Source organism: Sphingosinithalassobacter sp. CS137 (assembly GCF_014334115.1).
Classification (GTDB): domain Bacteria; phylum Pseudomonadota; class Alphaproteobacteria; order Sphingomonadales; family Sphingomonadaceae; genus Sphingomonas.
Window position 1 is genome coordinate 2,223,391 of record NZ_CP060494.1, and the last position, 110,523, is coordinate 2,333,913.

Genomic DNA, 110,523 nt, shown 5'->3' on the forward strand with positions numbered 1-110,523 from the left:
GCATGATCGCGGCAGGCGTGAACATGATGACCTGGGCCGCGGTCGCTTCCGAATGGCAGCGCGACTGGGCGCGAACCGACACCGCGGTGCTGCTGCCTCCGATCCTGATCGACCACTTCGGCGGCAGCGGCATCGCCTACATGTGGGAACAGCAGTTGCTGAACACGCCGGTCGGTCCGGCAGCGTAAACCCCGGTCCTGCGGGCGGACCTGCGCCGGCGATCGACGATCGTCCGCAGGTCCGCGACCGCCGGAGACCCCCGCAGGAGCAGCGACGTGCACGAAGGACGCTTTCCGGTCGGACAGGAAATGGACGTCAGCTATCCGGAGTTCGCAGTGCATCTGACGCTGCATTCCGAAACGCAGATGACGTTCGAGATCGCCGACGGACCCTACGCGCATACCGAGACGGTGGAGATCGCGGTCGTGCCGCTGGGCAACGGCAGCTTCGCGGTCAGCTGGCAGGAGGAGTCCGGCGCGACGGTCGCCAATGTCCAGGATTTCGACCGGAACGTCGTCCATTCCTTCGTCACGCTTCCGCGCGGCGATTTCCTGCGGCTGACCGGCCCGATCATGGTCACGCGCCCGGCGGACCGGGCCTCGGACGACCGTCCGCTACGCAACAAGGCTTTGGTGCTCGAGGCAATGACCGCGCTGTTCCAGCGGCGCGACGCGGAAGCGGTCGAGCGGTTCTACGCGCCGGACTATGTGCAGCATAATCCGAACATCCCGCAGGGTCGCGACGCACTGACGGCGATCGTCGCGGAGCTCTCGGCGGACGTCTGGTACGAGCCCGGCATGATGGTTGCCGAAGGCGACCTCGTCGCGATTCACGGCCGCATCACGGGATGGGGGCCGGTGCCGCAAGTAGTGGTCGACCTGTTCCGCGTCGAGAACGGCCTGCTTGCCGAGCATTGGGACGTTCTTCAGGGCGAGGCCGAGTCCCCGATCGGCGGCGTGCCGATGTTCGACCCCGAGGAGGGAAAGCGCTGATGGAGATCGGTGTCGACAGCTTCGCGGCGATCCTGCCCGATCCGGTCACTGGTCGGTTGCCCTCGGCCACCGAGCGGATGGCGGCGCTGCTCGACGAGATCGAGACGGCCGACCGGGTCGGCCTCGACGTGTTCGGAGTCGGCGAGCATCACCGCGCCGAGTTTCTGGACTCCGCGCCTGCCATCATCCTTGCCGCCGCGGCGGCGCGGACGCGCCGCATCCGGCTCACCAGCGCGGTCACGGTGCTGAGCGCGGTTGATCCGGTCCGCCTGTTTCAGGAGTTCGCGACGCTCGATCTGATCTCGGGCGGGCGCGCCGAGCTGGTGGTGGGCCGCGGGTCGTTCGGCGAAGCCTTTCCGCTCTTCGGCCTCGATCCGCGCGCCTATGACGATCTCTTCGCCGAGAAGCTCGATCTGCTGCTGGCGCTCGGCGAGACGCCGGATCTTCACTGGCAGGGGCGCTTCCGCCCGCCGCTCGCCGGACAGGGCGTGTTCCCGCGCCCGCATCAGCCGCGCCTGCCGGTCTGGCTGGGCGTCGGCGGCACGCCGCAATCGTTCGCGCGCGCCGGCACGCTGGGCCTGCCGCTGATGGTCGCGATCATCGGTGGCACGTTCGAGCGTTTCCGGCCGCTCGTCGATCTCTATCGCGAGGCTGGCAAACAGGCGGGGTACAGCGCCGATGCCCTGAAGGTGGGCGTCCATGCTATGGGCTTCGTCGGCGAATCCGACGCGGCCGCGCGCGACGCCTTCTTTCCCGGCTGGGCGCATCTCACCGGCAGGATCGGCCGCGAACGCGGCTGGACGCCGCCCACGCGCGCGCAGTTCGATGCATTGGCCGGTCCTGAAGGCGCGTTCCTCCTCGGCGCCCCCGATACGGTCGCCGCCAAGATCGCCGATGCGCGCGAGACGCTGGGCGGGCTGGCGCGCATCACCTTCCAGATGAGCACCGCCTCGCTCGAAACCGCGGCAATGCAGCGATCGATCGAACTCCTCGGCACGCAAGTCGCACCGCTGGTCCGCTCCGCCGGGGCGGTGGCGTGACCGCCGCGCGCCCGGATAGGCCAGGGATCACGCGTCGCACAGCCGTCACCTACATAGGTACAATGGCAGTCGCGAGTGCCCTGCCAATCCCGAGTTTCTCGCAACCCACCACGAACGGAGACCGGACCATGTCGACCTTCACCACCAGCGACGGCGTCACCCTGTTCTACAAGGACTGGGGCCCCAAGGACGCGCAGCCGATCATGTTCCACCATGGCTGGCCGCTCAGCGCCGACGATTGGGACAATCAGATGCTGTTCTTCCTCGGCGAAGGCTTTCGCGTCATCGCGCACGACCGGCGCGGGCACGGCCGGTCGGACCAGACCGACACCGGCAACGACATGGACACCTATGCCGCCGATGTCGCGGCGCTGGCGCGTGCGCTCGACCTCAAGGGAGCGGTGCATGTCGGCCATTCGACCGGCGGCGGCGAAGTGATCCGCTACGTCGCGCGCAGCGAGCCGGGGCGCGTCGCCAAGGCCGCGCTGTTGGGCGCGGTGCCGCCGATCATGCTGGCGACCGAACGCTATCCCGGCGGCCTGCCGATGGAGGTGTTCGACGGCTTCCGCGCCGCGCTTGCGAGCAACCGCGCGCAGTTCTTCCTCGATGTGCCCAGCGGCCCCTTCTACGGCTTCAATCGGCCGGGCGCCGAAGTGAGCGAAGGGCTGATCCGCAATTGGTGGCGGCAGGGAATGATGGGCGGGGCGAAGGCGCATTATGATTGCGTCGCGGCCTTCTCGGAAACCGACTTCACCGAGGATCTGAAGGCCGTGTCGCTTCCCGTGCTGCTGATGCACGGCGAGGACGACCAGGTGGTGCCGATCGACGCTTCGGCGCGCAAGGCGATCGAGCTTCTCCCTAACGGCACGCTCAAGACCTATCCGGGCCTGTCGCACGGCATGTTTGCCACCCACCCGGATGTGATCAACGCCGATCTGCTCGGCTTCATCCGCGCGGGCTGACATGGCCGACGTGATCGACAATCCGGCCGAGAGCCGGTTCGAAATGGAGATAGGCGACAGCCACGAACTGGCTGTCGCCTATTACCGCCTGAACGGCGATCGCGTCGTCCTGACTCACACGATCGTGCCCGAGCGGTTTTCCGGACAGGGCATCGGTTCCGAACTCGCCCGCGGCGTTTTCGACACGATCCGCGAGACGGGCAGGCAGGCAGTGCTGCTCTGCCCCTTCATGAAGGCTTTTTATGCGCGACACCCGGAATATTCGGACATCGTCGCGCGCGGTGCGCTCAGGAGACATGCCATGATTGAACTGGTCATCGACCAGCGCCGCCGCGATCTGGGCGGCGGCTTCGAAGTCGGGCGGGTGCTGCCCTTCGCCAGGCGGCGGATGGTCGGCCCGTTCATCTTCTTCGACCATATGGGGCCGGTCGATCTGGCGCCCGGGATCGACCGCAGCCTCGATGTGCGTCCGCACCCGCATATCGGCCTGTCGACGGTGAGCTATTTGTTCTCCGGCGAGATCATGCACCGCGACAGCCTCGGCTATGAGCAAGCGGTCCGACCGCGCGAGGTGAACTGGATGACGGCGGGACGCGGCATCACGCACAGCGAGCGCTTCGAGCATGCGCGCGAACATGGCGATCTGGTGCACGGCATCCAGGCATGGGTCGCGCTGCCGGACGGGCAGGAAGAGACCGATCCGGGGTTCACGCATCATTCGGGCAAGGATCTCCCGCAATGGTCCGATGGCGGCGTGAACGGCCATCTGATCGCCGGCAGCGCCTATGGCCTGACGGCGGGGGCGAAAACCCATTCGCCGCTGTTCTACGCGCATCTCGACATGACGGCGGGAGCGGTCGCCGAGGTCCCGGGCGGCCATTCCGAACGCGCGCTCTATGTCGCCGAAGGCGCAGTGGAGGTCGACAACCGCCGGTTCGATGCGGGCCAGATGCTGGTGCTCGACACCGCGGCATCGCAGGTGCGCGCGCTCGAGCGGTCGACGGTAATGGTACTCGGCGGCGAGCCTGTCGGCGAGCGCCACATCTTCTGGAACTTCGTGTCGTCGTCGAAGGATCGGCTCGCCGAGGCGGCGGCGGACTGGAAGGCGGGGCGGATGAAGCTGCCCGATGCCGACGATCAGGAGTTCATCCCGCTGCCGGATGGCCCGCCGCCCTCCGCGCCGGCGATGTCGTAGCGCGGGCCGAAAGGAATACGGAGAGCGACGGCGTCGCTCTCCGGTCACGCCGCTCCATCGAGGAATACGTGGAGCGAGCGGATTCGCCCTTCTTCGACATACGCGACATCGGTGCCGGTGGCGACGGGCGGACCGTACGGCGGTCCCAGGCGCCACTGCAGCCTGCCCAGGCCATGATGCCCTGCGCCGGCCCGCTGCGCCGTGAATAGAAACGCCTCGGGCAGATCGGCGAGCAGTTCGGTCACCGCCTGCGAAATCGCCTCGTGCCCCGTCGCAATGCGCTCCTGCTCATAGAAGACGGCATTGTCGGCATAGAGCGCCCGGATGACTTCCATGCGCCGCACGGGATCGCGCTCGCCGAATACATTCGTCAGGTTCGTTCGCAGGATCGCGTCATAGTCGACGAGATCCTCTGACGGCTCCGGCGCTTCGGCTGGCTCGGCGGCCGAGCCCTCCGCCCCGACGATAAGCGACACCGCCCCCGCGACCTTCCGTTTCGCACCCGCGAGCGCTCGCGTAATCCAACCGGCTCCCGATACGTGGCTATCGATCAAAAGCTTCTGTCGCATGGCCGTCTCCGCTGGAACGAACGTGTATCTGGCGCCGCGAACCGCGCCGCTGTAGCAGCGTCAGGCGGATATCCGTGTCGCGGCTGAAGGAACGCTGCGACAAGATTTCAGCACTGTTCCCGCAAGGCCGGCGCTCCGGCGCCGAACCGTTCAGCGCCGCAGCACGTCCTGCCAATCCGGATGCCGCGCGAACTGCGCATTGGCGAACGGGCAAAGCGCGATGATCGAGACGCCGTCCCGCCGCGCATCCTCGACCGCCGCAAGCACCATGCGCTCGCCGATCCGTCGCCCGCGCAGCGCCCTTGGAACCTCGGTATGATCGATGATGATCAGCGATTCGTTGGCGCGGCTGTAGGTCATCTCCGCCTCGTGCCCGTCGATGACGATGCGATAGCGTCCCTTGGACGTTCCGTCCTCGCGTTCGACATCCGCTTCGATGGGCGGCGGCGCCTCGGCCGTGCGCTGGGCATCGGCCGGACGAACCTCTCGCGGCCGACCGTCGCCGCACTCGAGAATATCGCGATCCCATTTGCCGAGCCGAGCCGCTGCATCATAGGTGGATTCAAGGAACGCCAGCAGCGCCGCGTCGCCGTCTTCGGCAGACTGCACTGCCTCATAGGGCAGGACGAACTCCGAAAGCTCCGAATGCCAGAAGGCCGCCTCGGGGCGAACCGCTGCGCGATCGAAGCCCGCGGGAGCGGGATAGGCATAGGCATAGAAGGCGGCGTAATCGATGCCGCCCCCGCCCGGCCAGAAGCCGGCAGAGGAAACCTCGCGATCGTACGCCTCCTGCGCCACATCGTTGGGTAGAGCCGGAACACCGCCGCCGTGAAGGGGCGCACGCCTGCCCGAGAAGCGCGTGACGGCCATGTCGAAGCTTCCCCAGAACAGATGCACCGGGCTGCACTTTCCGAGGAAAGAAGTCCGGAACCGCTTGAACACGCGGTCGATGTTCAGCAGCGCCTGGTGGAACCGCTGGACGGCGTCCCGGTCATAGGGACGATCGCGGTGGTCCTCGATGAAGGGGACCGGGAACGGCACCTCGTTGGGCGAGCCGTCGAATTGCGGCTGGCCGCCCAGTTCCGACACCATCGCGACGAACGCGGCATGGAACGCCGCTACCGTCATCGGCTGGAGCACGAACGAAGCGGCTCGGCCGTCACCGGTGGTGCCGATCACGCGATGATCGTGAAAATCGAAAGCGATCTCGATTCCCGGCCCGTCGGGTATGAGCGACGAGGTGAGCCCTTTTGCAGTCACGTAGAACGTCGCGTGCCACGAGTGGTTGACCCAGGGCGTCCTTGCCAATCGATATTTTCCGGCGATCTGCAGGTAGAGATGAAGCGCTGCGCTCGTCTCCCGCCATGCGAGATAGTCGAGAGGGGGCCATCGACGGTCCATGGGATCTCCTGCTTGTTCGCGTCCGACCGGCTGGGTCGAACCCGTCACAAGCATTGAACCAGAGCCATCCATGCGACTAGCCTCGGTTCATGGCACACTGTGTTCCGTATCGAGCAACCTCGCTTCCCACAACTCGGGTCTTCTGCCGTTGATGTTTGGCCATTCGAGCGGTCGTGAGCTATTCCGGCCGTGGAAGGGGGAGTGCACGACATCGGGAAGTCGTGGGCGGTAAGCTGTAAGTTTGCTCACGATGCTCGAAGGACCAAAGGCGGACCTTCAGGAAATAGCCCAGCCCAATCCTGTGGTGCGGCTGAAATCGATATCGACACCGCAGATCCGCTCAGTCAGACCACCGGCTTTCAAGCGCCGTCAGCTTCGATCTCACCCACGATCCACTCCGCGAAGGCTTCCGCTCGTCGATTGCTCTCTCCTGTTGCCGTCACCAGCCAGTGGCTGAACTCGGACTCGCGCTCGTCTTCCAGCAAACGCATGAGCTGACCGGCTCGTAAGTGAGCCGCGACTGCCGAGTGCCGGACGAGTGCCACACCCTCTCCCAGAAGTGCGGCCTGAAGAGTGAGTAAGCCATTTGGCAGGTGCTGCGCTGTCCGCAACGGAACATCGCCCAGCCAATCGGACCAGGAGAGGCTCCGTTCGTTGTCGCTCAGCCCGTCGTCGTGCAGCAAGGGAAACTCCGCAAGGTCGGTAATCCTGCGGGGGATCGGCATGCCCGCGATTAGGGATGGCGCACAGGCGGGAAAGACTGTGTCTGTCATGAGCAGCCGTGTTTGGCATCCGCGATAGTCGCCGGCGCCAAAACGAATGGCGACGTCGACTTCGCCATTCGACAAATCTGCCAAGGCATCGCTGATTACCAGTCGAACATCGATCTCTGGGTATCTCGCGCGAAACCGATGGAGGCGTGGAAGCAGCCAAAGCGAGGCGAACGACTGGAAGGTCGCGACGTTCAACCGCCCCTTGCGCTCAGGGCGCCCGAGCGCCCGTGTCGCCGTTTCGATGTCCGCCATGGCTCGCGCGATACTGACAGCATAGTCCTTGCCGCTGCTCGTAACCGTAAGGCCCCGAGCATGGCGCACGAACAGTTTCACACCGAGGCGATCTTCGAGCGACCTGATTTGCTGGCTGACCGCGGCGGGTGTCACGTTCAGTTCCGCCGCGGCACGCACGAAGCTGGCGTGCCGGGCCGCAGACTCGAAGGTACGGAGCAGGGGGAGTGGCGGAGCGGGCATCGCCTATGCCTTAGCACTGCTTAGCCTCAGGGCAAGAATCAATCGTTTGAGACAAAGCCAGGAAGGGGGCACAGAGGGCGCATCAATCGTGGAGCACCTTCCCATGACTCAGCGCGACTACCTTCTCCTTGATGTCTTCACCGACCGCCTGTTCGGCGGCAACCAGCTCGCGGTCTTTCCGGATGCGGTCGGCCTGTCTTCCGCAACCATGCAGGCGATCGCCCGCGAACTGAACCTGAGCGAGAGCGTCTTCGTCCTTCACGGCGAGGACGGGGCCGATGCACGGCTGCGCTTCTTCACGCCGGCGATGGAGCTGCCCTTTGCGGGCCATCCGACCATCGGCGCGGCGGTTGCGCTCGCTTCGGTGGGAGGCGCGCTGGAGGGGCGATCCGACGTCGTATTCGCCGAGGGCGTCGGGCTCGTGCCGGTCGCGATCCGGCGGAGCGAGGACGGCGCGCTCGAGGCGACGCTCACCAGCCCGCTGCTGCCGACGCGGGTTGTCACCAGCCTGACAAGCGCGCAGGCGGCCACCATTGCGGGCGTAGCGCTCGCCCAAATGGCGGAGTTCGGCCCGCAGGCATATTCTGCGGGCGTTCCGTTTCACTTTCTACCGCTGCACTCGCCGGAGACGCTCGCCACGGTAAGCCTCGACCTGCAGGCGTGGCAGTCGCACTTGGCCACTTCCCTCGCGCCGCACGTCGTGGTGCTGGCGATGGAGGACTGGGAAGCCGGGCGCGAGATCCACCTGCGGATGTTCGCGCCGCTGATGGGCATTGCGGAGGACCCGGCAACCGGGGCGGCCGCCGCGGCGCTGGCGGGCCTGCTGGTCGATCAACAGTCTCCCGGCGACGGCACGCATTGCTGGGTCATCCGTCAGGGCGAGGCGATGGGTCGGCCCAGCACCATCCACCTGGAGGTGGACGTGGTGGAGGGGCATCCCGCCGCCGTGCGGGTCGGCGGAACGGCGGTGATCGTCGGCCTCGGCACCCTGCAGGGGCTGAGCTGCCCGGCCAGCTCTGCCGCCAGGGATGAGGCCGGCACAAGCGGGGCGCCCGTGCCACGGAGTGCTTCCCCCGAAAGCGCCGTGGCGCGCCTCTACGAGCGGGCGGCGCTGGGCAGCGCGTTGCTGACCGCCGTCGCAGCCGGTGCGCTGCTACTGTCGCCTGTCCCGGCCTCGGCGCAGGACTTCACCGGTCCGCGGCTGGAGATCAGCATGGGATATGATGAGCTGGAGAGCGACGGCAGCTTCGAGGATTTCGACCAGCGCCTGGACGGCGTCCATGGGCGTGTGGCGGTCGGCTATGATGCCGCCATCGTCGACAGGTTCGTTATCGGGGTCGAGGCGAGCATCGGGGGAACCCGCGATGCCGCGGTGACCATCATGCCGGCCGCGGATTCCTTCACCTTCCGCCCGGGCCGCGACATCGATGTGCTCGCCCGGCTCGGCTACCGACTAGGCTCGCGCAGCCTGGTCTACGTCAAGGTGGGCTGGGCCAATGCCGCGATCGAACTGACGGAGCGCGAGCGGGTCGGCAGCGATCAGTACGAGGTCACCCGCAGCAGCGCCGACAATGACGGCGTCCGGCTCGGCGCGGGCGTGGAGTACAGCATCTCCGACGCGCTCTATGTCAAGGCCGAATACCGTTACACCACCTTCGGCGACGGATACGACTACCAGCCCGGTTCGCATCGCAACCAGGTGCTGCTGGGAGTGGGCTACCGCTTCTAGGCCACCCCCGCTGCGCGAGCGGTTCGGTCCCGGCTGAAGGTTGGACCGCGAGCGCCGGTGGCATCAAGAGCGGACCGGAAGCGCCTCGTCGATGCTCGAAGGCCGCGACGCCGGCCAGCATCTCATCCGAGTTCACTGAAAACGATCGAGACGGGGTTGCGGCTTCGACGCCATCGCCCCTTAGGAGAAAATGCGTGACAACTTTCAGTAATAGCCAGCCGCCTTTCAGCGGCCTTCTAGCGTCACGCGGGTCCGCGCGCTTCTCCGGGATTGAGGCCGGGATATTATTGGGTGGGGAGGCTGCTCCGATGACGGTGATGACCTTGTCTGTCACCGAGGATCAGGGGGCGCCGGCCCACATCTCGTTCGATGAGGACAAGCTCTTTTGCGTCTGGACCGGACGTATGCTGTTTCTCGTTGGCGAGGAGAAGTTACTAACCGCGCCCGGCGATCGGATATTCGTCGCACGTGGCGTGACGCATGGGTTCAGCGCCTTCGGCGGAGATGCGCAGATGACCCTAATCTCCACCCCAGCCCGCCATGACCGCTTCTTCGAGGCCATGGACGCGCTCCCCGTGCCGCACGAACCGGAGCAAGTGCAAGCCGTATGCGAGCGCTTCGGACAGGCGATCGTCGGACCGCTAGTTACGACGACTTAGTTCCTGCGGGGAATTCTTGGGTCGCGATCATATTCGCACCCAACGGGTGCTGCCGTTCGGCCAATTCAGGACGAGCGGCAGCTTTCGGGACCGCAGCAGGCTAAATACCGGAGCCGAAAATGCGCCTTCTGTAAGTCCGGTTCACGCCGCGCCGATCGGCGTCGCGCATCCTTCCGCATCGACACTGACCATCGTGAACAGGGCGGTGGCGGCGTGGCGCCGCGCGCCGGTGAGCAACGCTTCGGCCCAGAGTTCGACCGCCACCCGCACCGAGCTTCGCCCGGTCATGCGCACCTGCGCCACCAGCTCCACCATCTCGCCTTCGCCGATCGGCGACACGAAATCGATCCGGTCCGATGCGGCCATCACCATCACTGCGCGTGCGCGGCGCGTCGCCGCGATGAAGGCCGCCTTGCCCATCATCTTCAGCGCATCGCCACCGTAGAGCGTGCCATAGTGATTGGTCTGACCGGGGAAGACCATTTCCGCCAGACGCAGCGTATCGTCCGGCTGGGGCTCCAAATCGGGGACGAGCGGCGGGAGCGGGGTTCGCGCGCCGGGCCCCTTGCCCGCCACCAGCGTGAAGCGGCCGCGCGTGCACAGCCGCCGCTCGCCCGAAACCGGCGCCTCCGCGACCAGCTCGACCTCGACATCGAGCGAACTGGTGCCGACGCGCACCACGCGACCCGTCACCTCCACCATATCGCCTGCCCGGGCAGGCGCGGCGAAGTCGATCTTTTCCGAAGCGGCGGTGACGAAAGGCGCCCGGCCGTGGCGGCTGGCGGCAAGGAACGCCACCTTGTCCATGTGCGCGAGCGCCACGCCGCCGAACAGCGTGCCGTGATGATTGGTGTCCCCCGGGAACACCATGTCGATCAGTTGCACCGGCGCGCGCGCACCCATGTCCTCCATCACCGCCATCGGATCAGGCCTCGACCTGAGCGTCCGCGCGCAGCGTGCGCGCCGCCGCTACCATTGCGGCGATCGCGGGCTTCACTTCCTCCCAGTTGCGCGTCTTGAGCCCGCAATCGGGGTTCACCCACAGCTGTTCGGGACGCAGATGCTCCTGCGCAAGGCGCATCAGCGCCACCATTTCCTGCTCGGCGGGAACACGCGCGGAATGGATGTCGTAGACGCCCGGTCCGATCGCGCTCGGGTAGCGGTATCGCGCAAAGCCTTCGAGCAACTCCATCTGCGAGCGCGCGGTTTCGATCGAGATCACGTCGGTGTCCATCGCGGCGATCGACGGGAGGATCTCGTTGAACTCCGAATAGCACATATGCGTGTGGATCTGCGTGGCATTGCCCACGCCGGCGGCGGACAGGCGGAAGCAGTCGACAGCCCAGTCGAGATACGCCTGCCAGTCGCGCCTGCGCAGCGGCAGCCCCTCGCGCAGCGCCGCCTCGTCGATCTGGATCGCCTTGCATCCGGCGGCCTCGAGATCGGTCACTTCGTCGCGGAGCGCGAGCGCGATCTGGCGGCAAGACGCCTCGCGCGGCTGGTCGTCCCGCACGAAGCTCCAGTTCAGGATCGTCACCGGGCCGGTGAGCATCCCCTTCACGGGCTTGTCGGTGAGCGATTGCGCGTACCGCCACCAGTCCACGGTCATTGGCCGCGGGCGCGAAACGTCGCCAAAGAGGATCGGCGGACGCACGCAGCGCGAGCCGTAGCTCTGCACCCACCCGTTCATGGTGAAGGCGAAGCCGGCGAGCTTCTCGCCGAAATACTGCACCATGTCGTTGCGCTCGAACTCGCCGTGGACGAGCACGTCGAGCCCGACGCCCTCCTGCCAGCGAATCGCGCGCTCGGTCTCTTCGCGCAGAAAGGCGTGATAGGCCGCGCCGTCGAGCGCTCCGCGGTTGTGCTCGGCACGGGCGTGGCGCACCTCGGCGGTCTGGGGGAAGGAGCCGATCGTGGTGGTGGGGAAGAGCGGCAGCGCCAGCACTTCGGCCTGCGCGCGGATGCGCTCGGCATGCCCCGCAGGCCGTTCGCGCATCGCAGGCGTCACTCCGGCGAGCCGCGCCTGCACCGCGGTGTCGTGGATGCGCGGCGAGGTCTTGCGGCTGGCGGCGGCGCGTGCCGAGGCGGCAAGCGCATCGTACACGCTCTCCGCGCCGCCGTTCAGCGCGCGCCGGAGCAGGTCGAGCTCCTCGATCTTCTGCACCGCGAAGGCGAGCCATTGCTTGAGCTCGTCGTCCAGCTTGGGCTCGAGCCCGAGGTCGACCGGCACGTGCAGCAGCGAGCAGGACGGCGCGAGCACCAGGTCGCGCTCCGCCGCCACCGGCTCGATCCGTGCGAGCAGTGCCTGCAGGTCGGCGCGCCACACGTTGCGCCCGTCGATCACGCCAAGCGACAGCAGCAGCTCCCTCGGCGCGCTGCGCAGCACTGTCTCGAGCTGGTCGGGCGCGCGGACGAGGTCGACGTGCAGCCCGGCGACGGGAAGCGAAGCGGCAAGCGACAGATTGTCTTCCAGCCCGCCGAAATACGTCGTCAGCATCAGCCTGGGCCCGCTCCGGCCGAGCTTGGCATAGGCGCGGGTGAAGGCGCGGCGCTGCGTCTCCGACAGGTCGGTCACGAGGATCGGCTCGTCGATCTGCACCCATTCGGCCCCCTCGCGCGCCAGATGGCCGAGGATCACGCCGTAGAGGCCGAGCACCTCGTCGAGCAGGTCGAACGGATCGACGCCCTGCCCCTTGGCGAGGCTGAGCCAGGTGACGGGCCCCAGCAGGACCGGACGCGTGTCATAGCCCTGCGCCTTTGCCTCGCGATATTCCTCGACGATCTTGAGCCGGCCCAGGCTCAGCTTCTGTCCCGGCTCGATCTCGGGAACGATATAGTGGTAGTTGGTGTCGAACCATTTGGTCATTTCGCCCGCGGTAACGCTGCCATGGGCGTGGCCGCAGCCCGCGCCACCGGTACTGCCGCGCGCCATCGCGAAATAGGTGGCGAGGTCCGCTGTACCGTGCGCGGCGCCATAGCGCGTGGGGACGGCGCCCAGCATCAGGCTGGTGTCGAGCACATGATCGTAGAGCGAGAAGTCGTTGGACGGCAGCCAGTCGACGCCCAGCGCCTTCTGCCGCGCCCAGGCGGCGGTGCGCAGGCCCGCGGCGGTCTCCTGAAGCTGGGCCGCATCGATCGTGCCGGACCAGAATTTTTCGAGCGCGAATTTGAGCTCCCGACGCGGACCGATGCGCGGGAAGCCGAGTGTGGCAACAGTGACAGTCATTGTTCTTCAACCCCGAAGAAATCGGGGGCGGCCGGACGGGCACGCACCGGACGCGCGGCGAGAAGACTCCGGCCGCGGACACGCAAGCGGCCAGACCGGGCACCCCGCCGGTGGACGGTATCGCGTCGGAGGCAGGTCTCCTGGCTCGCGGGTCAGCACAGACGATCCGTCTTCCCAAGAGGCGAGCCCCTCAGTGACATCGGTGGATCGCTGCTCGCCACTTACAGTTGCGGGGGCAGCGCCGGCCTTGCGAGCGAACCCGCGCACCGGCTTCCCGTCTTAGCTTCGGCGCGGGCACGCCCGACCGAAGAACCTCGACACGGTCAGCATCGGCGCAATCGCATCCCGCGTCAAGCATGACATAAAGAATTCTTTATATCGCGCTTGACCTGCTTCAGGCAGAAAGCTTGCGGCATAGTTTCGGTTCCTCTGGGTCCAGCAGCGTGCCGCTCGCGGTCACCGTCCCTGCCGTGGGGACGGACATGGTGGTGCGCTACCCGTTCCCACCCGCCGCCTGTCTGACATCCGTGAGACGTTATACCATTGCATTTGTGGTTTGGCGCCGATAGCGCGTGTCACGTCGCAACATAACCACAGCTCCCGGGGGGGAGCTGGCACACGGGTCGGGGAACAATGAAGCACTGGACATTTCTGTCGGCGGCCGCGCTTGTCTGCCTTTCGAGCACTGCATGGGCACAGGATTTTGCCGGCGGGGACGCTTCCCGGCCGCGCGAGGGTGATACCCTCGTCGTGACTGCCACCCGGTCCGAGCAGGCGGTGTCCGAGGCGCCTGCCACCATTTCGGTCGTGACCGGTACCGAGCTACGCCGCCGGCCGGTGCAGGATCTCGCCGAGGCGCTCGAGAACGAGCCGGGCGTGGTGATCAACGGCATCGGCATGACGCGTCGCGGCATCTCGATCCGCGGCATGTCCAACGAACATGTGCTCACGCTGATCGACGGCCGGCGGATCAACGATTCCGCCGCCAACATGGCGCATGTCGATTTCGACCTCGGCTGGGTGCCCAGCATCGCGATCGATCAGATCGAGCTGGTGCGCGGCCCGCTTTCGGCGCTCTATGGCTCGGAGGCGCTGGCCGGCGTCGTCAACGTCCGCACGCGCCGGCCGGAGCGGCTGGAGGTGAGCGCGCTCGGCATCCTCGGCTTCCGTGACGGGGAGGGCGGCGACAGCGCGCAGCTGTCGGCGCTGGTCGGCGGCCCGTTGAGCGACACGCTCGGGCTGGTCGCATGGGGCGAATATCGCCACCGCGACCGCACGCAGAGCGCCGCCGATCCGCGGCAGAGCGAGCTGGAAGAGCGCGAGGCGCTGAGCGGGAGCATCATCGGCTGGTGGACGCCCGCGCCGGGCCATCGCATCGAGATCGGCCAGGCGGCGATCGACGATGATCGCACCCGCGACACGATCACTACCGGTTCCGCGCCGGTCTACTACGAATATCGGGATCATGTGACGCGCGCACAGACGCACGGCAGCTACACCGGCGAATGGGGCTGGGGTTCGGTGCAGGCGCGCGCCTATCGCTCGGTGCTGGAGCGCGTGAACGAACGCGACCAGAACCAGACGCCAACCCAGCCGACCAGGGGCGTCGACTTCGTCGCCGATGCGCAGCTGACGGTCGCGCCGTTCTCCGGCGCGCGGCTCACGCTGGGCGGTGAACATCGCAACGAGTGGCTGCGCGACGCCACCATCAACACGGCGGGCGAAGCGAGCGTCAACCATGACGCGCTGTTCGTGCAGGCCGAACGGGAGCTGACGCGCGGCGCGACGCTGACAGCCGGCAGCCGCTTCGACCATCACGACGCCTATGGGTGGGAAACGAGCCCGCGCGCCTATCTGGTGATCGAGCCGCTCCCCGGATTGACGCTGCGCGGCGGCGTCGGCGGAGCATTCAAGGCGCCCAGCCTGAAGCAGCTGTCGCCGGGCTACATCACGGTGGCGGCGGGCGGCCGCTTCATCATCACCGGCAATCCGGATCTGAAGCCCGAGACGAGCACCAGCTATGAAGCGGGCGCGACCTATTACGGTTCGGCATGGCAGCTCGGCGCCACGGTGTTCCAGAACGACCTTAACAATCTGGTGCAGACCGAATGCGTTGCATTCTGCGGAATCCGCGGCCGCGAGCGCCGCACCTATCTGAACGTCAACCGCGCGCGCATCCGCGGCGTCGAAGTGAGCGGCAGCGTTTCGCCCGTCGCGACGATTACACTGTCGGGTAGCTACAGCTATGTCGATCCGCGCGACCTTTCGGCCGACCAAGAGCTGACCGAGCGGCCGAACCATACGGCAAAGGTGCAGCTTGGCTGGCAGGCGCTGGAGACCACACGGCTCGAGGTGCGCGGGCGCTATATCGGCGAGCAGACGCTGCTCTCGAACGCGGTGCCGGTCCGGCTCCCGGATTACAGCCTGTGGTCGCTCGACGCGAGCCAGGCGCTTACGGATGCGCTGACGCTGAAAGCCGGTGTCGACAATCTGTTCGACGAGCGACTTTCGGATGCTTCGGGGCTCTACAGCTTTGCCGAGCCCGGCCGCATCTTCTTCGTCGGCCTGGGCGCCAACTTCTGATCGCGATGCGCCGGCTGCTGTTCCTGATCTGGCTGCTCCTGTGGGGCATGCCGGCTGCGGCGCAGCAGCCGGTACCAGTGGTGCGCATCGTCACGACGGACTTCGTGCTTCCGGCAAAGTTCGAGCGGATGGCCGAATGGGCGCAGGCTGCGGGGCTGGAGCTGGATTGGGTCGTCGCGGGTGGTGCGGCGGCGCAGCCACCCGTCGAAGACGCCGCGATGCTGATCCTCGACGGCCCGCGGCCCAGCGACATGGCGAGCATCGAGCGACTGGTCGGCGACACCGCGACGCTTACGCTCCCCTGGATCAAAGTGGGGGGCGGCCCGCCGGGCTTCGGCAATCTGCCGCCCGGAACCGCGCGGCGGCTGATCGGCTATTATGCCGCGGGCGGCGCGCCCAATCTGCGGAACTTCGTCGTGGCCGCGGGCCGGGCGCTCGCCGGATCGCCGGTCGACGATCTGCCCGCCCCGGTTCCGCTGCCGGAAACGGGCATCTACCATCCCGATGCCGAGACGGTGTTCGCCACGCCGGACACGTATCGCGCTTGGCTCGCCGCGCGCGGTGCGGCGGCGCGGCCCATCGTCGCCATCGCGATTTCGGACGGGCTGCTGCGCGACATGCAGACCGATGTGGTCGACGCGATCGCGCGCAGCGTCGAGGCACGCGGGCTCGCGCCGGCACTGTTCTGGTTCGATGCGTCGGACGCGGAGGGGCTGACCAGCCTGCTGGCACCGCTCGGCGCGCAGGCGCTGGTGAACATGACGCACATGCAGAATGGCGATGCGCGCAAGGCCGAGTTCGCCGCACTCGACATGCCCGTGCTGCAGGCGATCGGCGACCGCTCGAACAGCGTGGCGGAATGGCGCAATGCGACTTCGGGCGTCCCGGCTTATTCGGCGGCGGTGACGCTGAGCGTCCCGGAAAGCTGGGGAATCTCCGATCCCATCGTGGTGAGCGCAGTCGAGGGCGGACGCGCCGTTCCGATTCCCGAACAGGTCGAACTGTTGACCGGCAAGCTCGCGCGCCTGGTCGCGCTGCGCACCAAGCCCGCGCAGGACAAGCACATCGCACTGTTCTTCTGGAACCATCCGGTCGGCGAGGAGAATTTCTCCGCCTCGAACCTCAACGTCCCGCGCAGCCTGGAAAAGCTCACCCGCGATCTCGCCGACGCCGGCTACCGGGTCACCCCGGCGGACGAGGCGCAGCTGATCGATGCGGCGCAGGCAATGATGGGCGGTCTCTACCGTCCCGAGACGCTGGACGATCTGCTCGCACGGGGACTGGCGGCGCGTCTGCCGGTGGCGGACTATCGCGCCTGGCTGGCGACCCTGCCCGAGGCGCGCCGCGCCGAGCTGTCGGCGGCGATGGCGAACCCGGAACAGCATTGGGCTGTGCGCGGCGGCGATTTCATCATTCCCCGGCTGCAGCTCGGCAATCTCGTCATCCTGCCGCAGCCGCCACGCGGGGGCGATCCGACGCGCAGCTATCACGATCTGACCAACGTTCCCGATCCGCTCTATCTCGCCACCTATCTGTGGGTGCGCAGCCACGCGCAGGCGGACGCGATCGTCCATTTCGGCACGCACGGCACCCAGGAATGGACGCCGGGCAAGGATCGCGGGCTGTGGGCCGGCGACTATCCGATGCTGCTGGTCGGCGACCTGCCGGTCTTCTACCCCTATATCCAGGACAATGTCGCCGAGGCAATCCAGGCGCGGCGGCGCGGCCGCGCCGTTACGGTGAGCCACCAGACGCCCGCCTTCGCCCCCTCCGGCCTCTATGACGAGCTGCGCGACCTTCATTCGCGGATCCACGAATATGCGCAGGTCGAGGAAGGTGCCGTGCGCGACCGGCTGGCGGGGGAAATTCGCGAGGCTGCGTTCGCGGCGCATCTGGCAGACGACATCGGCTGGGATCGCGCGGCCGCCGGTCGCGACTTCGCGGGCTTCTACACCGCGCTGCACGATCATCTCCATCAGCTCGCGCGCAGCGCCATTCCGCTGGGCCTCCATGTCTTCGGCGAGCCCGCCGCGCCCGAGCACCGGCTGACGACGGTGATGCAGCAGCTCGGCCCCGACTATCTCCGCGCGCTCGGCATCGATCCGGTCGAAGCCTTTGCGGAGGATTTCTCGCAGCTTCGGGAAAGCCTGCCCTACACGACCTTGGCGCGCTACCTGCGTGACGGCGAGCCGACCAACGGCATCGCCGACGCCGGGCTGCGCGCGCAGGTCGAACGCGCCATGGCGCTCGAGCGCAACCTCGCCGAGCCGGGCGAGACCGAAGCGCTGCTGCAGGGGCTCGCGGGCGGGTTCGTGCTGCCCGGCGCGGGCGGCGATCCAGTGCGCAACCCGGAGGTGGCGAGCGGACGCAATCTCTTCGCGTTCGAGGCGGAGAAGGTTCCGGCCCAGGCCGCCTATGAAGAGGGCGGCAAGGCGTTCGACCAGCTGCTCGCGGCGTATGCCGGACGCCATGAGGGCGCGCTGCCGGAAAAGCTGGCGTTCAGCATGTTCGCGGGCGAGACGATCCGCACGCTCGGCGTGACTGAGGGGCAGATTCTCCACGCGCTCGGTCTGCGTCCGGTATGGGGGCGCGGCGGCCGCGTCGAGACGCTGGAGATCATCCCGATCGCCGAGCTTGGCCGGCCGCGCATCGATGTCGTCGTGCAGGCGAGCAGCGTTTATCGCGACCAGTTCGACGGCTTCATGCGGCTGCTGGGCGACGCGATCGACCGGCTTGCGGCGCTCGACGAGCCGGGGCTGGCGCGCAACGCCCGCGACACCGAGGCACGGCTGGTGGCGCGCGGCATCGCGCCCGAGCGCGCGCGCGAACTCGCGCGGTTGCGCATCTTCAGCAACGCGCCCGGCGAGTACGGCAGCGGCCTGCCCGATCGGATCGCAAAGGACGCCGACTGGGAGAGCGAGGACGAACTCGCCGCGACGTTCCTCGACCGGCTGCAATATGCCTATGGCGCGCGAGACTGGGGGCTGAAGCTGGAGGGTACGAACCTGTTCGCCGAGCAGCTACGCGGCGTCGATGCCGCGGTGCTCTCGCGCTCAACGAACGTCCATGGGCTGCTCTCGACCGATCATCCGTTCGAATATCTGGGGGGGCTCTCGCTCGCGGTGCGCAGCGTTTCCGGCGAGGCGCCCGACCTGTTCGTCACCGACCTGCGCCAGAGCGGCATGCCGCGCACCACGACGGCGGCCGCGTTCCTGTCGGACGAGCTGCGCGCGCGCTACCTCAACCCGCACTGGATCGGTGAGATGCAGAAGCAGGGCTATGCCGGCGCGACCGAGATGCTCGACGTCGTCAACAATCTCTGGGGATGGCAGGTGACCGATCCTGCCACCGTGCGCGCCGACCAGTGGCAGGCGATGCACGACACCTATGTGCGCGACACCCGCAATCTGGGGCTCGACCGCTTTTTCGAGGCGGTGCATCCGGATGCGCAGCTGCAGATGATCGATCGGATGCGCGAGGCGATCGCCCGCGGCTATTGGCAGGCGGACGCGGCGACTCGCGCCGAACTGGACGCCCGCCGCGACGCCCTTGCCCGGCTTGCCGGCGAAGCCAGCGCCGTAGCGCCGAACGGCGGCTTCGGCCTTTCGCCCGCCGCTGTCTCGAACGCGGGGACGCTCTCGGGCGCCGCCGCGCCGCCGCCGCCCGCCCCGGCGCAGGCGGACCCGCACGTCTCGCCCGCTCAGTCTTCAGCCCCGCCGCGCGGTTTCGTCCTGAAGAAGCAGGAGCTGTCGCAGCCCCAGGCCACCACTCTGCGCGGCACGGCTCCGGCGGCGGCGGCGATCCTGTTCCTTCTGCTCCTCGGCGCGCTCCTCGAGTGGCGCGCGCGCCGAAATTCTCTTGAAAAGGTTGCCGATGCCCGCGCTTGAAGCCCTGCTCTACGATGCCTCGCGCATCTTCCTCGTGCCCGTGATGGTGCTGATTCTCGCGGCGCTCGCCTATGCGCTGATCAGCCTCGGCCGGTTCGGCGTGGAGGCACTCGCGCGTATGCGCGGGCGCGGTGGCACGCCGCTGACGGCGCACTGGCGGCGGACCGGCGGCGCGACCGATGATCTCGAACTCGTTGTCATGCGCCGCCTCGAATGGCTGCGCGTCGTTTCGCGCAGCACGCCGATGCTGGGTCTCGTCGCCACGATGATCCCGATGGGGCCGGCGCTGCTCGCGCTGGGCAGCAACGACGGTGCCAGTGTGGGTGAGAATCTGGTGGTCGCCTTCTCGTCGGTGATCCTCGCGCTCATCAGCGCCTCGATCACCTTCTTCATCTATACAATCCGCCGCCGCTGGCTGCTCGAGGAGTTGCGCGCGATCGAAATCGAAAGGAATGGCTGATGCGCTTCCTGGAAGATGACGAGGCCGACGATCCCATCCTATCGGTGGTCAATCTGGTCGACCTGTTTCTGGTGATCCTCGCGGTGCTGATGGTGATCATCGCGCGCAATCCGCTGAACCCCTTCCAGTCGAAGCAGGTGGTTGTGGTCGAGAATCCGGGGCAGAAAGACATGACCATCACCGTGAAGGATGGCGAGAAGCTGGAGCGGTACACCTCGACCGCGGAGATGGGCGACGGCGGCGGCGTGAAGGCGGGCGTCACCTATCGATTGCCGGACGGAAGTCTTGTCTATGTACCGGAACAGCAGTGAAGAAGGCGGTGCGCCACGCAGGGGGAACGCCGATGAAAATCGCCCATCGCATTTTTCTTGTCGGCAGCGCTGCTCGCGACCGGCGCGCCTGCGCAGCAGGCCCCCGTTGCGACCACCGACATTCCGGCCGATTTCACGCCGCCCACGGTCGCACCCGGCCTCTAGCAGCAGCACCGATTGGTGAATGTTCGACGATTGAGTTACGTCCCGTCAGATAACTTCAGGAGCGTCTTCATGCCGAAAGCGAATTGCCGTCCTCTGCGCGCCTCCCTGGTAACGGTCCTGCTTGCGGGATGCGCAGTCCCGGCGCTTGCGCAAGACGCGCCGATCGTACAACCGGGAGCCCCCGGGCAGGCGTCACGGACGCTGAGCGCCAGCGATGCCGCTTCGGTTGCTGCGGCGCGCTACACACCGGCGGATATCCGGTTCATGCAAGGCATGATCCCGCATCATTACCAAGCGGTGCTGATGGCCAATCTGGTCGCCGAGCGCACCAATCGCCCTGAGCTGATCGCCATCGCCGAGCGGATCCGCGGCTCGCAGGCAGACGAGATCACGTTCATGCAGCAGTGGTTGCGCGATCGGGGCGCCGACGCACCGGACCCCGCCGGCCCGCACGCCATGCATCACGGTGGCGCGCATGGCGGCCATGACATGGGCAACGGGCACACGCCGCTGATGGCCGGCATGGCGACGCCCGAACAGATGGCGCAGCTCGCCACGCTGAGCGGCACGCCGTTCGATCGGATGTTCCTTGAGCTGATGATCCCGCATCACCGGGGGGCAATCACGATGGTCGAGGCACTCTACGACCAGCAAGGTAGCGCCACCGATCCGTATCTGTTCGAATTTGCGAACGATGTCGTCAACGAGCAACAGGCCGAGATCGGGCGGATGGCGGCGTTGCTCGCCGGGCTTTCCAGCGATCCCCGTGCGGGCCTGAGCGCTGGTTTCCGCGACGCAGGTTCGGCGATCTCGAATCTCGAACTGGTCGCTTCGCTGCCGAAGCCGACCGGCTTTTTCGATCCGGAGAATCCGGCGGGTCTGCGACAGCGCAAGCCGGCAAACCTGGCCGAGACGCCGGGCGGTGAACCCGGCTTCGTCGAGCGCGGCGGGCTGCTGAGCTTTGCGAACACCGACATGGCCTTCGCCGGCAATGTGATGGTCGCCGGCAATTATCATGGCTTCAATGTCTATGACATCGCGGGCGCCGGCGCGCCGCGCCTGATCAGTTCCGTTGTCTGCCCCGGCGGGCAGGGCGACGTGTCGATTGTCGGCGACCTCTTGATCATGTCGGTCGAGCAGACGCGCGGCCGGTTGGATTGCGGGCTTCAGGGAGTGGAGGAAGATGTCAGCGCGGAACGCTTCCGCGGCATCCGTATCTTCGACGTGAGCGATTTCACGCGGCCGCGACAGGTGGGGGCGGTGCAGACCTGCCGCGGATCGCACACCCATTCGGTCGTTTCCGGCCCGGGTGAGGACGGTGTGATCACCGTCTATGTCTCGGGCACGGCATCGGTGCGGTCGGGCGAGGAACTGGCCGGGTGCGTGGGCGAGGTGCCGGGCGACCAGCGCACGGCGCTGTTCCGCATCGACGTGGTCGAGATCCCGGTGGCGGATCCCGCGCGCGCACGGATCGTCGCGAGCCCCGCGGTGTTCGCCGATCCCGCCACCGGGGAACTGGCGGGCCTCTGGCGCGGCGGCGATCATGGCGAGGGCACGCAGGACACCGCGCGCACCGATCATTGCCACGATATCACGGTCTTCCCCTCGCGCGATCTGGCAGCCGGGGCATGCTCGGGCAACGGCATCATCTTCGACATCAGCGACCCACGGGCGCCGAAGCGGCTCGATGTCGTCACCGATCCCGGCTTTGCCTATTGGCATTCCGCCACGTTCAATAATGACGGGACCAAGGTCCTGTTCACCGACGAATGGGGCGGTGGCGGACGTCCACGTTGCCGGAGCTATGACCCGCGCACCTGGGGCGCCGACGCGATCTACGACATCAGCGCGGCCAACCAGCTCGAATTCGGCAGCTATTTCAAGCTTCCCGCGCCGCAGAGCGAACAGGAAAACTGCGTCGCGCATAACGGCGCGATCGTCCCGGTTCCGGGCCGGGATATCTTCATTCAGGCCTGGTATCAGGGCGGGCTTTCGCTGATCGATTTCACTGACAGCGCGAACCCGGTCGAAATCGGCTATTTCGATCGCGGCCCGATCGATGCCGACCAGATGGCGATGGGCGGCTATTGGTCGGCCTATTGGTACGATGGCCGCATCTACGGGACGGAGATCGCCCGGGGGATCGACGTGTTCGCGCTGAAGCCGAGCGCGCATCTGACCGCAAACGAGATCGCTGCCGCAAAGCTCGCGGATCAGGGCCGTGTGTTCAATCCCCAGCAGCAATTCCCGGTCAACTGGCCCGCCGACCCGGTGGTCGCGAAAGCCTTTCTCGATCAGCTCGAACGGACCGACAGTCTGTCCGCGTCGATGCGCGCGGCGCTTGACGAAGCACTCGATGCCGCTGCGCTGCGGCTGGGTGCCGGCAACACCGATTCGGGGCTTTCGGACCGGTTGGCCGCGCTTGCCGGCCAGTTGCCGCCGGCAGACGGCGGCGATGCGGTCGCGCGGCGACTCGCTGGCCTTGCCGAAACGCTGAACGGGATCGCCGCGCGGCTGCGCTGACGCGTCGGCTACGGTCGATCCCGACGGGCGTGTGCGCGGTCAGCAGAACCTGCGGCTGCGCGCACCCACCATCCAGAACCGCTTCGCGCCCCGCGCGATCCTGAAGCAACCTATCGCGCGGGCTTCGGATTCGGACGGCGTTCGCGACCGACTCTGATTGGACATCCCGCGCTCCGCCAACACGGGCGCGGAAAATGGCGGCGCTGCCCGCCGGCTGGTTCCGGAGAGCAGCGCCCCCGCATCAGCCGGCGCAATGGCCGGCGTTCGTTCCTGCTCGCCCGCACTCGCGGGGTGGCTTGCTCACTGATCCGCCGGTGCGGCCGGCCCGATCGGGCGCTCGACCGATCGTTCCAGCATCGCGATCACGTCCATCAGATGATGATGCGCCTCGCGCATTTCCTCATGCATCGCGCGCCGGCGTGGATGTTCGTCGGCCATATTGCCCAGGCTTGCGCCGGTGCGTTCGAGCACGGTCCCATGCTGCTCAATCGCTGTCATGTGCCGATTGATCTGGCTGTCTCCGCCGAACTGTTCGAGCATCGCGCGCAGCACCTCCTGCGCGTGCCGATGCTGCTCGCGCCAGCGCCGCACATCTTCGCGCCACGCATTGTGCTCGGCTTAATACGACTGCTGCAGGGCAGCTTCTGCTGTCATGCCGGTGCGGTCCTGCTCCGCCGCCAGGCTCGCTGTGAAAGCAGCGGCGCGGCTCCTCGCCCGATGAGGAGGGGCGAGGAGAAGAAGGATTGGTGCGGTCGAGAAGACTCGAACTTCCACGGCCTTTCGGCCACAACGACCTCAACGTTGCGCGTCTACCAGTTCCGCCACGACCGCACGTGAAAACCCCGCCGGACATGCTCCGGCGGCTGGCAGGCGGACGCCCCTAGCACCGTGCGTCGCACCTTGCAACTGCTGGTTACGGCGCTTCTCACAACCCCCAAACCCGCCTAGGGCCGCGTCCCATCATGTACCTCTCGCCTGCCCGTTCCGCCGAGTTGCGCCGCATTCTGTCGTTGGCCTGGCCGGTGATGCTGACCAGTCTCAACTGGACGCTGCTCCAGGTGACCGACATCATCGTGGTGGGCCTGGTCGACACCGGCGAAGTGGCCGCGCTCGGCGCGAGCCGCTCGCTCACTTTCGTCGGCGTGGTGCTGGCGCTCGGCGCGCTCACCGGCGTGCTGGTGTTCTCGGCGCGGGCCGACGGCGCGGGCGAACTGCGTCGCACCGGAGCGATCCTGCATCAGGGGCTGGCGCTCGCGGCGGTGCTCGGTCTCGCGGGCGGCGCCATCCTGTTCGTCTTCGCCTTGCCGATGCTGCTCGCGATCGGCGTGGCGGCCGATCTCGCGCCGGCGAGCGCACGGGTGGTGCAGGTCATGGCCTTCGCCTTCTTTCCCCAGCTGGTGATGATCGCGGCAAGCTTCTTTCTCGAAGGTGTCAGCCGCCCGCGCCGCGTGATGGCCGTCAATCTCGCGATGCTGCCGCTCAATGCGCTCCTCGCCTGGGCAATGTCCGGCGGCCATTGGGGGCTGCCGCAGATGGGCGCGGTCGGCGCCGCCGGTGCCACTGCGATCGTCACCGCGCTGGGCGCGGCGGCGATGGTGGCAGCGGCCTTGACCCTGCCCGGAGCTGCCGAGCGCGGCGTCCGCGACTGGAGCGGCTTCCGGAGCCGTGACACGCTGGCTGGGGCATGCGCGCTGATCGGCTTCGGCGCCATGCCGGCGCTCGCCTCCGGACTGGAGATCGCGGGCTTTTCCATTCTGATCGCGCTGTCGACGCAACTGGGCGAGGCAGTCACCCATGCGTTCCAGATCGTCTTTTCGATCCACAACATCACCTTCGGCCTGGCGCTCGGCTTCGGCTCGGCGGCAGGCGTGCGGGTCGGCAACGCCGTGGGCGAGGGGCGGATCGAGGCAGCGGCGGGCCGCACTGCGATCGCTGCCGCTGCCTCGGCAGCGGCCACAGGGCTGTGCGCGATCTTCCTGCTCATCGCCGCGGCGCCGGTCGTGAGCCTGTTTCCCTCCACGCCGCAGGTGCAGCTGGTTGCCACTGCGATGCTGCTGCTGTGGGCGCCGTTCATCCTGTTCGACGGGCTGCAGGTGGTGCTGGTCTATGCACTGCGGTCGCTCGGCGACCAGGTGGTCGCCGGGCTGCTCGGCATCGTCTCCTACTTCCTGGTGACCGGCGGGCTCGGCATCGCGCTCGTCCACGCCGGCTGGGGGGCGCGTGCACTGGTGCTCGCGTCGGCGGCCGGCATGGTGACGGCGGCGCTACTCTACGGTGCTCGCCTGGCCTGGATCAGCCGCCGAGTTCCCCTGCGAAGCTGAGCTCGAGGATCCGGGCATCCTCCGGCACGTCGAGCTGAGCCGAATTGAAGTCGATCGCGGCTTGCCCGTCGAGGAAACGCTCCTGCGGAGAGATCCGCCAGGCGAATACGGGCCGGCCGCTCGCATCGCGCAACTCGACGCGAATGTCGGGCACGCGCTGCCGCTCGCCGGTAGGGTTCACCACCTTGCCGGAGACGGCGAACAGCTCGCTTCCGCTCGGCAGCGGGCGCCGCTCGATCTGCTTCTCGGTGAAGCGCAGCGGCGTCTCGGTCGCTCCCATGTTGAGCCCGAGCTGCGAGGCGATGCCGGGCGCGCCGGTGAACAGGATCGCGGCCGAGCCGAGCAGCATCGAGACGCCCGCGACGACGGCAGCGACGGTCCAGCGCCTGGCGGGATTGCGCCGCGGCTTGAACGGCGGTTCGGTGGCAAAGGGATCATAGCCCGGGACCGCACTGCTCTGCGCAGGCTGCGGCTGGCTGGACGGAGCGGCGCGCGGAGTAGGCGCCACTGCGGGTTCGGGGGCAGGCGCGCTTGCCGCAGCCGTCGAGCGGTCGAGCACGATCGGCGCCTGGAACCAGCTGTGCTTGCAGCTTGCGCAACGCACCGTGCGTCCCTCCGCGCCGATCGCGCTGTCGGGGACCAGATACCGCGTACGGCATTGAGAACATTCAAGGATCATGACGCGCCATTCTTGCCCGCCGCTGCTCCGCGGCCGGTGCAGGCGACTCTAATCACGTCCCGCTGAGGCAGGCAAGAGCGGGTGCGGAAGCTTGCGCGAGGCCCGCGCCGAGAACCGGGGCGTCCTGCGCGCGGAAGTGCGCCGCGGTCGCTACTCCGCGTCGAGCAGCGCGTCGGCTTCGGTGCGCTCGGGCACGTCTTCCGAGCGGGCGGAGATCACGGTGGTGGTCGACACGTCCATGGTGACGTTCGCCACCGTCCGCATGATGTCGGGCAGCGTTTCCACCGCGACCAGCAGCGCAAGCGGCTCTACCGGAACGCCCATCGCGATCGCGATGGGCGCGATCGAACTGACGAAGCTGATCGCACCGGGAAGGCTGACGGCGCCCAGCGTGGTGATCGCGGCCGCGGCAATGCCGGCGGCGAGCTGCTGCGGCCCCAGTTCCATCCCGAAGACATGGGCGACATAGATGGCGACCGCGATGTTCATGCAGGGGCCGGTCACGCGGAAGATCGCGACCGCCAGCGGCAGCGTGACGCCCGAGGTGGCGACCGGCACGCCCAGTCGCTCGGCGCCCGCCAGCATCGCCGGAAGCGACGCGAGCGACGACTGGGTGGAGATGGCGACTGCCTGGCTGGGGCCCACTTCACGCGCGAACCTGCCCAGCGGCACACGCCCGCCGAACACCGCAAGCGGGTAGGCGAGCAGCCACAGCACGCCGCCCACCGCCGCGACGACGATCACATAATGCGCCAGCGCTCCCAGCGCCGACGTGCCCGCACGGGCGCCGACGACGTAGGAAAGGGCGAGCACGCCGATCGGCGCCAGCCATAGCACCCAATGGATCATCACCAGCATGACATCCGCCAGGGCGCGGAAGAAGCGCACCAGCGTCTCGCGCGGCTCGGCCGGGAGCCGCGTTACGGCGAAGGCGAAGACGGTGGTGAAGAGGATGAGCGGGAGGAAGGCGTCGTTGGCGGCGGCGGCGATCGGATTGGTCGGGATGATCGCCGACAGGAATTCAGAGAAGGGCGGGATCTCGCCCGCAGGCTCGGCGCCCGCGAAGGTGGCGCGCAGCGCCGCGGCGGCCTGCTCCGGCAACGGCCAGAGATCGAGAAACAGCGGGGTGAGCAGCGCACCGATCGCCGCCGAGATCCAGAGCAGCACGAGGAACAGCACGATGGCACGGGTTGCAAGGCGGCTCGCCCGCGCCGCCTCCGCCGTGGCGGCGATACCGGTGACGAGCAGCGCCACGACCAGCGGCACGATCGTCATGCGCAGAGCATTGAGCCACGCGGTGCCGATCGGCTGGGCGACGTCGACGAAATCGAGCGCGCGTTCGGGCCATGCCGCAGTGGTGGCGATACCCAGCGCCAGGCCGGCGAGAAGCGACAGAAGGATGCGGGTGGCTTGCGACATGCTCGATCTTGACTGTTTTGCGCGCTATCACGGGGCACGCGCGTTCGTACAAGGTCGCGAAGAGACAGGGCATGGCAAGAAAATATTTCGGCACCGACGGCATCCGGGGGGCCACCAATCGGAAACCGATGACCGCCGAGATGGCGATGAAGGTCGGCATGGCGGCCGGCGCGCACTTTCGGCGCGGCGATCACAAGCATCGTGTCGTGATCGGAAAGGACACGCGCCTCTCGGGCTATATGCTCGAAAATGCGATGACCGCGGGCTTCACCAGCGTGGGCATGGACGTGGTGCTACTGGGCCCGATGCCCACGCCGGCGGTGGCGATGCTGACGACGTCGATGCGCGCGGACCTGGGCGTGATGATCTCGGCGAGCCACAATCCGTTCGCCGACAATGGCATCAAGCTGTTCGGCCCCGACGGCTACAAGCTCTCCGACGCCGACGAGCTGGCGATCGAGACGCTGATCGATAGCGAGACCGCACTCGCGCCCTCGGCCGAGATCGGGCGTGCCCGGCGCGTGGAGGATGCGCGGGGGCGCTATATCCACTTCGCCAAATCGACCTTCCCCGATGCGCTGCGACTCGATGGAATGAAGATCGTCGTCGATTGCGCCAATGGCGCGGCCTATCAGGTGGCGCCTTCGGCTCTTTGGGAGCTGGGCGCCGAAGTGATCGCGATCGGAGTCACGCCCAACGGCAAGAACATCAATGACGGGGTTGGATCGACCGCTCCCGAAGCGCTGTGCGAGACGGTCGTTGCATCGGGCGCGCACATCGGCATCGCGCTCGATGGAGACGCGGACCGGCTGATCGTGGCAGACGAGACCGGCCGGGTGGTGGACGGCGACCAGCTGATGGCGGTGATCGCCAGCGGCTGGGCGCGGGTGGGGCGACTCCAGGGCGGCGGCCTGGTCGCGACGGTGATGTCGAACCTCGGGCTCGAGCGGCATCTGGCGGCGCAGGGGCTCGGCATGATCCGCACCCAGGTCGGCGACCGGCACGTGCTCGAGAAGATGCGCGGATCGGGCTACAACGTCGGCGGCGAGCAATCGGGACACATCATCCTGAGCGACTATGCGACGACCGGCGACGGGCTGGTCGCCGCGCTGCAGGTGCTTGCCGAACTCGCTCGCGCCGGAGCGCCGGCGAGCGAAGTGCTGCACCGCTTCGACCCGCTGCCGCAAATCTTGAAGAACGTGCGGTTCGGCGGAGGCGCGCCGCTGGAGGACGCGGCGGTTCAGGAGGCGATCGCCGAAGTCGAGGCCGAGCTCTACGGGCGCGGCCGGCTGCTGATTCGCAAATCGGGCACCGAGCCGGTGATCCGGGTGATGGCCGAAGGTGACGATCGCGCGCAGGTGGAGCGGGTGGTCGACCGGGTGTGCGACGCGGTACGGGTTGCGGCTGCCTGAGCGTGCCTGCAATCGTGCTGCTTCGGTTCTTCGTCGCGGCGGTCACCGTGCTCGCAGTGATCCGCTTCGTGCGGGCAGGGAGTTTTCGCCTGCAGGGGCTAGAACCGATCGCCCGCGAGACGCGGTCTGCGCTGTTCTGGGGGCTGGTGGCGGACGGGCTGGCGCTTGCCGCCTGGATCGCGGGAACCGCCTGGATGCCCGGCTGACCGCGCCTCCGCGGCTTGCATCGTGCGGGCACGCGCCTATCGTTCGGCCATGCTCGAGATGCGCCCCGATTGCGAACGCTGCGGCACCGATCTGCCCGCCGATGCGCATGGCGCATTCATCTGTTCGTTCGAATGCACCTTCTGCGCCGAATGTGCCGACGCGCTGGACGAGCGCTGCCCGAACTGCGGCGGCGAACTGCTCGACCGGCCGACTCGGACCGGCGAGCGGCTGAAGGCAAATCCCGCGAGCGACCGGCGGCGGTTCGCCGGATGATTTCGCGCGGGCTTGGTGCGGGCTGTGCTTGTGGAGGCACTGGTCTTTCTTCTACCCGTCGGCGAGCGTTAAGAACGGTAAGCGGGCCCGGTGGGGGGATGCGCAATGCGAACGGACGGGCTTGAACGCGCGCCGGGGCAACTTCGGGAGCAGATGTGACGGTCCCACGGATATTGATCATCGCCGGCTCGGATTCGGGCGGTGGCGCGGGCATCCAGGCGGACATCAAGACCGTCACGATGCTGGGCGGCCATGCGATGACCGCGATCACGGCAATCACTGCGCAAAGCACGACCGGTGTCGATGCCGTTCATCCGGTGCCGACCGACATGGTGTTGGCGCAGATCGACGCGTGCATCGGCGATCTCGGCGTCGATGCAGTGAAAATCGGGATGATCGGATCGCCGCGCACCGCCGCGGCGGTCGCCGGGCGGCTGGAGGAGCTCGCCGGCATTCCGATCGTGTTCGACCCGGTGATGATCGCCTCTTCGGGTGCGAAGCTGGCCGACGAAGCGACGATCGCCGCATTCGAGCGGCTGATGCGGCTTTCCACCGTGACCACTCCCAATCTGCCCGAGCTGAAAGCGCTTTCGCGGATGGCGACGGGCGATGTCGAGGCGCAGCGGAAGGCCGCGCGCGCTCTGGTCGCCGAGCGCGGCTGCGCGCTGCTGGTGAAGGGCGGGCATGCCAAGGGCGCGCAGGTGACCGACCGGCTCTATTGTCCTGACGACGGCAATCCGCCCGAGATGGAATGGCGCGACGCGCGGATCGACGGCACGGAGGATCACGGCACCGGCTGCACGCTTGCCAGTGCGATCGCAGTGGAGCTCGCCAAGGACTGGCGCCTGCCCGAAGCAGTGGCGCGCGCGCGGCGCTTCGTGCGCGTGGCGATGCGCGAGGCGCCGGGGCTGGGCAAGGGGCACGGGCCGATGGGACAGCAGGGCGTGCGGCTCGACCTCAATCTCTCGCGCTTTGCACCGATGTTCAACCACGCCACGCTGCCGGCGCGCGACTATGACGCAAGTGCGCGCTTTTATCGCCTGCTCGGCCTGAAGGAGATCGTGCGCGCGGGCCCGCGCTACTCGCGCTTCGAAAGCGAAGGCGGCGCGACGCTTTCGATCGAGACGACCGATCATATCGAGGCGCCGGTGACCTTCCTCGAGTGCGGCGATCTGGACGTCACCGTCGCCTTCCTCAAGCAATCGGGTATCGTCCTCGACAGCGAGCCGACCGACCAGCGTTGGGGCTGGCGCGAGGCGCGGCTCACCGATCCTTCGGGCAATGCGATCTGCCTCTATCAGGCTGGCGAGATGCGGCGCTTTCCTCCATGGCGCGTCGACGATGCCTGATCTGAAACATGAACGCCGCTATGCCCGGCTGCACAAGGGGCCGGTCGCAGGGGTTGACGAGGCGGGGCGCGGGCCGCTCGCGGGACCGGTGGTGGCGGCAGCGGTGGTCCTCGACCCGAAATGCGTGCCCGACGGAATCGACGATTCGAAGGCGCTGACCGCGACGAAGCGGGCGGCGCTGTGCGCGGCGCTGCTCGAATGCGCGCAGGTGGGCGTCGGCATGGCCAGCGTCGAGGAGATCGACCGGCTCAACATCTTCTGGGCGAGCATGCTGGCGATGACGCGCGCGGTGGCGGCGCTGCCCGGCGCGCCCGCGTTCGTACTGGTCGACGGCAATCGCTGCCCCGACTGGAACCATGCCAGCGCGGCAGTGGTGGGCGGTGACGCGCTTTGCCTGTCGATCGCCGCGGCGTCGATCGTGGCCAAGCACCGGCGCGATTGCATGATGGCCGAATATGACCTGCAGTATCCCGGCTACGGCTGGGCATCGAACAAGGGCTATTCGGCCAAGGCGCATCAGGAGGCGCTCAAGGTGCTCGGCCCGACGCCGCTGCATCGGCGGAGTTTTGCCCGGGTGGCGCAGGCGGAACTGGATCTCGGGCCGGTTCAGCTTGTCGCGGCGGAGTAGGCGTCGGTGCTCTTCGTCGGCAGCCATTGGCCCTCGCCGGTAGCTGCTTCACCCTGCGCCAGCGAAAAGGCGGGTTGAGCGGTGGCGTGTCGGCTGAGCCACGGCTGGCCGACGATCGCGCTTTACGGCGGTGCGCTCGCGCTGGGGACGGCGGCGCTGCAATGGCTCGATTATCAGCGGATGGTGCGGAGCAATTCGGACGATGTGGTGATCTTCGTGATCGCGCTCGCATTCCTCGCACTCGGGGTGTTCGCGGGAATGCGCTTGCTGCCGCGCGCCGGGCCGAGAGCATTCGATGGCAATCCGGCGGGACGCGAGGCGCTGGGGATTTCTCCGCGCGAATATGAAGTGCTGCTCGAGCTGGCGGCGGGGCGATCGAACAAGGAGATCGCGCGGGCGCTGGGCGTTTCGCCCAACACCGTGAAGACGCACGTCGCGCGGCTCTATGCGAAGCTGAAGGCGACCCGGCGGACCGACGCGGTGGCGAAGGCGCGGGCGCTGGGGATCGTGCGCTAGCTTCTGCGGCGGACCGACTGCGCTCGAATTCCGCCGCGGTACGTGCGGAGGAGGATCAATCGACGGGACAGTCGATCTCGCGTTCGGTGCAGGCGACCGTACCGGCGCCAGCCGCGCCGGCGAGCAGCGCAACGCAGCCCGAAGTGGCGAAGGCGGTCGCCGTTAGCGCGGCCGCCACGAAAAGCTTCTTCATCCGACCGCTCCGCTTTCGTTCCGATGTTACGCGTGCGTAATGCTCTTTCGGCGCGGACGTTCCCTCGGGGTGGGATTTCCATCGCCCGGCGGAAGGATTTCGCGCAAATCACCCGTTCGGGCGATTGCTCCACGCCGTGTCCCGAGGCCTGATCGGCGGACGATCCATCGCATTCAGGAGAGAAACCATGCTGAAGACCATTCTCACCCACGGCGCCATCGCGGGCCTGGTCGTGGCGATCCCGCTGTTCGGACTGAACGTGCTTCTCGACGGCCCGCCCGAAGGTGGCGTCGGCATGGCGATCGGCTATCTCACCATGCTGGTCGCCTTCACCACCATCTTCCTGGCGATCAAGCGCCGGCGCGACGCGGTGCAGGGCGGCGTGATCCGGTTCCTGCCCGCGCTGGGCCTGGGCCTCGGCATCACTCTGGTGGCGAGCGTGCTCTATGCGATCACGTGGGAAATCGTGCTCGCGACGGGCGTGGATTTCGTCGGCCAGTATAGCGCCGATACGGTCGCGCGGATGCGCGCAGCCGGTGCGCCCGAGGCCGAGATCGCCGCGACGCAGGCGGAGCTGGCCGCCTTCGCCGAGCAATATGCCGATCCGCTGTTCCGCTTCGCGATCACGCTGGCGGAGATCTTCCCGATCGGGCTGCTCGTGTCGCTGGTGTCGGCCGGACTGCTCGCCAATCGGAGCTTCCTGGCCGTCGATCGTACCGCCGCCAGGTGAGTCTTTCCGGCCACACCCCACCGATCGTGCCTGTGGATAAGTGGCAGACTCAACATCTGCCACAATGCCGGAATGTTCCGGATTATTAACCAAATCTAAGGATTTGGCGTTAACCAATGATTGCTTGACGACCCGGTAACCATCCGCAGGATCGCGCGGCTCGGGCAAGGGGGCAGCAAGCATGACGGTGTTGGAAAAGGTAAAGGCGCGCAGCGCGGGAACGGCGGCGAAGGGCGTGGAAGCGCTGCCGCTCGACACGATCCTGCGGGGCGACTGCATCGAGGCGATGCGCGCACTGCCGTCCAAGTCGGTCGACATGATCTTCGCCGATCCGCCGTATAATCTCCAGCTGGGTGGCGACCTCAATCGCCCCGATGGCAGCCATGTCGACGCCGTGACCGACGCATGGGACAAGTTCGACAGCCTGGTCGCCTATGACGCGTTCACGCGTGCCTGGCTGGCCGAGGCGCGCCGCATCCTGAAGGATGACGGCACGATCTGGGTGATCGGCAGCTATCACAACATATTCAAGGTCGGCGCCGCGATCCAGGATCTGGGCTTCTGGATCCTGAACGACATCATCTGGCGCAAGGCCAATCCCATGCCTAATTTCAAGGGCACGCGCTTCACCAACGCGCACGAGACGCTGATCTGGGCCTCGACCGGCGAGAAGGCGCGCTACACCTTCAACTATCGCAGCATGAAGACGCTGAACGACGAGCTGCAGATGCGCAGCGACTGGGAATTTCCGATCTGCGGCGGGCAGGAGCGGCTGAAGAAGGACGGGGTGAAGGTGCACCCGACGCAGAAGCCCGAGGCGCTGCTGTACCGCGTGCTGCTCGCCTCGACCAAGCCGGGCGACGTCGTGCTCGATCCCTTCTTCGGCACCGGCACCACCGGCGCGGTGGCGAAGCGGCTGGGAAGGCGCTGGATCGGGATCGATCGCGAAGGCACCTATATCGAGGCCGCGCAGGCGCGGATCGATGCGGCGCTCCCGCTCGACGAAAGCGCACTGACGACGATGCAGGCGCCCAAGGCGGCGCCGCGGGTGGCGTTCGGCGTGCTGGTGGAGAACGGCTATCTGACGGCCGGCGCGGTGCTGACCGATGCGCGCCGCCGCTATCGTGCAGTGGTGCGCGCCGACGGATCGCTGGCCAGCGAGTGCGGCGCGACCGGATCGATCCACAAGGTGGGCGCGACGCTGCAGGGCGCGCCGAGCTGCAACGGCTGGACCTTCTGGCACCATGAGGGCGCGGCGGGGCTCGAGCCGATCGATGCGCTGCGCCAGACCTATCTGCTGGCGACCCAGCCCTGAGCGGCGCGCCCGCTTTCCGCTGAACGAACGCCCTTCGACAGCCCCGGTGCTATCGCGGTAGAGGTGGCGAATGGAACTCCCGATCGCCGCGCGCTGCTATCTTCGCCCCGTCCAGTTCGTCGACACGCCGGTCGGGCGCGACGGTGAGGTGGCGCGGCTGGCGGGCGGGCTGCAGTGGTTCGCTGCCTATGAGCTGATCGCAGTCGTCGATGGAAAGCGCGTCGCGCAGCGATGCGTGCCGGTGAGCGATTTTGCGCGGGTCGTCGGCGGCTCCGGGCACGAGGCGGCGCTACTCGATCTTGCCGCGCGCCTTTCCGCGGCGCGCGCGCCGCTGACGCTGGGCGAGCGCGTGCTGCGGCTCGACCAGCCGGCGACGATGGGCATTCTCAACGTGACCCCGGACAGCTTTTCCGACGGCGGCGCGCATTGGGACGATCCCGCCGCAGCGGCGCAGGCGGGTTTCGACATGGCGGCGAACGGCGCGGCGGTGATCGACGTGGGCGGTGAATCGACTCGGCCCGGCGCTGAGGCGGTGTGGGAAGGCGACGAGATCGCGCGGACGAGACCGGTGATCGAGCGGCTGGCGGCCAGCGGAACGGCCGTCTCGATCGATACGCGCAAGGCCGCGGTGATGGAGGCGGCGCTCGCGGCGGGCGCGCATCTGGTCAATGATGTGGCGGCGCTGCTGCATGACGAGCGTGCGCTCGAAGTGGTGGCGGCGGCCGGATCACCGGTGGTGCTGATGCATTCGCCCGACCCGAAGAGGGAGCCGCATGGCGGCAGCGGCTATCGCGACGTGCTGATCGAAGTCTATGACTGGCTCGAACGCCGAGTGGGCGAAGTGGCGGCGGCGGGAGTCGATCGCGCGAAGATCCTGATCGATCCCGGCTTGGGCTTCGGCAAGTCGCTGCAGCATAATCTGACGCTGCTCAACGGGCTCGCGCTGTTTCACGGGATCGGCTGCCCGATCGTGCTGGGGGCCAGCCGCAAGCGGATGATCGGTGCGCTGTCGCATGAGGCGCCGGCCGATTCCCGACTCGGCGGGTCGATCGCGCTCGCGCTGAAAGGCGCGGAACTAGGCGCGCAGCTGATCCGCGTGCACGATGTGTTCGAGACCGCGCAGGCGCTGCGTGTCTGGCGCGGAATGCGCGACGCGGCGCTCGTAGCGCGGTGAGCGCGCGCTCACCGCGCTACGACGGGGTCCGGCTCGATCTGCAGGGTGCGCAGGACGCCCATCATCGCGGTCGTCGGCTCGCCACCCTGATGGCGCCATAGCCGCTCGACGATCAGCGTGCGATCGCCGGCGGGCAGGAAAGTCCAGCTGGAGCCCGAACCTTCGGCCCCCTGCGTGATGCGAAAGCCGCTGCGGCCGGCGAGATCGGCCTCCTCGATCCTTCCGCTCGGAAAGCGGCTGCGAAAAGTGGCCACCGGAGTATCGCTGATCGCGATCGCGAGACCGGGCTCCATGCGCGCCTCGCAGCGCTGGGTGAGGCCGGATTCGCCGTAGCTGCAATTGCGCTGGCCGAGCTGGGCCGTGCGATCGCGGCGGATGAGCTTGGTCGCATCCAGCGTCTCCTCATAGCTGGGCGGCAGCTGCACCTCGGTATCGACCAGCGCATGCCGCTCCGGATCGTAGAGGAAGCTGGCCGGGCCGGCGCGTCCGACGAGCATCATGCTGTCGAGCGCACGCCCGGCGGTCTGCTCCCAGGGCGAGCCCGGGCGGGAGGGATGCGAGAAGCGCGCAGTGACGAGCCGCTGGTCGTCGGGACGCAACAGCAGGACGTGGACGCGCGCGCCGTCCGCATTGGTGCCCGTCGCGCGCCAGACGGCGACGCCGTCGTTCACGACCGAGACGTCCTGAAGGCCTTCGCGGACGGCGGCGACCTGCTGCTCGAAGCCGCGCCCGAGCGCGTTGTTGCTGCCGAACACGCGCAGCGTCGCGTCGCCGTTGCGGAACACGCGGCCGTCGTCGTTGGCCGGCGGGTCGGTGGCGACGAACCCGGGCGGCACTTCGATCGCGAAGTCGAACCGGGCGTTCCGATAATCGACCCACGCGTCGCCGGTTCGTTGGGCCTGCACGGGGCCAGGCGATGCTTCGGCGGTGGGCATGGCGCCAGGCGTGGCGCGCGGTTGCGGGTCGGACGACTGGCCCGAACAGGCCGCGAGCGCCGCGGCGGCGGTCAGCAGAGGAGGCAAAAGTCGCATGGCCCGTCAAAGCATGACGCGAGCGGGTGTTCCAGACGTGGCGGCGGCTCAGGCGGCGTTCTGGTCGATCCCCAACTCACCCAGCTTGCGGTACAGCGTCGAGCGGCCGATGCCGAGCCGACGCGCCACTTCGGTCATGCGGCCCCGGTAATGGCCGATCGCGAGACGGATCACGTCCGCTTCGATCTCCTCCAGCGGGCGCAGATTGCCGTCGGGCCGGAACAGCGTGACTCCGGCATGGCCGGTCGCAGGCTGGCTGGCGGCGCTGCTTTCGGGCTTTCCGGCTGCCAGCTGGGCGATCTGGGGGAAGTCGGTGCGGGTGAGCGCATCCCCCTCGCAGAGCACGGCGGCGCGGAAGAGCGCGTTCTGGAGCTGGCGCACGTTGCCGGGCCAGTCATAGGAGCCGAGCAGCTGCAGCGCCTCGTCGGTGATGCCGAGCGGCCGCAGCCCCGGCTGCTCGGCGATGCGGCCGAGCAAATGGCGGACGAGCGCCGGAACGTCGCCGCTGCGGTCGCGCAGCGGCGGGATCGTCACCTGGACGACGTTGAGGCGATAATAGAGATCCTCGCGGAAGCGGCCGGCCTCGACCTCGGCGATCAGCGTCTTGTTGGTCGCGGCGACGACGCGGACGTCGACTTCGCGCGTGTGGCGCGCACCGAGCGGCTGGATTTCGCCCGACTGCAGTACCCGCAGCAGCTTCACTTGCGCCTCGAGCGGCATCTCGCCGATTTCGTCGAGGAACAGCGTGCCGCCATCGGCTTCCTGGAAACGGCCGATCTTGCGCTCGAATGCGCCGGTGAACGCGCCCTTTTCATGGCCGAACAGCTCGGACTCGACGAGGTTGGCGGGGATGGCGCCGCAGTTGACGCAGATCATCTCCTTCTTCGAGCGGGGGCTGGCGGCATGGATCGCCTCGGCGACGACCTCCTTGCCGACGCCGCTTTCGCCTTCGATCAGCACGGGCACGCGGGCGCGTGCCGCCTTGGCGGCGATCGCGAGCGCAGCGCGGAACTGGGGCGCGGACCCCACGATCTCGTCGAAGGCGAGCGGATGCGAGAGCTTTTCGGTGAGTGGGCGCAGTTCGCCCGAGCTGGTGCCGCCGACCGCGGTCTCGAGCGCAGCGAGCAGCCGTTCCGAGGCGAGCGGCTTGACCAGAAAATCGGTGGCGCCGGCGCGCATTGCCGAAACGGCGGCGGCGACCGACCCGTTGGCGGTGAGCATCAGGATCGGAAGCTGTGGGCGGCGCGTGCGCAGTTCGGCGATGAGCTGCGCGGAATCGCAGTCGAGTGCCCAATGATCGAGAATCACGGCGTCGAGCGCCATTCCGTCGGGCGTGCCGAGGGTGGCGATCGCAGTTTCCGATTCGCCCGCGAAGATGGTGCGCCAGCCGCGGCGCGCGGCGATGGCGGCGACGAGGCGGCGCTGTGCCGGTTCGTCGTCGATCAGCATCAAGAGGCGCTGCCCGTTTCGCGTCATCCGCCGTCCTTCGTCTCTGCTGTCCCGCATTGAAGCGGAATTGATACGCAAAATGCGTAAAGGCGGGCTTAAGCGTGCCAAAGCCGCACGACTCTTGAGGAGGAACAAGAGGCCGGTTAAGGGAAGAGCAACAGCTGCGTTTAGGGGAAGTTGGCGCAATGGCCGAACAAGGCGAACTAAAAGCTCATCGGGCGACCTACGGCGGCTTTCTGTCGATGGTGAAATGGGGCTCGGTGATCGTGGCGATCCTGGCTCTTGGCGTCGTCCTGCTGATCGCGCCCTGAAGTGAAGATCGCCGTCCTCAAGGAGCTCGCAGCCGGCGAACGGCGCGTTTCGGCAACTCCGGAGACGGTCAAGAAATTCACGGGGCTCGGCGCAGAGGTCGCGGTCGAGACCGGCGCGGGCGCAAGCGCTTCGATCTCCGACGACGCCTATGCCGCGGCCGGCGCCACGCTTGGTCCGCGCGCACAGGTGATCGCCGGCGCCGATATGCTGCTCGGCGTGCAGGGCCCGGATCCCGCAAGCCTGGCCGGACTGAAGCAGGGCGCCTGGATAGTGGCCGGGCTCAATCCCTTCGGCGAGCGCGCGCGTGTCGATGGTTATGCCGCGCTCGGTGCCGAGGCGCTGGCGATGGAGTTCATGCCGCGCATCACGCGCGCGCAATCGATGGACATCCTCTCGAGTCAGTCGAACCTCGCCGGCTACAAGGCGGTGCTCGATGCGGCGGCCGAATATGGCCGCGCCTTTCCGATGATGATGACTGCCGCGGGCACCGTCTCCGCCGCGCGCGTGTTCGTGATGGGCGTGGGCGTCGCCGGGCTGCAGGCGATCGCGACCGCGCGGCGGCTGGGCGCGCAGGTGAGCGCCACCGACGTGCGCGCCGCGACCAAGGAGCAGATCCTGTCGCTCGGCGCCAAGCCGATCTTCGTCGAGCAAGTGAAAGGCATCGAGGGCGAAGGCACCGGCGGCTATGCCACCGAAATGTCCGACGAGTACAAGGCGGCGCAGGCCGAGCTGGTGTCGAGCCACATCGCCAAGCAGGACATCGTCATCACCACTGCGCTGATCCCGGGCCGCGCCGCGCCGCGTCTGATCAGCGATGCACAAGTCGCCTCGATGCGGCCGGGCAGCGTGATCGTCGACCTGGCTGTCGAGCAGGGCGGTAATGTGGAAGGCGCGGTTGCGGGCGAGATCGTCGAGAAGCACGGCGTGAAGATCGTCGGACACCGCAACGTGCCGAGCCGGCTGGCGGCGGACGCATCGGCGCTGTTCGCGCGCAACCTGTTCAACTTCCTCTCCGCCTTCTGGGACAAGGATGCGGGGCGGCCCGTGCTGCCCGACGACGATGAGATCGCGCAGGCGATCCGGCTGACGCGCGGCGGGCAAGTGGTGAACGCGCGGCTGCTCGCGCAATGATCCCGCGGCTCGCCATGACCGCAGTGGCGGCGGGCCTGGGCGGATGCGGCCATTCGAGCGACGGGGTGGCGCCGCAGGCGGTGCGCGCGTGCGAGGGCTGGATTCAGAACAATCTCGGCTATCGTTCGGACTACCGACGCAACGGCGTACGTCAGGCGCTCGGACCGGAGCGGTCGGTCGTGCGCATCGGCTTCGAAGGCACCAACACCTTCGGCGTGCGCATCGACGGCGAAGCCTATTGCGTCTTCACGACCGAGGCGGGGCGGCTCGGCCGTTTTCTGCCGCAGGATTCCTTTCTCACCGACAGCTAGGCGGACCCATGGACTTCATCGCGATCCTGTCGATCTTCGTACTGGCGTGTTTCGTCGGCTATTACGTGGTCTGGTCGGTTACGCCGGCGCTGCACACGCCGCTGATGGCGGTGACCAATGCGATTTCCTCGGTGATCGTCGTCGGTGCGCTGATCGCGGCGATGGCGGCGGGGCAGGAGGTCGCGAAATGGCTGGGGCTGGTCGCGGTGGCGCTCGCCAGCGTCAACATCTTCGGCGGCTTTGCCGTGACCGAGCGGATGCTGGCGATGTACAAGAAGAAGGAGCGCTGAGCCGTGGCGGGGGACAGCAGCGTGCTTCGGTCCGCACGCAGCAGCCTGCGGGTGGCGCTTCCCGTGGCGGTCGTGTCGCTTTGCGTTCTAGGGGGATACCAGGTCGGCAAGGACATGGCGCTGCGCGATAATGCGCGCGACGCGCGTGCGGCTCAGCAAGACATTCGGGGGAACGACTGATGCACGAAGCGGCTCCCGTGAACCCCTGGGTGGCGCTGGCCTATCTGGTCGCCGGCGTCTGCTTCATCCTGGCGCTGCGCGGGCTTTCCTCGCCCGCGACCAGCCGGCGCGGCAACCGGATGGGCATGATCGGCATGGCGATCGCGATCGTCACCACGCTGGTCACGCACGAGATCGCGAGCCCCGTCGAGCTGATCGCGGCTATCGCGATCGGCGGCGCGGTGGGCTGGCTGATCGCGCAGCGGATCGCGATGACGGCGATGCCGCAGCTCGTGGCGGCGTTCCATTCGCTCGTAGGCATGGCTGCGGTGCTCGTCGCCGCGGCGGCGTTTCTCAATCCAGCGGCCTTCGGCATCGCCGATCTGGTGATCCCGATGATCGGCGAGCCGTTCCAGGCGATCAACCGCGTCAGCCGCGTCGAAATGGGTCTGGGCGTGGCGATCGGCGCGATCACCTTCTCGGGATCGGTGATCGCGTTCCTGAAGCTGAACGGCAATATGAGCGGCACGCCGATCCTGCTGCCGGCGCGGCATGCGATCAACCTGGCCCTGCTCGCCGCGATCCTGGGGCTGATCGCCTATTTCCTGCAGGACCAGAGCCCCTGGGTGTTCTGGACGATCACCGGCCTGTCGTTCCTGATCGGGTTCCTGCTGATCATTCCGATCGGCGGCGCGGACATGCCGGTCGTGGTGTCGATGCTGAACAGCTATTCGGGCTGGGCCGCCGCGGCGATGGGATTCACGCTGGGCAACACGGCGATGATCATCACCGGCGCGCTGGTGGGCAGCTCGGGCGCGATCCTCTCGTACATCATGTGCCGCGCGATGAACCGCAGCTTCATCAGCGTGATCGCCGGCGGCTTCGGCGCCGACAGCGGCGGCGCGGCCGGCGGCGGCGAGAAGATCGACCGGCCGTGGAAGCGCGGATCGGCCGAGGACGCGGCCTTCCTGATGAGCCAGGCCGAACAGGTGATCATCGTTCCCGGCTACGGCATGGCGGTGGCGCAGGCGCAGCACGTGCTGCGCGAGATGACCGACAAGCTGAAGGAGGAGGGCGTGCGGGTGAAGTTCGCCATCCACCCGGTGGCGGGGCGCATGCCGGGGCACATGAACGTGCTGCTGGCCGAAGCGAACGTGCCCTACGACGACGTGTTCGAGCTGGAGGACATCAACAGCGAGTTCGCCCAGACCGACGTCGCCTTCGTGATCGGCGCCAACGACGTGACCAATCCCGCGGCGAAGACGGACAAAAGCTCGCCGATCTATGGCATGCCGGTGCTCGACGTCGAAAAGGCCAAGACCGTGCTGTTCATCAAGCGATCGATGGGCGGCGTGGGCTATGCCGGCGTCGACAATGAACTATTCTATCGTGACAACACGATGATGCTGCTCGCGGACGCAAAGAAGATGGTCGAGGAGATCGTCAAGGCGCTCGACTGACCACGGTTTCTGGGGGAAAAACGATGGTGACGGTGGGTTCGATCGTGAGCGGCGCGTTTCGATTGATCGCGCGGCGGCCCGGTGCAGTGGCGCTGTGGGGGCTGGTCTATCTCGGCGGGATCGTGCTGATCAGCATCGTCTTCATGGGAGCGCTGGGCGGTGCGATGATGGCCGGCGGCTTTGGCGCCGGGGCCAATCCGGAACAAGCGCTCGCGTCGTTCAGCGGCCAGTCGATCCTGCTCACACTGCTGATGTATCTTGCCTATTACGCGCTCGCCGCGGTGCTGATGAACGCAGTCTATCGGGCGGTGCTCCGTCCGGAAGAAGGCGGCGGCGCATCGATCCGCTTCGGCAGGGACGAACTGCGCACGCTCGGTCTGACTCTGCTGCTCGGCATCCTGATGATGGTCCTGGCCTTTTTCGGGTCGTTGATCCTCGGGCTGATCGGATCGGCGCTGGGGCTCGCGGCGGGCGGCGATCCGGTGGCGATGGACATCGCCTCGACCATCGTGTTGCTGCTGTTCATCGCCGGATGGCTGGTGCTCTGGGTGAAGCTGTCGCTGATCCTGCCCGCGAGCTTTCATTACCGGCGTTTCACGCTCGACAGCGGCTGGGAGCTTTCCTCGGGCCATTTCTGGCCGCTCCTCGGCGCGTATCTGATCATCATCGTGATCTCGATCCTGCTGGTCCTCGTCGCGAGCCTGCCGATGATCGGAACGATCGGCGCCAATTTCCCGGCGATGACCGCCGATCCTTTCGCAGCCGACGTGGCGACACAGGCGCCGGCTACCATGGCCGCCGCCGGCGGCATGCTGCTGACGCTCCTCCTGATGATGATCGCGGGCCTGATCGTGTTCGTGCTGCTGACCGGAGCGACAGCGGTTGCGGCGCGGGAGGTGCTGATCGAACGCGGTGCGTTCGCCGATCCGCACGTCGAGCCCGACTCCGACCGCGATTTCGAGGCGGATTGATCCACGGACGTGCACGTCGGCTCGCCGACCGCTCCGAAGCCGATGCAAATCCTTGCGAGCGCCAGGATGATCCGCCCGAGTTACTCCGAAACGGACCGGACTCGACTCAACCGTTTCGGAGCAATGCGGCATCAATGGAACAGAAGATGAACTCGGGGGCGAGCATGTCTGCATCCTTCTCGGCCGCTGGCGACGGATACAGTATGGCGCCCGACGCGCTTCTGATCGCCGATTCGACCCCCGCGGCGGAGGCGGCGGCCGAGGCGCTGGCGCTTTCCGGCATGCGGCTGCGAAGGCGGATCGGCTTCGCCGAGGCCGAGGCGCGGCTTGCCGAGCAGGTCGGCTTCGATGTGATCGCGATCGAAGGCAGCGGCGTGGACGCCGCACTGTTCGACGGAGCGCTCGCGGCGGCGGCGCGATCGGCGCAGGCACAGTCGGCGGCCGTGGTGGTGGCGATCGCGCCCGACCAGATCGACATCGCCGCGGCACGGCTGCTCGGTAGCGGGGCGCAACTGCTCTGCGATCCTGGCACGGCCGAGCGAGTGGCGGCGCTTCTCGCCACCGGACACCGTCCGTCCGCGCAGCTCCACGATGCTTCGCGCGACGGCGAGGCGGCGCGGCTTCGGCGGCTGAACGAGGAAGTCGCCCGGATCGCAGACACGCTGGCGCGGCTGACGCGAGGCGAGGATGCCGACCGGCGTGGCGGCGGGCTGCGCGAGCCCGGCAGCGACTATCGTGGGCCGGAGAATGCTGGCGAAACCGCCGGGGCGAGCGCGCAGGAAATCCGCGCCGTGATCCGAACCCGAAGGATGCGGGGTCAGTTTTTCGCCGACGAGCTGTTCGCCGACCCCGCCTGGGACATGCTGCTCGACCTGTTCGCGGCGGAGCTGGAAGACCGGCGCGTCTCGGTGTCGAGCCTGTGCATCGCGGCGGCCGTGCCGCCGACGACGGCGCTGCGCTGGATCGGCACGATGCACGAGGCTGGCCTGTTTCAGCGCAATGCAGATCCGAACGACCGGCGGCGTGCGTATATCGCACTCAGCGAAAAGGGGCTGCAGGCGATGCGCGCCTATAGCGCCGCAGTGAAGCGGCAGGGGCTCTCGCTCGTCTGACCCGCGCGCGCAGCGACTTGCCAGCACGCGCGCGCTTTGGCATCGCATGCGCCGTGGGCGGTTAGCTCAGCTGGTAGAGCATCTCGTTTACACCGAGAGGGTCGGCGGTTCGAACCCGTCACCGCCCACCATTGGACGACAATCAGCGCCTCAGTCCGCTCGGTGACGCGGGATGCCGTTTTCGATCCGGAGCGTGATATCCGGCTGGTTGCATAGATCGATGCCACTGAAGACGGCGGTCCGATTGTCGGCGAAGGTGGTTCGCAGGTCGAAGCGGCAGCGGTTGCGCGGTGGCACGAAGGCGATCGTCGCGCGCGCGCCGGGGGGAATCGGAGTCACGGCACGCGGATCGCGCGGCCGCTCCCAGGCGCCGGCTTCGGCAGGGGTGAGTTCGACGATCCTGATTTCGCGTCCGGTTTCATTGGCGAGTATGAAGCCGCCGTCCTGGGCGGGCGCGATCGGCAGCGCCAGCGACGCGAGCATCATTGCAAATAGGGTCGGCATCGGCGGATCCTCCTGTCGATCCAGCGCGACCTCGCCGGAGGGTCGCCACCGACCCGGCGCGAAGCCGCGGCGTCAGATTCCCGAATAGTCGCTCATGAGCCAGAATCCTGCAACTAATACGCCGCCGCCCAGCGTCACCGCCACTGCGATCAACCAGACATAGGCGCGGGGAATCTCCTCGACTCGATGTGCACTGAGCCGCTTGAGCACTCTCCAGGCGCGATATTGCGCACTCCAGACGATTATCACCCCAACCGCGACGAAGAAGCTGGCAACGGCGCGCGGCACCCAGGGCGGCTCGATCGAGCCGAACAGGGCGTGGAAGCCGACGCCGATGCCGACCGCGGCAAGGCCGGTACGCACCCAGCCGGCGAAGGTGCGCTCGTTGGCGAGAATGGTGCGATCCTCGGCATAGTCGGTGCGCCGATCGGCGAGATCGGTGCGATCCTCGCCCTTCCCGTTGGTGCCGTCGCTGTTGCTCACAGCGTTCGAACGAGGCGGACCGCGCTTGCGATCCATGGCGGGTTGGCGACGACCTGCTGCCGTGCTCCTGCACCGAGCGGGAGGAGGTGGAGCTTGCCATCCTCGCGCCCGATCAGCCGGCCGAACAGGAACCGCCCGGCGGGGCGGGGGACGAGCACGTCGCGGTTGAGCGCCCGGGCGAACTCCTCGGGCGGCAGCCGCTCGCACCAGATCGCGTCCCCGGCCCGATAGTCGCCGATCCCGGCGGTTACGGTCACGGCCACCATTTCGGGTTCGGCACGGGGTGGGGCGACCGTGGCGGCGCGGCGCGGCGCCTGCGCTCCCGAACCGTCAAGCACAGCGGCGACCGCGATGTCGGGGCGATCGGGGAGGCGGACGAGATCGGCGGCGTCGACCTCAAGCGCGGCGGCGATGCGATTGAGCCAGGCCACCGAAACCGTGCGGGTGCCGGTTTCCAGCCGCCCGATCGTCTGCGCCGTAGTGGGCGGATCGCAGCGGCGCGCGACGTCGTCGAGCGTCAGTCCCTTGGCGCGGCGGACTTCGCGAATGGCAGTGATCATGACCCATCCTAACCGGAGCGGTTTTTTACTGTCCTACATATTTGCCCTTGTGGCAAGTGCTTCGCGACTCGGAAGCAGCGGAGGTACGGCATGCGCGAATTGGTGGAGCGGGAAATCGAGGCGGTTGGTGCGACTCCGGGCGCCCCGGCGCGGCGCGGCAGCCGGCGCACGGTGACGGTGAACGCCGCCGAATCGCCGCTCGGCTGGCTGCGCGCGCGCGGAATGGTGGATGCGCGGCAATTCGAGGCGGGCGAGCGGCTGCGAAGCGACTATGAAACGGCCGCGCTGGGGCCGCGGGTGACGATGCGTTGGGACGCGGCGCCGACGGCGCGGGGGCGGCGCGGTCCGGATGCACCGCTCGATCCGACGCTGGCGCAGATCGCGGCCAAGCGGCGGTTCGATGCCGCGGTGGCGGCCGCAGGACCGGGGCTGAGCGACGTGCTGTGGCGAGTGGTCTGCGCGGGCGAGGGGCTGCCGGCGGCGGAGAAGGCGCTCGGCTGGCCGGCGCGCGCGGGCAAGCTGGTGCTCGGCATCGCGCTCGACCGACTCGCCGATCACTATGGGCTGGGGTGATCCGTGCCGGGCTGCGCCTCGCGTCCGAGGAAGCGGCCATAGGCCCAGCCGATGCCGATAAGCGCAACGCCGAGACCGAGGAAGGACAGGATGCGCAGCACGCCATCGAGCGCGGCGGCGTCGACCAGGAACACCTTGAAGGTGACGCCAGTGAGCAGCACGAGGCCGAACAGCCGCAGGTCGCGCGCGCCGATGGCGATGCCGCGCCAGAGCCAGAACAAGGCGAGGATGAGCAGCGCTGCCGAATAGCCGGTGTTTTCGAGCGTCGTGACCGGGCCGGTCAGGATCGTGCCATGCGTCGCCTGCCGGACGGCAGCCAGAACGGAGACCAGCGTGGCGACCCCCGCCGCGGTCCGCAGGAACGGGCGCGGCGGCAGCATCCACAGCCAGAAGGCAGTGAGCGCGGTGTGCAGGACGGCGGCGTTCAGCAGCGGAAACGATCCGACAGCCTGGGCCACCCAGACCGGGTTCAGGACGAGGAGATCGAACCAGACGAATCGCGTGAAGCCGAGAGCAAGCAGTGCCGTCGCGACGCCGCGCAGACGTGTGCGGCGGTATAGCAGCCAGCCGGCGGCGAGGCAGGCGTGGGTGAGCAGTGCGCGCTCAACGAAGCCCCAGCTGCGGAAGTCGGCATCGGTGGCGATCGCCAGCGGCTGCTTCGCCAGCGCGTAGAGAAGCAGGATCGCGAGAGCGATGGCGGCGATCCCAGCGGCCCTGCGCCCGCGACCGAACTGGCGCGGATCGGCGAGGAGCAGCGCCGCGGCGACGGTGGGAAGCGCGAGCGCGCGCAGCAGCAGGCCGAGGTCGGGCAGCAGCGGATAGGGGAGGCGCGCGCCGCCGACCGACTGGACGAGGGCGTTCCCCAGCTCCCCCAGCGGTCCGACGGCAGCGAGAACTGCGGCGGCGAACGGAAGCGCAGGGAGCGCGAAGAGCGCCGGTGCTGGGTTGCGGTGGGCCCAGCCGGCGAGCGCGAGCATCGCCAGCGCGAGCGGGACCGCGAGCCAGCTGGGCGGAAGCAAGGTGGCGATGGCGAGCGTCGCCAGCAGCGCGACGAGCGCGGGAGCTGCGACGCGGGCGAGGGGATCGGCCGTGTCGCGGGTGCGCCAGACGATCCAGGCGCAGAGCGCGGCGGCGACGATCTCGGCCGCGGCCCAGCCGGCCGGGGCGAGCAGCGGCGCGGCGGCGGCGTGGGCGACGAGGAGCGGCCCGGCGGTGCCGCCGAGCGCGAGCAGCGCCCAGCCGGGCCGATCGACGCGCAGATGGCCGGGCAGCGCGAACAGCAGCGTTGCGACGAGCGCGGCGATCAAAGTGGCGCCGGTGGCCCCCTCTCGCATCGCGACCGCTTCGAGCAGCAGGAGCAGGGCGAGCGCAGCGGCGGCGCCGGGCAGATAGATCCGGTCGCGCCAGGCGAGCACCAGCGACGCGGCGGCGAGGACGAGATAGAAGCTCCAGGCGGGCGCATCGAATTCGAGCGCGGGGGCGAGCGCGACAAGCTGGACGAGACCCGCCAGCAGCGGCACGAGGCGAAGCCAGCGTGCCCGGGCTCCCGCAGCCGGGAGCGCGGCACTGGCGCCGGCGGCGAGCACCACCGTGAACAGCCCCAGCGCAGCCAGATCGTCGTCTTGCAGCGCATTGATCAGGAAGTTGATCCAGGCGAAGCCCGCGGCCGCAGCCGCGATGGCGAGCCACGCCCAGCCGCGGCGGACGCCGAGGCCGAACAGCGCCGCGATGAACAGAGCCAGATAGACCAGCAGCGGACCGACGCCCGCTGCTTCGAACCCGGCCACCAGCGGCGCGAGGAATCCGCCGGCGAGCGCCATTGCCGCCGTCGGTGGCCCGTGCCGTAGTGCCAGTGCGAGCGCGAGCGCCGTGATCCCGAGCATCGCCACGAAGGCGGGCAGCGGCGCGACGAGATCGTAGAGCGCGGCCGCCATGTAGAGCGTGGCATAGCCGCTGGCCACGCCGGCGCCGGCGAGCGCCTGGCCGACGCGCCGGTCGGCGAGCGCGGCCGACAGGCGGTGCGCGGCTTCGCTCGCCGCGATCAGCAGCGCGGCGAAGAGCGCGGCGAGGATCGTCCGGGCGACGGGGCCGAGCAACCCGCTCTCGATCGAGAGGCGGACGAGATAGAAGCCGGCCAGGGCCAGTGCCGCGCCGCCAATCCAGATCGGCAATCGGCCGCCGACCAACGTTTCGAAGTTGAGCTTCGGGCGTGGCAGGCGGCGCGTCGGTGCGGGCCGAGGGCGCGAGATCCGCGGCGGCGCGGGCGCGCGGGCGGCGGGCGCGGTGCCGCCGGCGAGCGCCGAACAGAGATCGGCGAGCTCGCGCTCGACTCGCCGGAGCCGGCGATGGAACGCGACCGCAGCGAGAATCGCGCCGATCAGCAGCAGGAGCGTGAGGCCGGTCACCGGGGCAGCGCAGGTGCTACGGGCATTGATACGGCCTCGAAACTAGGTTGTTTGATGCAACCGACATGGTAGATTGCCGTCGCACGTCAGAGGGGATGCACGATGATCGTCTATGGGTCCACATTGTCGCCTTTCGTGCGCAAGGTGATGGTCGTTTGCGCCGAGAAGGGGCTGGCGCCCGAGCTGAAGCCTGCAGGCATGGGCCAGGGCGGACCGGAGTTCGCCGAGGCGAGCCCGTTCGGCAAGATGCCGGCGTTCCGCGACGGCGACTTCACATTGTGCGATTCCTCCGCGATCATCCATTATATCGAGGCCAAATATCCCGAAGCCGGGCTGATCCCTGAAGCGCCCGAAGCACGCGGACGGACGATCTGGTTCGAGGAGTTCGCCGATACGATCATCGTCGGAGCGAACACGCCGATCTTCTTCAATCGCTTCGTCGGGCCGCGCGTGCTGCGGATGACGCCCGATATCGCCGCGGCCGAATCCGCCGAGCGCGAGGCGATGCCGAAGGTGTGCGACTATCTGGAGCGCGTGGTGCCGGACGAAGGCTTTCTCGTCGAGGATCGGCTGACGCTGGCCGACATCGCCGTGGCGAGCCCGCTCGCCAATCTGGCGCTCGTCGGATCGCCGGTCGACCCGGTGCGCTATCCGCGCGTCACCCGCTATCTGAACCGGATCCTCGAGCGGCCGAGCTTCGCCACGATCCTGGAGCAGGACCGCAAGACGATCGCGGCGATGGGCGGGGCGGTTCGCGAAGCGGCGGCGGCCTGAGCCGGGGTCGTTTCGCACGTGCACTCGCGCCGCACTTCGGCTATTTCGCCGCAATGCAGCTTGCCTTCGTCAAATGCCATGGATCGGGCAACGACTTTCCGCTGATCGACGCGCGCGGGCTAGCGCTCGACGACGGCCAATGGGCCCGCATCGCACGGGCGCTCGCCGACCGCGAGGGGCCGGTGGGCGGCGACGGCATCCTGCTGCTGACACAGGGCGACGCGCGCCATGATTTCGGCATGCGGATGTTCAATCCCGACGGAAGCGAAGCCGAGACCTGCCTCAACGGGCTGCGCTGCGTCGCGCGGCTGGGATTCGAGCTGCTGGGCCTCGACTCGGCGGCGGTGCGGCTGAAGACGAGCAGCGCGCAGGTCGCGCGCCAGGAAGAGCTGGCGCCGGGCGTGGTGACGGTGCGCACGGTGGCGGGGCCGGCTTCGATCCGCACCGCCGATGTCGGCTTGCGAATCGCCGCGGAGATGCTGGTCGATTCGGTCGTGCCCGGGCTGCCGAGCGAGCGATCCTTCACTGCGGTGGCGATGCCGAACCCGCATCTGGTGGCGTTCGTCGAGTCGATCGACGAGGCGGAGCTGGTTGCGCTCGGTGACTGGTGCGAGGCCGGACCCGAGCTCGTTCCGGGACGCACGAACGTGAGTTTCGCGCAACTGCGGGAACGCGATCTCTTCGTGCGGACCTATGAGCGCGGCGTGGGGCTGACCAACGCCTGCGGCAGCGCGATGGCGGCGGCGACCTTTGCCGCCGGACTGACCGGACGAATCGCCTTTGGGAGCGAGATCATCGTCTTCAACCGAGGTGGCCTGGTGCGCGCCTGTGCCGAGAGCCCGGAGGCGGGGGGCTCGGTAGCAGTCTCGGGCAATGCCAGCTTCCTCTATGACGCGACCATCGAGGTCGATCCGGAGGCGGGGACGATCGCGCCGCCGCTGGTCCATGCGCGGCGCGAGGATGAGGCGGCGGCATGGGAAGCGGTGATTGCCGACTTGGCCACGTAACCCATTTGGCACTTTTAGCTTGACATCGTCACGCTGATCTGGCAACAGACAGGAACGCTGAAGAATTGCGAGTCGGGCCGGGGCGGCAACGCCTTCCGGCCCGATTGCGTTTCGGGAGGGGACGATGGCCGGAGCGACGAAGCCGCGCAGCGCGCGCAAGGGAAAGCAGCCGCCGCTGGCGGTGCGCAAGGCATGTTTCCTCGAGGTGCTGCGGCAGACGGCGAATGTTTCGCGTGCCGCGCGCGAGGCGGGGCTATCGAGCTCGACCGTCTATGGTCACCGCCTCCGCAACCCCACCTTCGCACGAGACTGGGACGCGGCCATCGCCGAGGCACTCGACGAGCTGGAGAGCCAGCTGATCGAGCGGGCGCGCTGCGGCGTCGAGCGGCCGGTCTACTATCGCGGTGAAATCGTAGGCAATGTTCGAACCTATTCGGATCAGCTGGCGATGTTCCTGCTGCGCGCGCGGCGACCCGAGGTGTATGACCGGATCGGCGGGACGATGCAGCCGGTGCGGATGACCGAAATCGAAGCCAAGGCCGAAGTGGTGCGCCGGATCGCGCTGCTGACCGACGCCACTGCCCGCGAAGACGCCGGCGATGCGGATGGCTCCGTCTGATGCTGTCGACCGCACGGGCGGTGGGACGCGCCCCGGCGAACGAGCAGCGGCGCTTCCTGAAGCCGGACTCGGGCTGGACCGCGCTGCTGCACGAGTGGCGCTTCTGGGCCGATCCGCGCCAGCTTCCGCCCGAGGGCGACGACTGGCGGGTATGGCTGATGCTGGCGGGCCGCGGCTTTGGAAAGACTCGGGCGGGCGCCGAATGGGTACGCGCGCTGGCCGAGGCCGAGGGCGCGGCGCAGATCGCGCTCGTCGGTGCCACGCTCGCCGAAGTGCGTGCAGTGATGATCGAGGGGCCGAGCGGCATATTGGCGACGGCGCCGGAGGAGGCGCGGCCGAAGTGGGAACCGACGCGCGGGCGGCTGGCATGGCCCGGCGGCGCCCAAGCCTTCGTCCATTCGGGCGAGCGGCCGGAGGGACTGCGCGGGCCGCAGTTTCACTATGCCTGGTGCGACGAGATCGCCAAATGGGCCTATCCGAACGAGACCTGGGACAATCTGGCGATGGCGCTGCGCATGGGCGAGCGGCCGCGCGCGCTGGTGACGACGACTCCGCGGCCGATCGCGTTGCTGCGGACGCTGCGCGAGCGGCCGGACACCGTGACCGTTACCGGGCGTACGGCCGACAATGTGCTGCTGCCGCAGGCGTTTCGCGACGCGATGGCCGAGCTGTACGGCGGCACCCGGCTGGGGCGGCAGGAACTGGACGGCGAACTGATCGAGGACGCGGCGGGCGCGCTGTGGACGCGCGCGTTGCTGGAAGGCGCGCGCATTCGCGCGGCGCCGGGGCTCCGGCGGGTGGTGGTGGGCGTGGATCCTCCCGCCGGAGCTTCCAGCGATGCGCGCAGCAGGCGCGGTGATGCGTGCGGCATCGTGGCGGTGGCGCTGGGGCGCGATGGCGCGGCCTATGTGATCGAGGACGCGAGCGTGGCGGGCGCGAGCCCGGAGGGCTGGGCGCGCGCGGTGGCAAGCTGCGCGGTGCGCAACGGCGCCGATCGCGTGGTGGCCGAGGCGAACCAGGGCGGAGCGATGGTGCGCAGCGTGCTCGAGGCGGCGGATGCCGCGCTGCCGCTGCGGCTGGTGCACGCCAGCCGGGGCAAGTCGGCGCGCGCGGAGCCGGTGGCGGCGCTGTACGAGCGCGGCCGAGCGTTTCATGTCGGCGGCTTTCCGGCGCTGGAGGACGAACTGTGCGGGCTGGTGGCGGGGGGCGGCTATGAAGGGCCGGGACGCTCGCCCGATCGCGCCGATGCGCTGGTGTGGGCGATGACCGAGCTGATGCTGGGGCGGCGGAACGCGGCGGGGGTCCGCGTGATCTGATGCCGATCAGGCGGGGTTCGTCCCGGCCTCCATCAGTCGCGAAACGAGGATCGCGCCGAACAGGAGCGTATTGACCGCGCCGAGGACCATCAGCGCGGCGAGCGCACGGCGGTTGATCCGCTCGGAGACCGGCTGACGCGCGCTTCGCGCCCGCCAGGCGAGAAAGAAGATCAGCATGCCCTGCACGACCAGCAACGCCGACAGCACGGTGGAATAGACGGCGGACTGCATCACGGAACCTTCCATCGGGTGGGACTGCAATCGCCGGCGAGGCGATCCGTTCCGTCGCGGCAAGGCGGAGGGCGGCGCGGGACCGGAACGAAGGAGAAGCGCATGAAATGGTTCGGCAAGGGGCGGCGCGAGGGCGCGCGGCCGGCACTGGCGCGGGCGGGCGGCGCGGGCATGCTGGGCGATTGGCCGCGCTCGTATGAAGCGCAGGTGCGCGACGCCTATCTGGCCAATCCGGTGGCGCAGCGCGCGGTGAAGCTGGTGGCGGAAGGCGTCGGCGGAGCGCCGCTCACTGCATCGGAACCGGCGCTGCTGGCGCTGGTGACGGCGCGATCGGGCGGGCAGCTGCTGATCGAGACGGTGGCGGCCCATCTGCTGCTTCACGGCAATGCCTATGTCCAGATCCTGACCGATGCGGCGGGCGGCGTCGCCGAGCTCTATGCGCTGCGGCCCGAGCGGGTGAGCGTGGAGCCCGATGCGAACGGCTGGCCGGTCGCCTATCGCTATCGCGTCGGCGAGCATGGCGCACGGCTGGCGGCGGAGGACGCCGCGGGGCGGCCCGCGCTGGTCCATATCAAGGCGTTCCATCCGGTCGACGATCATTATGGGCTCGGCTGTCTGGGTGCGGCGGCGGGGGCAGTGGCGATCCACAACGCCGCGGCGCGCTGGAACAAGGCGCTGCTCGACAATGCGGCGCGGCCGAGCGGCGCGCTGGTCTATGATCCGGGCGACGGCAGCGCACTGGCGGCCGACCAGTTCGAGCGGCTGAAGGCGGAGATGGAGGCGGGCTTTGCCGGTGCGGCCAATGCCGGGCGCCCGATGCTGCTCGAAGGCGGGCTGAAATGGCAGGCGATGAGTCTGACCCCCGCCGACATGGATTTCGTGGGACTGAAGGCGGCGGCGGCGCGCGAGATCGCGCTGGCGTTCGGCGTGCCGCCGATGCTGCTCGGGCTGCCCGGCGACACGGCCTATGCCAATTACCGCGAGGCGAACCGCGCGCTGTGGCGGCTGGCGATCTTGCCGCTCGCCGAGAAGATCCTGGGCGGATTGTGCCAGGGACTGGCGGGATGGTTCGACGGGGCGGCGGTGGGCGTCGACCTCGATCGAGTGACGGCGCTTTCGGAGGACCGCGAGCGGCTGTGGGCGCAGGTGAGCGCGGCCGATTTCCTTACGACCGAGGAGAAGCGCGCGGCCGTGGGGCTGGCGTGACCGGCACGATGCAGACGCGCCGCTCCGCATCCCACTGCCCCGCGTGATCGCGGCAGTCGGCGATCAGATGCGCGTCACTGGCCCATAGCCAGACGAGCAGCGCGGCCAGCGCGAGTGTGACGGCGACGGCGGCCGGGAAGGCGAGTCTGCGCATCGGCCGTGCCTAGGCGGGCGGGCAAGCGGCGGCAACAGGAGACGGGCATGGGCGAGGATACGGGAGTGCTGGCGCAGCTCATGCGCCAGGCCGAGGAAGCGGGCACCGATCTGGCCACGCTGCGCGGCATCGCCGAGGAGGCGGGCGAGCTTGGCGCGCGGCGTGCGCTCGCCAAGCTGGGGCTCGACGATGTGGCGGCGCCGCGCGACATGGCGGAGCTGCGCGAGCTTCTGGGCGCATGGCGCGACGCGAAATCGTCGGTTTTCAAGCTGCTGCTCGGATGGGCCGGCCGGATGGGGCTGACGGTGGTGCTGGCGGGGCTGGCCGTGAAGCTGGGCTTTGCCGAATGGCTGTGAGGTTCGCCGGATATGCCGCGGTCTTCGACGCGCCCGATCGCGGCGGCGACGTAGTTCGGCGCGGCGCGTTCGGCGCCGTCGGGCCGGTGCCGCTGTTGTGGCAGCATGGCGGCGCGCCGGTGGGTGCGATCGAGCGGATCGAGGAGGATTCGCGAGGCCTGCGGGTTATCGGTCGTGTCGCCGAGCCGAAGCTGGCGGCGCTGGTGGCGGCGGGGGCGGTGACCGGCCTGTCGTTCGGCTATCGCGTGCGCGCGGCGCGACGCGGCGCGCGGCGCGAACTGCTGCGCGTGGACCTAGCCGAGGTCAGCCTGGTAGCACAGCCGATGCAGCCGCTGGCGCGGGTTCATGCGCTGGCCGCCGAGAAGATCGGCGCGGCGAAGTCGGCGTAATAGTAGAGGTAGAAGAGAGCGATTCCGGCGAGCGCGGCGGCGATCAGCGCACGCGGACGGGCGAACAGCGCCACCAGGTGCAGCGCGAGCAGGACTCCATTGGCGGCGAAATAGTGCCGCACGTTCGACCAGTGCTCCTGCGCGATCATCGCCCGCAGGAGCGGAAATTCATAGACCCAGATCAGCGCGTTGATCGCGAGCAGCATGCCGACGGTCCAGCGGCGGTGGGCGAGGAAATAAGCGTCGAGCGATGGCCAATCGGCGGTCTCGCGCGGGACCGCGGTGCGCGCGAGCACGAAGAAGAGGATGCCGATCATCGTCGGGATGGCCAGACCGACCAGGTTCATCGCCACGTTCTGGAGCTTCAGCCAGGCGTCGAGAAACGTCGCCATGAGCTGGATGAACACGGTGAAGCCGAGCAGCGGCGTGAACAGTCCCAGCCTCGGCCGTGCCTTCGCACCGATCAGGTTCGCGAAGCCCGCCATCAGCTCGGCGACCGCGAGGCCGAGCAGCAGGCCGTAAAAGGTCATGAAGAATTCGAACTGGCTCATTGCCCGCTCTCCCGGCGTCGGGACAGTGTGCGCGGTGCCGGATTCCAAAGCAACCGGAAGGGCGCGGGGCCTTTCCCTCCACCGCTCCCCACCGGGGAGGGGTTTTTTGCGGGAGACGGGAATGACGGAAGTGGCGGACGGCCTTGAGGCGAGCTTCGAGGCACAGGACGGAACGGGCGCGGCGATCGCGCGGCCGATGCTCGCGGGCTCGCGGGCGCCGGGCGCGGCGGCGTTCGAGAGCTTCGTGCGATCGGGCGTTGGCGGGCTGGAAGTGAAGGCCTTCACCGGCGCAAGCGATGCCGCGGGCGGCGTGGCGGTTCCCGACGAGATCGACACGATGATCGATGCGACGCTGAAGAGCATCTCGCCGATCCGCAGCATCGCGAATGTGGTGCAGGTGGGATCGAGCGGATATCGCAAGCTGGTGACGAGCGGCGGCACGCCTTCGGGTTGGGCGAGCGAGACCGGCAGCCGCGACGAGACGGCGACGCCGGCGTTTCACGAGATCGCCCCGCCCTCGGGCGAGCTCTATGCCAATCCGGCGGCGAGCCAGGCGATGCTCGACGATGCGGCTTTCGATGTCGAGCAATGGCTGGCAGGCGAGATCGCGGCCGAGTTCGCCAAGGCGGAGGGCGCGGCCTTCGTCAATGGCGACGGGACCGACAAGCCCAAGGGCTTTCTGCAGGCGACGGTGTCGCTCGCGGGCGATGCGACGCGCGGCTTCGGCCAGCTTCAGTATCTGCCGAGCGGCGCGGCGGGCGCGTTCGGCGACGATGCCGAGGAGACGCTGATCGATCTGGTCCAGACGCTGCGGCCGCCCTATCGCCAGGGCGCGGTGTGGGTGATGAATTCGGCGACGCTCGCGCGCATCCGCAAGTTCAGGACGAGCGCCGGCGAGTTCCTGTGGCAGCCCAGCCTGGCGGCGGGGCAGCCCGCGACGCTGCTCGGCTATCCGGTGGTCGAGGCCGAGGACATGCCCGACATCGCCGCGAACAGCCTGTCGATCGCGTTCGGCAATTTCAAGGCGGGCTATCTGATCGCCGAACGCTCGGCGACGCAGATCCTGCGCGATCCCTATTCGAACAAGCCGTTCGTCCACTTCTAGGCGCTCGCGCGGCTCGACTTGCTGGTGCAGGGAAGCGCCGAGGCCATGGGCGCGGAAATCCCGCCCGAGAATCCCGAGCCGGGGCAGGCATGGGTGCTGGGCGCCGACCCGACCGGCGCGTGGGCCGGACACGCGCATGCGCTCGCCGGATGGACCGAAGGCGGCTGGCGCTTTGCGGCACCGCGCGAAGGCATGCGCGTCTGGGTCGCCGATGAAGACGCCTTCGCGCTGTTTTCAGGCGGGAGCTGGACGGTCGGAGAACTGCACGGCAGGGTCGTCGTCGAAGGGCAGCAGGTGATCGGCCGCCGCGGCGCAGCGATCGGCGATCCGGCCGGTGGAACGACCGTGGACGTCGAAGCACGTATCGCTCTGTCGGCGGTGCTCGCGGCGATGCGCGCGCATGGGCTGATCGATCCGCCCGACCTGTGACGTTCCTGCAACAGTCGGCGTATTCTTGCGCTTGCGCGGAAACCAAGCTTTCGCTAGGGAGTTGGCGCTGTCCGAAGTGACATCAATGAAAGGGGATTAAGATGCGGAAGCTTGCCGTCACTCTGGCACTTGCGTCGACCGCGCTCAGCACTCCCGCCCTGGCCCGCGACGACGCGTGGTATGTGGGTGTCGAAGGCGGCGCGATGCTCGTCGAGGATATCGATTACGACATCGGCGCTTCGCCGCGCGCTGCGACCGTCGATCACGACAATGGTTTCGATGTCGATGGTATCATCGGCTACGATTTCGGTGCGTTCCGCGCAGAAGCGGAAGTCGGCTATCGTCGTGCGACCGTGTCGAGCTATCGTTCGGCTCTGACCACGCCTGTTTACCTGCCCGGCGGTGCGCTGGGGAGCGCAGGGTCCGGCGTCTATGACTATGCGGGCGGCTCGACCTCGGCGCTCAGCTTCATGGTCAATGGTCTGCTCGACTTCGGTGAAGACGCGCTCGGCGGCTTCGTCGGCGGCGGTGTGGGCGTTGCCCGCGTCAGCCAGGAAGTCGGCCTCACCACCGACGGCCCGTTCATCGATGACTCCGACACGGTGTTCGCATGGCAGGCAATCGCCGGCCTGCGCGCGGCGATCAGCGAGAACGTCGACGTCACGCTTAAGTATCGCTTCTTCAATGCGGACGACGTCCGGCTGGTCGATGTGACCGGTCGCGAGTTCGACGGTCGTTTCCGGTCGCACAGCCTCCTTGGTGGCGTGACGTTCAACTTCGGTGCGCCGGAGCCCGTGATCGTCCCGACGCCGGCGCCGACTCCGATCTACACGCCGACGCCGACGCCGACGCCCACGCCGGCCCCCACCGTCGTCTGCACGCCGGGGCCGTACATCGTGTTCTTCGAGTGGGATCGCTCCGACATCACGCCGGAAGCCGGAACCATCCTGAACAACGCGATCAACAACTATCGCGACTGCGGCAATGCTCAGGTGATGCTGGCAGGCCACGCCGACCGTTCGGGCCCGGCGAGCTACAACGTTGGTCTGTCGCAGCGTCGTGCGAACTCGGTGCGCGACTATATGACGAGCCGCGGCATCCCTGCCGGCGCGATCTCGACGGAAGCCTTCGGCGAGAGCCGTCCGCGCGTCGCGACTGCCGACGGTGTGCGCGAGCTGCAGAACCGCCGCGTGGAAATCACCTACGGTCCGGGTTCGGGCATGTAAGCCACGCGGGTTCTTCGGAACTCGAAAGAATGGGGAGGCCGGGAAACTGGCCTCCCTTTTTCTTTGCGCAAGCGTACCCTGGGCCGGCAGGTCCGCATGCTCGCGCGCTCGCATGCCGCCAAGAACAGCGGCGCGACGCACGGCCTGATGCGGCTCGCGCCCCGGCCTTACCGTGCCGCTGTCGCCAGTGCGGCCTCAAGCCACGCAGGCCGAAGCGCGTCGCCCAAATCCTCGACCCGGCGGTGCTCGACCATGAGCCCCAGCTCCGGATATGTCGCGCGGGTCCGCGGGCCCGGCTCCGCAAGGGGGGCGACGACGAGGCGACGGCTCACCTTTGCGCGATAGTGCATCCGGGCAGTATTCTCCTGACCCACGAAGCACCCCTTGGTGTAGCTGGCTCCGTTCAGCTCCTCGGCGTTACACTCGAGCCAAAGCGTCTTGTCCTGCCCGAGCTCGGCTGCGCCCTCGGCGACTCCCCGCTGGAGGCGGTGCTCGATCCAGCCGTTCGCAACCGCGCCACTGTCAGCTCCCAGCCAGCGCCGGCCGAGCTCCGGAAGGCGCGGGTCGGCCAGTCCGTGCTCGCCGCTGGCCGCCCAATGCACACCGCCGTCAACCGGCTCGATCGAAATTGCGCGGCGCAGCCGGTAGAGCGAAAGCCGTTTTGCGAGCGCCTCCCGCTGAGCCGCTTCGCAATCGATCAGGATCGAGTCGCCCTCATCCCAGAGGATGAAGTCGAAAAGCGCCTTGCCCTGGGGCGTCAGCAGCCCCGACCAGCGCGGGCTCAGGGGTCCAACGGTGCGGACATCCTGTGTCACGAGCCCCTGGAGGAAGCCGCGCACGTCCTCGCCGGACAGCCGCAGCAAGGCGCGGTCGGCCAGCAATGTCCCCGGGGTGGTATCGATCATAACGAACAGGTAGGAGGTCGCAGGGCAGCACGAAAGGCTTTGCGATGGCGCCAGTCGACCTCAAGCTCGCGAACGGGCGCGTATATCTGCCCGGCGGACCGGCCGATGTGGATGTGGGCGTGCGCGACGGCCGCATCGTCGCTGTGGGCAGCGTCGGCGACGCCGGCGAGACGATCGACTGCACCGGCCTCGATATTCTCCCCGGCGTGATCGACACGCAGGTTCATTTTCGCGAACCCGGGCTCGAATATAAGGAAGACCTGGAGAGCGGCAGCCGTGCCGCGGTGCTGGGCGGCGTGACTGCGGTGTTCGAGATGCCGAACACCAAGCCGAACACCGACAGCGCCGATGCCGTCGCGGACAAGCTGCGCCGGGCCGAAGGCCGGATGTGGTGCGATCACGCGTTTTACGTGGGCGCCACTTCCGCCAATGCCGAAGCGCTTGCAGAGCTCGAGCGCCTGCCCGGTACGGCCGGGGTCAAGATCTTCATGGGCTCGTCGACCGGCGACCTGCTGGTATCCGAGGATTCGGAACTGGCGCGGGTGCTGCGTTCCGGCCATCGACGGGTCGCGGTGCATTGCGAGGATGAGGACCGGATGAACGCACGCGCCGGTGAGCGCGTGACCGGCGATCCCGCTTCGCACCCGGTGTGGCGGGACGATGAAAGCGCGATCCTGGCGACTCGCCGAATCCTGCGTCTGGCGCGCGAGGCGCGGCGGCGCGTGCACGTGCTCCACGTCACGACACCGGCCGAGCTCGAGCTGCTGGGGCAGAACAAGGACATTGCCACCTGCGAAGTGACGCCGCAGCATCTGACGCTTGCGGGCGAGGACGCCTATCCGCGGTTCGGCAGCCTTGCGCAGATGAATCCGCCGATCCGATCCGCCGCGCATCGCGACGGGCTGTGGCGCTGGATGGCGCAGGGTGTGCCCGACGTGATCGGTTCGGACCATGCGCCCCACAGCCGGGAGGAAAAGGCGCAGCAATATCCCCGGAGCCCGAGCGGCATGCCCGGCGTGCAGACATTGCTGCCGCTGATGCTGAACCATGTCGCCGAGGGCCGCCTGACGCTGCAGCGGCTGATCGACCTGACCAGCGCCGGCCCGCAGCGCGTATTCGGGCTGGTGGGCAAGGGGCGCATCGTGCCCGGCTATGATGCCGACTTCACCGTCGTCGATCTGAAGGCGCGCTGGACGATCGAGGAAGCGTGGCTCGCGTCGAAGTGCGGCTGGTCGCCGTTCACCGGAATGGAGCTCACCGGCAAGCCGATCGGAACGATTATCCGCGGCAATCGCGTGATGTGGGACGGCGCGCTTGCCGACGCCGCGATCGGCGAGCCGGTGAAATTCGAAAGCGTCGCGTTCGGCTAGGCCTTCCCTAGTCGCACGAACGTGACATCGGCGTCGCCCGTTCGCCGCACGTCCTGGAACAGCCGTTCGATCCTGTCCAGCATTTCTGATACGCCGCGAGGCGCTGCGCCATCACCCGAAACCTCGATCGCCAGCGGCGGCCACACAGCGAGGATTTGTCCGCCAGCCAGGCTGTCGAAGAGCGCATCGAGAGTTCGACCGTGCCACTCCGGCGCGCCCAGCGCGGCCAATAGAGCATCCATCACGTCATCGCGATCCTGCCAGCCGATCGCATCGAGCGAGATTTGATGCATCGCGGTTCAGAACGGCAGCCAGCGCTGTTCCTCTGAGAACTTCATATAGCCGACATTCGCGCCGAGCCGCCAACCCACGCCCAGTCGGACGGGGATCAGCACCGTGTCGCCGCTGCGCAGATACGCCGCCGAGAAGCCGCCGACGAAATAGGCGCGGCCTTCGCCCGCCGGGAAACGCTTGTAGAGCTCCTGGCTGTCGTAAAGATTGTAGACCAGCACGAAGACCTTATTGGCGTCGCCGCCGACGTCGAAGCCGACCGAGGGCCCGGTCCAATAGACCGGGCGCTGGCCCTCGACCCGGTGAAAGAGCGTGCCCGAGCCATAGCGCAGCCCGACGATGAAGGCGCCGCCCGCTTCGCGCCCCGCGATATAGGCGTTGGGCTCGCCCTGCTCGCGCAGAATGTTCTCGATGATGCCCGCGAGACCCTCGGCTCCACGTCCGAACACACCTTCGGCGGCGCCGATAAGATCGTCGCGGGCATAGGTGTCGCGCGTCTCGATTCGATTGGCGTCGAGCGTCGGTTGCCCATTTTGCGGAGTCGCGGGCGGAGCCGCATAGGGATCGACCGCAGGATCCACGGAGGCCGGCGGTTCGGCCGGCACCTGCTGATATTGATCCTGTTGGTAATAGGGTTCGGGAGTCGCGCTCGGCGTCGGCGTGCTCTGCGGCTGCGGATCGTTTAGATCGGCGTCGATCGCGGAATTCGGATCGATCGTTTGCACCTGAGCCGCCGCCGGAACCGTTCCCAGACCCAGCACGGCAGCCGCCGCCCATAGCATCACCGACTTCAAACGCATCGCTTCACCCCAAACCCGATCGCGGCGAGCCTAGGCGGCGGCTACTGACGCTGCAATGAACAGGCGGCAGCCCGAGTCGAAATCGCGCCCGATCGTCTGCGCCAAAGCGCAGTTGATCGGACGGGAGAGCGCAGCTATAGGCCGCGGTTCAGGCGCTGTCCGGAGACGTGGGTGAGTGGCTGAAACCAGCGGTTTGCTAAACCGCCGTATGGGTAAATCCCGTACCGAGGGTTCGAATCCCTCCGTCTCCGCCAAAATCCCGAAAATCAGCGAACTGCCACGACCGCCTGCGGTCTGTGAAACCCGCATAAATCAGCCAAAAACTCGTCGAATCTGAGCCGCCGCCGTTCGTTGCCGAACGCCTCAGACCGCTGATAACTTTATGACTAATTTTATGACTGGACAATGTTCGGGTCTGCTCTCAAACTTCTCATCGGAGGCAAGAGAGATGCATGTTCGCGGTCGACTCAATGTGCGCCAGCTACCCAGCCTGACCGAGCCCGGCATTTATGCCGATGGTGGCGGTCTCTATCTGCGGGTCCGGAAGTCACAGAGACAGCGGGAGAATTCTGCACCGCCAACCCGGTCATGGCTTTACATCTGCATGGTGAATGGCCGGCGTCGCGAGGTGGGCCTGGGCTCAATCTTGGACGTGAGCCTCGCCCAAGCTCGCGATCTTGCATCCGATACGCGGGCAGCCTTTCGGCAAGGACGCGACCCGGTCGAGGAACGCAGGGAAGCGAAGCACGAGGTCGCTGATCGGATTACGTTCGGCGAGTTCGCCGACGCTCTCATTGACGATATCGAGAGCGGGTTCAGGAACGAGAAGCATCGCAAGCAATGGCGTTCGACGCTCAAGGCGCATGCGTCATCCCTGACGGACAGGGTCATTAGAGAAATCGATACAGACGACATTCTGGAAGTCCTGAAACCGATCTGGCTTAAACTCCCCGAGACCGCTTCTCGCGTTCGCGGCCGAATCGAGCGCATTCTGGACGCGGCCAAGGCCAAAGGCCACCGCGACGGCGAGAACCCTGCACGGTGGCGGGGGCATCTCGACCTTCTTCTTCCCAGGCGGCCGAAGGCAACGAAGGGGCATCACGCGGCACTGCCATTTGGCGAGATTGCCGATTTTATGGATGACATAAGGAGACGCGAGGCCCTGGCTGCCCGCGCGCTAGAGTTTACCATCCTGACCGCCGCGCGATCGGGAGAAACGTTTGGCGCGACATGGGAGGAAATCGATCTCGATCTGGCACTCTGGACCGTTCCTGCCGATCGGATGAAAGCCGGAGCCGAGCATCAAGTGCCGCTCAGCCCGGATGTAGTATCGCTCCTTCGCGATCTCCGGCCGAAGACGGCAAAGCCGGGGGATCTTGTTTTTCAGAGCGCCGCCGGCTCAAAGCTCTCCAACATGTCGATGGCGATGCTTCTGCGCAGAATGGATCGCAGCTCGATTACCGTGCACGGTTTTCGCTCGACTTTCCGCGACTGGGCGGGCGAGACGACGAAATTCGCACGCGAGGATGTCGAGATGGCGCTAGCGCACGCGATCGAATCGAAGACCGAGCGGGCCTATCGCCGAGGTCGTGCGCTCGAAAAGCGGCGCAAGCTTATGGGCGCTTGGGCGCGATACTGCCTTAAAAAATGAGGGGTAGGCCCTTCAGCCCGATCTTCGCTTCAGGCTGTTTTCCAAGCGCAGGCGCAGAATGAGCGCATCGATGCTCGACTGGATGACGAGTGTTCGGCGCCCGATACGAACGGCTTCGAGCTCGCCTTCTGCAATCAGTTCGTAGAGCTTCGTCTTGCCGATATCGAGCATATACATGGCGCGGTCGACCCGCACGCAGATGGGGCGGGCCTCCGAGGCGGGGCTAGGCATTTTCGATTGCCCGCCGTCCGCGCGACCAATCGCTTTGTCGCTCACGATATTCGTCCGCTCTGCCGAGCCTTTGCGAAGCCGCGGTCGCTGTCGAGGAAAGCGCGAAGCATGTGCGGTATGAGATCGGCGACGGACTCGGATTGTCCATATTGCTCGCGATAGACGTCCGAATATTCCGATAGCGCTTGGCTCAGGTCGGGAGGCATGCTGATCGTTAGTTTAACCGGCGTGCGCTCGGGGAGCTTGGCGAGTTTGAGTGGCATACGGACTGTTCCTATTCTTGCCAGGGCTCGAGGACGAGATCGCGGTGGACGACCAAGCGCACCGAAGCGCCTGGTCGGATCGTGATCGTCGGCTGTACGGTTAGATTACGCGAGACGAGTTGGTCGCCCGCGCGCGATGCATTCTGCTGCGTCGATTCCCGGATCGCCTGCACCAAGTCGCTTTCACCGGAAAAAGTGAGGTTCGATCCGACCCCAAGGAGCGTCGATATCGCGGCGCCCTTGAGCAGTGACCAAGTGTGAAAATCGACTTGATCGGCAAGACCCGCATAGCCCGATGGATCGGTCGCGGGGACATTGTCGATCCGAAGTGAGGAACCATCGGGCAAAATCAGCCGCTGCCACACGACGAGCGCACGCCGCTGACCGAACGCGACGACGCTATCGTAGCTGCCCACCAGTCGCGCGCCTTGCGGAACGAGCAGGACCTTTCCCGTGGCGCTATCGTACACCCGTTCAGTTACCTGGGCGACGACGAGGCCCGGAAGGTCCGACCGCAGCCCAGTGATCAGGCTCGCCGCAATTACACTGCCCGCGCTCAGCATATAAGGCGAGGCGGCTGGCCGCAGACGATATGGGTTTACAGCCGTGGGACCCGGCGACGAGATAAAATCCAGCTTGCGCTGCTGGCCGTTTGGATCGCGCACGGGATCAAGTTGGACGCGATCCTCGACCACCGCCGACGCGACGCTTGGTTCGGGAGCCGGTGGAACGGCTGCATTCGCCTTTGTATCGTTTGATCTTACGAGAAGAGGTGATTCCCTCGCGGCGCGCTGCTCTGCGGCAAGCCGTTCTTTCCGTTCAGCCGCGGCCTGATCGATCATCGGCTCGCCGCTAACCGGCATCGCATTGCGTTGCCGCTCGCGAAGGATTGGCCGGCCGAGATCACCCGGAAGCGGCGGCCCCAGCTTTGGCACGTCTTCATAACTAGCGGGGAGCGGCGAAAGCGCATCGTCAGGCGCCGTCGCCGGAGGTGCTGGATCGCTGCCGGTTTCATCGGCCATTCGCAGATCAACCGGCTGAAGCGCCGTCCATGCCACGCCAACCACCCCGAGTGAGGTAAGGGCAGCAAGTCCGATCACTGCACCACGCTTGAACCGCACCGCTGGCGCTGGTTGTGCTCGAAGTGACAAAGTCTCGGGATCAAGCTTGCGTGGCTGCTCGGTCGCAGCCGCGGGGGTCGGTGTCTCCGTCACGACCCCCTCCGCCCGTCTGTAGTCCTTTCGCGGCTCCCGACGCGACGGATACGAACGATCTGCTGCGTTTCCGTGCCCAAACGGAGCTCCGCTACGTCGAACAGGCGATCGACAACGTAGTAGCGACCGCGGAGCCGGTAATTGACGAGTTCGGCTTCACCCTTGGCATTCACCAGAAAGAGCGGCGGCACTTGACCGACTTGGATCGACGCGTGGAATTCGATGAACGTTTGGCGACCGTCATCGAATGCGCGCAGCGGACGCCACGTCGGATCGTCGCCGCTGATGTCGTAATCGAAGCGGAGATGCTCGATCTGAACGCCCGAGGCGACCGGCGCGGCAGCCTGAATCGCGGTCCGGGAGCGTTCGAACGCAAGCAGAGCGTCGCGAGGGTAGGACCACGCCACGGCGGACATCGCGCCTTTCGCGGCGCTGGTCACGGTCAGGTGATACACGCGGCGATCGGTCGTGATCACCAGATTGGTAGAGAGTCCGGCGGCGGCGGGCTTTATGAGAACATGCGCGCGCTGCGTATCGCCCGAGCCGCTCGTGGTATCGCCAATTACCCAGCGCGCGGTGTCGCCGCTGGCGACTGCGCCAAGCGTTTCTCCCGGCTGGAGTGCAATATCCGTGACACGGCCGGGAGAGGTGTGGACGGCATAGATCGCTCCTTCGGCGAACGAGTATGTCCGCGTCGCACTGATGGGCGCGACGATGGTCGCGGATTGAGCACCGGACTCGCCGACATCGGCATATGCCTCATCGGGAAGCACGGTGCCGGCCAGCAGCAGGAAGGCCGCTGCTTGCGGCAACCTCGGAAGCTTGCGGAGTCTCATTGGAAATTCTCCTGTGATGATGGACTGGCGGGAGAGCGCTCCGGGTCGGCTGGCGCTTGGGCGTCAATCGACGGATCTGCGGGACGCGCGACGGGCTCGGTAAGCAATGGTGACGCTGGCTCCGGCGGTTCGAGCTCGCGGCTCCAGTCGATCGCATCGATATAGATGCCGAGCGGATTGCGTCGGAGCGCGTCCGCCGATCGGGGGGCGCGTGTCGTCACGCCCAGAATGGCCGTCCACCGCGTCGTTTCGGCCTTTGCACCGCGTTCGAAGGCGGTCTCGATCCATTTGACCTGAAAGGACTGATCCGACGCGCGAACGACGCTCGTTACCTGGACGCTGACGGTGCGCTCGCCGATCTGATCGAAGGGCGCCGCGGAACGGGCATAGTCGCCAAGGAACTGTGCGCCCCGCTGAGTGACGAAATCATAGGCGCTGAGCCAGTCGCGCCGCATCAGCACCGGGTCGAGCGAGACGGTGCGCACATTGCGGATGAACTCGGCCAGATGCCAGGCGATCTGAGGATCGGTCGGCGTGTAATCCGCTTCCGCCGGGCTGACCGCCCGAGCCTGACCGAGCCGATCGACCTCGACGACATAGGGTGTGACGCGGCTCTGAAGCGACTGCCAGATCAGCGCGGTTGAGATGGCGCTCGACAGGAGCAGGCCGCCGAACGCCATATAGCGCCAGTTGCGCGCCTGCACGCGCGCCGAGCCGATGCGCTCGTCCCAGAGTTGGCCAGCCCGCTGAAACGGCGTTTCGGGAAGCGGCGTGCGCCCATAGCGCTGAATGCTTCGCTTGAAGATCATGGATCAGTCGTCCTTTTCCTTGATGTCGGGGATGGCGGAGCCGCCGCCGCGTTCGCCTTCGCGCAGCGTGTGCATCGCGACCTGACGGTGATGACGCATGTCTTGCTGGCGCTTCAGCGAGCGCGCCCATTGGGGCTGTTGATCGCCGAGCCCGGATGATGCAGCGCCAGTCGCGCCGCCGTTGAGGGCTGTCCATGCGGCGTCCCGTCCAGAGGAAGCAGCTTCGGAAATTCCAAGCGCCGCGCCGGCTTTCTGCCTGAGTGCGCTACTTCCGGCTCGCGCGACGCCGGACATGCCCGCGCCGAAACTGGTAGAGCCTGACGTTTCCTGCCCGAGCTTGTATGCAGTGGACGCGGCCGAGCCCATGGCGGTGCCGGAGCGAATTGCGCCGAGTGCCGCTCCGCCCGCCATACGGGCGGCTCCGGCCGCTGCGCCACCGGCAAGCGCGGTGACGCCGACGGCTCCCACGGCGGTGCCGAGCGCGGCGCCGGCGCCAAGTTGCGGCGCGCCCGCGACGAGGCCGGAGGCAATACCCGGTCCGAAGATGCCGAGCCCGAATAGCGTGAGCGCGGCGAGCATGAGGCTCATCGCCTGGCCGATATCGGGCTCCTGTCCCTGAAGCGCGCTTGTGAAATCGGCGAAAAAGCCCGAACCGATGCCGACGATGACGGCGAGCACCATCACCTTGATGCCCGAGCTCACCACGCTGCCAAGCACGCGCTCGGCAAGAAAGCTGGTGCGATTCCACAGCGCGAACGGCACGAGGATGAAGCCGGCCAAAGTGGTCAGCTTGAACTCGATGATGGTGACGAAGAGCTGCACCGCGAGGATGAAGATGGCGAGAATCACGATCGCCCAGGCAAACAGCAGCACCGCGATCGCGAGAAAATTGTCGAAAAAGGTGGTGAAGCCCATCAGCTCGGAGACCTGCTCGAGCAGCGGCCATGCCGCCTCGAAGCCGGTGCCGGCGAGGCGGCCGGGCTTGAGCAGATCGTCGGGCGAGATCGTTCCGCCACCTGCCGTTACGCCGGCGGCGGCGAACGAACGGAAGATGATATCGGCGAGATTGGAGAAGTTGCTCAGGATGAAGGCGAAGGCGCCGACATAGAGGATCTTCTTGATGAAGCGGCCGATCACGTCCTGCTCGCCGCCCATCGCCCAGAACAATCCGGCAAGCGTGATGTCGATGACGATCAGCGTCGTCGTCAGGAAAGCAACGTCGGGTCCAAGCAGACCGAACCCGCTGTCGATGTAGCGGATGAAGGTCTGCATGAACTGATCGATGACGTTGAGGTCGTTCATCGGGATTCCATTCTGTTGAGCGGCGGTGCCGCGGGACGCACGAGGGGAGCGGCGCGCGTCCCGCGACGGCGACGGCGGCCGGGGAAAGCCGCCTTCGCCCGCGCCGGTTCGGCCTAGCGGGGCGTGTAGGCCGAACCGGATCCGAGAAAGCGCGCGGTGGCGGCGCGCGCGTCGGCTTCCGACTGAAGGCGGCGGGCGCGTTCGATCGTGTCGGCGCGATATTGCGCCGCCATCATGTTCTGGAGCTGGAACTGCTGTTTTGCGGTGAGCGCCAGCAACTGGTTCGTCGCCTGCGCAACCTGCAGCGCGCCTTCGGCACCCTGGCTGCGCGAGACGATGGCCGAAAGCACTTCCGCATCAGCACGCAGATTGCCGACGACCTGCGCCTGAACCCCGAGCGTGTGCCGAAGTGCCGAGCGGGCGGTATCGAGGCGGGTTTGCGCCGCGGCCATGCTGGCCTTGGCGCCGCCCTGAGAAGGGTCATCAGGAAACAGCCGCTCAAATTGCAGCTCCAGTTGTGCGGTATCGAACTCGATGCCTTCGGCGCGCGCCATCAGTCGATCGATGTCCCGCAGCGCTCGCTGGAGCTCGGTAAGCTCGACGAAGTCGATGCGGCTGAGATTCTTCGCCATGTTGGTCAGCATCGCCGCTTCGTTCTGAAGTGATCGGATCTGGTTGTTGATCTGCTGAAGCGCGCGCGCGGCGGAAAGCACGTTCTGGGTGTAGTTGGTCGGATCGAACACTGCGATCTGCGCGGATGCCGGGGAGACCGGCGCCACGGCAACAACCGAGATGATCGCCGCGGCGGACAGCAGCATCGCAAGCTCAGGCCTGCCGAAGGAAGGCCGGCCCATTGCACGAGCATATATTCTCATTTCAACATCTCCTTAGGTTCGGGTTGGGCATCGGGATCGGGAAAACTCGCTAGGAGATCTGCGGCCCATGCGAGATCGCGGGCCGCGAGAAAGCGGGACGCGAATTCGGAAGCGTCATGCTCGGTGAGCAACGTGTCGATGAGGCGCTGGCTGGCCGGATCGGACGCGCCGCACAGCGCAAGCGTGACCGGGCCGATACCCAGTTCGAACAGGCGATTTCCGCGCGCGGATTGAAGGTAGTAGTGCCGCTTGGGCGTGGCGCGGGCGACGAGTTCGATCTGGCGCTCGTTGAGACCGAACCGCTCATAGGCGGAGCGCGATTGCGGTTCGATGGCTCGGTCGTTGGGAAGCAGGATGCGTTGCGGGCAGCTCTCAATGATCGCCGGCGCGATGCTGCTGTCGGCGATGTCGGCGAGACTCTGGGTTGCGAACAGCACCGCAACGTTCTTTTTGCGCAAGGTCTTCAACCATTCGCGGATGCGGGCGGCGAACAGTGGATGGTCGAGGAACACCCAGGCTTCGTCGAGGATCAGCAGCGTCGGGCGTCCATCGAATCGCTCTTCGAGACGGTGAAACAGATAGGTGAGGACCGGCGCGACCACGCCTGCCTGTCCCATCAAAGCCTCGGTCTCGAAGCACTGGATATCGCCGAGCGAGAGGTTCGTTTCCGCTGCATCGAGCAGCCGTCCGAACGGTCCCTCCAAGGTATAGGGGGTAAGCGCGCTGCGCAGCGCCGATGACTGAAGCAGCAGCGACAGCCCGGTCAGGGTGCGTTCCTCGATAGGCGCCGAGGCGAGGCTCGCCAATGCCGTCCAGATATGTTCCTTGATGTCAGGGGTGACTGCCACGCCTTCATGGGTAACCAGCGCGGCGACCCATTCGGCCGCCCACGCGCGTTCATCGGCGACATCGATGCTGCGCAGCGGCTGGAACGACAGCTCGCCGGCGCTTTCCGCTCCCAGACCGAGCGCATGATGAGCGCCGCCCATCGCCAGCACCGCCGCGCGCGCCGACCATCCTTTGTCGAAGATATAGAGCTGCGCGCCCGCGTAGCGGCGAAACTGCAGCGCGATCAGCGCCAGCAGCACCGATTTGCCGGCGCCGGTCGGACCGACAACGAGCATATGGCCGACATCGCCGACATGGGTGGAGAGCCGGAAAGGCGTTGATCCCGTGGTCTGCGCGTAAAGGAGCGGCGGACCGTCGAGGTGCGGGTTTTCCGAGGGGCCGGCCCAGACGGCCGATAGCGGCATCAAATGCGCGAGATTGAGCGTATGGACGAGCGGCTGACGGACGTTGGCGTAAACATTGCCGGGAAGCGACGACAACCATGCCTCGACCGCGTTGACGGATTCGCGGACGCAGGTGAAGCCAAGCCCGTTGACGATGCGCTCGACGGCCCGAACCTTTTCATCCGCGCGTGCTGCGTTCTCGTCGTCGACGGTGATAGTGGTGGTGAGATAGCCGAACGCGACATGGTCACCGCCAAGCGCCTGAAGCGCCAGATCGGCATCGACGACCTTGTTGTCGGCGTCGCTGTCGAGCAATTGCGCGGGCTGGTTGTAGAGCACCTCGCGCAGGAGCGCCGCGACCGATTTGCGCTTGTTGAACCACTGCCGGCGAAGCTTGGTGAGCGCTTTCGTCGCGTCGGTCTTGTCGAGCGCAATGAAGCGCGTCACCCAGCGATAAACGAAGTCGGCGCCGTTGAGCGCATCGAGAATTCCGGGACGGCTGAGATTGGGGAAGCCGAGGATGGTCAGCGTCCGCAAGTGCCGATTGCCGAGCCGCGGCGCGAGCCCTCCGGTGAGCGGCGTATCGGCGAGCAGGCCGTCCAGGTACATCGGAGTATCGGGGACCGTGACGGCGTGCCGCCGTTCGGAGATGGCGGCGTGCAGATAGGTGAGCGTCTCGGTCGAGTTCAGTGCGCGCAACTTGGGCATGACGCCGCCCAGCAGATCGAGCACGCGATCGGTCTCGGCGATGAACCCCGCGAGTGCGGATCGCCAATCGCGCCCCTTCTCCGTGTCGGGCCGGTCAACCAGCGTGCGTGCGGCGGAATCGCTGCTGTCGGCTGGCGGAAGCCACACCAGCGTCAAGCGAAAGCAGCTCTCGAAATGCGCGCCTGCCGCCTCGAAGTCGGCCCGCCGCTCCTGATCGACGAGCCACGAAGCCGAGTCCGGAAAATCGCTATCGGGATAACCGAGCGCCTCGCGCCGCTCGGCATCGAAGAAGAGCGCCCAGCCCGTCCCCATCCGTTTCAGGACATTGTTGACCCGCGCGCAGGCGCCGACCAGTTCCGCCTCGGTTGCGCTTTCAAGATCAGGCCCGCGGAATTCGAGCGTGCGCTGAAAGCTGCCGTCCTTGTTGAGGACGACGCCCGGCGCGACCAAGGCCGCCCAAGGCAGGTGGTCGGCGAGCCGGTCGGCGCGCTGACGGTATTCGTGTAAGGCTAGCACGAAAAATACCCCTTCTGTCGCAGGTGACGCATCAGCACCGGGGCAAAATCCGGGTCGCGGCGGGCGGCGAACACTGCGACGCTGTGGCCGAGAGCCCAGACAATCAGGCCGGCGAGCCATTGCTGAAGCCCGAGCCCGATCGCGGCGGCGATCGTGCCGTTGACGATCGCGAGTCCGCGCGGCGCACCGCCGAGCAGGATCGGCTGCCCGAGGCTGCCGTGGATCGGCGCTTCGAAGCCCTCGATGTGACTCATGCGACCAGCGCTCCGCCGCCGAAGCTGAAGAAGCTGAGGAAGAAGGACGATGCGGCAAAGGCGATCGACAGGCCGAACACGATCTGGATCAGCCGGCGAAAGCCGCCCGAGCTTTCGCCAAACGCCAGGGTCAATCCCGTCGTGATGATGATGATTACGGCAACGATCTTGGCGACAGGCCCCTGCACGGATTCGAGAACCTGCTGGAGAGGCTCTTCCCAGGGCATTCCCGAGCCGCTGGCCGAGGCATCGGTCGCGATTGCCAAGGCAAGCATGGCGGCAACGATGATGGCCGGTGCGAGAGGATAACGGCGACTGCGAACAATCATGATCAAACTCCTTGGTCTGGGGGGTCGATGGCGATGTCGGAGAGCGCGTAGTTCCCGTCTCGGTCGAGACCGGCGACGCGCGCGAGGGTTTCAACGCGCCGAGCCGTGCCGCGGCCGGCAATGAAGACGATCATATCGATCGCCTCGGCGATCAGCCGGCGCGGCACGGTGACCACCGCTTCCTGGATGAGCTGCTCGACGCGGTAGAGCGCGGTGGCCGCACTGTTGGCGTGGAGCGTCGCGATCCCGCCGGGATGACCAGTGTTCCAAGCCTTGAGCATGTCAAGCGCTTCGGGACCGCGCACCTCGCCGACGATGATGCGATCGGGTCGCAGCCGCAGCGTCGAGCGGACGAGATCGGCCATCGTCACGCTGCCGGCGCGCGTTCTCAACGCGACCGTGTCCCGCGCCGGCGACTGGAGCTCGCGCGTGTCCTCGATCAGGATCACGCGCTCGTCGAGATGCGCCATCTCCGCGAGAAGGGCGTTTGCGAGCGTCGTCTTGCCCGAGCTGGTGCCGCCGGCGACGAGAATGTTGCTGCGATTGACGATGGCGAGCGACAGCAGTCGGGCGGTGTCCGGCGACATGATGCCATCCGCAACATAGTCGATCAGCTTGTATATGCGGGTGGCTGGCTTCCGGATCGAGAAGCATGGCCCCGTCGCGACCGGCGGCAGCAAGCCCTCGAAGCGTTCGCCCGCGCCTTCTCCGTGCGGCGGCAGCTCGGCCGACACGATCGGCGACGCGGCATGAACTTCGGCCTTTGCCTGCGACGCAACGAGACGGATGATGCGCTCTACTTGCGCGGCTTCAAAACTGACCTGCGTTTCGATGCGTCCTTCCCCGAGCCGATCGAGGCGAAGCGCACCATCGGGGTTGACCATAATTTCGAGAACCAGCGGGTCCGCCAGCGCGGCCGCAATCGTCGGCCCCATTGCCGTGCGCAACATCGACCGGCGGCGGTCATGGGCGATCGTTTCGCTCATGATCCCGCCTCTCCGTCAGGCTCGCTGCCCAGCGTCCGTTTTCCGCTGGCGAGCTGGCGGCCGAGCTGACCGATAAACTGATCGAAGCGCTGGTGGCCGAGCGCGATCGCAGCGGTATCGTTGTCGGGCAGCGGCGCGGTGACCATCAGCTGGTAGCGCACGAACAGCGCCAGACTCTCGAGCAGCACCTCAATGTCGCGCCGGATCAACGCCTGTTCGCGCGACATCCGGTCGAGCCGGTGCTTGAAAAGATCATCGACCTCCTGCGTGCCGCGACGGGCGAGCCAAGCGGCGATTGCGCCGTTGACCAGCCGCGACTTGTTGGCGCCGGGTCCTGTCGCAAGCGCTTCGAGCGCGTCGCTCAGCTCGCGGTCGATATAAAGGTTTTGGCGTACCTTCATTCCCGCCTCACAGTCCCGGCACCAGATCGTGCCGGCTGCTCTCGTTGAGCGCATGCGCACGCACCGCGGGGTTGAGGTCGCGTGCCTGATCCATCGCCCGCTTGTCCGCGGCGACATCGTCGTTTTCGGCTATGTCGGTTTGCAGGGTGGTATTCTCACAATTTGGCGATGGCTTTTGGTGCTCGGGCAAACCCGGATGACGCTGCTGTTGCAGACCGCCATCTTCGTCCTGGCTGCCCTCCTCGGTTGGCATCGCCAGACGCGCATCGACCAAGCGCGCTTCGCTCGCCCAGTCATGTGGGCGCTCGGCGGGACGGTCCCGATATTCCGCCCCGTTTAGGCAAGGCGCTGCAAGCCGCCGATCGGTGAAATTGCAGTCGCTATAGTAGTGCAGCTTGCGCGCGCGGATCGGGGCCAGGCCGGCGACCAGCACCAGCTCGTCGTCCGGTGGAAGCTGCATTACCTCGCCCGGCGTTAGCAGTTGCCGTGCGGTTTCCTGCCGGCTGACCATGACGTGGGCCAGCCAGGGCGCGAGCCGGTGCCCGGCATAGTTGCGCATCGCGCGCTGCTCGGTCGCGGTGCCGAGCGCATCCGAGATGCGCTTCGCCGTGCGCTCATCGTTGGTCGCGAAAGCGACACGAACGTGGCAGTTGTCGAGAATCGAATTGTGCTCGCCGTAAGCCTTCTCGATCTGGTTGAGGCTCTGGGCGATCAGGAAGGCGCGTATTCCGTAGCCGGCCATGAATGCCAGACTGGTCTCGAAGAAGTCGAGCCGGCCGAGCGCCGGGAACTCGTCGAGCATCATCAACAGCTTGTGACGCTTCGTGCCGGTGTCGGGCTGGTCGAGCCGCTCGGTCAAGCGGCGGCCTATCTGATTGAGCACCAGGCGGACGAGCGGCTTGGTACGGCTGATGTCCGACGGCGGGATGACGAGGTAGAGCGACAGCGGCCGCTCGGCTTCGATCAGATCCTCGATCCGCCAGTCACAACCCGAGGTCACCTCGGCGACGGTCGGATCTCGGTAGAGCCCGAGGAACGACATCGCCGTCGAGAGCACGCCCGAGCGCTCGTTCTCACTCTTGTTGAGCAACTCGCGTGCGGCTGAGGCGATGACCGGATGGACCCGCGGCTCGTCCGTGGTGCCGAGATGATTGGTGGTCATCATCCGCCGGAGCGTCGCTACGAAGCTCCGCTGCGGATCGGAGAGGAAGGTTGCTACGCGCGCGAGCGTCTTCTCCTCCTCGGCATAGAGGACATGGAGAATCGCGCCGACAAGGAGCGAATGACTGGTCTTCTCCCAATGGTTGCGCCGCTCAAGCGCGCCTTCGGGATCGACAAGGATATCGGCGATGTTTTGGACGTCCCGGACTTCATCAGCGCCGCGACGGACCTCAAGCAGCGGATTGTAGCGGGTGGAGCGCGGATCGGTCGGATTGAACAGCAGACAATGCGAGAAGCGCGCCCGCCAGCCGGCGGTCAGCTCCCAGTTCTCGCCCTTGATGTCGTGAATGACGGCAGAGCCGGTCCAGGACAGCAGCGTCGGAACGACGAGGCCGACGCCCTTGCCCGAGCGAGTGGGCGCGAACGCCATGACATGCTCAGGGCCGTCGTGGCGCAGATAGCAGCCGGCGCTGCGTCCAAGCATGACGCCGGCATCGCGATAAAGCCCTGCATGGCGAATCTCGCGCTGCGTCGCCCAACGCGCGGAGCCATAAGTGGTGACCAGCGGCGATTGCCGAGCGCGCCACAGCGAACCCGCAATCGCGGCGCCGCACCCGAGAAAGCCGCTGGCGCCAGCGAGCGCACCGGCCTTGTCGAAGATCTCGGGAGCGTAGGCTTCGTAGTGATACCACCAGCCGAACAGCGCCCACGGGCGATAGACCGGCATGTCGCCGATCCGCAGCCAAGGGGCGCCGAGTTCGGGCTGGTAGGCGAGCATCGTTGCCGCCCATTGGGTCGCAGCCCACACACCCGCGATCACGATCGCAAAGACGATCAGTATCTGTCCGAGTAGCAATTTGGTCGGTGTCACGGTCCAGCTCCCGCCGGCCGGAATCAGCTTGGCCGGGCGGGATCAAACTCGGCGAACGCTGGCGGAATCGGAATGGACGTGATGGGCCGAGATAGGCCGGGAAGAGGCGTTTCCGGAGTGACTGACCCTGCATCATCCAGTTTGGGAACATCGGTTACATGTGGCGGACTTCACCCTCGCAGGCGGTAGCGATGCGACCGCAACGCGCCGAACGGATTCAACCAACTGACGACTTGAGGTGGTCGTCATTCAGGATCTAATGCAGTCAAATGGCGTATCGTCCAGCTTCGCTCCTGGTTCACGCTTTACACGCACGCGCGACGCGATACCCTAGATGTCTGTGGATTGCCCCTATCTGTCGTGATTACTTGCAAAGGCGACAAACATTTGCTCGACGAGCAGTCGGTCGGCGTCGGACTCTCGCTCTCGTAAGCTGAAATCAGGTCGGCCAAGCGGGGGATCAAATTCTGCGCGCGAGGTAATCGGAACCGCCGCTATGGTTCAAATTGGCCGAAAAACAGCAAATGTAGAATGAACGGACCTTGTTTTGTTCTCAACCGCATTCGGCATCTAGCAGGCTCCTATGCCCTATCAGAATAAGCCCTTGTGTCAGTATTGGGCGACTGCGCCCGGAGCCTGATACCCGATTAAAATTCACCGATATCGCACCGCGATACTTTCGATCACATTGCAGGTTGCCGCGACACCGCCGTCGCAGGATTCGGCGATCTTGGTCAACTCAGCGCGAAGCAACTCGAGCCGCGCAATTCGGTCCTGAACATCGTGAAGATGACGGCGAGCCAAAGCTGCCGCGTCCGCGCAATCCCTGTCCGGTTGGTCCGACAGGTCCATCAGCGACCGGATTTCGTCGATCGAGAAGCCGAGTGCGCGTCCATTTCGAATAAATACCAATCGGCTCACATCGGACTGACCATAGGTGCGTCTTCCGGATGACGTGCGAACCGCCGGAGGCATGAGCCCGATATATTCGTAGAAGCGGATCGTGTTGATTTTGATCCCAGTTGCAGCAGCCAGCCCGCCGATCATCAACGTTTCCATTATGCGCTTGCTCCTCCAGTCACTGGAGGATGTAGAGTCCCGAATCAGGATTGAACAGCCGGAAACTTGGCCGATGCCTGACGCCGCATTCACCCCTGCCCTCGGTCGAGCCGATCTGGACGATTATGATCGCGCAATACGCCTTTGGACGCGTGAAAGCGTCTGGCGCGGCGCCCTCCTTCGGCAGGTCGTACCTCGGTCCGGGGAAACCATTCTCGACGTCGGTTGCGGGACGGGCTCCTTCGCCGTGATGCTGAAGCAAGCGGCAACGGGTGCACGGATAGTCGGGCTCGATCCTGACGCCCGTGTTCTGGAGCTTGCCGCCGCCAAGGCCGCAGCCGCAGGAATCGAGGTCGAGTGGCGACAAGGCTTCGCCAGAGACGCTGCGTCTCACGGACCCGAGTTCGACAAGGTGATCTCGAGCCTGGTCCTCCATCAAATGCCGCTTATCGAGAAACCCATCGGGATTGCAGCAATGCTAGCGGCGGTTCGGCCCGGTGGAGAAGTTCACATCGCCGACTACGCTCGTCAGCGAAGCTGGCTTATGCGCACCTTATTCCGGCTGACGGTGCAGCGCCTCGACGGTGTGGCGGACACCCAGCCCAACGCGGACGGCGCCTTAGAAGCGATCCTCGCCGAAACCAACGCGGCAGCCGCGCATCCTACCCGCGTTGTCCGGACGGTGACGGGCGCGATCAGTCTGTTCCTTGTGCGTAGAGAACGTTGATGCTGCGGCTTGGCGAGAAAGCGCTTGCTCCTCCAGTGGCTGGAGGTTCTATGGAGCCGGCTCTAAACTTTGCGATGAGGGCTTGATGAGCGACGATTGCGGTTGCACCGGCGATGAGACCCGCGCGCGCACGGACCCGGCTTACCGGCGCGCGCTTTGGATCGTCGTGATCCTCAATATCGGCTTCGGTTTGATCGAAATCGTGGCCGGCTTTCTTTCCGGCAGCCAGGCGCTGAAGGCCGATGCGCTCGATTTCCTCGGAGACGGATCGATCACCTTTGTCGGTCTCCTTGCTCTTGGATGGGCGGCGGCGACCCGCGCGCGAGTGGCGCTGACGCAGGGGCTCTTTCTGGCCGTTCTGGGTGTCAGCGTAATAGCGATGGCTGTTTGGCGGGCGCTGAACGCCGTCCCACCCGAGGCCGAAATCATGGGCGGCGTCGGGGTTGTCGCCCTCGCGGTCAATATAACGGCGGCACTGGTCCTGGCGCGGTTCCGTGAAGGGGGCGACGCCCAAGCACGAGCGATCTGGCTCTTTTCACGTAACGATGCGCTGGCCAACATCGCCGTCATTGCCGCCGCCGGGCTGGTGTATTGGCTCAACAGCGCATGGCCCGATCTTATTGTGGCGGGCGCCATCGCGCTGCTCTTCATCCACTCCGCTTGGGAAATCATCCGCGACGCGCGGGGCGAACTGCGCGAGGAGCGAACTGCGTGACGCGCTTACTGTCCCGCACGCTGCTCGGCCTGCTCGTTCTTTCCATTCTCGTGATTGGCCGTCCTGCCTTCGCGAGCGACGCTGGGACCATCTGGCGGCTTCTCGACTATATGGCTGTCGATTATGGCGCCGCTGTTGAGCAGGGCCGCGTTGTCAACGAGTTTGAATATGCGGAGATGGTGGAGTTCGCCTCCACCGCCCGCTCAGGCATCGCGGCTCTTCCGCCGACCGCCGCTCGAGGTGAGCTTCTGGCTGATGCCGCGCAGCTCCAGAAAATGGTTGCCGAGAAGGCGGCTGCCGAGGTCGTTGCAGCCGAAGCGCGACAGTTGGCGAGTGATCTGCTCGCCGCCTATCCAATGACCTTAGCGCCTTCCACCGCCCCCGATCTCGCACGCGGGGCTGCCCTCTATGCGGAGAATTGCGCAAGCTGTCATGGTGCGACGGGGGATGGCCGTGGGCCAGCCGCTGCCAATCTCGATCCGCCGCCGATAGCGTTCACCGACATCGAGCGGGCGCGCCAGCGCAGTCTGTTCGGGCTTTACCAAGTGATCGACCAAGGCATCGAGGGCACCTCCATGCCGAGCTTCGCGCACTTGCCAACGGCCGACCGCTGGGCGCTCGCATTCCATTCCGGCAGTCTGGCGTTCGACAGGGCGGAAGAAGGCGAGCGGTTGTGGAAGAGCGATCCAGCGCTTCGGGAGCGCTTTCCCGACCTCGCCGCGCTCACCGGCATCACGCCCGCCGCGCTGGCGGGGGAAATCGGGCAAGACAAGGCCGACGCCCTTACGGTTTATTTGAGGACTAACCCGTCCGTCGTGACCGACACGGCAGGCTCTCTCGTTGTCGCGCGCCAGAAGTTGGCCGATGCTTCACGGGCCTATGCAGCCGGCGATCGGGACCGTGCGGAAAGTCTGGCTCTATCGGCTTATCTCGACGGCTTCGAGCCGGTCGAACCCATTCTGGCGGCGCGGGACGCGGGACTTATGTCGCGGATCGAGCGAGCGATGGGCGAGCTTAGGGCGGCGATCAGCCGGGGTGAACCGGCAGGAGTCGTGGATGAGCGTCTGACGGCGCTCGACACGCTGTTCGATGAAGCTGAGACGGCCTTGTCGCCGGAAGCGGCTAGCGATTGGTCGACGTTCCTCGGAGCGTTCACGATTCTTCTCCGGGAAGGGCTGGAGGCTCTTCTAATCGTAATCGCGATGATCGCCTTCCTTCGTAAAGCGGAGCGGACTGAAGTGCTGCCCTATGTCCACGGCGGCTGGGTAGCGGCGCTCGTTGCTGGTGGGCTCACCTGGGTGATCGCCACCTATCTGATCGGTGTCAGCGGCGCGAGCCGTGAACTCACCGAAGGCTTCGGGTCTCTCCTTGCGGCCGTGGTGCTTCTCTCGGTTGGAATCTGGATGCATGGCAAATCTCAGGCTGACCAGTGGCAGCGCTATATTCGGGAGAAGCTAGGGAAAGCCCTCTCACGCGGGTCGGCCTGGTTCCTCTTTGGACTGGCTTTCATCGTGGTCTATCGAGAGGTGTTCGAGACGATCTTGTTCTACGCGGCCCTGTCAACCCAAGGGAATGGCGGGGTCATGTTGGCTGGCGGAGCTACGGCCATAGGCGTCCTCGCCGTCACAGCCTGGATTATGCTTCGTTACAGTCGGCGCCTGCCGATCGGGAAGTTCTTCGCGTACAGCTCGGTTCTGATTGCGGTCCTCGCCGTCGTGCTCGTTGGCAAGGGCGTCGCGGCATTGCAGGAGGCCGGCTTGCTGGAAATCCAGCCGCTCAGCGCGGTCCCGCGCATTGAGATTCTCGGTATCTTTCCGTCTGTCCAAGTAATCGCGGCCCAAGCGATCGCGATCGCAGCGGTGGTGATCGGATTCTGGTATAATGTTCGTATAGCTGCGGCCTATTCAGCGAACGTCAAATAGCCTCATGTGCCGATTGTGCCTATGTGGCCACTCTACACCGAACCGGCCGGAAACTGCCCATCGAGCCTCTTCCCTTAGCAGGCGCTCAGGTGTTCGAGCCCGGGCATGTCGTCCCCGCGGCGCTGTTCTCGCTAGCGAAGACGCCCGAAAGGTCGAGAAGGCGGTCGCGCGGCCACGCATCGATCAGGCGCGGCGCGTTGCCTTCGGCACCTGTCATTTCGCAAGAATCGGAGTGCATGCCGAAACAGCGAAGTCGGTTGTGCAAGCACTTGACCCTGTAGCAGCTATAGGCTGCATAAGCCGTGTCGAAAGGATCGGTCATGGGTGCAATTCGATCACAGCGGCTCGGAGCGGCGTTTCGGGACGAACTCGATCGGAGCATGTCCGCGCGGCGCGCGGGCGATTTCGACGGAGCCTGGCATGCGCTCGAACGCGCGCACATCGTCTCCCAGCCTGTTCTTCGAATACATCTCGCCGCGCATGTCGCAATGCTGCGACTGGCAATGGAGGCCCGCGATGCACGAGAGATCGCGGGCCAGCTTTGGAGACTGGTTCTGGCGCCACTCGGCGCGCTGAGCGGGCGCATTCCGCACGGGAATACCGGCCGGTCCAATGTGAGCGCGTTCAGGGAAATGCCCATACCGCCAGACCTGCGCGGTCTCCTCGATACGCGTCGCCAATAGATCCTCGTTTCACCCGCTCAGGCTTGCGAAGATCAACTCTGCGCCGGGGCCAGGGCCTCGAGAATGCGGCATTCGGCGATCGAGCCGCCGCGGCAGGAGTCGACGACCTCCGCCAGTTCGCGGCGGAGGGCGGTCAGATCGGCGATCTTGCGATCGATCTCCTCGAGATGCCCGCCGGCGAGCGCATCGACCGTGCCGCAGTCGCGGTCGCGCTGATCCGAAATCTCGATGAGCGCGCGCACCTGGTCGAGCGAGAAGCCGAGATTGCGCGCCCGGCGGATGAAGCTCAACCGGGCAAGGTCGCGGTCGGAATAGACGCGGTAATTTGCATCGGTTCTGCCCGGAGGGTCGATCAGGCCGACCTTCTCGTACCAGCGGACCGTCTCCACCTTGGTGCCGGTCGCCTTCGCCAGCCTACCGATCGTCAGTTGTTCGACCATGGTCTTGACCCTGTAGTTGCCACAGGGTGCATATGGGGAAGGCAATCGATTCGGTCGAGGGATGAAAACGCGATGGCCTGCACCAGCTGCGCCGCCGATACGACACCTGCCAATGCGCCACGCTGGCGGCTTGCCTTGTGGATCGCGCTCGCGGTCAACCTGGGCATGTTCACCGTCGAGATCGTGGCGGGCGTCGCCGCGGGATCGCAGGCGCTGCTTGCCGACGCACTCGATTTCCTCGGCGATGCGGCAAACTATGCGATCAGCCTCGGTGTCGCGGGCATGGCGCTTGCCTGGCGTGCGCGCGCGGCTCTGCTCAAGGGCTGGACGCTCGCGCTGCTGGGCCTGTGGGTTCTCGGCAGCACCATCTGGTCGATCTGGAACGGCGCGCCGCCCGAGGCCCATCTCATGGGCGCAGTGGGGGTTGCGGCGTTGGTCGCCAATGCCGGCGTGGCGGTGATGCTGTACCGCTTCCGCAGCGGTGACGCCAATATGCGTTCGGTCTGGATCTGCTCGCGCAACGATGCGATCGGCAATGTCGCGGTCGTCGCTGCCGCTGCGGGGGTGTTCGGGACGGGCTCCGCCTGGCCCGATCTTGTCGTCGCAGGGATCATGGCGGGACTGGGAATCTGGGGTGGATGGCAGATCATGAACCAAGCGCGTAAGGAGCTCGCTCTATCTCCCGCAGATGATCCCTACCCCGCAATGTCACGAACTTCGACCGAATAAAGGAAGAAGGACGTGACGCGACGTAATATTGTATCCTTTTATCAGCGAATATTTGGGGCTGACAAAATCAGTCTTGGCATATAAGGGCCCAGTTGTGCGGTCATCACCACTCCCTAGCGCGGCTCCTTCGCTTCGGTATGTCCTCATTGGGCTACTGCTGGCGATTGCAGTTCTTTTTGGGAGTGCCGTTGAAGCCAGCGCATGTGCTTCGGAGCCGGTCGCTGCGGCCGCTGTAGAAGCTTCCATAACCGATGACGGCAACGCTCCTCTGCAAAACGATGCAGACCCTACCGGGGAGCATAAGGCCTGCGCCCATGGCCATTGCCATCATGGACAATATGCGCCGCCCGAGCGGGGTGCTGCGCCTATAACGCTGGTGGCTGAGCAGCGTGCCTTATTTCCCGTCGAGATTCGTCGGCCGGGAGCCGAACCTGCTCGGCTGAAGCGGCCTCCTCGCATCTGACATTTCCACGTTGCGCTGCCGTTTGCAGCGCGTCGCAAATGTCAGTCGAGGATTACCAGCAACATGACCGTCATAGGTTGGCGAGGCCGCGCGCTCTTGAGCGTGTCGCTCGCCCTCATTTCCACGCCGTCGGTGGCGCAGGATGTCTTAACGCTTGACGAGGCGCTACGTCGATCTGGAGTCGAAGCTCCAGCTACGCCGCCCGAGCCAAACCCGCGCATAGTGGGACCGGTCGCGGAAGCCGAGGCTGCTCGCGCCCTCGTTGACCAAGCCCGTCTGCGCCCGAACCCGGAACTCAGTTTCGAGGCCGAGAACATCGCCGGGACCGGCGCATTCAGCGGCCTGAGTGCAACCGAATACACGCTGTCTGTGGGTCAACGGATCGAGCTGGGCGGCAAGCGTTCGGCGCGCATCCGTTCGGCGCAGGCCGAAGTGGCCGTGGCCGATATCCGAGCGACTTTGGCAGTCGCGGATCTCGCCCTCAACGTCCGCGAACGTTACGTCGCGGCTGTCGCCGCCCAAGCGCGTGTCGAACTGGCTCAAGATGTCGTCCAGCGCAGTCGCGAACTGGCCCGCATTGCCGGGGAGCTTGTGAAGGCCGGCCGCGAACCGCCGCTTCGGTCATTGCGCGCATCCGCCACCCTTGCTGAGGCGGAAGCGCAACTCGAAGCGGCACAGGCAGCAAGCCTGGCAGCGCGCTCCGCGCTGGGAGCGCTGTGGGGAGCGGACAGTGTGCCGCCCCAGGTTTCCACCAGCTTTCCCGGCATCATCCCCCCTGCTGCGTTGCTCGCGTCTCGTGATGCGCTCGCTTTACGCCTAGCTTCAGCCGAGCGTGAAGCTGCTCGCGCGGACATTGCGCGTCAACGGTCTCTGGCAACACCCGATCCGGTGGTCTCCGCCGGCGTCCGCAGATTTGCGGAGAGCGATGACCAGGCGTTTCTGGTCGGGGTCTCCATTCCCTTGCCTTTCTGGAATCGGAATCAGGGCAACGTTGCCGCCGCGCAATCGCGATTGCGCGCGGCGACCGCGCGGGAGGCGGTCGTGCAGACGGAGTACGAGCAACAGGTTACGAGCGCACGCGCCGAATACCTGGCGGCCGAGACACGCGAACAGACACTTTCCGAATCCTCGCTGCCGCAAGCGGAGGAAGCGTTGCGGCTCGTCCGCATCGGATACCGCGCCGGTCGGTTCCCATTAATCGAGGTTCTCAGCGCCGCCGAAGCCCGCGACGGCATTCGCGAAGCGCTGATCCAGGCGCGCGAAGCTCGGGGGCGCACAGCCGCGCGTCTTCTTCGGCTCGCCGCTCAGGGGGAGTAACTCAATGACACGCAAATCCTATGTAATCATCGCCGGAGCGGTCCTGCTGGCGCTCGTAGCCTGGCTATTCCTTCGGCCGGAAGCGAGCCAAGCACCCCAACCTGAGGAGCAGGAAGAATCGGCCGAAGCTCCCGAAGGGGTTGTGCTTCTCTCCAACGACCAAATTCGCGACGCCGGTATTGCAGTGGAAAGGGCGATGCGTGGCGCGGCCCTTGAGCTTGTGTTTCCTGCGACCGTTGCGGCAGCGCCCACCAGCGTCGCGCGTATCGATGCACGCGCAGCGGGCGTGGTGCGCACCGTCGAAAAGACGCTGGGCGATTATGTCCGGCGCGGGGAAGCAGTCGCTCGCATTGAAAGCGGCGAGGCAGCGGCGCTGGCAGCGCAGCTCTCGGCCGCCCGAGCGCGGGTAACGGAGCTGTCCGCCGCCTATGAGCGCGAGCGCCAACTTTTCGACGCCAATGTGACGGCGCGCCAGGAACTGGAGGCGGCGCGAGCCAATCTTTCGGTCGCGCAATCGGAACTCGAACGCGCCCAAGCCGCGGCTGCCGCCGCGGGCGTTAGCGCGGACGGCCGATCAATAGCCGTTACCAGCCCTCTCGCGGGCCGCGTCACGGCAGCGCCGATCGTGCTGGGCTCCTATGTCAATGCAGGCGATGAACTATACAGCGTCGTGAACCCGAGCGGGTTGCAAATCGAAGTGGCCGTGCCGGCAGCTGACGCCGGCAGCATTGCCCCCGGCGACGAGGCTATCATCACCTTGCCCGGCGGCGGCGAAGCGAACGCCGAAGTTCGTTCCATCACGCCCTCGCTCGATCCGGAGAGCCGCAGCGCCGTGGCGATCCTGTCGCTACCGCGACCTCTGCCCAACCTACAGCCCGGCGCCTTTGTCCAAGTTCGCATCCGCCCCTCCGGGGAAGTGGATGTGAACCAAATCGCCGTTCCCGAAGCTGCCGTCCAGGTGCTCGACGATAATGACGTAGTGTTTGTGCGAACCCAGCGCGGATTTCAGGCGCAGCCGGTCGAGATCGGTACGCGATCGGGAGGCCGGGTCACCATTCTGTCCGGCCTTGAAGCTGGGCAGACGATTGCCACGACCAATGCCTTTCTCCTGAAGGCCGAAATTGAAAAGGAAGAGGCCGAACATGGTCACTGATGTGGAGAAGCCCATCGAAGCCGAGGCAGCACACAAGCACGGCCCGATCGGCGCCATTCTCGATATTGCGGTTCGTTTTCGCTGGGCCGTAATCGTGCTGACCGTGCTGGTGGCGGGCTATGGAGCCTTGAACCTCGTGCGGCTGCCGATCGATGCCGTTCCCGACATCACCAACACGCAGGTGCAGATCAACACCGTCGCGCCGGCGCTTTCGCCGGTGCAGGTGGAGACGCAAGTCACTTTCCCCATCGAGACCGGTCTGGCCGGGATTGAGGGGCTGGAGATGACCCGCTCGATCTCGCGTAACGGCTTCAGCCAGGTGACGGCCATCTTCGAAGAGGGCACCGACATCTACTTCGCGCGCCAGCAGGTCAGCGAAAGACTGGTGCCGATTGGCGCTTCGCTGCCCGAAGGAGCGGAGCCCGGGATGGGTCCGATCTCCACCGGGCTCGGCGAAGTGCTTATGTACATCATTGAGTATGAGTATCCCGGCGGCAAAGGAGCTTCCAAGGGCGGCCGCGTTGGCTGGCAAGCAGACGGCAGCTTCGTCACTGAAAGGGGCGAGCGGCTCGAGACCGAGGTCGCTAAGGCCGCCTATCTGCGCACCGTGCAGGATTGGGTCGTCGCACCGCTGATGCGCTCGGTGGACGGCGTAGCCGGGGTCGATTCAATTGGCGGATATGAAAAGCAGTTTCTCGTCCAGCCTGATCCCTCGCGCCTGACCGGATATGGACTCTCATTCGATGAACTGATCGCCGCCCTGGATGCCGCGAACCTCGCGGAAGGCGCCAACTTTGTGGACCGTGGCGGTGAGGCCCTTCTGGTGCTTATCGATGCCCGTTTGGGCGGCATCGAGGATATCGAAGAGGCGGTCATTACGACCCGCGAAGGCGTGCCCGTGCGGATCGGCGACGTAGCCGAGGTCAGCATTGGCGGCGATCTCAGGACCGGCGCCGCATCGCTAAACGGTGAGGAGGCGGTCGTCGGCACGGTGTTGATGCGTAGCGGCGAGAACAGTCGCGCTGTTGCGGCTGAGGCTGCCGAGCGGCTCGGAGAGGTTCAGGCTTCACTTCCCCAGGGCGTGGTCGCCGAAATCGTCTACAATCGGTCTTCGCTGGTCGATGCCACCATCGCCACGGTGGAGAAGAATCTCACCGAAGGGGCGCTGCTCGTAATCGTCGTCCTGTTCCTGCTGCTCGGGAATTTTCGCGCTGCGATCATCGCTGCCCTTGTCATTCCGCTATCAATGTTGATGGCGGCGATCGGCATGAACCGCCTCGGCGTGTCGGGAAATCTGATGAGCCTCGGCGCCTTGGATTTCGGGCTAATCGTCGACGGCGCGGTCATTATCGTCGAAAACAGCATCGCCAGGCTCGCGGCACGGCAGCATCTTGAAGGTCGTCTTTTGACCCTCGGCGAACGGCTGACCGAGACGCGGCTCGCAGCACAGGAAATGATCAAGCCAACCGTTTACGGACAGGCAATCATCCTTCTCGTTTATGCACCGCTGCTCACCTTTACCGGTGTCGAAGGGAAGACCTTCTCGCCGATGGCGATCACGGTCATGCTCGCGTTGGCGTCTGCCTTCGTGCTTTCGCTGACGTTCGTGCCGGCGATGATTGCCGTGCTTCTGAACAAAAAGATCGCTGAGAAGGAGGTGAAGCCGATCCGCGCCGCCAAGGATCGCTATGGTCCCGCACTGCGTCGGGCCATCGCACGACCCAGGCCGGTGATCGGCGCAGGCGCGGCCATGTTCGCTGTGGCGGCGCTCCTCTTTGGCACGCTGGGAAGTGAATTTACGCCCCAGCTCGATGAGGGTGACATTGCGGTTCAGGCCCTTCGTATCCCATCGACTTCGTTGGAACGGTCCCTCGACATGCAGCGTCGGGTGGAGGACCAGTTGGAAGAGTTCCCGCAGGTCGAGCTGGTGTTTTCCCGTACCGGGACGGCCGAGGTCGCTAGCGATCCCATGCCGCCCAACGCTTCAGATGCCTATGTCATCCTGAAGCCACGGGAGGAATGGCCCGATCCGGATTTGTCGAAGGACGAGCTGGTGGCCAGTATGGGTGAGAGCCTCGAAGGTCTCGTTGGCAACATCTACGAGTTTAGCCAGCCCATCGAGCTGCGTTTTAACGAACTCATCGCGGGCGTACGCGGCGACGTCGCCGTCAAAATTTATGGCGATGATCTCGTGGCCATGAGCGACGCCGCGAACGAGATCGCCGGCGCGCTTCGCGAAACCGAAGGCGCCGCGGATGTTAAGGTTCAGCAAGTTACCGGTTTCCCGACGCTCGACATCGCCTTCAACCGCTCCATGATCGCACGTTATGGCCTCAAGGTCGAAGATGTGGCGCAATCGGTGGCGATCGCGCTGGGTGGCCGGCCCGCCGGACTTGTCTTTCAGGGGGATCGCAGGTTCGAAATTGTCGTCCGTCTGACGGATGTCGCCAGGAACGATTTCGATCAGTTGGGCTCACTCCCGATTCAAATTCCTGGAGGCTCGACGGTTCCGCTGCGCCAGCTTGCGGAGTTCCGGGTGGTCGACGGCCTCGCAGAAGTGCGACGCGAACAGGGTCGGCGGCTTGTCGTGGTATCGGCCAACGTTCGCGAGCGGGATCTCGGCTCATTTGTTCAAGAGGCACAGCAGCGTGTTTCTGAAAGTGTGAGCCTGCCACCGGCGGCGTTCGTCGAGTGGGGCGGACAGTATGAGAACCTCCAGGCGGCGCAAGCACGGTTGGCCATTGTGGTTCCCATCTGCTTCGCCCTCGTCCTCCTGCTACTGTTCATGGCGCTTGGCGGCTGGGTGCCCGCTCTCGCGGTGTTCAGCGCAATTCCGATGGCGTTGGCGGGAGGGATCTTCGCGCTGGCGCTGAGGGGCTTGCCCTTCTCTGTGTCGGCGGCGGTCGGCTTTATCGCCTTGTCGGGCGTGGCCGTTCTGAACGGCCTCGTCATGATGACGGCGATTCGGCAGCGCCTGGAGAGAGGCATGCCCTTAGATGAGGCGATCGTCGATGGTGCGCTGGCGCGTCTGCGGCCAGTGCTAATGACCGCACTGGTTGCCTCCCTCGGCTTTGTTCCGATGGCGATCGCGACGGGAACCGGCGCCGAAGTCCAGCGCCCACTCGCAACCGTCGTGATCGGTGGCCTAATCACTGCGACGGGGCTTACGTTGTTCGTGCTGCCCGCAATCGCCCGACTTGTGCTCGGCGACGGAACAGAGAAGCCGAACTGGCGTCAGCAATGGTGGGATCGCCTCACGCGCAACGCGACACGCGAGGAGCGCCGCGAATTGAGGGACATTACATGAAGGGATCACGAAGGAGAGTTCGATGTTGCGCGCCACGGAAGTAGACCCCGTCCTCCGCACAGTGACGCGCGGAAAGCTCGAGGCAACCGACTATGACAATTTCAAACCGTTATTCGAGCACATCGCTACGCAAAAGACGGGACGGGTTCCGATGCTCATCGAACTCGCACCGGACTTTTCCGGTAGGGATTTCGGCGATTTGTGGCGCGACATAAAGTTTGACGCGAGACGCACGGAGCAATTTGGCCGCATCGCGATCTTAGGCGAGAAGAAGTGGGAGGAGTGGGGCACAAAGCTGTCTGACCCGCTCTTTCCGTCTGCCGACATGCGCTTCTTTGTCCTTGATCAGCTCAGCGAAGCCGAGTCCTGGGTGCGCGGTGAGCGAAATGCCAAATCATGAGCGAGGCCAACCTTGATCTCGGCTCGGCCGACAAACGCCGGACATTGTGGATCGTCCTCTGGCTCAATGTAGCGATCGCCGCCGGCTTCTTCGCCGCCGGCTATTTCGCTGACTCCAGTGCGCTCCTAGCCAATGGCCTAGACAACTCGTCGGACGCGATCGTCTATGCCCTTGGTCTGCTGGCGCTCACACGGTCGCGCAAGTGGAAGCGCGGGGCTGCCCGCTTTTCAGGGATTATGCTGCTGGTCTTCGCCGTTGGAGTGATCCTTGATGCGGTGCGGCGGTTTGTTGAGGGATCCGATCCGGTCGGCGGCCTCATGATGGCGATGGCGGTGATCGCCGGTGCGGTGAATCTCTGGTGTCTCTACTTGCTCAAGCGCCTGCAGAATAAGGACGTTAACCTGCGCGCGGCGACGACGTTCAGCTTAAACGATTTTATGTCCAACGGCGGGATCATTCTCGCTGGTCTGGTGGTGATGCTGACCGGCGCCAACTGGCCCGATCTGGTTGTCGGCATCGCGGTCGCGGGCATCGCCATTTATGGCGGCATCGATATCCTACGCGACGCCCATGAAGATGTGCACGAGGAGCGGGGAGACAGGCATTGAGCGCAGGCCACAATCACGGAACCGGGGAGATGAGCGACCGCCGTCTGGTCGCGGCGGTCTTCCTAAACGTAGCGCTTACCTTCGCGCAGATCATCGGCGGAGTCGTCTCCGGCTCGCTCGCTCTCATTGCGGATGCGCTTCATAATTTCAGCGACGCCGCCTCACTCGGGATTGCGCTGTTCGCCCGTAAGGTCGGGCGACGGTCCGCCGACAAGTTAATGACCTTCGGCTATGCACGCGCGGAGCTGGTCGCGGCGCTGATTAATCTCACCACCTTGCTTCTCATCGGCTTCTATCTTCTGATTGAAGCGATCAACCGGTTCGCCGACCCGCAGCCTATCGAAGGATGGACGGTGATCGGGGTGGCGGGAGTTGCTCTTATCATCGACATTGTCACGGCTGTCATGGTTTACGCCGGAACCAAGGACAGCCTCAATATGAAGGCCGCGTTTTTACACAACGTCTCCGACGCGCTTGCGTCGGTCGGTGTGATCATCGCCGGCGTTCTCATCCTGCTCTACGATTTGTACATTGCTGACCTGATGATTACGATCATCATTGCGGCCTACGTGATCTATCAAGGCATTTTTCTGATGCCGAAGACAGTGCGGCTCCTGATGGGTGCTGTGCCTGACGAAGTTGAATTCGATCGTATCGTTTGGAAATTGCGATCTTCCAGCGGCGTTAAAGCAGTCCATCACGTCCATGTGTGGAGTCTCAGCGAACACCAGAGTGCATTGGAAGCGCATCTTGTGCCGAGCGAGCAGTCACTCGAAAAATTCGAACAGATCAAGGCCTCGGTGCGCGAGATGCTGAAACGAGAGTTCGCGATCGAGCATGCGACATTGGAGGCGTGTTTGGAATACGCGTGCGACAATGATCTTCTTCCTCCTCACGGCGTCGAGCCGTCAGAGAGTCATCGACATGACGACGAACACTGAAAACGATCAGATTTCACCTGCAACGTGAGGCCTGTATGGCTGCCTTCGGCATTCCGCCCGTTAGCAGAACTAAAGGAGCCATGCGGTCCCAAACTCTGCAAACGGTTGTCGAAGCGGGCGAACCCGATGGGCCGGATCGGTCGAGCTTATGCATTCGGCAGCATAGACCGGGCGGGCCGAAATCCGTGCCGAGTTGGAAGGTCGAGCACGTGAGCGCATCGCTTCGCGCTGTTTCATCACCTTTAATGGGATTGGGACCGCTCTGCCTTGGCCGCCACCGTATATCATCGGGCGCGTTCGGCAGCGCTGATTGGCTGGTCTCGTCGGCCGCATGGCCGCATCGACCAGCGCGCGTCCTCAAGCGCGTTTCTCAACTTCTGGGGCCGTCGGACACCATGATCATATGCGTGAGCACCGCGCAGGCTCAACCAACGGTCAGCGGACCCGACAAATCATCGGTTTTCGCCGATGGGTGTTGACCCCGCCCTATTGATCGGTAAAAGACGATGAATGGAATCGGATGAAGCCTTGGCCGCGTTGGCGGCACTGTCGCACCCTACGCGGCTCGACACCTTCCGGCATCTCGTCAAAGCGGAACCGGAGGGCCTCTCTACGGGACAGCTCGTCGCTGCTTCCGCGTTGAGCCAGAGCACGCTGTCGACTCATCTGGCTGTTCTCGTCGCGGCCGAACTGGTCGTCGCGGAAAAGCGCGGGCGGCAGATGATCCAACGGGCCAATATCGACCGGCTGCGGGCGCTGATGCTCTTCCTCGCCAAGGATTGCTGCCAGGGACGCGCCGAGCTGTGCGAGCCGCTCGCGGCCGAACTTGCCTGCTGCTGAAGGAGACGCGGCGTGAATTCGATAGACGTGATCATCTACCACAATCCCGACTGCGGCACCTCGCGCAACACACTGGCGATGATCCGCAACGCCGGCATCGAACCACATGTCGTCGAGTATCTCAAAACGCCGCCGTCGCGCCCCATGCTCGTTCAACTGCTCGAGCGCGGCGGCCTGACGCCCCGCGTCCTGCTTCGCGAGAAGGGAACGCCCTACGCCGATCTGGGGCTTGGCGACGAGAGCCTTTCCGATGAAGCGCTGATCGACGCGATGATGGATCATCCGGTGTTGATCAACCGGCCGCTGGTGGTGACGCCGCTCGGCGTGCGACTGTGCCGCCCGTCCGAAGCCGTGCTCGACATTCTCCCTGCAGCGCAACGTGGCGCATTCGCGAAGGAGGACGGTGAGCAGGTCGTCGATGCCGCCGGGTACCGGGTTTCGTAGGATGGCGAGCAGCGCCCCCGCGCTCGAGGCATCGCGCCCCGGCATCGGCTTCTTCGAACGCTGGCTCACGCTCTGGGTGGCCCTTTGCATCGTAGCTGGGATCGCGCTCGGCGCCTGGCTTCCGGGCATGTTCGCCACGATCGCCGCGGCGGAGGTCGCGCGCGTCAATCTGGTGGTAGCGGTCCTGATCTGGCTGATGATCATCCCGATGCTGCTGAAGATCGACTTCGGCGCTCTCGGGAGCGTCCGCCAGCACTGGAAGGGCGTGGGCGTGACGCTGTTCATCAATTGGGCGGTGAAGCCCTTTTCGATGGCGCTGCTCGGCACGGTCTTCCTCGGCTGGCTCTTCGCGCCGCTGCTGCCCGAGGCGCCGTCTGGCTATATCGCGGGCCTGATCCTGCTGGCCGCGGCGCCCTGCACGGCGATGGTGTTCGTGTGGTCGAACCTGTGCGACGGCGAGCCGAACTACACGCTGTCGCAAGTCGCGCTGAACGACGTGGTGATGATCTTCGCCTTCGCGCCGCTCGTTGGTCTCCTGCTCGGCGTCGCCTCGATCACGGTTCCGTGGGAAACGCTGCTGATCTCGGTCGTGCTTTACATCGTGGTTCCGGTGATCGTCGCGCAACTGATCCGGCGCGCGGTGCTTGCGCAGGGCGGCCAGCCGGCGCTCGACCGTGTGCTGACCCGGCTCGGACCGATCTCGCTCGCATCGTTGCTGACGACGCTGGTGCTGCTGTTCGGATTTCAGGGCGAGCAGATTCTGGCGCGGCCGCTCGTCATCGCGCTCATCGCCGTGCCGATCCTGATCCAGGTCTATTTCAACGCGGGCCTCGCCTATTGGCTGAGCCGCCGCTTCGGCGTCGCCTGGTGCGTCGCCGCGCCTGCGGCGCTGATCGGCGCCTCCAACTTCTTCGAACTCGCCGTCGCCGCCGCCATTTCGCTGTTCGGCCTCGACAGTGCGGCTGCGCTGGCGACGGTCGTCGGCGTGCTGGTGGAGGTGCCGGTCATGCTCTCTGTGGTCGCGATCGTGAAGCGCTCGCGCGGCTGGTACGAGCGGGGAGCCGGCGCATGAGCCGCCTGCGCCCGCTCGCCGAGCCGAACTTTCTTCCGGCGCTGGATCCGTCCTTCGCTCACCGCCGTCCCGCGTCGGGCATCGGTGACGATCAGCCGCCGCCGCGCATCCTCCTGCTGTACGGCTCGTTGCGCGAGCGGTCCTACTCACGCCTCGCGGTCGAGGAAGCGGCCCGCCTTCTTCGCTTCTTCGGCGCCGAAACGCGCATCTTCGATCCGTCGGATCTCCCGCTCCCGGACCAGATCGAGGGTGACGACCATCCGGCCGTTACCGAACTTCGCGAACATTCAATGTGGTCGGAAGGTCAGGTCTGGTGCAGCCCCGAGCGTCACGGCCAGATCAGCGGCATCATGAAGACGCAGATCGATCACCTGCCGCTCAACATGGGCGGCATGCGCCCGACACAGGGGCGAACGCTGGCCGTGATGCAGGTTTCAGGCGGCTCGCAATCGTTCAACGCGGTGAACACGCTGCGCCTGCTTGGGCGCTGGATGCGGATGTTCACCATCCCCAACCAATCCTCGGTTGCCAAGGCTTTCCAGGAGTTCGACGAGACGGGACGCATGAAGCCGTCGAGCTATTACGACCGGATCGCCGACGTGATGGAGGAGCTGGTGCGGTTCACCGTGCTGATGCGGCCTCACGCGGACCAGCTCGTGGACCGCTATTCGGAGCGCAAGCAAGCGGGACGTGCCGTGGATGCAGGGGCCGACCTGTCCAGCATCGCGATCAGCGGCCGGTGACTTCGCTTCGATATTCGCACTTCATTTCGGCGCGGCCAAACTACGAAAGGTGATCGACCAGCGCGTCGCTGGCAGGGCGGCGATGCTGTGTTCCCATGAATGCCGTGCTTCACCGCTCAGATGATAGATTGAGCGCGGCGCGAGGGTAGCCGATGTGCGTTGGAATCCCGCCGTGATACGGCGGCGGAAGCGCACCGCGGCCGGTGTGCCAAGCGAAATGCCGACCACATGCTCGAACACCGGGCGGTCGCGATGCCAGCCGATCCCGACCCCGGCATCGTAGCGGATAAGCAGGGCCTGGACGAGTTCGGCGGCGTTCAGGTCGGCGAACCGCGCCGCCCGCGCCTTCAGCGGCTCCAGCCATTCAGGAATCGGCTCGGCCGGGGCGAACCGGCCGGTCTCGAAATCGTAGCGCCAGCCATATGAGTTGGTCAGCCGCTTGCCGGTCCATTGCTGAAAGCGAAACGGGCTGAGCTGCGCTCCGTCTATCCGAGCGACAAGCTCGCGCTCCTCGGCTTCGGAGATCAGCGCATTACGATATGCCAGCCCCGGCAGGACGGGCGTGCCGAACAGATCGGCCTGGGTTTCGCCGCCAGCAACGCGGACGTGCATGTTCATGTCCGAACGCGCCTTCAGAAGGCCAGCATCGGTTGACGCGCGTCGGCGCCGATCTCTTCAACGCAAAAGGTCCGGGCAGGCGGTGTCTCCAGTAGATCGGTCTCCGGGACCGCCGTGTCGAGCCAGTGCATCACCTGCCGCCGATGGATGATCGCGCCGTGCCGCTCCTGATAGCGTGCGACCTCGGGATTCGCCGCGACGGTGACGATCCGGTAGCAGTGCGGCCATTCGCCCATCGCGGACTCCCATATGGCGGCCAGGTAGAAGAAGTTGCCGCCCTCGAGCGTCACGCGATAGCGCTTATCGCCCACGGTCATCAGGAACTCGGAAGCCGGAACCAGGCAGCGGTGGCTCGGAAAAGACCTTCCTTCCGAGCGGATAAAGCGAAACGATGCGCCGTCGCCGAATCGCGGATTGGAACCCCAGGCCGCCTCGACCATCTCAATCTCTTGAGCGTCGTCCGGATTGCGCCGGATGATGGCGCGGCGGGCCCCAAGCGGCGTATCGGAATCGAAAGGCGTTGGCGTCGAGTCCATGACCGGAACATAATGGGAACGAGAGTGAGTCGCAAGGAGGCGTTGAAGCGTGTGCAATGACTATCGTCTGGAAGTCGATATCGCCTCGATCGTCCAGGACTTCGACGATCTCAAGATCAAGATAACGACGCCCGAGGGCCGGCCGAACGTGCCGGCTCGCGAGGATATCAAGATCAGCGACAGCGCACCGATCGTGCGGAGCGTCGAGGGTGAACGCGGCCTCGGCGAGCTGGTCAACCGGCGCTGGAGCTGGCCCGGTCCGGGTGGAAAGCCAGTGTACAACTTCCGGTCCGAAGGCCGCGAATTCACCTCGGGCCGCTGCCTGATCCTCGCCGACGGCTTCTATGAGTTCACCAGGCCCGAAGAGCCCGGGCAGAAGCGCAAGACCAAATGGCTGTTCACGATGCGCGATCATCCCTGGTTCTGCATCGCAGGTATCTGGCGGGACAGCCCGGCAGGCGAAGCGTTCACCATGCTGACGATGGACGCGGGCGAGGACGTCGCGCCGTACCATCACCGCCAGATCATCCCGCTCGCCCGCGACCGATGGGCCGACTGGCTCGATCCGGGCGTGCCGGCGCAAGAGGTGCTCAAATATCTGCCGAGGGGCAGCCTCCCTGCTACCCCCGTGTTTCCACCGTCGCCCGTTCAGGCGGCGATGCTTTGACGATGGCCGATCCGCATTCGCTCGAACGCTTCGTCGAGGCGCAATCCTCGATCTATGCTACTGTGCTTGGCGAAATCCGCCGCGGCGCGAAGCGATCGCACTGGATGTGGTTCATCTTTCCGCAGCTTGCCGGACTGGGGCAGAGCCCAACGTCGCAATTCTACGCGATCCGCTCGTCCGAGGAGGCGCGGGGCTATCTCGATCATCGGCTGCTCGGGCAACGCTACCGCGAATGCGTCGACGCGCTGCAAGATCTTCGCACGAGCGATGCTGTGGCTGTGTTCGGCTCGATCGACGCAATGAAGCTGCGATCTTCGCTCACTCTGTTCGATACGGTTCGGCCGAGTCCACTGCTGACAGCCGCACTTGAGCGATGGTTCGGCGGCGAGCGCGACCCCACAACGCTGCGGCTCCTCGAGCGGTAGCCGGTGAGGCGACTGGCCGGGGGAAAAGCCGCGCGGATTCCTAACGCTTGACGAATCCTGAGACTCGTCGGAACATAATAGGAACACACGAGTCGATGTTCTCTGATGCCTGCCCTGTCTTCAATCGAGCGGCCCGACGCCGACCAGCTCGCCGCGCTGCGAGCCGAGCTTTCGCGCGTCCAGTCGGTCCGCGGGCCGGTGGGGGCGTTCGGCCTCGGCGCGCTCGACGACAGGCTGGCGGATCATGGCCTTGATGGCGCCGCGCTGCATGAGATCGCCGCAGGCTCCGCCACGCTGAGCGATGACGCCGCAGCGACGTTGTTCGCGGCGGGCATCGCCGCGCGGTTCGCAAACCGGCCGGGATCCACAGTGCTCTGGGCGCTTTCCCGCTTTGATCTCTATGCGCCTGGTCTCGAACAGGTCGGTCTCGGTCCGGATCGCATCCTCTATGCCCAGGGCCGAAAAGACAGCGAAGTGCTCACGCTAGCCGAGGACGGTCTCCGGGACGGCTCGCTTGCTTGCGTTGTTGCCGAGGTGAAGACGGCCGACCAGACCGTTACCCGCCGGCTCCAGCTCGCGGCATCGGATGGGCGCACGCCGATGCTGCTCTATCGGCGGCATCGGTCGCGCGACCGATGCCCGTTCTCTGATCCATCTTCCGCCAAAACACGCTGGCGGATCCGCTGCCTGTCCTCTGCGCCGTTGCCCTTTCTGGGGGTGGGTCGGGCGCGATGGTCGGTCGAACTGGTCCGTCAGCGCGGCGGCAATCCCTTCTCCCTCGAACTTGAAGCCTGCGATGATACGGGTTGCCTCAATCTTCCTGCCGCAATTGCCAATCGAGCGGTTGCGCCGGTTGGAGCGGCCAGTCGGGCCGCCTGAGCCGGACGCGCTTTCGCTCGTTCCGCACTTTGCGCTGCCGGTGGACGATGATCCGGACGCCTGTTCTGTGCCGAGGGGCGGCGGCTGGCGACCTGGGGCGCGCTGGGCGCGTGACGGCGCTGCGGGTCCCAGGCCGAGCCAGGACGAGATCGATGCGATGCCGGCGCATCAGCGGCCATCGATGCGGATGCTGGGGCGCCGCAGCGAGCCTGCCGCTCACCCGTTCAACGCGATGCGGCCGGATGAGGGTGCTCCGGGCGTTTCGGCATCGCGGCAGCCGATAGCCTGGCGGTGGAATCGGCCGATGATCCTGATCGAGCGCGTCGGGCAGCGCGACGTCGTCAGCGCCGCATGCCCCGTCGCATTGGAGCTGGGCTTGCGGCCGGGCATGGCCGCGGCGCACGCACGTGCGCTGGTAACCGATCTCGAAGTTCGTGATGCCGAGGCGGAGGAGGACCGCGCTTTTCTCGACCGGCTTGCGGTGCATGCGGTCGGCCATTGGACGCCGACCGCCAGCGCAGCGGCGCCGGACGGCATCTGGCTCGATCTCACCGGCACCACTCACCTGTTCGGCGGCGAGAACAGGTTCTGCCGACGGGTACTGGCGTTCCTCAAGCGGCTCGGCTTCACCGCGAGTATCGCAATCGCGGGGACGCCGGGCGCCGCGCACGCGTTCGCGCGCTATGGCGGAGCAGCGGTCACGGTCCTGCCGCCGGGCGCCGAAGCCGAGGCGATCGCCAACCTGCCGATCGCGGCGCTCAGGCTGAGCGCCGAAGCATTGGCTGCGGCAAACCGGTTCGGGCTCGAGCGGATCGGCGATCTTTATCTGATGCCGCGCGGCCCGCTCGCGCGGAGGCTGGGGCTTGCCACCGTCGAACGTATCGATCAGGCACGCGGTCTCATTGCCGAACCGATCGTGCCCGTGGTCCCGGTCGAGCTGCCGCGCGCCGAACGCCGGCTGCTCGAACCGATCGCTACGGCGGACGCCATTACGCAGGTGATCGGCGACCTGGTCGATGATCTCGTCGAGCTGCTGTGTACGCACGGGCTGGGCCTGCGCGGCGCTCGGCTGACCGCCTCGCGCGTTGATGGCGGCGAGCAGCACATCGGCCTCGGCACCGCCAAGGCGACGCGTGACGCGCCGCATCTCAAGCGGATGTTCGCGATGCGCGTCGAGCGGATCGATCCCGGCCTCGGCATCGAAGCGATGACGCTTGCTGCGTTACGGGTCGAAGATCTTGCCCCCGCGTCGCTGGGCGCCGCGCTCGCCAGCGACGATCGCCCGCCCGATATCGCGCTTTTGGTCGATCAGCTCGCCGGACGCGTTGGCGAGGACGCACTGTTTCGGGTGACAAGCCAGGAAAGCGACGTGCCCGAACGCGCGGTGCGCCGTACCGATGCGCTGGCGAGCCCCATCGGGTGGCCGGGATGGAAACGCCCGGTCCGATTGCTCCGCCGGCCCGAACCTTTGTCGAATGTCGTGGCGCTGCTCCCCGATCATCCACCGCGACGGTTCGTGTGGCGCGGGCAACATTATCGCGTGGTGGCGGGCGACGGCCCCGAGCGCATCCATGGCGAGTGGTGGCGCTCGGCTCGCGAGCTATGGGCGGTGCGGGATTATTTCCGCGTCGAAGCCGAAGGCGGCGAGCGCTTCTGGCTCTTCCGCCGCGGTGACGGCGTCGACGCGTCGACCGGCGATCGCAGCTGGTACATGCATGGGATGTTCGGCTGATGACCTATTTCGAACTCCAGGTGACGAGCCACTTCTCGTTCCTGCGCGGCGCGTCTTCGCCGGAAGAGCTGTTCGCAGCGGCCGCGGTCCAAGGCCATCACGCACTGGGCCTTGCGGATTGGGGCAGCGTCGCCGGTGTCGTGCGGGGCTGGGATGGCCAGAAGACGACTGGCGTGCGCATGATCCCGGGCGCTCGGGTCGATCTGACCGATGGCCGCGCGCTGCTGCTTTATCCGACCGACCGGCGGGGGTGGTCGCGGCTCACGCGGCTCTTGTCGATCGGCAAGGCGCGAGGCGGAAAAGGGCACTGCATTCTCGACTGGCAAGATGTCTTTGCTCATGCCGACGGACTGGTCGCGATCCTGGTGCCGGATTTGCCCGATGCGGCGACCGAGCGGCAGTTCGCCGAGCTGCGCGATGCGTTCGGGGCGCGCGGCTTTGTCGCGCTGTCGCTTCGCCGCCGTCCTGGCGACGCCGAGCGGCTTTATCGACTCGATGCCCTGGCGCGCCCCGCCGGTATCCGCAGCGTCGCGACAGGCGACATACTCTACCACACCCCCGAGCGCCGACCGCTCCAGGACGTGATGAGCGCGATCCGCGAAAAGACCAGCATCGATGCGCTGGGGTTCAGGCGCGAGCGGTTCATGGACCGCAACCTCAAATCGCCGGCGGAAATGGAACGCCGCTTTGCCGCCTTTCCCGACGCGATCCAGGCGAGCGCCGATATCGCTGATCAATGCCGGTTCGATCTCGGCGAGATCCAGTATCAATACCCTTATGAGGAGGTGATGGCGGGGCGCACCGCCCAGGAGTCACTCGCCGCGCTCACCGAGGAAGCCGCCGCGCGCATGTTTCCGGAGGGGCTTCCGCCCCCATATCGCGATCAGATCGATCACGAGCTGAGGCTGATCGGCCAACTCGGCTACGCGCCTTATTTCCTCACGGTCAATGCGATCGTGGCCGAAAGCCGGCGGCGCGGGATCTTGTGCCAGGGGCGCGGCTCGGCCGCCAACAGCTGCGTCTGCTATCTGCTCGGCATCACCTCGATCGATCCGATCCAGCACGAGCTCTTGTTCGAGCGGTTCGTCTCCGGGGAACGCAAGGAGCCGCCCGACATCGACGTCGATTTCGAGCATGAGCGGCGCGAAGAGATCATCCAGTGGATCTACGAGACCTATGGCCGGCATCGCTCCGCGCTGACCGCGGTCGTGACCCGCTACCGCACCCGCGGCGCCGTTGCCGAGGTGGGCAAGGCGCTCGGCCTGCCGCGCGATCTCACCAAGATGCTCACTGGTCTTGTCTGGGGCTGGTCGATGGAAGGTATCGCCCATGAGCAGATTGCGAGCCTCAACCTCAATGCCGAGGATCATCGGCTCAAGCTGACGCTCGAGCTCGCGCGCCAGCTCATCGGCACGCCCCGGCATTTGTCGCAGCACCCGGGCGGCTTTGTCCTCACCCAAGACCGGCTCGACGATCTCGTCCCGATCGAGCCGGCGCGGATGGAGGATCGTCAAATAATCGAGTGGGACAAGGACGATATCGACGCGCTCAAATTCATGAAGGTCGATGTGCTGGGTCTCGGCATGCTCGGCTGCATGAACCGCGCGTTCAACATCCTCGCGGAGAAGAAGGCCATCAAGGTCACCATGGCCGACCTGCAGGACGATGATCCCGGCGTCTTCGCGATGATCCAGAAAGCCGACACGCTCGGCGTCTTCCAGATCGAAAGCCGCGCGCAGATGTCGATGCTGCCGCGGATCAAGCCGAACCGGTTCTATGATCTCGTCATCGAAGTGGCGATCGTCCGCCCCGGGCCGATTCAAGGCGACATGGTCCATCCCTATCTTCGACGGCGGGAGGGCAAGGAGAAGCCCGAATATCCCAAGCCTGAACTGCGCGCGGTGCTCGAAAAGACATTGGGCGTGCCGCTGTTCCAGGAACAGGCGATGAAGGTGGCGATCGTTGGCGCGGGTTTCACGCCCGCCGAGGCCGACCAGCTGCGCCGTGCGATGGCGACCTTCAAGCTGACCGGCGGCGTCAGCCACTTTTACGACAAGCTGGTGAACGGCATGGTCGCGCGCGGCTATCCTCGCGATTTCGCGGAGCGCACCTTCAAGCAGATCGAGGGGTTCGGCTCCTACGGTTTTCCCGAAAGCCACGCCGCTTCCTTCGCCAAGATCGCCTACGCCTCCTCCTGGATGAAGCACCATCACCCGGATGTGTTCTGCGCGGCATTGCTCAACGCCCAACCGATGGGTTTCTATGCGCCCGCGCAGATCGTTCGCGACGCGCGTCAGCACGGCGTCGAAGTGCGCCCGGTCTCGATCAACGACAGCCATTGGGACTGCACGCTCGAGCCCTCCCCTGGGCGGTATATGGCGGTGCGGCTCGGGTTCCGGCAGGTGAGGGGGCTCGCCAATGTGCACGGCGCGGCGATCGCCGCGGCGCGGGGACCGGCGGCTTATGCCAGCGTCGAGGAAGTATGGCGCCGCGCGGGCGTGCCGCGCAGCGCGATCGAGCGGCTCGCCGAGGCCGACGCATTCCACGTCATCGCCGAGAACCGGCGCCAGGGACTATGGAAGGTCAAGGGTCTGGGTGAAGCGCCATTGCCGCTGTTCGCGGCAGCCGATGCGCGCGAAGCGGCGTTCAGCCCGGAAGGGCAAGAGCCCGACGTAACGTTGCGGCCGATGACCGATGGCCGCGAGGTGGTCGAGGATTACCGCTCGACCCAGCTTTCGCTGCGCGGACATCCGGTTGTCTTTTTGCGGGATCGGCTCGATGCGATGAATATCGTGCGCTGCGGTGATCTCTCAGCCATTCGGGACGGCCGCAACATCGAGGTGGCGGGTGTCATTCTGGTGCGGCAGCGCCCCGGCTCGGCGAAGGGCGTGCTGTTCGTGACGATCGAGGACGAGACCGGCATCGCCAACGGCATCCTCTGGCCCGATCGGTTCGAAATCTACCGCCGCCAAGTAATGTCGTCGTCGATGATCGCGATGCGGGGACGCCTTCAGAAGGAAGGCGAGGTCATTCACATCATCTGCGACCGGATCGCGAATCTCGACGACATGCTGCGTTCGATCGGCAGCATCGATTTCGCACCGGCGAAGGGCCGTGCTGACGGCGCAAAGCATGGCGGCGGACCGGATTCGCGGGAGCCCGGGCGGAGGCGGAACTATCAGCTCGCGCACCCTGCGCTTCACGGCGCGGTTGAGGAAGTGCTGCCGATCCGAAGTCACGACTTCCGCTGAACGCCGAAGCCGCGATTCCCGCCGTCAATGCGACATATTGCTCATATCATGGCCAGCATGGGGGTCAGCGGCGGATTCCTTCGAAGCCTCCGGCGCCTTTGATACGGCTTTCGGCTGCGTTGCGGGCTGCGGAACCTCTGCAGGCGCGGGCGCAGGTCGCGCATCCGGGGAAGATGCAGCGGCCGGTGCCTCTTCGCCGCGCAGCAGCCGTTCCAGATCCTCGGCTTCCTGAAGCTGCTTCTGCCGCGTCATCCTTGCCTTCTCCAGCACTTCCGGATCACCTCCGAGCGCCAGAAGCACATCGGACATCGCCGCACCTCCGCGATGGTGGACGATCATCTTTCGCACCCAGGTCTCTGCCGGCGTGGCGCCGCTGACCGCCATCATCTGCTGGTGCATAGCGCCGACCGCTTGCGCGAACGGGCTTTCCGCCTCGCCGCCCGAACCTCCGACTCCAGCGGGGAGCAGGGCTTCGAGTTCCGAAATCTCCCGGCGCTGCATGTCGGCCGTCATCCGTGCCTTTTCCAGTATCCGAGGATCGCCGCCGCCTTGAGCGAGAAGAAGGTCGGACATCGCAATCGCTCCGCGATGATGTTCGATCATTTTGCGAGTCCAGGTCTCGGACGGATTCGCACCGTACGCGGCCTCGATCCGCTCCATCATTTGCATCTCGGCCTTCGCATACGGGTTCGACGGGTCGGCCATCATCGCGTCGGCGCCCGGTTGCTGCTGATTTTCAGCCGTTTCGGCGTCCTGCGAACAGCCTGCGACAAGAACCAGTGCCGCCGTGGCGGCGAGTGTGCTTCGGAAGAGCTGCATGGTGAGTTCCTTGGCTAGGTGGGCTTCAAACCGTAATGGATGAGGATCGATCCCTTGGACGAACAGCTTTCGCGTCAGCTCGAAGGGCTTTGTCTTGCGTGCCGAATGGCGAGCAGCTTCTGCCGCGCGCGATAAAGCCGCGTTTCAACGGCCTTCTCGCTGATCCGCAGAACCATGGCCGTCTCGCTTTGCGACAGACCTTCGATCGTTCGCAGGATGAGCGGCTCCTTGAGATTGCGCGGGAGGGCGGCGATTGCGTTGGAAAGCCTCTCCAGTTCCTGACGATCGCCAGCGGCGTCCGCGGGGGAAGGAGCCGGATCGGCGATCTCGGCCGCACGCGATTCCGGGCTGGCCGCGAAGAACAGGCGCCGCACGGCGCGTCGGCGGGCCCAGTCCCGGCACTTGTTGATGGCGATGCGGGAAAGCCAAGCCCGGAACGGACGCGCCTGATCGTAGCGGTCGAGCGCCTTGAAAGCGGAGATGAAGCAGTCCTGAAGCAAGTCGACGGCTTCCTCCGGATCCCCGATATGACCTCGAATCAGGCGATAGGTCGGCTCCCTGTGCCGGCGCATCAGTTCGGCGAATGCGTCGTTGCGGCCGGCGATTGTCAGCGCGGCCAGCTCGCCGTCGGAGCACTCCGTGGGGACGCACCTCATTCCGCATCGGCGGTCAGCGCCTTGACCACGGCGCGGTCAAACTTTTCGGCCTGATCGGGCCGGAGGACCGCGCGCATCGCGAAGATGTGCGAAAGCGTCTCCTTCTGCAGCTCGCCCATCGCCTGGTGCGATCTGTCGATCTCGGCCGTTACCCGGGGCCCATAGCCGTGCTCGGCCTCGATAGCGGCCGCAAGCCGGGCATTATCCGCGCGAAGCTCGAGTTCGAGCGCACGCTTCCTGATGGCAAACTGCTTTTCCAGTCCTTCAATCCGGGCGAGTTGCCCCGCGTCGAGATCGAGTTCGTCGTGAAGAAACTCGTGCAATGCGCTGGGCTGTTCGGGCCGCTGGTTCGAAATGCCGCGGCCGATCAGAACGCCCGCGAGGGCGGCCAGAAAAACCACCGCGGCCAAGAGCCAGGTTCGCCGGGCGCCGACGTTCACGAATGCCCGATCAGCAAAGTGGAGGGAGCGAACCTGGCTGCGTCGCTCAGCGGAACCGGAAAGCTCTCGGCATCGCCGGACCGGTTCGGGATAAGCCCGCCGACAATTCCCAGGGCTACCGCAAGCGCCACCGCACAGATGCGGAGCGGCGTGCCGACATGCGGCTGTCCGAAACCGTGACCCTCGACCCGCTCGAAAACCGCCGCCTCAAGCCGATCCAGGTCCGTTGGCGGCGGCGCCTTTGCCAATCGCTGCAATGCTGAATCGATGTCGTTCATGGCCGTTAATCCCCGTCTCTCAATAGCATTACGCAGCTCAGCCGGGCAGCCCTCACCGGCCAAGTTCCAGATTATGGCGAGGACGGAGTTGCGCGGGAAACGATGTCGGCCATCGGCACCGTTCCCCGGTGCAGTCATGATGCAATCAGGCTTTCGGTGCCCGAGGACACCCCGGCCGAGATCGACTCGACGGCCGTGCGGCACGCCTCCTCACAGCGGCGGCATGATTCGGCGCAGATGCGGCAATGCTCGTGCATGGAGGCGTGGCGCTCGCACTCAGCGGCGCATGTCCGGCAGGCCTGGGCGCACGCCTCCAGAGCGGCGACGATCACCTGCTCGTTGCTGCCCGTCCGGCGCGTCGCGAGAGTGCCTGCCGCAAGGCAGAGGTCGGCGCAGTCGAGGTTAAGGCGGATACACTGCCGCAGCTGCTCGATCATCTCCTCGCCGAGACAGGCGTCCGCGCAGGATGTGCAGCTCTGCGCGCATGAGAAACATTCTTCGATGCAGCGGATCAGTGCGTCGTTCGTGTTGCCCTGCACTTGAGGGTGGGCCGAGATCATTTCTTGCATATGGTGCATGGTCGCATCTCCTGGAGTGGTTGGATCGACCCCCGCTCTCTCACTCCTACGCGCCCGCAGCGCCGAACCCTTGGATTTCCTTCTTAACCAGGATCAATCGATGCCGCATTCGAGGGCTAACCGCCGCCACCGCGTATAGCAGTTTGTGGAGGGCGTAGGTTTCTATGCAAAATCGAGTGTTGCTCAAGGTTGCCGCATTGTTCCTGCTGTTCGCTGCGCCGCCCGTGGCAGCGCACGAGAATCATGACCAGCTCGGCGCGGGGCCTGGACCGGCTGTGGAAGCCAATGTCGCCGACGAAGCGCGCGAGCGAAGCGCAGCGGCCCATACCGAGATGGCGGCGGCGCACGGTGAGGCGATGGAGCATCATGCCGAGGCGGCCGAGGCGAACAAGACGTTCGGCCAACGTCTGGTGAGCTGGCTCGGCCGACTCCATAGTCTCGTCATCCACTTCCCGATCGCCATGTTCCTAGGCGCGCTCGGGGTCGAGCTCTACGCGCTGTGGCGCCGCCGGCCAGAGCTGCAGGGCGCCGCGCGGGTGATGCTCATCGTCGGCGCGGTCGGCGCGGTCGCGGCGGCGTCCCTCGGCTGGTTCGCGGGCGGCTTTTATCTCACCGACCGCAATCCCATTCTTATGGCGCATCGGTGGCTGGGAACGGCAATCGCCGTTGCCGGGTTGGTGCTTCTCTATCTTTCGGCAACCGCTCGCAGGATGCCAGAGCGGCCGCGGCGAGCCTATTGGGCGGTGCTCGGCGTGCTGACGATCGCCATTGCGGTCCAGGGCTGGCTCGGCGGCACCTTCATGCATGGCGGTATCGGTCATATGGCTTTTTGACCTTGGAGATTGATTTGGACACTGCACGATCCACTTGCCACGCGCTTTCGAGACGGGACCTCATCTACGGCGGTCTGGCGCTTGGAATCGCTCTCACCGGATGTTCTCGCGCCGAGACGGCTGCGTCAAAGCCGGAACAGTCCTCGACGAACGAGCCGGATGCGGGCGCTCCGAAGGCCATGACCGTTTATCGGGACCCGAGTTGCGGATGCTGTGAGGCCTGGGCCAGCATCGCCGAGCAGAACGGCTACCAGGTCACGCTGCTCGACGATCCGAACATGGCAGCGGTGAAACAGCGGCTCGGCGTTCCGCCAGAGCTTTCTTCCTGTCACACCGCCCTGGTCGGCGAATATGTGGTTGAGGGCCATGTCCCGCTGGACCAGGTGGCACGCATGCTTCGCGAGCGTCCCTCCGGCATGCGCGGGATAGCCGTTCCGGGAATGCCGATCGGCTCCCCGGGAATGGAGGTTCCGGACGGGAGCAAGGAGCCTTTCCAGGTGGTCGCGTTTTACAAGAACGGCCGGACGGAGATTTTCAGGCCTTAGGCAACTGGAGCATTTACCTGCGTAAAAGCGAGGATACAGACATGGAACAGGGCAAGAAGATGGAGAGCATGGGATGGAACCGGTTCGCGGCGATGATCGCGGCATCCACCTTCATCATGTTCTTCCTGATGTATCAGCTGGTCTATTCGTCCGAGCATCTGATGTTCAGCCTCAATCGGCTGATCTCGGCCTTCATCATGGGCAGCGTCATGACCATCGTCATGCTCGGCTTCATGTGGTCGATGTACAAAGGCATGGCGCTCAAGGTCGGCGTCCTTGCCGTCGCGCTCGTCGCCGGAATCGGCCTGCTCGCGGTCAACCGGAGCCAGGCGCTGGTCGGCGATACGCTGTTCATGAAGGCCATGATCCCCCACCACTCGATCGCGATCAACAATGCCCGCCGCGCCGCCATCAGCGATCCGCGCGTCCGCGAACTCGCGGACGAGATCATCGCAAGTCAGGTCCGGGAGATCGCGGAGATGAAGCTCCTGATCGAGGATATCGAGCGTAACGGCGAGCGCGGGACGACGGCGCTGCCAGCACGGCAGGCCGTCGTTACGCCGGACATGCTGCCCGAAATACGCAAAGCGGTGGAGTGAGGGCACCAAGCCCTCACTGGTCTTTGAAGATTCACTCGTCCCGCTCGGCCTAGAACCAGCTTCTGATGCCGACAAGCAGGCTCCAGCCCCCTGCGTCCTCCCCGGCTGCTCGCCTGAAATCGGCCGTATCGCCGAAGGCCCGTTCGTATTCGACGCCGATATAGGGCGCGAACTCCGGCACGAACTCGTAGCGCAGGCGCGCGCCGACTTCGGCGGTCGAGAGGCCGGAACCGATGCCGAGCTCGGGCACGTCCTGGGCCGAGAGGTCGAATTCGAACGCTGGCTGGAGGATCAGCTTCTGGGTGATGCGCTGGTCGTATTCCGCCTCGAAGCGCGCGGTGAGCTCGCCCTTGTCCGAGAGGAACAAGGAGCCGTCGACTTCGAACCAGTAGGGCGCGAGCCCTTGGATGCCGAGCACCAAGTGCGTGCGTTCGGGATCGGGCCGGAAATCGTGGCGGATACCGGCCTGGAGATTGAACCACGGATCGATCGCGCGGCTGTAGAGCGCCTGCACCTCGACCTGTTCGGGACTTTCGCCGAATGCGCCTTCGCCTTCGCTCTTGAGCCAGAGCTTGTCGTAGTCGCCCCCGTACCAGCCCTGGAGATCCCACTTGTAGCCGTCCGCGCCGTCGCGGGCGCGGTATTCGAACTGGTCGGCGAGGAACATCCACGTGACGTAGCCGCCATGCTCCTCGATCAGCTCTTCCTGACGCTTTCGCTCGAACAGCGCGGGATCGTAGATCGTGGCAGCGGCGTGCTCGGGTCCGGAGAAGGCCTCGGGCGGCGGCGGCGCCACGGGTGGCGCGTCCGTCGCAGCCATTCCCGGCATGGCGTGGCCGGCGTGGGGATCGGCCGATTGCTCGAGCATTCCGTGCCCTGCGTGCGGATCACTTGCCTGGGCGGGCGGAGCCGCGGGCATGTCATGGCCGGCGTGCGGGTCGGCCGCCGGCTGCTCAGGAGTCGAAGGCATGACGTGTCCGGTGTGCGGATCGGCATCCTGCGCTTGACCGGCGGGTTCGGCATGGCCGGCATGCGGATATGATTCCGGGGCCGCGGTCGGCATCGTGCAGTGGCCCATCGCGGCGTGCTCGGGCGTGCAGGTCGATTGTGCAGGGGCAGGAGCGGGCGTCGGCGGCGGCTCGCTCTGGTGGCCGGCATGGGCGTCCTGCGCGGATGCCGGCGCGGAATGCCCGGCGTGCTGCGCGAAAGCCGCCCCGGGGAACGCAAGCGCGGAAGCGCTGAGCGCGAGGAGGAAGCGCTTCATGCCGCACCTCCTTCATCGTCCATGGGCCGGACCTTGACGACATTCATCATGCCGGCGTGCATGTGGTAAAGGAGGTGGCAGTGGAACGCCCAGTCGCCGGGCGCATCGGCGGTGAGATCGAAGCTGGCCTTGCCGCCGGGCATCACGTTCACCGTGTGCTTGACGGGATTTCCATGCGGCATCCCGGTCACGACCTCGAAGAAATGGCCGTGGATGTGGATGGGGTGGCTCATCATGGAGTTGTTGATGAGGTTGACGCGGACGCGTTCGTTGCGGGCGAAGCGGATCGGTTCGGCCCCTTCGTTGAGCTTCACGCCGTCGAACGACCACATGAAGCGCTCCATGTTGCCGGTGAGGTGGATATCGACGCTGCGGGTCGGCTCGCGTTTGTCATGGAACGGTATCAGCGGCGCGAGCTGGTGGTAAGTCAGCACCCGGTGCGGCACGTCCTCGAGGCCCAGCGGCTTGTCGCCGGTGCGGTCGACCGGCATCGGCGCGATCATGTCGACGCCCACGCCCACCTTCACGTCGGGGGGCACAAGCGATTCATCGCGCATGTCGTGGCTCATCGACATCGCGCCTTCTTCCATGCCGGCCATCGAGCCGCCGCCGCTGCCGTGATTCATGCCGGGCATCGATCCGTGGTCCATGCCGGGCATCGATCCGTGGTCCATCCCGCCCATGCCCATGTCCTTCATACCGAGCACCGGCTTGGGGCGGAGTGGCGGCACCGGCGCCTGCATGCCCAGGCGCGGCGCCAGCGTCGCGCGGCCGAGGCCTGAACGGTCGATCGACTCCGCAACCAAGGTAAACGCCTTGTCTTCGGTCGGCGTGACGATCGCGTCGTAGGTTTCGGCGACCGATATCTGGAACTCGTCGGTTTCGACCGGCCGGACGTTCTGGCCGTCGGCGCTGACGATCGTCATCGGCAGACCCGGGATACGGATATTGAAGATGGTCATCGCCGAGGCGTTGATGAAGCGCAGTCGCACGCGCTCGCCGGGACGGAAGAGCCCGGTCCAGTTCTCCGCCGGTCCATGGCCGTTGATGAGAAAAGTGTAGGTGGCGCCGGTGACGTCGGCGATGTCGGTCGGGTCCATCCGCATCTTGCCCCACATCAACCGCTCGCTGAGGGGCATGGTGCGGGCGAGATCGTCTTCGCCGCCGATCAGGCCGGCGAGCGTCTGCCGCTCGCGGTTGAAATAGCCGCCCTGCTGCTTGAGCTTCCCGATCACATTGTGCGGATGCATGAAGGTCCAGTCGGACAGGACGATCACATGTTCGCGGTCATAGGCGACCGGATCCGCGCCGGCGGGATCGATCACGATCGGCCCGTAATGGCCGCTCTGTTCCTGCAATCCCGAATGGCTGTGATACCAATAGGTGCCGTTCTGGACGATCGGAAATTCATAGGTGAACGTCGTCCCGGGCAGGATGCCGGGAAAGCTGATGCCCGGCACGCCGTCCATGTGGAACGGCAGGATGAAGCCGTGCCAGTGGATCGACGTGTCCTCGTCGAGCGTGTTCTCGACATGAATGCGGACATTCTGCCCTTCGCGCAGGCGAATGAGAGGCGCGGGCAGCACACCGTTCAGGGTGATGGCATGGCCGGTGCGCCCGCCCACGTTGAAGCGGCTGTGGCCGACGGTGAGGCGGATATCCTCGCCCGAGAGGGTCGGCATCTGCGGCGTGAGCCCCGGCGAGCCGGACTGCGCCCAGGCGGGAAACAGGCCCGCAAAGCCCAGGCCGGCCGCGCCGGCCGCGCCGGCGCGCAGCAGCGATCGGCGGTGGATCATCTGGTTCATGGTTTTTGTCCTCGGCTCCCCGAAGGAGCCCAATGTTCGCTGAACGAGCCGGGAGGCAGATCGGCCGCCTCCCGGTTCGATCATTCTCAGTGCTGGCTCATATCATGGCCGGCATGCGGATCAGCCGCGGGCGCATCCGCCGCCTTCTCGCAGCAGGCCATCTTCTTGCCTTCGGCCTTCATCTTTTCGCAGCAGGCCATCTTTCCGTCTGCGTCCTTTTCGCAGCAGCCTCCGGCCATGTCGTGACCCTCATGTCCGTTTGCGTGGTCCATGTGCGCGGCGTGGTCGGCTGCGCCGGTCTGCGGGGCGTGCTGGGCATGCGCATCGGACGGCGCAGCTGTCTGCGCAAAGGCGGGCGAGGCGATCATCATCGCGATCGCGGCAAGCATCATCTTCATGTGTAATCTCCGAAAGAAGTGAGAAGAACTCAGATCCTCGGAGTCATACGCGGAGGCGGCGTTTCCCCCTCAAGCACGATCGCCGATAGCTGGCGGTGCCCCGCTGCCATATGCTCAATGCGCATTGGCTGCCACGGTTCTCCAACGAGCGGCGGGACCGCCGGGAATGCGGCGCAGGCAACGGCGCAATTCATGCCGGGATCGGGGGCTTCGTGGCCGACCGGCGCATCGTCGCCGGCACAGTGGCCGTCGAGCGCGAGCGTCGTAACCGCATTGCCGTGTGGCATCGCCGCAGCCTTCCCGCTCGCCATTGCAGCAGGCGAGAGAAGCATCGCGAACGCGACCAGGAGCGCGCAAAGCGCCCTTCGTGCGGTCCTGACAGATGCTCCGGCCGTGGCTGACACCGATTCCGCTCCTTTAGCCGCCCTTCTAGAGTTTGACATGGTGATAAGGTCAAGCACGAGAAGCGGCCTGCGGACACGCATCCGCCTTTCGCAGCACGAACGCCTTGAAATCGAGCGCCTGGAACAGCCGTGCTGGCGCGGTGAGCCCGGCCTCTCCGGCCATTCGTGCGAGCGTGGATTCGTCGACCGGGTGAAAATCCCGCGCCATCCGCGTGCTCATCTGCGCGATGACTTCCGCGCTTGCGCTGCTCTGGCGTGCCCAGGCGTCGCGCAGCACAGGCGCGGTCTCCTGTGAATGCTCGGAGCGGAACGGGTCCGCGATCAGGAGCGGCGCATTCGGAGCGAGCGATTCGGCGATCGCCGAGATGAAAGCCTGCTTCTCGGAGTTTCCCGGCAGGAAGCGCGACACCAGCAGGGTGAGCGCGGCGTCATAACGCGCGTCCGCCGCCTCGCGCGGCATCGGAGGCACTGATGCCTCGATCCAGCGCGCCCTCTTCGCGATCCGCCGCCGGCATTCGATCATTGGTCTTCATTGCTGCTCGCTCGCCAGTTCCACGAGGATCGGACAGTCGGGCCGGTTGTCGCCGTGGCATTCACGCGCCAGCGTTTCGAGCGAGCGGCGCATCGCCTGGATTTCGCGTTCCTTGCGCTTCAACTCGTCGGCGCGCGCAATGGCGAGCGCCTTCACGTCAGCGCTAGCGCGAGCCTTGTCCTGCCACAACGCCAGCAACTGGCCGATCTCCTCGATCGGGAAGCCGAGATCGCGCGCGCGCCGGATGAACCGCAGCGTGTGCACGTCCTTGTCGTCATAGTCGCGATACCCGGAGTCCCGCCGTGCCGCCTTCGGAATCAGCCCGATCGCCTCGTAATGGCGGATCATCCGTTGGCTCACGCCCGACTGCTTCGATGCCTGGCCGATGTTCATGGATAGTCTCCTCAGGCTGCCGACGGCCGCCAGCGTCTCAGCGTCAGTGCGTTCGCGACCACGCTGACGCTCGAAAACGCCATCGCCGCGCCCGCGATCACCGGACTGAGCAGGCCGAGCGCCGCCAGCGGGATGCCAACCACGTTGTAGATGAACGCCCAGAACAAGCCCTGGCGAATTTTCGAGTACGTGCGCCGCGAAATGTCGATCGCGTCGGCGACGAGCCGCGGATCGCCGCGCATGAGGGTGATGCCGGCCGCGTGCATCGCCACATCGGTGCCGGTCGACATGGCGATCCCGACATCGGCGGCGGCGAGCGCCGGGGCATCGTTCACGCCGTCGCCGACCATCGCGACCGTTCGGCTCCCGCTGCGAAGCGCCGCCACAGCGTCCGCCTTGCCTTCGGGCAGCACGTTGGCGACGATCTCATCGATCCCAAGTTTGGCTGCGGCGGCGTTCGCGGCGCCCTGATTGTCTCCGGTCAGCATGATGCTGCGGATCGAACGTGCATGAAGGGAAGCGATCGCCTCGCGCGAAGACGGCTTCGCCTCGTCGCCGAAGGCAAGCAATCCGATGAGCCGCTTGGCCGGTGCGACCTCGGCCACCCAGGAAACCGAACGGCCTTCGCGTTCCAACGTCTCGGCTTCCCCGGCCAGCGCGCCGCGGTCGACGCCTTCCTCGTCCATCAACCGTCCGCTTCCAAGCAGCAGCGAGCGGCCGTCGACCTCGGCGGCAATCCCGCGTCCGGGGAGCGCTTTCAGATGCCTGACCGGCGCGCCTCCGACCCGCCGCGCCTCAGCCGCGGCAAGGACCGCGCGGGCGAGCGGATGTTCGCTGCCGCTCTGAAGCCCCGCGGCAAGTTCCATCAGGCGCTGTTCCTCGGTCCCCGCGGCCGGAAAGGCGGCGACCAGCGACGGCTTGCCCTCGGTAAGCGTGCCTGTCTTGTCGAACGCCACCGCGTCGATCCTATGGGCGGTTTCGAGCGCCTCGGCGTCCTTGATGAGCACGCCGGCGCGGGCGGCGA

The 110,523-nt window shown here is 66.3% G+C and carries 114 protein-coding genes, 3 tRNA genes, 1 pseudogene and 1 riboswitch (2 of these 119 cut by a window edge); of the genes and pseudogenes, 68 read left to right on the top strand and 50 right to left on the bottom strand.

The genetic code is table 11. The features are described from left to right. The 6 genes and pseudogenes from H7V21_RS10960 to H7V21_RS10980 all read left to right on the top strand — a co-directional run. Positions 1-188 carry the end of a hydrolase gene (locus H7V21_RS10960; RefSeq protein WP_188053791.1) on the top strand. It extends 463 nt beyond the left edge of the window, so only the last 188 of its 651 coding nucleotides appear in the window; its start codon lies off the left edge, out of view; it ends in the stop codon at positions 186-188. An 87-nt stretch (positions 189-275) separates the two neighbouring features. Continuing rightward, positions 276-992, top strand: coding sequence for a MoaF-related domain-containing protein (locus H7V21_RS15740; protein WP_223177015.1), 717 nt, complete (start codon positions 276-278; stop codon positions 990-992). Then, positions 992-2,032: an Atu2307/SP_0267 family LLM class monooxygenase gene (locus tag H7V21_RS10970; RefSeq protein WP_188053793.1), complete on the top strand. Its 1,041-nt coding sequence runs from the start codon at positions 992-994 to the stop codon at positions 2,030-2,032. Before H7V21_RS15740 ends, H7V21_RS10970 begins: the two co-directional genes overlap by 1 nt. Before the next feature lie 128 nt (positions 2,033-2,160). Then, positions 2,161-2,994, top strand: coding sequence for an alpha/beta fold hydrolase (locus H7V21_RS10975; protein ID WP_188053795.1), 834 nt, complete (start codon positions 2,161-2,163; stop codon positions 2,992-2,994). 43 nt (positions 2,995-3,037) lie between these two features. Beyond that, positions 3,038-3,205: pseudogene (locus H7V21_RS15920) on the top strand (GNAT family N-acetyltransferase); the annotation flags it as partial. Between the two features lie 90 nt (positions 3,206-3,295). After that, positions 3,296-4,189, top strand: coding sequence for a pirin family protein (locus tag H7V21_RS10980; RefSeq protein ID WP_223177072.1), 894 nt, complete (start codon positions 3,296-3,298; stop codon positions 4,187-4,189). Between the two features lie 44 nt (positions 4,190-4,233). Here H7V21_RS10980 and H7V21_RS10985 read toward each other — a convergent pair whose 3' ends face one another. From H7V21_RS10985 to H7V21_RS10995, 3 genes are all read right to left on the bottom strand, one after another. After that, positions 4,234-4,665: a nuclear transport factor 2 family protein gene (locus H7V21_RS10985; protein ID WP_223177016.1), complete on the bottom strand. Its 432-nt coding sequence runs from the start codon at positions 4,663-4,665 to the stop codon at positions 4,234-4,236. A gap of 243 nt (positions 4,666-4,908) precedes the next feature. Then, the gene (locus H7V21_RS10990) at positions 4,909-6,159 is read right to left on the bottom strand and encodes a DUF5996 family protein (RefSeq protein ID WP_188053801.1); all 1,251 of its coding nucleotides are present in this window, start codon (positions 6,157-6,159) and stop codon (positions 4,909-4,911) included. Between the two features lie 359 nt (positions 6,160-6,518). After that, a complete protein-coding gene (locus tag H7V21_RS10995) occupies positions 6,519-7,406 on the bottom strand; it encodes a LysR substrate-binding domain-containing protein (protein WP_188053802.1) in 888 nt (295 codons plus the stop codon). Between the two features lie 103 nt (positions 7,407-7,509). On the opposite strand from H7V21_RS10995, the gene H7V21_RS11000 reads away from it, so the two are divergent. Both H7V21_RS11000 and H7V21_RS11005 read left to right on the top strand, forming a co-directional pair. Beyond that, entirely contained in the window at positions 7,510-9,135 is a 1,626-nt protein-coding gene (locus H7V21_RS11000) for a PhzF family phenazine biosynthesis isomerase (RefSeq protein ID WP_188053803.1), read from the top strand. Between the two features lie 308 nt (positions 9,136-9,443). Further along, the gene (locus tag H7V21_RS11005) at positions 9,444-9,794 is read left to right on the top strand and encodes a cupin domain-containing protein (protein ID WP_188053804.1); all 351 of its coding nucleotides are present in this window, start codon (positions 9,444-9,446) and stop codon (positions 9,792-9,794) included. A 141-nt stretch (positions 9,795-9,935) separates the two neighbouring features. Here the strand turns inward: H7V21_RS11005 and H7V21_RS11010 are convergent, their stop codons facing one another. Both H7V21_RS11010 and metE read right to left on the bottom strand, forming a co-directional pair. Beyond that, positions 9,936-10,715, bottom strand: coding sequence for an acyl-CoA thioesterase (locus H7V21_RS11010; RefSeq protein WP_262503833.1), 780 nt, complete (start codon positions 10,713-10,715; stop codon positions 9,936-9,938). Between the two features lie 4 nt (positions 10,716-10,719). Continuing rightward, on the bottom strand, positions 10,720-13,020 hold the full coding sequence (gene metE, locus H7V21_RS11015; protein ID WP_188053805.1) for a 5-methyltetrahydropteroyltriglutamate--homocysteine S-methyltransferase: 2,301 nt from the start codon (positions 13,018-13,020) through the stop codon (positions 10,720-10,722). 112 nt (positions 13,021-13,132) lie between these two features. Further along, positions 13,133-13,352, bottom strand: a riboswitch (cobalamin riboswitch). Positions 13,353-13,770: 418 nt separating this feature from the next. On the opposite strand from metE, the gene H7V21_RS11020 reads away from it, so the two are divergent. The 5 genes from H7V21_RS11020 (at position 13,771) to H7V21_RS11040 (ending at position 22,949) form a co-directional block, all read left to right on the top strand. Beyond that, entirely contained in the window at positions 13,771-15,603 is a 1,833-nt protein-coding gene (locus H7V21_RS11020) for a TonB-dependent receptor domain-containing protein (RefSeq protein ID WP_188053806.1), read from the top strand. A gap of 5 nt (positions 15,604-15,608) precedes the next feature. Beyond that, a complete protein-coding gene (gene cobN, locus H7V21_RS11025; protein WP_188053807.1) occupies positions 15,609-19,490 on the top strand; it encodes a cobaltochelatase subunit CobN in 3,882 nt (1,293 codons plus the stop codon). After that, positions 19,477-19,950 carry a MotA/TolQ/ExbB proton channel family protein gene (locus H7V21_RS11030; protein WP_188053808.1) on the top strand — a complete coding sequence of 158 codons (474 nt, stop codon included), beginning with the start codon at positions 19,477-19,479 and terminating at the stop codon, positions 19,948-19,950. The genes cobN and H7V21_RS11030 overlap by 14 nt, the downstream gene beginning before the upstream one ends. Continuing rightward, positions 19,950-20,261, top strand: a complete 312-nt coding sequence (locus H7V21_RS11035; RefSeq protein WP_188053809.1) for a DUF2149 domain-containing protein — start codon at positions 19,950-19,952, stop codon at positions 20,259-20,261. Before H7V21_RS11030 ends, H7V21_RS11035 begins: the two co-directional genes overlap by 1 nt. 429 nt (positions 20,262-20,690) lie before the next feature. Next, the gene (locus H7V21_RS11040; RefSeq protein ID WP_262503834.1) at positions 20,691-22,949 is read left to right on the top strand and encodes a DUF305 domain-containing protein; all 2,259 of its coding nucleotides are present in this window, start codon (positions 20,691-20,693) and stop codon (positions 22,947-22,949) included. Positions 22,950-23,249: 300 nt separating this feature from the next. Here H7V21_RS11040 and H7V21_RS11045 read toward each other — a convergent pair whose 3' ends face one another. Next, positions 23,250-23,540, bottom strand: coding sequence for a hypothetical protein (locus H7V21_RS11045; protein ID WP_188053811.1), 291 nt, complete (start codon positions 23,538-23,540; stop codon positions 23,250-23,252). Positions 23,541-23,693: 153 nt separating this feature from the next. Then, positions 23,694-23,780: transfer RNA gene (locus H7V21_RS11050), tRNA-Leu, on the bottom strand. Positions 23,781-23,911: 131 nt separating this feature from the next. Between H7V21_RS11050 and H7V21_RS11055 the strand changes: the two genes are divergently transcribed. Beyond that, on the top strand, positions 23,912-25,270 hold the full coding sequence (locus tag H7V21_RS11055; protein WP_262503835.1) for an MATE family efflux transporter: 1,359 nt from the start codon (positions 23,912-23,914) through the stop codon (positions 25,268-25,270). On the opposite strand, the gene H7V21_RS11060 is transcribed toward H7V21_RS11055, so the two are convergent. Together H7V21_RS11060 and H7V21_RS11065 are read right to left on the bottom strand one after the other, a co-directional pair. After that, positions 25,242-25,949 (bottom strand): zinc-ribbon domain-containing protein, encoded by a 708-nt coding sequence (locus H7V21_RS11060; RefSeq protein ID WP_188053812.1) that lies wholly within the window; start codon positions 25,947-25,949, stop codon positions 25,242-25,244. The two genes, H7V21_RS11055 and H7V21_RS11060, sit on opposite strands and share 29 nt — an antisense overlap. A gap of 150 nt (positions 25,950-26,099) precedes the next feature. After that, on the bottom strand, positions 26,100-27,368 hold the full coding sequence (locus H7V21_RS11065) for a dicarboxylate/amino acid:cation symporter (RefSeq protein WP_188053813.1): 1,269 nt from the start codon (positions 27,366-27,368) through the stop codon (positions 26,100-26,102). A gap of 71 nt (positions 27,369-27,439) precedes the next feature. On the opposite strand from H7V21_RS11065, the gene glmM reads away from it, so the two are divergent. The 6 genes from glmM to H7V21_RS11095 all read left to right on the top strand — a co-directional run bounded on the left by glmM (position 27,440) and on the right by H7V21_RS11095 (position 31,753). Then, positions 27,440-28,780 carry a phosphoglucosamine mutase gene (gene glmM, locus H7V21_RS11070; protein WP_188053814.1) on the top strand — a complete coding sequence of 447 codons (1,341 nt, stop codon included), beginning with the start codon at positions 27,440-27,442 and terminating at the stop codon, positions 28,778-28,780. Between the two features lie 14 nt (positions 28,781-28,794). Next, entirely contained in the window at positions 28,795-28,986 is a 192-nt protein-coding gene (locus H7V21_RS11075) for a hypothetical protein (protein WP_188053815.1), read from the top strand. 49 nt (positions 28,987-29,035) lie between these two features. Continuing rightward, a complete protein-coding gene (locus H7V21_RS11080; RefSeq protein ID WP_188053816.1) occupies positions 29,036-29,260 on the top strand; it encodes a DUF1272 domain-containing protein in 225 nt (74 codons plus the stop codon). Between the two features lie 155 nt (positions 29,261-29,415). Next, the gene (gene thiD / locus H7V21_RS11085; RefSeq protein WP_188053817.1) at positions 29,416-30,609 is read left to right on the top strand and encodes a bifunctional hydroxymethylpyrimidine kinase/phosphomethylpyrimidine kinase; all 1,194 of its coding nucleotides are present in this window, start codon (positions 29,416-29,418) and stop codon (positions 30,607-30,609) included. After that, positions 30,602-31,237 (top strand): ribonuclease HII, encoded by a 636-nt coding sequence (locus H7V21_RS11090; protein ID WP_188053818.1) that lies wholly within the window; start codon positions 30,602-30,604, stop codon positions 31,235-31,237. Before thiD ends, H7V21_RS11090 begins: the two co-directional genes overlap by 8 nt. An 81-nt stretch (positions 31,238-31,318) precedes the next feature. Beyond that, entirely contained in the window at positions 31,319-31,753 is a 435-nt protein-coding gene (locus H7V21_RS11095) for a response regulator transcription factor (RefSeq protein ID WP_262503836.1), read from the top strand. Between the two features lie 55 nt (positions 31,754-31,808). Here H7V21_RS11095 and H7V21_RS11100 read toward each other — a convergent pair whose 3' ends face one another. Next, positions 31,809-31,946 (bottom strand): hypothetical protein, encoded by a 138-nt coding sequence (locus tag H7V21_RS11100; RefSeq protein ID WP_188053819.1) that lies wholly within the window; start codon positions 31,944-31,946, stop codon positions 31,809-31,811. 187 nt (positions 31,947-32,133) lie between these two features. Here H7V21_RS11100 and H7V21_RS11105 point away from each other — a divergent pair, with 187 nt between their 5' ends. The 3 genes from H7V21_RS11105 (at position 32,134) to folP (ending at position 35,165) form a co-directional block, all read left to right on the top strand. Then, positions 32,134-32,676, top strand: coding sequence for a DUF4199 domain-containing protein (locus H7V21_RS11105; protein ID WP_188053820.1), 543 nt, complete (start codon positions 32,134-32,136; stop codon positions 32,674-32,676). Between the two features lie 181 nt (positions 32,677-32,857). Continuing rightward, positions 32,858-33,991 (top strand): site-specific DNA-methyltransferase, encoded by a 1,134-nt coding sequence (locus H7V21_RS11110; RefSeq protein WP_188053821.1) that lies wholly within the window; start codon positions 32,858-32,860, stop codon positions 33,989-33,991. Between the two features lie 70 nt (positions 33,992-34,061). Continuing rightward, a complete protein-coding gene (gene folP / locus H7V21_RS11115) occupies positions 34,062-35,165 on the top strand; it encodes a dihydropteroate synthase (RefSeq protein WP_188053822.1) in 1,104 nt (367 codons plus the stop codon). 8 nt (positions 35,166-35,173) lie between these two features. Here the strand turns inward: folP and H7V21_RS11120 are convergent, their stop codons facing one another. Further along, positions 35,174-36,196 (bottom strand): hypothetical protein, encoded by a 1,023-nt coding sequence (locus tag H7V21_RS11120; protein WP_188053823.1) that lies wholly within the window; start codon positions 36,194-36,196, stop codon positions 35,174-35,176. A gap of 48 nt (positions 36,197-36,244) precedes the next feature. Next, the gene (locus H7V21_RS11125) at positions 36,245-37,672 is read right to left on the bottom strand and encodes a sigma-54-dependent transcriptional regulator (protein ID WP_188056507.1); all 1,428 of its coding nucleotides are present in this window, start codon (positions 37,670-37,672) and stop codon (positions 36,245-36,247) included. 158 nt (positions 37,673-37,830) lie between these two features. Here H7V21_RS11125 and H7V21_RS11130 point away from each other — a divergent pair, with 158 nt between their 5' ends. From H7V21_RS11130 to H7V21_RS11165, 8 genes are all read left to right on the top strand, one after another. Next, on the top strand, positions 37,831-37,956 hold the full coding sequence (locus tag H7V21_RS11130; protein WP_188053824.1) for an aa3-type cytochrome c oxidase subunit IV: 126 nt from the start codon (positions 37,831-37,833) through the stop codon (positions 37,954-37,956). A gap of 1 nt (position 37,957) precedes the next feature. After that, positions 37,958-39,088: a Re/Si-specific NAD(P)(+) transhydrogenase subunit alpha gene (locus H7V21_RS11135; RefSeq protein ID WP_188053825.1), complete on the top strand. Its 1,131-nt coding sequence runs from the start codon at positions 37,958-37,960 to the stop codon at positions 39,086-39,088. Next, a complete protein-coding gene (locus H7V21_RS11140; protein WP_188053826.1) occupies positions 39,085-39,399 on the top strand; it encodes a hypothetical protein in 315 nt (104 codons plus the stop codon). The genes H7V21_RS11135 and H7V21_RS11140 overlap by 4 nt, the downstream gene beginning before the upstream one ends. Positions 39,400-39,407: 8 nt before the next feature. Continuing rightward, positions 39,408-39,689 carry an NAD(P) transhydrogenase subunit alpha gene (locus H7V21_RS11145; protein WP_188053827.1) on the top strand — a complete coding sequence of 94 codons (282 nt, stop codon included), beginning with the start codon at positions 39,408-39,410 and terminating at the stop codon, positions 39,687-39,689. A 179-nt stretch (positions 39,690-39,868) separates the two neighbouring features. Further along, a complete protein-coding gene (locus H7V21_RS11150) occupies positions 39,869-41,308 on the top strand; it encodes an NAD(P)(+) transhydrogenase (Re/Si-specific) subunit beta (protein WP_188053828.1) in 1,440 nt (479 codons plus the stop codon). A gap of 23 nt (positions 41,309-41,331) precedes the next feature. Then, complete coding sequence (locus tag H7V21_RS11155) at positions 41,332-42,279, top strand: hypothetical protein (protein ID WP_188053829.1); 948 nt, start codon at positions 41,332-41,334, stop codon at positions 42,277-42,279. Positions 42,280-42,413: 134 nt separating this feature from the next. Beyond that, the gene (locus H7V21_RS11160) at positions 42,414-43,391 is read left to right on the top strand and encodes a winged helix DNA-binding protein (RefSeq protein ID WP_262503837.1); all 978 of its coding nucleotides are present in this window, start codon (positions 42,414-42,416) and stop codon (positions 43,389-43,391) included. 55 nt (positions 43,392-43,446) lie between these two features. Then, positions 43,447-43,522, top strand: a tRNA-Val gene (locus H7V21_RS11165). A gap of 19 nt (positions 43,523-43,541) precedes the next feature. Here H7V21_RS11165 and H7V21_RS11170 read toward each other — a convergent pair. The 3 genes from H7V21_RS11170 to H7V21_RS11180 all read right to left on the bottom strand — a co-directional run bounded on the left by H7V21_RS11170 (position 43,542) and on the right by H7V21_RS11180 (position 44,938). Then, positions 43,542-43,895 (bottom strand): hypothetical protein, encoded by a 354-nt coding sequence (locus H7V21_RS11170; protein ID WP_188053830.1) that lies wholly within the window; start codon positions 43,893-43,895, stop codon positions 43,542-43,544. Positions 43,896-43,967: 72 nt separating this feature from the next. Further along, entirely contained in the window at positions 43,968-44,378 is a 411-nt protein-coding gene (locus H7V21_RS11175; protein ID WP_262503838.1) for a YidH family protein, read from the bottom strand. Then, positions 44,375-44,938: a helix-turn-helix domain-containing protein gene (locus H7V21_RS11180; RefSeq protein WP_188053832.1), complete on the bottom strand. Its 564-nt coding sequence runs from the start codon at positions 44,936-44,938 to the stop codon at positions 44,375-44,377. The genes H7V21_RS11175 and H7V21_RS11180 overlap by 4 nt, the downstream gene beginning before the upstream one ends. Positions 44,939-45,028: 90 nt before the next feature. Here H7V21_RS11180 and H7V21_RS11185 point away from each other — a divergent pair, with 90 nt between their 5' ends. Further along, a complete protein-coding gene (locus H7V21_RS11185) occupies positions 45,029-45,511 on the top strand; it encodes a DUF6456 domain-containing protein (RefSeq protein WP_188053833.1) in 483 nt (160 codons plus the stop codon). Here H7V21_RS11185 and H7V21_RS11190 read toward each other — a convergent pair. After that, the gene (locus H7V21_RS11190; protein WP_262503839.1) at positions 45,496-47,916 is read right to left on the bottom strand and encodes a DUF2339 domain-containing protein; all 2,421 of its coding nucleotides are present in this window, start codon (positions 47,914-47,916) and stop codon (positions 45,496-45,498) included. The two genes, H7V21_RS11185 and H7V21_RS11190, sit on opposite strands and share 16 nt — an antisense overlap. Before the next feature lie 102 nt (positions 47,917-48,018). Between H7V21_RS11190 and H7V21_RS11195 the strand changes: the two genes are divergently transcribed. The 4 genes from H7V21_RS11195 to H7V21_RS11210 all read left to right on the top strand — a co-directional run bounded on the left by H7V21_RS11195 (position 48,019) and on the right by H7V21_RS11210 (position 51,632). Further along, positions 48,019-48,690, top strand: coding sequence for a glutathione S-transferase family protein (locus tag H7V21_RS11195; RefSeq protein WP_188053834.1), 672 nt, complete (start codon positions 48,019-48,021; stop codon positions 48,688-48,690). A 53-nt stretch (positions 48,691-48,743) separates the two neighbouring features. Then, complete coding sequence (dapF, locus tag H7V21_RS11200; protein WP_188053835.1) at positions 48,744-49,697, top strand: diaminopimelate epimerase; 954 nt, start codon at positions 48,744-48,746, stop codon at positions 49,695-49,697. Between the two features lie 124 nt (positions 49,698-49,821). Beyond that, complete coding sequence (locus H7V21_RS11205; protein ID WP_188053836.1) at positions 49,822-50,316, top strand: hypothetical protein; 495 nt, start codon at positions 49,822-49,824, stop codon at positions 50,314-50,316. Further along, positions 50,316-51,632, top strand: a complete 1,317-nt coding sequence (locus H7V21_RS11210; RefSeq protein WP_188053837.1) for a DNA-packaging protein — start codon at positions 50,316-50,318, stop codon at positions 51,630-51,632. Before H7V21_RS11205 ends, H7V21_RS11210 begins: the two co-directional genes overlap by 1 nt. Positions 51,633-51,638: 6 nt before the next feature. Here the strand turns inward: H7V21_RS11210 and H7V21_RS11215 are convergent, their stop codons facing one another. After that, on the bottom strand, positions 51,639-51,866 hold the full coding sequence (locus H7V21_RS11215; RefSeq protein WP_188053838.1) for a hypothetical protein: 228 nt from the start codon (positions 51,864-51,866) through the stop codon (positions 51,639-51,641). Between the two features lie 99 nt (positions 51,867-51,965). Here H7V21_RS11215 and H7V21_RS11220 point away from each other — a divergent pair, with 99 nt between their 5' ends. The 3 genes from H7V21_RS11220 (at position 51,966) to H7V21_RS11230 (ending at position 53,968) form a co-directional block, all read left to right on the top strand. Further along, the gene (locus H7V21_RS11220) at positions 51,966-53,069 is read left to right on the top strand and encodes a phage portal protein (RefSeq protein ID WP_188053839.1); all 1,104 of its coding nucleotides are present in this window, start codon (positions 51,966-51,968) and stop codon (positions 53,067-53,069) included. 201 nt (positions 53,070-53,270) lie between these two features. Then, positions 53,271-53,579, top strand: coding sequence for a DUF6127 family protein (locus tag H7V21_RS11225; protein WP_188053840.1), 309 nt, complete (start codon positions 53,271-53,273; stop codon positions 53,577-53,579). Continuing rightward, positions 53,570-53,968 carry an HK97 family phage prohead protease gene (locus H7V21_RS11230; protein WP_188053841.1) on the top strand — a complete coding sequence of 133 codons (399 nt, stop codon included), beginning with the start codon at positions 53,570-53,572 and terminating at the stop codon, positions 53,966-53,968. Before H7V21_RS11225 ends, H7V21_RS11230 begins: the two co-directional genes overlap by 10 nt. Here H7V21_RS11230 and H7V21_RS11235 read toward each other — a convergent pair. After that, the gene (locus tag H7V21_RS11235; protein ID WP_188053842.1) at positions 53,923-54,519 is read right to left on the bottom strand and encodes a hypothetical protein; all 597 of its coding nucleotides are present in this window, start codon (positions 54,517-54,519) and stop codon (positions 53,923-53,925) included. The two genes, H7V21_RS11230 and H7V21_RS11235, sit on opposite strands and share 46 nt — an antisense overlap. A 121-nt stretch (positions 54,520-54,640) precedes the next feature. Here H7V21_RS11235 and H7V21_RS11240 point away from each other — a divergent pair, with 121 nt between their 5' ends. The 3 genes from H7V21_RS11240 to H7V21_RS11250 all read left to right on the top strand — a co-directional run bounded on the left by H7V21_RS11240 (position 54,641) and on the right by H7V21_RS11250 (position 57,279). Then, positions 54,641-55,624 (top strand): phage major capsid protein, encoded by a 984-nt coding sequence (locus H7V21_RS11240; RefSeq protein ID WP_188053843.1) that lies wholly within the window; start codon positions 54,641-54,643, stop codon positions 55,622-55,624. Between the two features lie 45 nt (positions 55,625-55,669). After that, positions 55,670-56,053: a DUF2793 domain-containing protein gene (locus H7V21_RS11245; protein WP_262503840.1), complete on the top strand. Its 384-nt coding sequence runs from the start codon at positions 55,670-55,672 to the stop codon at positions 56,051-56,053. Between the two features lie 101 nt (positions 56,054-56,154). Next, positions 56,155-57,279 carry an OmpA family protein gene (locus H7V21_RS11250; RefSeq protein WP_188053845.1) on the top strand — a complete coding sequence of 375 codons (1,125 nt, stop codon included), beginning with the start codon at positions 56,155-56,157 and terminating at the stop codon, positions 57,277-57,279. 167 nt (positions 57,280-57,446) lie between these two features. On the opposite strand, the gene H7V21_RS11255 is transcribed toward H7V21_RS11250, so the two are convergent. Then, positions 57,447-58,184 carry a YgfZ/GcvT domain-containing protein gene (locus tag H7V21_RS11255; protein ID WP_188053846.1) on the bottom strand — a complete coding sequence of 246 codons (738 nt, stop codon included), beginning with the start codon at positions 58,182-58,184 and terminating at the stop codon, positions 57,447-57,449. Positions 58,185-58,228: 44 nt separating this feature from the next. Between H7V21_RS11255 and H7V21_RS11260 the strand changes: the two genes are divergently transcribed. After that, positions 58,229-59,554 (top strand): dihydroorotase, encoded by a 1,326-nt coding sequence (locus H7V21_RS11260; protein ID WP_188053847.1) that lies wholly within the window; start codon positions 58,229-58,231, stop codon positions 59,552-59,554. Here H7V21_RS11260 and H7V21_RS11265 read toward each other — a convergent pair. Then, positions 59,551-59,847: a barstar family protein gene (locus H7V21_RS11265; RefSeq protein ID WP_188053848.1), complete on the bottom strand. Its 297-nt coding sequence runs from the start codon at positions 59,845-59,847 to the stop codon at positions 59,551-59,553. The two genes, H7V21_RS11260 and H7V21_RS11265, sit on opposite strands and share 4 nt — an antisense overlap. A gap of 6 nt (positions 59,848-59,853) precedes the next feature. Further along, the gene (locus H7V21_RS11270; protein ID WP_188053849.1) at positions 59,854-60,645 is read right to left on the bottom strand and encodes a DUF1134 domain-containing protein; all 792 of its coding nucleotides are present in this window, start codon (positions 60,643-60,645) and stop codon (positions 59,854-59,856) included. 161 nt (positions 60,646-60,806) lie between these two features. Here H7V21_RS11270 and H7V21_RS11275 point away from each other — a divergent pair. Both H7V21_RS11275 and H7V21_RS11280 read left to right on the top strand, forming a co-directional pair. Continuing rightward, a tRNA-Ser gene (locus tag H7V21_RS11275) sits at positions 60,807-60,899 on the top strand. Between the two features lie 194 nt (positions 60,900-61,093). Further along, positions 61,094-62,296 carry a tyrosine-type recombinase/integrase gene (locus H7V21_RS11280; protein ID WP_188053850.1) on the top strand — a complete coding sequence of 401 codons (1,203 nt, stop codon included), beginning with the start codon at positions 61,094-61,096 and terminating at the stop codon, positions 62,294-62,296. A gap of 12 nt (positions 62,297-62,308) precedes the next feature. Here the strand turns inward: H7V21_RS11280 and H7V21_RS15985 are convergent, their stop codons facing one another. The 14 genes from H7V21_RS15985 to H7V21_RS11350 all read right to left on the bottom strand — a co-directional run bounded on the left by H7V21_RS15985 (position 62,309) and on the right by H7V21_RS11350 (position 75,343). Continuing rightward, positions 62,309-62,572 (bottom strand): helix-turn-helix domain-containing protein, encoded by a 264-nt coding sequence (locus H7V21_RS15985; RefSeq protein WP_316714966.1) that lies wholly within the window; start codon positions 62,570-62,572, stop codon positions 62,309-62,311. Then, entirely contained in the window at positions 62,569-62,790 is a 222-nt protein-coding gene (locus H7V21_RS11290) for a DUF2274 domain-containing protein (protein WP_188053851.1), read from the bottom strand. The genes H7V21_RS15985 and H7V21_RS11290 overlap by 4 nt, the downstream gene beginning before the upstream one ends. Before the next feature lie 11 nt (positions 62,791-62,801). Continuing rightward, a complete protein-coding gene (locus H7V21_RS11295; RefSeq protein ID WP_316714968.1) occupies positions 62,802-63,812 on the bottom strand; it encodes a TrbI/VirB10 family protein in 1,011 nt (336 codons plus the stop codon). Between the two features lie 188 nt (positions 63,813-64,000). Further along, on the bottom strand, positions 64,001-64,840 hold the full coding sequence (trbG, locus tag H7V21_RS11300; RefSeq protein ID WP_188053853.1) for a P-type conjugative transfer protein TrbG: 840 nt from the start codon (positions 64,838-64,840) through the stop codon (positions 64,001-64,003). Next, on the bottom strand, positions 64,837-65,649 hold the full coding sequence (trbF, locus tag H7V21_RS11305) for a conjugal transfer protein TrbF (RefSeq protein WP_188053854.1): 813 nt from the start codon (positions 65,647-65,649) through the stop codon (positions 64,837-64,839). Before trbF ends, trbG begins: the two co-directional genes overlap by 4 nt. 3 nt (positions 65,650-65,652) lie before the next feature. Further along, positions 65,653-66,951 (bottom strand): P-type conjugative transfer protein TrbL, encoded by a 1,299-nt coding sequence (gene trbL, locus H7V21_RS11310; protein WP_188053855.1) that lies wholly within the window; start codon positions 66,949-66,951, stop codon positions 65,653-65,655. 113 nt (positions 66,952-67,064) lie between these two features. Beyond that, on the bottom strand, positions 67,065-67,805 hold the full coding sequence (gene trbJ / locus H7V21_RS11315) for a P-type conjugative transfer protein TrbJ (protein WP_188053856.1): 741 nt from the start codon (positions 67,803-67,805) through the stop codon (positions 67,065-67,067). 17 nt (positions 67,806-67,822) lie between these two features. Then, positions 67,823-70,282, bottom strand: coding sequence for a conjugal transfer protein TrbE (gene trbE / locus H7V21_RS11320; protein WP_188053857.1), 2,460 nt, complete (start codon positions 70,280-70,282; stop codon positions 67,823-67,825). After that, on the bottom strand, positions 70,276-70,536 hold the full coding sequence (locus H7V21_RS11325) for a VirB3 family type IV secretion system protein (protein ID WP_188053858.1): 261 nt from the start codon (positions 70,534-70,536) through the stop codon (positions 70,276-70,278). Before H7V21_RS11325 ends, trbE begins: the two co-directional genes overlap by 7 nt. Continuing rightward, entirely contained in the window at positions 70,533-70,865 is a 333-nt protein-coding gene (locus H7V21_RS11330; protein ID WP_188053859.1) for a TrbC/VirB2 family protein, read from the bottom strand. Before H7V21_RS11330 ends, H7V21_RS11325 begins: the two co-directional genes overlap by 4 nt. Before the next feature lie 2 nt (positions 70,866-70,867). Further along, a complete protein-coding gene (trbB, locus tag H7V21_RS11335; RefSeq protein ID WP_188053860.1) occupies positions 70,868-71,851 on the bottom strand; it encodes a P-type conjugative transfer ATPase TrbB in 984 nt (327 codons plus the stop codon). After that, positions 71,848-72,252, bottom strand: a complete 405-nt coding sequence (locus H7V21_RS11340) for a CopG family transcriptional regulator (RefSeq protein ID WP_188053861.1) — start codon at positions 72,250-72,252, stop codon at positions 71,848-71,850. Before H7V21_RS11340 ends, trbB begins: the two co-directional genes overlap by 4 nt. Before the next feature lie 7 nt (positions 72,253-72,259). Beyond that, positions 72,260-74,284, bottom strand: coding sequence for a conjugal transfer protein TraG (locus H7V21_RS11345; protein WP_188053862.1), 2,025 nt, complete (start codon positions 74,282-74,284; stop codon positions 72,260-72,262). Positions 74,285-74,938: 654 nt separating this feature from the next. Then, complete coding sequence (locus H7V21_RS11350) at positions 74,939-75,343, bottom strand: MerR family transcriptional regulator (protein ID WP_262503841.1); 405 nt, start codon at positions 75,341-75,343, stop codon at positions 74,939-74,941. A gap of 73 nt (positions 75,344-75,416) precedes the next feature. Between H7V21_RS11350 and H7V21_RS11355 the strand changes: the two genes are divergently transcribed. From H7V21_RS11355 to H7V21_RS11365, 3 genes are all read left to right on the top strand, one after another. Beyond that, positions 75,417-76,070, top strand: coding sequence for a class I SAM-dependent methyltransferase (locus tag H7V21_RS11355; RefSeq protein WP_188053863.1), 654 nt, complete (start codon positions 75,417-75,419; stop codon positions 76,068-76,070). Positions 76,071-76,155: 85 nt separating this feature from the next. After that, a complete protein-coding gene (locus H7V21_RS11360; protein ID WP_188053864.1) occupies positions 76,156-76,785 on the top strand; it encodes a cation diffusion facilitator family transporter in 630 nt (209 codons plus the stop codon). Further along, a complete protein-coding gene (locus H7V21_RS11365; protein ID WP_410482660.1) occupies positions 76,782-78,707 on the top strand; it encodes an FTR1 family protein in 1,926 nt (641 codons plus the stop codon). The genes H7V21_RS11360 and H7V21_RS11365 overlap by 4 nt, the downstream gene beginning before the upstream one ends. Before the next feature lie 85 nt (positions 78,708-78,792). Here the strand turns inward: H7V21_RS11365 and H7V21_RS15925 are convergent, their stop codons facing one another. Beyond that, positions 78,793-78,924, bottom strand: a complete 132-nt coding sequence (locus H7V21_RS15925) for a hypothetical protein (protein WP_262503842.1) — start codon at positions 78,922-78,924, stop codon at positions 78,793-78,795. A 163-nt stretch (positions 78,925-79,087) separates the two neighbouring features. Here H7V21_RS15925 and H7V21_RS11370 point away from each other — a divergent pair, with 163 nt between their 5' ends. After that, complete coding sequence (locus H7V21_RS11370; protein ID WP_262504094.1) at positions 79,088-79,390, top strand: DUF3703 domain-containing protein; 303 nt, start codon at positions 79,088-79,090, stop codon at positions 79,388-79,390. A gap of 32 nt (positions 79,391-79,422) precedes the next feature. Here H7V21_RS11370 and H7V21_RS11375 read toward each other — a convergent pair whose 3' ends face one another. After that, on the bottom strand, positions 79,423-79,830 hold the full coding sequence (locus tag H7V21_RS11375) for a MerR family transcriptional regulator (protein WP_188053867.1): 408 nt from the start codon (positions 79,828-79,830) through the stop codon (positions 79,423-79,425). 72 nt (positions 79,831-79,902) lie between these two features. Between H7V21_RS11375 and H7V21_RS11380 the strand changes: the two genes are divergently transcribed. The 11 genes from H7V21_RS11380 to arsH all read left to right on the top strand — a co-directional run bounded on the left by H7V21_RS11380 (position 79,903) and on the right by arsH (position 91,847). After that, on the top strand, positions 79,903-80,559 hold the full coding sequence (locus H7V21_RS11380) for a cation transporter (protein WP_188053868.1): 657 nt from the start codon (positions 79,903-79,905) through the stop codon (positions 80,557-80,559). Between the two features lie 526 nt (positions 80,560-81,085). Continuing rightward, positions 81,086-82,339 carry a TolC family protein gene (locus tag H7V21_RS11385; RefSeq protein WP_188053869.1) on the top strand — a complete coding sequence of 418 codons (1,254 nt, stop codon included), beginning with the start codon at positions 81,086-81,088 and terminating at the stop codon, positions 82,337-82,339. Between the two features lie 4 nt (positions 82,340-82,343). Then, positions 82,344-83,492, top strand: a complete 1,149-nt coding sequence (locus H7V21_RS11390; protein ID WP_188053870.1) for an efflux RND transporter periplasmic adaptor subunit — start codon at positions 82,344-82,346, stop codon at positions 83,490-83,492. Further along, on the top strand, positions 83,482-86,799 hold the full coding sequence (locus H7V21_RS11395) for an efflux RND transporter permease subunit (RefSeq protein ID WP_188053871.1): 3,318 nt from the start codon (positions 83,482-83,484) through the stop codon (positions 86,797-86,799). Before H7V21_RS11390 ends, H7V21_RS11395 begins: the two co-directional genes overlap by 11 nt. Positions 86,800-86,821: 22 nt before the next feature. After that, positions 86,822-87,199 carry an STAS/SEC14 domain-containing protein gene (locus tag H7V21_RS11400; RefSeq protein WP_188053872.1) on the top strand — a complete coding sequence of 126 codons (378 nt, stop codon included), beginning with the start codon at positions 86,822-86,824 and terminating at the stop codon, positions 87,197-87,199. Next, positions 87,196-87,807 (top strand): cation diffusion facilitator family transporter, encoded by a 612-nt coding sequence (locus tag H7V21_RS11405; RefSeq protein ID WP_188053873.1) that lies wholly within the window; start codon positions 87,196-87,198, stop codon positions 87,805-87,807. The genes H7V21_RS11400 and H7V21_RS11405 overlap by 4 nt, the downstream gene beginning before the upstream one ends. Positions 87,808-87,836: 29 nt before the next feature. Further along, positions 87,837-88,748 carry a cation diffusion facilitator family transporter gene (locus tag H7V21_RS11410; RefSeq protein WP_262503843.1) on the top strand — a complete coding sequence of 304 codons (912 nt, stop codon included), beginning with the start codon at positions 87,837-87,839 and terminating at the stop codon, positions 88,746-88,748. Between the two features lie 510 nt (positions 88,749-89,258). After that, the gene (locus H7V21_RS11415) at positions 89,259-89,588 is read left to right on the top strand and encodes an ArsR/SmtB family transcription factor (protein ID WP_188053875.1); all 330 of its coding nucleotides are present in this window, start codon (positions 89,259-89,261) and stop codon (positions 89,586-89,588) included. A 78-nt stretch (positions 89,589-89,666) separates the two neighbouring features. Further along, positions 89,667-90,032, top strand: a complete 366-nt coding sequence (locus tag H7V21_RS11420) for an ArsC/Spx/MgsR family protein (RefSeq protein WP_262504095.1) — start codon at positions 89,667-89,669, stop codon at positions 90,030-90,032. 1 nt (position 90,033) lies between these two features. Next, positions 90,034-91,104: an ACR3 family arsenite efflux transporter gene (gene arsB / locus H7V21_RS11425; protein WP_188053876.1), complete on the top strand. Its 1,071-nt coding sequence runs from the start codon at positions 90,034-90,036 to the stop codon at positions 91,102-91,104. Beyond that, positions 91,101-91,847, top strand: a complete 747-nt coding sequence (arsH, locus tag H7V21_RS11430; RefSeq protein ID WP_188053877.1) for an arsenical resistance protein ArsH — start codon at positions 91,101-91,103, stop codon at positions 91,845-91,847. Before arsB ends, arsH begins: the two co-directional genes overlap by 4 nt. Positions 91,848-91,868: 21 nt before the next feature. Here the strand turns inward: arsH and H7V21_RS11435 are convergent, their stop codons facing one another. Both H7V21_RS11435 and H7V21_RS11440 read right to left on the bottom strand, forming a co-directional pair. After that, positions 91,869-92,465, bottom strand: a complete 597-nt coding sequence (locus tag H7V21_RS11435; RefSeq protein WP_316714988.1) for an alpha-ketoglutarate-dependent dioxygenase AlkB — start codon at positions 92,463-92,465, stop codon at positions 91,869-91,871. A gap of 14 nt (positions 92,466-92,479) precedes the next feature. Beyond that, complete coding sequence (locus H7V21_RS11440; RefSeq protein WP_262503844.1) at positions 92,480-93,001, bottom strand: SOS response-associated peptidase family protein; 522 nt, start codon at positions 92,999-93,001, stop codon at positions 92,480-92,482. Positions 93,002-93,050: 49 nt separating this feature from the next. Between H7V21_RS11440 and H7V21_RS11445 the strand changes: the two genes are divergently transcribed. From H7V21_RS11445 to H7V21_RS11465, 5 genes are all read left to right on the top strand, one after another. Then, positions 93,051-93,668 carry an SOS response-associated peptidase gene (locus H7V21_RS11445; protein WP_188053878.1) on the top strand — a complete coding sequence of 206 codons (618 nt, stop codon included), beginning with the start codon at positions 93,051-93,053 and terminating at the stop codon, positions 93,666-93,668. A gap of 2 nt (positions 93,669-93,670) precedes the next feature. Beyond that, positions 93,671-94,093 carry a DUF1810 domain-containing protein gene (locus H7V21_RS11450; protein WP_188053879.1) on the top strand — a complete coding sequence of 141 codons (423 nt, stop codon included), beginning with the start codon at positions 93,671-93,673 and terminating at the stop codon, positions 94,091-94,093. Positions 94,094-94,198: 105 nt separating this feature from the next. After that, positions 94,199-94,972, top strand: coding sequence for a protein ImuA (locus H7V21_RS11455; RefSeq protein WP_188053880.1), 774 nt, complete (start codon positions 94,199-94,201; stop codon positions 94,970-94,972). A gap of 40 nt (positions 94,973-95,012) precedes the next feature. Beyond that, a complete protein-coding gene (locus tag H7V21_RS11460) occupies positions 95,013-96,704 on the top strand; it encodes a DUF6504 family protein (RefSeq protein ID WP_316714994.1) in 1,692 nt (563 codons plus the stop codon). After that, positions 96,701-99,955, top strand: a complete 3,255-nt coding sequence (locus tag H7V21_RS11465; protein WP_188056515.1) for an error-prone DNA polymerase — start codon at positions 96,701-96,703, stop codon at positions 99,953-99,955. The genes H7V21_RS11460 and H7V21_RS11465 overlap by 4 nt, the downstream gene beginning before the upstream one ends. A gap of 24 nt (positions 99,956-99,979) precedes the next feature. Here H7V21_RS11465 and H7V21_RS11470 read toward each other — a convergent pair whose 3' ends face one another. From H7V21_RS11470 to H7V21_RS11495, 5 genes are all read right to left on the bottom strand, one after another. Then, positions 99,980-100,663, bottom strand: coding sequence for a DUF305 domain-containing protein (locus H7V21_RS11470; RefSeq protein WP_262503845.1), 684 nt, complete (start codon positions 100,661-100,663; stop codon positions 99,980-99,982). Positions 100,664-100,848: 185 nt separating this feature from the next. After that, on the bottom strand, positions 100,849-101,430 hold the full coding sequence (locus H7V21_RS11480) for an RNA polymerase sigma factor (RefSeq protein ID WP_188053882.1): 582 nt from the start codon (positions 101,428-101,430) through the stop codon (positions 100,849-100,851). Continuing rightward, positions 101,427-101,870, bottom strand: a complete 444-nt coding sequence (locus H7V21_RS11485) for a periplasmic heavy metal sensor (RefSeq protein ID WP_188053883.1) — start codon at positions 101,868-101,870, stop codon at positions 101,427-101,429. The genes H7V21_RS11480 and H7V21_RS11485 overlap by 4 nt, the downstream gene beginning before the upstream one ends. Next, on the bottom strand, positions 101,867-102,148 hold the full coding sequence (locus tag H7V21_RS11490; RefSeq protein ID WP_188053884.1) for a hypothetical protein: 282 nt from the start codon (positions 102,146-102,148) through the stop codon (positions 101,867-101,869). The genes H7V21_RS11485 and H7V21_RS11490 overlap by 4 nt, the downstream gene beginning before the upstream one ends. Before the next feature lie 134 nt (positions 102,149-102,282). Beyond that, positions 102,283-102,726 carry a four-helix bundle copper-binding protein gene (locus H7V21_RS11495; RefSeq protein ID WP_188053885.1) on the bottom strand — a complete coding sequence of 148 codons (444 nt, stop codon included), beginning with the start codon at positions 102,724-102,726 and terminating at the stop codon, positions 102,283-102,285. 176 nt (positions 102,727-102,902) lie between these two features. On the opposite strand from H7V21_RS11495, the gene H7V21_RS11500 reads away from it, so the two are divergent. The 3 genes from H7V21_RS11500 to H7V21_RS11510 all read left to right on the top strand — a co-directional run bounded on the left by H7V21_RS11500 (position 102,903) and on the right by H7V21_RS11510 (position 104,703). After that, positions 102,903-103,559, top strand: coding sequence for a DUF2231 domain-containing protein (locus H7V21_RS11500; RefSeq protein WP_262503846.1), 657 nt, complete (start codon positions 102,903-102,905; stop codon positions 103,557-103,559). 179 nt (positions 103,560-103,738) lie between these two features. Further along, complete coding sequence (locus H7V21_RS11505) at positions 103,739-104,104, top strand: DUF411 domain-containing protein (RefSeq protein WP_262503847.1); 366 nt, start codon at positions 103,739-103,741, stop codon at positions 104,102-104,104. 41 nt (positions 104,105-104,145) lie between these two features. After that, a complete protein-coding gene (locus H7V21_RS11510) occupies positions 104,146-104,703 on the top strand; it encodes a DUF305 domain-containing protein (protein ID WP_188053886.1) in 558 nt (185 codons plus the stop codon). Positions 104,704-104,752: 49 nt separating this feature from the next. Here H7V21_RS11510 and H7V21_RS11515 read toward each other — a convergent pair whose 3' ends face one another. From H7V21_RS11515 to H7V21_RS11540, 6 genes are all read right to left on the bottom strand, one after another. Next, on the bottom strand, positions 104,753-105,967 hold the full coding sequence (locus H7V21_RS11515) for a copper resistance protein B (protein WP_188053887.1): 1,215 nt from the start codon (positions 105,965-105,967) through the stop codon (positions 104,753-104,755). Next, positions 105,964-107,772, bottom strand: coding sequence for a copper resistance system multicopper oxidase (locus tag H7V21_RS11520; protein ID WP_188053888.1), 1,809 nt, complete (start codon positions 107,770-107,772; stop codon positions 105,964-105,966). The genes H7V21_RS11515 and H7V21_RS11520 overlap by 4 nt, the downstream gene beginning before the upstream one ends. 86 nt (positions 107,773-107,858) lie before the next feature. Next, entirely contained in the window at positions 107,859-108,143 is a 285-nt protein-coding gene (locus H7V21_RS11525) for a hypothetical protein (RefSeq protein WP_188053889.1), read from the bottom strand. Positions 108,144-108,623: 480 nt separating this feature from the next. Further along, positions 108,624-109,034, bottom strand: a complete 411-nt coding sequence (locus H7V21_RS11530) for a hypothetical protein (RefSeq protein WP_188053890.1) — start codon at positions 109,032-109,034, stop codon at positions 108,624-108,626. Positions 109,035-109,103: 69 nt separating this feature from the next. Beyond that, positions 109,104-109,499 (bottom strand): Cu(I)-responsive transcriptional regulator, encoded by a 396-nt coding sequence (cueR, locus tag H7V21_RS11535; RefSeq protein ID WP_188053891.1) that lies wholly within the window; start codon positions 109,497-109,499, stop codon positions 109,104-109,106. Between the two features lie 11 nt (positions 109,500-109,510). Next, positions 109,511-110,523 carry the final stretch of a heavy metal translocating P-type ATPase gene (locus H7V21_RS11540; RefSeq protein WP_188053892.1) on the bottom strand. Its footprint extends 1,441 nt past the window's final position, so 1,013 of the gene's 2,454 nt are visible here — the last part of the coding sequence; its start codon lies beyond the right edge, outside the window — the gene reads right to left on this strand; its stop codon occupies positions 109,511-109,513.

What these genes read in the sequence shown, in the direction of transcription:
- H7V21_RS11270 (WP_188053849.1), bottom strand. Translation starts at nt 60,645, where the DNA reads ATGCGTTTGAAGTCGGTGATGCTATGGGCGGCGGCTGCCGTGCTGGGT.
- H7V21_RS11340 (WP_188053861.1), bottom strand. Translation starts at nt 72,252, where the DNA reads ATGAAGGTACGCCAAAACCTTTATATCGACCGCGAGCTGAGCGACGCG.
- H7V21_RS11150 (WP_188053828.1), top strand. Translation starts at nt 39,869, where the DNA reads ATGCACGAAGCGGCTCCCGTGAACCCCTGGGTGGCGCTGGCCTATCTG.
- H7V21_RS11155 (WP_188053829.1), top strand. Translation starts at nt 41,332, where the DNA reads ATGGTGACGGTGGGTTCGATCGTGAGCGGCGCGTTTCGATTGATCGCG.
- H7V21_RS11240 (WP_188053843.1), top strand. Translation starts at nt 54,641, where the DNA reads ATGACGGAAGTGGCGGACGGCCTTGAGGCGAGCTTCGAGGCACAGGAC.
- H7V21_RS11185 (WP_188053833.1), top strand. Translation starts at nt 45,029, where the DNA reads ATGCGCGAATTGGTGGAGCGGGAAATCGAGGCGGTTGGTGCGACTCCG.
- H7V21_RS11245 (WP_262503840.1), top strand. Translation starts at nt 55,670, where the DNA reads ATGGGCGCGGAAATCCCGCCCGAGAATCCCGAGCCGGGGCAGGCATGG.
- H7V21_RS15925 (WP_262503842.1), bottom strand. Translation starts at nt 78,924, where the DNA reads ATGACAGGTGCCGAAGGCAACGCGCCGCGCCTGATCGATGCGTGGCCG.
- H7V21_RS11005 (WP_188053804.1), top strand. Translation starts at nt 9,444, where the DNA reads ATGACGGTGATGACCTTGTCTGTCACCGAGGATCAGGGGGCGCCGGCC.
- H7V21_RS11125 (WP_188056507.1), bottom strand. Translation starts at nt 37,672, where the DNA reads ATGACGCGAAACGGGCAGCGCCTCTTGATGCTGATCGACGACGAACCG.
- H7V21_RS11330 (WP_188053859.1), bottom strand. Translation starts at nt 70,865, where the DNA reads ATGATTGTTCGCAGTCGCCGTTATCCTCTCGCACCGGCCATCATCGTT.
- H7V21_RS11355 (WP_188053863.1), top strand. Translation starts at nt 75,417, where the DNA reads ATGCCTGACGCCGCATTCACCCCTGCCCTCGGTCGAGCCGATCTGGAC.
- trbJ (WP_188053856.1), bottom strand. Translation starts at nt 67,805, where the DNA reads ATGGGCCGGCCTTCCTTCGGCAGGCCTGAGCTTGCGATGCTGCTGTCC.
- arsH (WP_188053877.1), top strand. Translation starts at nt 91,101, where the DNA reads ATGAGCCGCCTGCGCCCGCTCGCCGAGCCGAACTTTCTTCCGGCGCTG.
- H7V21_RS11515 (WP_188053887.1), bottom strand. Translation starts at nt 105,967, where the DNA reads ATGAAGCGCTTCCTCCTCGCGCTCAGCGCTTCCGCGCTTGCGTTCCCC.
- H7V21_RS11480 (WP_188053882.1), bottom strand. Translation starts at nt 101,430, where the DNA reads ATGAGGTGCGTCCCCACGGAGTGCTCCGACGGCGAGCTGGCCGCGCTG.
- trbG (WP_188053853.1), bottom strand. Translation starts at nt 64,840, where the DNA reads ATGAGACTCCGCAAGCTTCCGAGGTTGCCGCAAGCAGCGGCCTTCCTG.
- H7V21_RS11110 (WP_188053821.1), top strand. Translation starts at nt 32,858, where the DNA reads ATGACGGTGTTGGAAAAGGTAAAGGCGCGCAGCGCGGGAACGGCGGCG.
- metE (WP_188053805.1), bottom strand. Translation starts at nt 13,020, where the DNA reads ATGACTGTCACTGTTGCCACACTCGGCTTCCCGCGCATCGGTCCGCGT.
- H7V21_RS11195 (WP_188053834.1), top strand. Translation starts at nt 48,019, where the DNA reads ATGATCGTCTATGGGTCCACATTGTCGCCTTTCGTGCGCAAGGTGATG.
- H7V21_RS11375 (WP_188053867.1), bottom strand. Translation starts at nt 79,830, where the DNA reads ATGGTCGAACAACTGACGATCGGTAGGCTGGCGAAGGCGACCGGCACC.
- H7V21_RS11360 (WP_188053864.1), top strand. Translation starts at nt 76,156, where the DNA reads ATGAGCGACGATTGCGGTTGCACCGGCGATGAGACCCGCGCGCGCACG.
- H7V21_RS11030 (WP_188053808.1), top strand. Translation starts at nt 19,477, where the DNA reads ATGCCCGCGCTTGAAGCCCTGCTCTACGATGCCTCGCGCATCTTCCTC.
- H7V21_RS11010 (WP_262503833.1), bottom strand. Translation starts at nt 10,715, where the DNA reads ATGGCGGTGATGGAGGACATGGGTGCGCGCGCGCCGGTGCAACTGATC.
- dapF (WP_188053835.1), top strand. Translation starts at nt 48,744, where the DNA reads ATGCAGCTTGCCTTCGTCAAATGCCATGGATCGGGCAACGACTTTCCG.
- H7V21_RS11130 (WP_188053824.1), top strand. Translation starts at nt 37,831, where the DNA reads ATGGCCGAACAAGGCGAACTAAAAGCTCATCGGGCGACCTACGGCGGC.
- H7V21_RS11060 (WP_188053812.1), bottom strand. Translation starts at nt 25,949, where the DNA reads ATGATCCTTGAATGTTCTCAATGCCGTACGCGGTATCTGGTCCCCGAC.
- H7V21_RS11250 (WP_188053845.1), top strand. Translation starts at nt 56,155, where the DNA reads ATGCGGAAGCTTGCCGTCACTCTGGCACTTGCGTCGACCGCGCTCAGC.
- H7V21_RS11490 (WP_188053884.1), bottom strand. Translation starts at nt 102,148, where the DNA reads ATGAACGACATCGATTCAGCATTGCAGCGATTGGCAAAGGCGCCGCCG.
- H7V21_RS11455 (WP_188053880.1), top strand. Translation starts at nt 94,199, where the DNA reads ATGCCTGCCCTGTCTTCAATCGAGCGGCCCGACGCCGACCAGCTCGCC.
- H7V21_RS11415 (WP_188053875.1), top strand. Translation starts at nt 89,259, where the DNA reads ATGGAATCGGATGAAGCCTTGGCCGCGTTGGCGGCACTGTCGCACCCT.
- H7V21_RS11525 (WP_188053889.1), bottom strand. Translation starts at nt 108,143, where the DNA reads ATGATGATCGCCTCGCCCGCCTTTGCGCAGACAGCTGCGCCGTCCGAT.
- H7V21_RS11145 (WP_188053827.1), top strand. Translation starts at nt 39,408, where the DNA reads ATGGACTTCATCGCGATCCTGTCGATCTTCGTACTGGCGTGTTTCGTC.
- H7V21_RS11405 (WP_188053873.1), top strand. Translation starts at nt 87,196, where the DNA reads ATGAGCGAGGCCAACCTTGATCTCGGCTCGGCCGACAAACGCCGGACA.
- H7V21_RS11265 (WP_188053848.1), bottom strand. Translation starts at nt 59,847, where the DNA reads ATGCATCAAATCTCGCTCGATGCGATCGGCTGGCAGGATCGCGATGAC.
- H7V21_RS11080 (WP_188053816.1), top strand. Translation starts at nt 29,036, where the DNA reads ATGCTCGAGATGCGCCCCGATTGCGAACGCTGCGGCACCGATCTGCCC.
- H7V21_RS11170 (WP_188053830.1), bottom strand. Translation starts at nt 43,895, where the DNA reads ATGCCGACCCTATTTGCAATGATGCTCGCGTCGCTGGCGCTGCCGATC.
- H7V21_RS11390 (WP_188053870.1), top strand. Translation starts at nt 82,344, where the DNA reads ATGACACGCAAATCCTATGTAATCATCGCCGGAGCGGTCCTGCTGGCG.
- H7V21_RS11180 (WP_188053832.1), bottom strand. Translation starts at nt 44,938, where the DNA reads ATGATCACTGCCATTCGCGAAGTCCGCCGCGCCAAGGGACTGACGCTC.
- trbL (WP_188053855.1), bottom strand. Translation starts at nt 66,951, where the DNA reads ATGAACGACCTCAACGTCATCGATCAGTTCATGCAGACCTTCATCCGC.
- H7V21_RS11385 (WP_188053869.1), top strand. Translation starts at nt 81,086, where the DNA reads ATGACCGTCATAGGTTGGCGAGGCCGCGCGCTCTTGAGCGTGTCGCTC.
- H7V21_RS11495 (WP_188053885.1), bottom strand. Translation starts at nt 102,726, where the DNA reads ATGCACCATATGCAAGAAATGATCTCGGCCCACCCTCAAGTGCAGGGC.
- H7V21_RS11065 (WP_188053813.1), bottom strand. Translation starts at nt 27,368, where the DNA reads ATGTCGCAAGCCACCCGCATCCTTCTGTCGCTTCTCGCCGGCCTGGCG.
- H7V21_RS11210 (WP_188053837.1), top strand. Translation starts at nt 50,316, where the DNA reads ATGCTGTCGACCGCACGGGCGGTGGGACGCGCCCCGGCGAACGAGCAG.
- H7V21_RS11140 (WP_188053826.1), top strand. Translation starts at nt 39,085, where the DNA reads ATGATCCCGCGGCTCGCCATGACCGCAGTGGCGGCGGGCCTGGGCGGA.
- H7V21_RS11035 (WP_188053809.1), top strand. Translation starts at nt 19,950, where the DNA reads ATGCGCTTCCTGGAAGATGACGAGGCCGACGATCCCATCCTATCGGTG.
- H7V21_RS11260 (WP_188053847.1), top strand. Translation starts at nt 58,229, where the DNA reads ATGGCGCCAGTCGACCTCAAGCTCGCGAACGGGCGCGTATATCTGCCC.
- H7V21_RS11440 (WP_262503844.1), bottom strand. Translation starts at nt 93,001, where the DNA reads ATGGACTCGACGCCAACGCCTTTCGATTCCGATACGCCGCTTGGGGCC.
- H7V21_RS11510 (WP_188053886.1), top strand. Translation starts at nt 104,146, where the DNA reads ATGGAACAGGGCAAGAAGATGGAGAGCATGGGATGGAACCGGTTCGCG.
- H7V21_RS10990 (WP_188053801.1), bottom strand. Translation starts at nt 6,159, where the DNA reads ATGGACCGTCGATGGCCCCCTCTCGACTATCTCGCATGGCGGGAGACG.
- H7V21_RS11530 (WP_188053890.1), bottom strand. Translation starts at nt 109,034, where the DNA reads ATGCCGCGCGAGGCGGCGGACGCGCGTTATGACGCCGCGCTCACCCTG.
- cueR (WP_188053891.1), bottom strand. Translation starts at nt 109,499, where the DNA reads ATGAACATCGGCCAGGCATCGAAGCAGTCGGGCGTGAGCCAACGGATG.
- H7V21_RS10980 (WP_223177072.1), top strand. Translation starts at nt 3,296, where the DNA reads ATGATTGAACTGGTCATCGACCAGCGCCGCCGCGATCTGGGCGGCGGC.
- H7V21_RS11055 (WP_262503835.1), top strand. Translation starts at nt 23,912, where the DNA reads ATGTACCTCTCGCCTGCCCGTTCCGCCGAGTTGCGCCGCATTCTGTCG.
- H7V21_RS11420 (WP_262504095.1), top strand. Translation starts at nt 89,667, where the DNA reads ATGATCCGCAACGCCGGCATCGAACCACATGTCGTCGAGTATCTCAAA.
- H7V21_RS11295 (WP_316714968.1), bottom strand. Translation starts at nt 63,812, where the DNA reads ATGGCCGATGAAACCGGCAGCGATCCAGCACCTCCGGCGACGGCGCCT.
- H7V21_RS11105 (WP_188053820.1), top strand. Translation starts at nt 32,134, where the DNA reads ATGCTGAAGACCATTCTCACCCACGGCGCCATCGCGGGCCTGGTCGTG.
- trbF (WP_188053854.1), bottom strand. Translation starts at nt 65,649, where the DNA reads ATGATCTTCAAGCGAAGCATTCAGCGCTATGGGCGCACGCCGCTTCCC.
- H7V21_RS11235 (WP_188053842.1), bottom strand. Translation starts at nt 54,519, where the DNA reads ATGAGCCAGTTCGAATTCTTCATGACCTTTTACGGCCTGCTGCTCGGC.
- H7V21_RS10970 (WP_188053793.1), top strand. Translation starts at nt 992, where the DNA reads ATGGAGATCGGTGTCGACAGCTTCGCGGCGATCCTGCCCGATCCGGTC.
- H7V21_RS11290 (WP_188053851.1), bottom strand. Translation starts at nt 62,790, where the DNA reads ATGCCACTCAAACTCGCCAAGCTCCCCGAGCGCACGCCGGTTAAACTA.
- trbB (WP_188053860.1), bottom strand. Translation starts at nt 71,851, where the DNA reads ATGAGCGAAACGATCGCCCATGACCGCCGCCGGTCGATGTTGCGCACG.
- folP (WP_188053822.1), top strand. Translation starts at nt 34,062, where the DNA reads ATGGAACTCCCGATCGCCGCGCGCTGCTATCTTCGCCCCGTCCAGTTC.
- H7V21_RS11230 (WP_188053841.1), top strand. Translation starts at nt 53,570, where the DNA reads ATGGCTGTGAGGTTCGCCGGATATGCCGCGGTCTTCGACGCGCCCGAT.
- H7V21_RS11520 (WP_188053888.1), bottom strand. Translation starts at nt 107,772, where the DNA reads ATGAACCAGATGATCCACCGCCGATCGCTGCTGCGCGCCGGCGCGGCC.
- H7V21_RS11410 (WP_262503843.1), top strand. Translation starts at nt 87,837, where the DNA reads ATGAGCGACCGCCGTCTGGTCGCGGCGGTCTTCCTAAACGTAGCGCTT.
- H7V21_RS11220 (WP_188053839.1), top strand. Translation starts at nt 51,966, where the DNA reads ATGAAATGGTTCGGCAAGGGGCGGCGCGAGGGCGCGCGGCCGGCACTG.
- cobN (WP_188053807.1), top strand. Translation starts at nt 15,609, where the DNA reads ATGCGCCGGCTGCTGTTCCTGATCTGGCTGCTCCTGTGGGGCATGCCG.
- H7V21_RS11470 (WP_262503845.1), bottom strand. Translation starts at nt 100,663, where the DNA reads ATGATGGCCGACCCGTCGAACCCGTATGCGAAGGCCGAGATGCAAATG.
- H7V21_RS11370 (WP_262504094.1), top strand. Translation starts at nt 79,088, where the DNA reads ATGTCCGCGCGGCGCGCGGGCGATTTCGACGGAGCCTGGCATGCGCTC.
- H7V21_RS11205 (WP_188053836.1), top strand. Translation starts at nt 49,822, where the DNA reads ATGGCCGGAGCGACGAAGCCGCGCAGCGCGCGCAAGGGAAAGCAGCCG.
- H7V21_RS11040 (WP_262503834.1), top strand. Translation starts at nt 20,691, where the DNA reads ATGCAAGGCATGATCCCGCATCATTACCAAGCGGTGCTGATGGCCAAT.
- H7V21_RS11380 (WP_188053868.1), top strand. Translation starts at nt 79,903, where the DNA reads ATGGCCTGCACCAGCTGCGCCGCCGATACGACACCTGCCAATGCGCCA.
- H7V21_RS11100 (WP_188053819.1), bottom strand. Translation starts at nt 31,946, where the DNA reads ATGAAGAAGCTTTTCGTGGCGGCCGCGCTAACGGCGACCGCCTTCGCC.
- glmM (WP_188053814.1), top strand. Translation starts at nt 27,440, where the DNA reads ATGGCAAGAAAATATTTCGGCACCGACGGCATCCGGGGGGCCACCAAT.
- H7V21_RS11350 (WP_262503841.1), bottom strand. Translation starts at nt 75,343, where the DNA reads ATGGAAACGTTGATGATCGGCGGGCTGGCTGCTGCAACTGGGATCAAA.
- H7V21_RS11505 (WP_262503847.1), top strand. Translation starts at nt 103,739, where the DNA reads ATGACCGTTTATCGGGACCCGAGTTGCGGATGCTGTGAGGCCTGGGCC.
- H7V21_RS11120 (WP_188053823.1), bottom strand. Translation starts at nt 36,196, where the DNA reads ATGCGACTTTTGCCTCCTCTGCTGACCGCCGCCGCGGCGCTCGCGGCC.
- H7V21_RS10995 (WP_188053802.1), bottom strand. Translation starts at nt 7,406, where the DNA reads ATGCCCGCTCCGCCACTCCCCCTGCTCCGTACCTTCGAGTCTGCGGCC.
- H7V21_RS11160 (WP_262503837.1), top strand. Translation starts at nt 42,414, where the DNA reads ATGGAACAGAAGATGAACTCGGGGGCGAGCATGTCTGCATCCTTCTCG.
- arsB (WP_188053876.1), top strand. Translation starts at nt 90,034, where the DNA reads ATGGCGAGCAGCGCCCCCGCGCTCGAGGCATCGCGCCCCGGCATCGGC.
- H7V21_RS11325 (WP_188053858.1), bottom strand. Translation starts at nt 70,536, where the DNA reads ATGAGTCACATCGAGGGCTTCGAAGCGCCGATCCACGGCAGCCTCGGG.
- H7V21_RS11395 (WP_188053871.1), top strand. Translation starts at nt 83,482, where the DNA reads ATGGTCACTGATGTGGAGAAGCCCATCGAAGCCGAGGCAGCACACAAG.
- H7V21_RS11435 (WP_316714988.1), bottom strand. Translation starts at nt 92,465, where the DNA reads ATGAACATGCACGTCCGCGTTGCTGGCGGCGAAACCCAGGCCGATCTG.
- H7V21_RS11090 (WP_188053818.1), top strand. Translation starts at nt 30,602, where the DNA reads ATGCCTGATCTGAAACATGAACGCCGCTATGCCCGGCTGCACAAGGGG.
- H7V21_RS11450 (WP_188053879.1), top strand. Translation starts at nt 93,671, where the DNA reads ATGGCCGATCCGCATTCGCTCGAACGCTTCGTCGAGGCGCAATCCTCG.
- H7V21_RS11280 (WP_188053850.1), top strand. Translation starts at nt 61,094, where the DNA reads ATGCATGTTCGCGGTCGACTCAATGTGCGCCAGCTACCCAGCCTGACC.
- H7V21_RS10975 (WP_188053795.1), top strand. Translation starts at nt 2,161, where the DNA reads ATGTCGACCTTCACCACCAGCGACGGCGTCACCCTGTTCTACAAGGAC.
- H7V21_RS11225 (WP_188053840.1), top strand. Translation starts at nt 53,271, where the DNA reads ATGGGCGAGGATACGGGAGTGCTGGCGCAGCTCATGCGCCAGGCCGAG.
- H7V21_RS11000 (WP_188053803.1), top strand. Translation starts at nt 7,510, where the DNA reads ATGACTCAGCGCGACTACCTTCTCCTTGATGTCTTCACCGACCGCCTG.
- H7V21_RS11400 (WP_188053872.1), top strand. Translation starts at nt 86,822, where the DNA reads ATGTTGCGCGCCACGGAAGTAGACCCCGTCCTCCGCACAGTGACGCGC.
- H7V21_RS11255 (WP_188053846.1), bottom strand. Translation starts at nt 58,184, where the DNA reads ATGATCGATACCACCCCGGGGACATTGCTGGCCGACCGCGCCTTGCTG.